Genomic DNA, 114,795 nt, shown 5'->3' with positions numbered 1-114,795 from the left:
AGCGGCTATCGTTGGAGTTGTCGCGATTGTCCCCCAATGTGAAATACTCTGCCGTAGGCACCACAAACTCGCGTGTGTCGTCGCCGATCGAGTTGCCTAAGTCGATTACCGAATAAGAAATGCCCTCCGGCAGTGTCTCCCGCTGGAGCTTGGCCGACTGTACTTCGCCGGAGGAATAGTCACCGACATCCTCTAGCTTCACCGGCACGCCATTGATGTGGAGCACCCCGCCGACCATCTGAATCCTATCGCCGGGCAAGCCGATGACTCTCTTGACGTAGTCTATGTCCGGTTCAGATGGCAGCCTGAACACCATAATATCTCCTCGCCTTGGCTCGGCGCCGAATATCCGGCCGTCAACAGGCAGCAGTCCAAACGGGACGCTATAGCGGCTGTAGCCGTAGGCGAATTTGGAAACGAAGAAATGATCCCCGTCCGCCAGCGTTGGAACCATGCTGCTGGACGGCATGGAGAACGGCTGGAATAGGAACGCGCGTATTGCGAATGCAGCCGGATACGAGGTCAGAAAGACGAGCACCAGCACCGAAAGCCCGTACGCGTACATCTGTCCGGCTTGAACCGGTGTGCGAAGGGAACAACGATCGCTGCCCACAGGGCCATCAAACCGATCCCTGAAAAATTGGCCCACCAACCAAGATTGACGCCAGGCAATACCGGAAAGCCGATGTAAATAAGCGCGAAAACGACGACGCTGATCACCACCAGGCTGACGACGGCCAGTTTGCCGCTGCCGATCCACAGAAACCCGCCGAACGGACCGCCAAAGGCTGACACCAAGGCCGTCGACCACAGGGATCGCGAAGCTGTTTCTCGTTGCGCTGTTTCTTCCGTCACGGCCACCCCTCAATGCCCAGGCAGCCAGACTGTCCACCAAACAAAAAAGCGGGGCAACCCCGCTTTTTCAGTCGGTCATTTGAGCGAACCTCAAGCCGGCAGGATGGCGCCTTCGAGCGTGGTGAGTTGGCTAAGGAACTGCTCGGCCTTGCTGCGGGTCTGATCGTCCTTGGCGTCGGCGGCGTCTTCCCTGGCCTCTTGGATGCGGCGGGCAAGGTCGGCGCGGTCGATGTCGCCGACGGCCACAGCCGATTCCGCCAGCAGCGTGCAGCCGGCCGGAACGATGTCGGCAAAGCCGCCGAACACCACATAGCGCTCTTCCTTGCCTTGCGCGGTCTTCAGCGTAACGACGCCCGGCTTGATTGTGGTCATGACCGGGGCGTGATGCGCCATGACAGTCATCTCGCCTTCGGCGCCCGGGATGACGACGGATTCGACTTGCTCGGAAACCAAGAGGCGCTCCGGCGAGACCAGTTCGAATTTGAAAGCTTCAGGCATGATCAATTTAGCGAGTAGGGAATAGGAACTAGGCAGTAGCAAGTGGCCCTAACCGGCTCACATCACGCAACTGCTATTCCCTACCACTACTGACTACTCCCTATTCCCTAAATTACGCCGCTTCGGCGGCCAGGCGCTGTGCCTTCTCGACCGCTTCCTCGATGCCGCCGACCATATAGAAGGCGGCCTCCGGCAGATGGTCGTAGTCGCCGTTGCAAAGGCCCTTGAAGCCCTTGATGGTGTCGGCGAGGTCGACCAGCTTGCCCGGTGCGCCGGTGAACACTTCGGCGACGAAGAAGGGCTGCGACAGGAAGCGCTCGATCTTGCGGGCGCGGGCAACCGTCTGCTTGTCCTCTTCCGACAGCTCGTCCATGCCCAGGATGGCGATGATATCCTGCAGCGACTTGTAGCGCTGAAGAATCGACTGCACCTGGCGGGCGACCTGGTAATGCTCTTCGCCGACAACCATCGGGTCGAGCATGCGCGAGGTCGAATCGAGCGGATCGACGGCGGGATAGATGCCCTTTTCCGAAATCGCGCGGTTGAGCACGGTCGTCGCGTCGAGGTGGGCGAACGAGGTCGCCGGTGCCGGGTCGGTCAGGTCGTCGGCCGGCACATAGATCGCCTGCACCGAGGTGATCGAGCCCTTGGTCGTCGTGGTAATACGCTCCTGCAGCGCGCCCATGTCGGTGGCCAGCGTCGGCTGGTAGCCCACGGCCGAAGGAATGCGGCCGAGCAGCGCCGACACTTCCGAACCCGCCTGCGTGAAGCGGAAGATGTTGTCGACGAAGAACAGCACGTCCTGGCCCTGGTCGCGGAAATATTCGGCAACCGTCAAGCCGGTCAGGCCGACGCGGGCGCGGGCGCCCGGCGGCTCGTTCATCTGGCCATAGACGAGCGCCGCCTTGGATCCTTCGCCGCCGCCCTTCTTGTTGACGCCGGACTCGATGAACTCGTGATAGAGGTCGTTGCCTTCGCGGGTACGCTCACCGACGCCGGCGAACACCGAGAAGCCGCCATGCGCCTTGGCGACGTTGTTGATCAGTTCCTGGATCAGCACCGTCTTGCCGACGCCGGCGCCGCCGAACAGGCCGATCTTGCCGCCGCGGGCATAGGGGGCCAGCAGGTCGAGTACCTTGATGCCGGTGACCAGGATCTGCGCTTCCGTCGACTGCTCGACATAGGTCGGCGCCGGCTGGTGGATCGAGCGCATCTCGATGCCGTCGACTGGACCTGCCTCGTCGACCGGCTCGCCGATGACGTTGATGATGCGGCCGAGCATGCCCGGGCCGACCGGCACGGTAATCGGTGCACCGGTGTCATAGACGTCCTGGCCGCGGACCAGACCTTCGGTCGAGTCCATGGCGATGCAGCGCACGGTGTTCTCGCCCAGATGCTGGGCAACCTCGAGCACCAGGCGATTGCCGACGTTGATCGTCTCAAGCGCGTTCAGGATCGCCGGCAGATGTTCGCCGAACTGGACGTCGACAACGGCGCCGATGACCTGCCGAACCTTGCCGGCCAGGCCGGTTTTCTTGATGGTGGCGGCCGGCGTATTCACAGCGGCGGCCTTGGTTGCTGCCGCCTTCTTGGCCGGAGCGGCCTTGGTTGCTGCCGCAGCCTTTGCTGGTGCCGCGGCCTTAGGGGCTGCCGTCTTCGGGGTCGCTGCTTTCGCCATCGTCTTTACCCTTTTCGTCTCTTTGTTTCTCACACGCTTGAGGTCGATGACCTCCTTGTGAGCGTGCCTAGAGCGCCTCGGCGCCCGAAATGATTTCGATCAATTCCTTGGTGATCTGCGCCTGCCGCTGGCGGTTGTAGGTGATCGACAATTTGTTGATCATGTCGCCGGCGTTGCGCGTCGCATTGTCCATGGCGCTCATCTTGGCGCCCATCTCGCCGGCAGCATTCTCGAGCAGCGCGCGAAAAACCTGCACGGAAATGTTGCGCGGGATGAGATCGGAGAGGATTTCGCCCGGCTCCGGCTCGTATTCGTAGACAGCGCTGCCGCCATCCTTCACTTCCGCGGCAGCCGAAGGCGCGCCCGCCGGGATAATTTGCTGCGCCGTCGGGATCTGGCTGATCACCGACTTGAACTGCGAATAGAACAGCGTGCAGATGTCGAAGCCGCCTTCGTTGAACAGGTGGATCACCTTCTTGGCGATGGCATCGGCATTGACGAAGCCCAGCGTCTTGACCTCGCGCAGATCGACACGCTCGATGATCAATGCCCCGTAGTCGCGGCGCAATATGTCGAACCCCTTCTTGCCGACGCAGATGATCTTGACCTGCTTGCCGTCGGCCAGAAGCTTGCGGATGTGGTCGCGGGCAAAACGGGCGATCTGCGAATTGAAGCCGCCGCACAGACCACGTTCGGCCGTGCAGACGACAAGCAGATGCACGTCGTCCTTGCCGGTGCCGGTCATCAGCGCCGGGGCATCGCCGCCGCCGCCAATCGCCTGGGTGATGTTGACCAGCACCGCGCCCATGCGCTCCGAATAGGGACGCGCCGCTTCCGCCGCTTCCTGCGCGCGACGCAGCTTCGCCGCGGCGACCATCTGCATCGCCTTGGTGATCTTCTGCGTCGCCTTGACCGAGGCGATACGGTTACGAAGGTCTTTTAACGAAGGCATGCTTCAAACCTGATCCCGTCCGTCCTGCTCAAGCAAAGGTCTTGGCGAAGGCGTCGATTTCTGCCTTCAGCCTGGCGCGCAGATCGTCGGACAGCGCCTTCTCCTTGCGGATGCCGTCGAGCACGTCCTTGCCGGCCGAGCGCATATGCGACAACAGGCCATGCTCGAACTTGCCGACCTGGTTGATCGCCAGCTTGTCGAGATAGCCGTTGACGCCGGCGAAGATCACCGCGACCTGCTCCTCGACTTTGAGCGGCGAGAATTGCGGCTGCTTCAACAGCTCGGTCAAGCGCGACCCGCGGTTGAGCAGGCGTTGCGTGGCGGCATCGAGGTCGGAGCCGAACTGCGCGAAAGCAGCCATCTCGCGGTACTGCGCAAGCTCGCCCTTGATCGATCCGGCAACCTGCTTCATCGCCTTGATCTGCGCCGAGGAGCCGACGCGCGACACCGACAGGCCGACATTGACCGCCGGACGGACGCCCTGGAAGAACAGATTGGTTTCCAGGAAGATCTGGCCGTCGGTGATCGAGATGACGTTGGTCGGGATGTAGGCCGAAACGTCGTTGGCCTGCGTCTCGATGATCGGCAGCGCCGTCAGCGAACCGCCGCCATTTTCGTCATTGAGCTTGGCGGCGCGCTCAAGCAGGCGCGAGTGCAGGTAGAAGACGTCGCCCGGATAGGCCTCGCGGCCCGGCGGACGGCGCAGCAGCAGCGACATCTGGCGATAGGCGACGGCTTGCTTCGACAGATCGTCGTAGCTGATCAGCGCGTGCATGCCGTTGTCGCGGAAATATTCGCCCATGGTGCAGGCGGTGAACGGTGCCAGGAACTGCATCGGCGCCGGATCGGAGGCGGTCGCGGCGATGATGATCGAATAGTCGAGCGCGCCGCGCTCTTCCAGGACCTTGACGAACTGCGCCACCGTCGAGCGCTTCTGGCCGACGGCGACATAGACGCAGTACAGCTTTTCCTTCTCAGGGCCGTTGTCGTGCACCGATTTCTGGTTGAGCATGGTGTCGAGGATGATCGCGGTCTTGCCGGTCTGGCGGTCGCCGATGACCAGTTCGCGCTGGCCGCGGCCGACCGGGATCAGTGCGTCGATGGCCTTGAGGCCGGTCGACATCGGCTCGTTCACCGATTTGCGCGGGATGATGCCGGGCGCCTTGACGTCGACGCGCTTGCGCTCGGTGGCCTGGATCGGGCCTTTGCCGTCGATCGGGTTGCCGAGCGCGTCGACGACGCGGCCGAGCAAGCCCATGCCGACGGGCGTATCGACGATGGCGCCGGTGCGCTTGACGGTGTCGCCTTCCTTGATGTCGCGGTCGGCGCCGAAGATGACGACGCCGACATTGTCGGCTTCGAGGTTGAGCGCCATGCCGCGGATGCCGCCGGGGAACTCGACCATCTCGCCGGCCTGGACATTGTCGAGACCGTAGACGCGGGCGATACCGTCACCGACGGACAGCACCTGGCCGACTTCGGAGACCTCGGCCTCCTTGCCGAAATTCTTGATCTGGTCTTTCAGAATTGCGGAAATTTCCGCGGCTCGGATGTCCATCAGCCGACCTCTTTCAGTGCAAGCTTGAGCGAATTGAGTTTGGTTTTGAGCGACGTATCGATCTGGCGCGAGCCGATCTTGACCACCAGTCCGCCGAGCAGCGACGGATCGACGGTGACCGAGATAGCCACGTCCTTGCCGGCGACGCTTTTCAGCGCCGCTTTCAGCTCGGTTTCCTGGGCAGGCGTCAGCGCATGCGCCGAGGTGACCTCGGCAGCGGTCTCGCCACGGTGTTCGGCGGCGATCTGGCGGAACGACTTGATCATGCCGGGCACGGCAAACAGCCGGCGATTCTGGGCAACGACGCGCAGGAAATTGCCGGTGAGGCCGGTAATCCCTGCTTTGTCGGCGATCGCGGCGATCGCCTTGGCCTGGTCCTCGCTGGAGAAGACCGGGCTCCTGATTAGCCGCGAAAGGTCAGCGCTGCCTTCGAGCATGGCTTCGAACCTGTTGAGGTCGGCCTCGACGCTCGCGACCGAATTGGCCTGCAGCGCGAGTTCGAACAGCGAACCCGCATAGCGTTCTGCGACACCTGAGATTGGCGATGACGATTGGGCCACGGACCGTCTTTTCTCTTGTCTGACAGGCCGCAGATTGTTGGCGCGAGCAAAAACTCTGGCTAAATCTTTGACCTTACTGCATTTTTCCAAGCACGGAGGCGCGGCTTCCGCTATCCCCGGTCGAAAGTCGATTGCCGTCTAGCACAGGCATTTTCAGACCGCAATGCGTCGTCCGGCATGGTTTTCAGGCACTATTGTCGCATCCGCTAGCCGAGTTCAGCAACCAACCCCGGATTGATCCCTGATTCAGGGCAAAAAGCCGAAGGCGAAGGCAAGCGGCAGCGCCGCCAGCACCAGCTCGACGACGATGGAAGCCCAGTTGAACGGCGTATTGGCGCCATCCGACATCATCGACAGCAGCCGGCCGAAGGCGGTGAACAGCCAGGAGAAGCCGAGCGCCATGTAGAGCAACGGCTGCGCTAGGAGGATGCAGCACAGGCTGAGGCCGAGATAAAAGCCCGACATCCGGCCGCGCCCCTCGGCGATCGCCGCTGCCTTCTCCGGTCTGACCTGCAGCCGCAGAATGCGGAATGCCAGCTGTGGCGCCAAGAATAGCAATAGGCCGAGCAATAAGGTCGCGACCGCACTCGACCACGCCAACCACTCGCCCTGGCTCATCGGCCACGGAAACGTAAATTCCATCTTGCCCCCTCGTAGATGCATCCCTGAAATCTCGGGCAGTTTAGCGAAGCAAGAGACATTCGCCAGATAGATATTGGCCACTCAGGCGCGATCTCTTCAGCGGGCGATAAGAGGTCGCCGCCGATTCCAGTTCATCCCGTCGAGCAAGCTAGGGCTGTTCCTTTCCTGTATAGTTGCTATATATTATGACCACATGAGACCACAGGAGAGCGGTTGTGAAAACGATGCAGGTTCGGGATGCCAAGGCAGGATTCTCGGCGCTCGTCGAGGCCGCAGAGAACGGCGAACCAACCATCATTACGAAGCATGGTAAACCAGCGGCGGCGATCGTCTCGATCGAGGATGTTCAGAAGCTATATCCCGTTAAGCGCCGGAACTTTGGGGAATTTCTTTTGACCTATCCCGGAGGGATAGAACTTGAGAGGAACGAAGCACCCTCGCGGGATGTCGATCTTTGAACGGCTATCTCATCGATACATCGATTCTATCCGCCTTCGCGCCCGGAAAGCCGGTGCTTGCAAAAGACATCTCCACCTGGATCGCGACCCAAGGCGAAAAGCAGACGCTGTTCGTGCCTGTAATAGCAATCACCGAAATCGAGAAAGGCATACGCAAGCTCGATCGTGCCGGGGCCACAAGACGGGTGGAGGGTCTTACTGACTGGCTCAACGATCTCATCGAAGGATTTGCTGATCAAATCCTAGCGGTCAACGCCGATGTGGCTCGAAGAGCCGGGCAGATGGAGGAAGCAGCCTCTGCACACGGGAAGAATCCGGGGCTTGCCGACATATTGATCGCCGCTACGGCGGCAGTTAACGAGCTTACCGTCATTACGGCCAACGTCAGGCATTTTGAGGCGCTCAATGTGGGGTGCTGGGATATACTGCGAGACCCGCCTGCCGCCGACTAATGTCCAACGAGCTACAAGAAGCTCTGCGGGTCGATGTCGACCTGGACTCGCACCGAGCCCCTTATCTTCGGTCCCTCGGCCAGCATGGTACGAATGAACCCTTGCATATCGGCGCGCCGCTCGCCCTGGATCAGCAGGCGAAAGCGATGGCGGCCGCCGATCAATGACAGCGGCGCCTCGGCCGGGCCGAGCACGAACAGGTCGGTGGCTTGCGGCGCGGCGCGACGCAGGCCACGGGCGTGCCCTTCGGCTTCGGCGCGTGTCGCCGCGCTGACGATGACGCCGGCGAGCCTGCCGAAGGGCGGCAGCCCCGCCCGCTCGCGCTCGGCGATCTCGCGCTCGTAGAAGGCCTCGGCGTCGCCGGAGACGATCGCGCGCATCACCGGGTGGTCGGGTTGGAAGGTCTGCAGCAGGCCGAGGCTTTTCTTGCCGGTGCGGCCGGCGCGGCCGGTCACCTGGCTGAGCAGTTGGAAGGTGCGCTCGGCGGCGCGCGGGTCGCCATTGGCAAGGCCGAGATCGGCATCGACCACACCGACCAGCGTCATGTTGGGGAAATTATGGCCCTTGGCGACGAGTTGCGTGCCGATGACGATGTCGGCCTCGCCATTGGCGATGGCTTCAAGCTCGAGCCGCAGCCGTCGCACGCCGCCCATCAGGTCGGACGACAAGACGATGGTGCGGGCATCGGGGAAATGCGCGACGACCTCCTCGGCGATGCGCTCGACGCCCGGCCCGCAGGCGACCAGATGGTCAAGCGTGCCGCATTCCGGGCAGGCTTCGGGCCGGCGTTCATTGTGCCCGCAGTGGTGGCAGACGAGCTGGCCGCGAAAGCGATGCTCGACCAGCCAGGCCGAGCAGACCGGACAGCCAAAGCGGTGGCCGCAGACCCGGCAGAGCGTCAGCGGCGCATAGCCGCGCCTGTTGAGGAACAGCAGCGACTGTTCCTTTCTCTCCAGCGTCTGCCGCATATGGCCGAGCAGCACCGGCGACAGGAAGCCGCCGCGTGCCGGCGGCGCGCGGCGCATGTCGACCGTCTTGAGATCGGGAAGTGCCGCCTCGGCAAAGCGCGCCGAAAGCACCGCCCTGCTGTAGCGGCCCTGGCTGGCATTGACCCGGCTTTCGACCGACGGCGTCGCCGAAGCGAGCACGACTGGAAAGCCGCCGATATGGCCGCGCACCACGGCCATGTCGCGCGCGTTGTAGAAGACGCGATCCTCCTGCTTGTAGGCGGGATCGTGCTCTTCGTCGACAACGATAAGTCCAAGCTCCCTGAACGGCAGGAACAGCGCCGAGCGCGCGCCGGCAACGACCCGCACGCCGCCTTCCGCCACCTGTCGCCAGACCTTTTCGCGCATTCTTGGCGGCAGGTCCGAGTGCCACTCCGCCGGCTTGGCGCCGAACCGCTCCTGGAAGCGTTCGAGAAAAGCGTGGGTCAGCGCAATTTCCGGCAGCAAGATCAGCACCTGCTTGCCACGATCGAGCGCCGCCGCGACCGCCTCGAAATAGACCTCCGTCTTGCCGGATCCGGTTACACCATCGAGCAGGGTGACACCGAATGTGCCGGTCGCGACATTGGCGCGCAGCGTCTCGGCGGCATCGCTCTGGTCCGGCATCAGTGAAGGCTGGGCGTAGCCCGGGTCGGGTGCTGCGACCACCGGCCGCGGCGGGATCATCACCGTCTCGAATACGCCCTGCGCCCGCAGCCCGTCCACCACCGTCGACGACACGCCTGCCGCATGCGCCAGGCCGGACCGCGTCCAGGCCAGTCCGCCTTCGGCTGTCTCCAGCACGCGCGTCCTCGCCTCCGTCATCCGGTCGGGTCTGGCGAAGGTGCGCTGCAGCCCTTCGATCCACGGCTCCGGATCGAACGCCTCTGGCGCCCTGAGCAGCATGCGCGCCACCATGCCGGGCGGCGACAGCGTGTACTGCGCCACCCAATCGACAAAACGCCGCATCGCGCGGTCGATCGGCGGGCAGTCGAAAACCTGCTCGATCGGCCGCAATTTCTTCGCGTCGACCTTTTCGACGACGCCGTCCCAGACGATGCCGGCGACCTGGCGGGGCCCAAGCGGAACGCGCACGATCGAGCCCGGCACCACGCGCATGCCAGCCGGCACCGCATAGGTGTAGGGGCGCTCGGCGGGCATCGGCACCAGCACCGGTGCGGCCGCGACAAAGGGCGAATCTTCGATCATGAGGCGTGACCTTGCCCCGACTTTGGTCTAGATCAAAGTCCGACCCCAAATGTGCATGACGTGCACATGAAAAATCTTCAGGAGACCGCCATGAAATTTTTTGTCGACACCGCCGATGTCAAGGAAATCCGCGAGCTGAACGATCTGGGGCTACTCGACGGCGTAACCACCAATCCGTCGCTGATCCTGAAATCCGGCGGCAAGATCGCCGACGTCACAAGAGAGATCTGCGAGATCGTCAAGGGCCCGGTCTCGGCCGAAGTCGTCGCCACCGAATACAAGGACATGATGGCGGAGGCCAAGATCCTGGCCAGGATCGCCGACAATGTCTGCATCAAGGTGCCGCTGACGCTCGACGGCCTGAGAGCCTGCAAGGACATCCGGTCGGACGGCCGCATGGTCAACGTCACGCTGTGCTTCTCGGCCACCCAGGCGCTGCTCGCCGCCAAGGCCGGCGCCTCCTTTATCTCGCCCTTCGTCGGCCGCATCGACGACAGCGGCTGGGACGGCATGGAGCTGATTGCCGATATTCGCACCATCTACGACAATTATGACTTCCAGACTGAAATCCTGACCGCTTCGGTGCGCACCGTAAACCATGTCAAGCAGGCGGCACTGATCGGCGCCGACGTCATCACCGCGCCGCCGGCGACGCTCAAGGCACTGGTCAAACACCCGCTGACCGACAAGGGCCTGGAGCAGTTCCTCGCCGACTGGGCAAAGACCGGGCAGAAGATCGGCTGAAGCGACTATCCTACGAACAAAAAAGGCCGAGCAATCGGCCTTTTTTGCAGATTGCGCACTCCTAAAAGACTTAGCTTGCCGCCGGCTTGCCGTGCTTGATCAGATCCTGGGCGATCGACAGCCGCAGCACATCCGCCAGTTCGCGCGCCGCACGGTTCTCGGCGTCGATCTGGGCTCGGTATGACGCGAATTCCTGGCGGGGCCTGTCGTATGACGACGGAATCGAGCGCTTGCCCCTCGCTATGACCGTGCCCGTCTTGGCATCGCTGAGCACATAGTTGGCGGTCAGCGTCACGGTGCCGGCGGTCGGCTCGTCCTCGTCGGTCGTGACCTGCTCGATTGCCGCCGATTCGACGAGTTCGGAGACGCCCAGATCAAGCGAATAGACCGGCGAAGCTGGCTCGCCGGCGCCCTGGCCGAGTGCGAAGATCAAATTGTTGCGGACCTGCTGGGCGTAGCGGGTCTTGACCGGCTTGACCGAGATCGATGCCAGCTCGGCAGCAGCGCCGACCTGCGAGCCGGCGACCAGCGGCGCGCTCGAATAGAGCGGCCGCACCGTGCAGGCGGAAACCAGCGCCACCAAGGCGAGCAGCCCGCAAAGCACGATACGGCGCACCGTCAGCTCTGTCTTTCGCGGCTTAGGCAACGACATTGACGATCCTCTGCGGCACGATGATCACCTTGCGCGGCGCCTTACCTTCGAGCGCTTTCTGAACGAAGTCGAGAGCCAGAACCGCCTTTTCGACCGCACCTTGATCCGCGTCGCGGGCAATTGTCAAATCGCCGCGTTTCTTGCCGTTGACCTGCACCGGCAGCACGATCTCGGCGTCGACGACAAGCGAGGGATCGTAGTCCGGCCAGGGCCGTTCGGCGACAAGGTCGGTGCCGCCGAGCGTCTGCCAGCACTCCTCTGCCAGATGCGGCATGACCGGCGCGATCAGGTGCACCAGGATCTCGACGGCCTCACGGCAGGCCGCTTGCAGCGCCGGACCGGCTTTGCCCTCTGCCGTCTCGTTGAGCGGTACGGTCAAGGCATTGGCGAGCTCATAGATGCGGGCGATGGCGCGGTTGAAGGCGAGCTTTTCGATGTCCTCGCCGACCGACTTCAAGATCTTGTGCGCGGCCTTGGACACTGTCCCGGCCTCGCCGTCCTTCGCCGCCTCTGGCCGGACTCCGGCGAGCGATTCGGCAGCCGTCGACACCAGCCGCCAGATGCGATGGATGAAGCGATGGGCGCCGGCCGCACCCTCGTCGGTCCATTCGACATCGCGCTCGGGCGGCGAGTCCGACAGCATGAACCAGCGCGCCGTATCGGCGCCGTAGCCGTCGGTGATTTCTTCCGGGCTCACCGTATTCTTCTTCGACTTCGACATTTTTTCGAGCGGACCGATCACCGCCTCTTCACCGGTGGCGATTTCGAAGGCGCGGCGCTTGCCGTCGGCGTCTTCCAGCCTGACCTCGCTGGGCGCAAGCCAGCGGCCGTTCGAGGCGCCGCCAACCCGATAGGTCTCGTGCACCACCATGCCTTGCGTGAACAGGCCCCTGAACGGCTCGGCCAGATCGACATGGCCGGTCTCGCGCATGGCGCGGGTGAAAAAGCGCGAATAGAGCAAATGCAGGATCGCATGCTCAATGCCGCCAATATACTGGTCGACCGGCAGCCATTCAGTCGCGGCCTTGGGATCGGTCGGATCGTTTGCCCAGGGCGCCGTGAAGCGCGCGAAATACCACGAAGAATCGACGAACGTGTCCATCGTGTCGGTTTCGCGCCGCGCGTCCTTGCCGCAACGCGGGCATTTGACGTGCCGCCATGTCGGATGGCGATCGAGCGGATTGCCCGGCCGGTCGAACTCGATATCATCCGGCAGCTTGACCGGCAGGTCGGCTTTCGGCACCGGCACCACGCCGCAATCCTCGCAATGGATCATCGGGATAGGGCAGCCCCAATATCGCTGGCGCGAAATGCCCCAGTCGCGCAGGCGGAAGTTCACCTTGCGCTCGGCCATTGGCCGGTTGCCGATAGTCTTTTGTTCCAGCAGCTTCGCCACCTCGTCGAACGCCTGATCAGGCTTCATGCCGTCGAGGAAGCGCGAATTGATCATCACGCCGTCGCCGACATAGGCCTCATCGATGACCTGGAAGCTTCCTTGATTCTCGCCTTCCGGCATCACCACCGGAATGACCGGCAGGCCGTATCTGTTGGCGAAGTCGAGGTCGCGCTGGTCACCGGACGGGCAGCCGAAGATGGCGCCGGTGCCGTAGTCCATCAGCACGAAATTGGCGACGTAGACGGGCAGCGTCCACTTCTCGTCGAACGGATGGACGACGCGAATGCCGGTATCGAAGCCCTTCTTCTCGGCCGTCTCCAGGGCCGCCACCGAGGTGCCCATATGGCGGACCTCGTCGATGAACTTTGCCAGCGCCGGATTGTCTTCGGCGGCCTTTTTGGCTAGCGGATGGTCGGCGGCAATCGCCATGAAGGAGGCGCCGAAGATGGTGTCCGGCCTTGTCGTATAGATTTCGAGCTCATGCTCGCCGACTGCCGGCTTGGCCAGCGGCCAGCGGATCAGCAGACCTTCCGAACGGCCGATCCAGTTCGCCTGCATCAGCTTCACTTTTTCCGGCCAGTCGTCGAGCTGATCGAGCGAATCCAGCAGGTCCTGCGCATAGTCGGTGATCTTGAAGAACCACTGCGTCAGCTCGCGCTGCTCCACCAAGGCCCCCGAGCGCCAGCCGCGTCCGTCGATGACCTGCTCGTTGGCAAGCACCGTCATGTCCTCCGGATCCCAGTTGACCTTGGAGGATTTGCGCGTCACCAGCCCCTTCTCGACGAAATCGAGGAACAGCATCTGCTGGCGGTGATAGTAATCGACATCGCAGGTGGCGAACTCGCGCGCCCAATCGAGCGACAGGCCCATGACCTTGAGTTGCTCGCGCATGGCGGCGATGTTCTGATAGGTCCAGTCCTTGGGATGGACCTTGTTCTGCATCGCCGCGTTTTCGGCTGGCATGCCAAAGGCGTCCCAGCCCATCGGGTGCAGCACGTTGAAACCCTTGGCTCGCTTGTAGCGCGCCACCACGTCGCCCATCGTATAGTTCCGCGTATGGCCGATATGGATGCGCCCCGACGGATAGGGGAACATCTCCAGCACGTAATATTTCGGGCGCGGGTCGTCATTGTCGGCTTCGAACAGCTTCTTGGCGTCCCAGGCCTTCTGCCATTTGGGCTCTGACGCGCGCGGATTGTATCGTTCGGTTGCCATCGGGTGTTTTTCACTTAAAAGCATGCGCGAGCCGCCGGACAATGCCCGGGCGGCTCAGGAAATGTCGTCGCGGTGTTCACCATGGATTGCCGGACCCGTCAACTGCGGCGATCCGGCGAAAAGCCAAACACAGGCAGGATATAGGCATGGCGAGCGCCGTCGAACAGCTTTTCACGGTCAAGGCAAGGATCGCTGCCGCCGAGCGCGAGGCAGGACGCGACGCCGGTGCGGTGACGCTGGTCGCGGTCTCGAAAACCTTCGACGCCGCCGATATCCGCCCCGTCATCGAGGCCGGCCAGCGCGTCTTCGGCGAAAACCGGGTCCAGGAAGCACAAGCCAAATGGCCGGTGCTGAAACATGACTTCCCCGACATCGAGCTGCATCTGATCGGTCCTCTGCAATCGAACAAGGCGAAGGAAGCTGTCGCGCTGTTCGACGTCATCGAAACCGTCGACCGTGAAAAGATCGCCGCCGAACTCGCCAAGGAGATCGCCAGGCAAGGCCGGTCACCAAGGCTGTATGTCCAGGTCAACACCGGCTCCGAGCCGCAAAAGGCCGGCATCGAGCCGCGCGAGGCTGTCGCCTTCGTGGCCCGCTGCCGCTCGGTTCACGGCCTCGCCATCGAAGGGCTGATGTGCATTCCGCCGGCCGGCGAGAACCCCGGTCCGCATTTCGCGCTGCTGGAAAAGCTTGGGCTTGAGGCCGGCGTCGACAACTTCTCCATGGGCATGTCCGGTGACTACGAAACCGCGATCGCCTTCGGCGCGACCAGTGTCAGGGTTGGATCGGCGATTTTCGGCGCCAGATGAGGCGCAGCCGGCCTTAGGCCACAGGCTGACATCGACTAAGCCAGCGTATAGAAACGGAACGTTTCGTTCCTATATGGGTCGAGTTATTCTCAACCCGTCTGGAGCCACCATGCGTTACAATCAACTTGGAAATACGGGAATGTTCGTCTCCGAACTTTGCCTCGGCACGATGACGTTCGGCGCGGCCGGCGAGAACGCCCAATGGGGCCTGATCGCCAGCCTCGACCAGAAGGGCGTTGACGAGATCGTTGCCCGCTCGCTCGCCGCCGGCGTCAATTTCTTCGACACGGCAGATGTCTATTCCTTTGGTGCCTCGGAACGGCTTCTCGGCCAGTCGCTCAGGAACCTTGGCGTCAACCGGCAGGACGTGATCATCGCCACCAAGGTTCATGGCGCCATGGGCGGAGGCCCGAACCAGCGTGGTTCCTCGCGCGGCCACATCATGGATTCGGTCGAAGGCAGCCTCCAACGGCTGCAGCTGGATCATATCGATCTCTACCAGCTGCACGGCACCGACACGGTGACGCCGATCGACGAAACGCTGCGGGCGCTCGACGACCTGGTTGCCGCCGGCAAGGTCCGCTATGTCGGCGTCTCGAACTGGCAGGCCTGGCGCATCGCCAAGGCGCTGGGTATTGCCGAGCGCAAAGGCTTTGCCCGCTTCGAGACCGTGCAGTCGTATTATTCGATCGCCGGCCGCGATCTCGAGCGCGAGATCGTGCCGCTGCTCAGCGAGGAGAAGCTCGGGCTGATGGTCTGGTCGCCGATGGCTGGCGGCTTGCTCTCCGGCAAATACGGACCGGGCGCCCCCGGCAATGGCGAGGGCCGCCGCGCCAGCTTCAATTTCCCGCCGGTCAATGAGGACCGTGCCTGGGCAGCAGTCGCCGTCATGCGCGAGATCGCCGCCAAGCACGGCGTCAGCGTCGCTACAGTGGCGCTAGGCTATGTCCTGGCCAAGCCATTCGTGATGAGCGTCATCATCGGCGCCAGCCGCATGGAGCAGCTGGAACAGAACCTTGCAGCCACCGAGTTGCAGCTCGATGCCGATGATCTTGTTCGCCTCGACGAAGTCAGTGCCCTGCCCGCCGAATATCCGGGCTGGATGCTGGAGCGTCAGGCGGCCGGCCGGCGGCCGGCGCCCTTTGTGCCGAAAAAGTAACTCAATCTTACCTTCCTCACCTTCGTTGCTTCGGGAGCCGGCAGGCTCCCGATCGTTTTGGGGCTCAGTTCAGCCGGACAGTCTCGACCAAAAAGTCCAAAAATGCCCGCACCCGCGCCGGCAGATGCTTGCCTTGGCCGACATAGACGGCGTGGGTGAGTTCCTCGTCGCCGGGGTTGAACTCTTCCAGCAGCGGCAGGAGCCGGCCGGCGGCAATGTCGGCCTCCACATGCCAGCTTGCCAGCCGGGCGATGCCCGCCCCCGAGAGCGCCATCAGCCGCATCGCCTCGCCGTCGCTGACCAGCGTATTTCCGGCGATCGGCAGGGTGATCGGCTTGCCGGCCGCATCGATAAAAGGCCAGCCCTCGAGGTGACGTACGAAACGGAAGCCCATCCGGTTGTGACGATCGAGATCGGCGGGCGTCATGGGCGTGCCACGCGCTTCGAGATACGATGGCGCCGCAACGACGACCACCCGGCTCTGTCCGAGCTTACGCGCCACCAGCCGTGATTCGCCGAGTGGCCCGGCCCGGATGGCGACGTCAGCGCGCTCCTCCATCAGGTCGATGACATGGTCGGTCAACACCAGATCGACCGCGATTTCGGGGTAGCGCTCTAGAAAACGCGGCAAAAGCGGGATCAGCCGATGCTGCCCGAAAGGCACGTAGCTGTTGATCCGCAGCCGGCCACGCGGCGCGGCACCCGCCGCCGCCTCACGCTCGGCCGCTGCCATGTCGGCCAGGATACGCACGCCGCTGTCGAAAAAGGCCGCCCCCTCCGGCGTCAGTTGCAGCTTGCGCGTCGAACGGCTGACCAGCCGCGCGCCGAGCCGTGCCTCCAGCCGCGCGATCAGCTTGCTCACCGCCGACGGGGTCATCCGCAACGCACGGGCAGCGGCCGAAAAGCTGCCCGCCTCGACCACGCGGACGAACACTTCGATCTCGCCGGAGCGGTTGATGTCGGGTCTGGCCATTGGTGAATCTATTTCACAGACGATGTGCCCGATGCAAGGCTGGTTCACAGCACATCGCGACACGATCTTCCGAATTGGGGCGTGGGAGGAACACGGCGCCCGTCGTCAAAACTGGTCGTCATCGAAGTGGGAACCGCCATGCCGTTTGCTCTTTACGCTCTTGCCGCCGGTGCGTTCGGCATCGGCGTCACCGAATTCGTCATCATGGGCCTGCTGCTCGACGTCAGCACCGATCTCGACGTCTCGATCTCAGCCGCCGGCCAGCTTATTTCCGGCTATGCGCTCGGCGTTGTCATCGGCGCGCCGCTGCTGACGATCGCAACCGGCCGTTGGCCGCGCAAGACCGTGCTTCTGTCGCTGATGGCGATCTTCACGCTGGGCAACCTCGCCTGTGCGCTTGCCCCAGACTACTGGACGCTGATGGGGGCGCGCGTCCTGACCGCCTTCGCCCACGGCACCTTCTTCGGCGTCGGTTCGGTCGTGGCGACCGGGCTGGTGGCGCCCAACAAGAAAGCTTCGGCGATCGCTCTGATGTTCACCGGCCTGACCATCGCCAACATCCTCGGCGTGCCCTTCGGCACATGGCTCGGCCAGGCCTTCGGCTGGCGGGCGACGTTCTGGGCGGTGACCCTGGTCGGCATCGCCGCCTTCGCCATCATTCTCCTGGTGGTGCCGCGCAGCCGAACAGAACCTGAGAAGAGCAATTTGCGCGCCGATCTCGCCGTGCTCGGCCGCACGCCCGTCCTGCTTGGCTTTGCCACCACCGTGCTTGGCTATGCCGGCGTCTTTGCCGTCTTCACCTACATCGCCCCGTTGCTGACCGAGATCACCGGTTTTGAGGAAGCAGCGGTGTCGCCTATCCTGCTGGTCTTCGGCGGCGGCCTTATCGCCGGCAACATCGCCGGCGGCAAGTTCGCCGACCGCCGGCTGCTACCTTCCGTTCTCGGCAGTCTCGTCGTCCTGGCGCTGGTGCTCGGCACCATGACCTTCGCCCTGCACAGCAAGGTCATGGCCGTTATCTATGTCGGCCTGCTCGGCGCCGCCGCCTTCGCCACCGTGGCGCCACTGCAGATGTGGGTGCTGGAAAAGGCACAAGGCGCCGGCCAGAGCCTCGCCTCGTCCTTCAACATCGCCGCCTTCAACCTCGGCAACGCGGCCGGCGCCTGGCTCGGCGGCGTGGTCATCGCGCACGGTCCCGGCCTCGGCGCCGTCACCTGGGTCGCGGCCCTGTTGCCGCTTTCAGCGCTTGCCGTGGCGGCGTTTGCTCTGCGCCTCGACCGAGACCCTGCCCTCGCCACACCGGAAATCGCGCCGTCATAGAACGGCAAACCTCAACCAATCTTTGAAACAGCCATCCTTCCACACGGAGCAAACCCATGGATTATCGAAATCTTGGCGCATCAGGCCTGAAGGTCCCGGCACTCTCGTTCGGCGCTGGAACCTTCGGCGGTTCAGGCCCGCTGTTCGGCGCCTGGGGCAACAGCGATGCGACGGAAGCACGGCGGCTGGTCGACATCTGCCTGGCGGCCGGCGTCAACCTGTTCGACACCGCCGATGTCTATTCGAATGGCGCTTCCGAACAAGTGCTCGGCGCTGCCATCAGGGGCCGCCGCGACGCCGTGCTGATCTCGACCAAGACCTCGCTGCCGATGGGCGACGGTCCCAACGATGCCGGCTCGTCACGTTCACGCCTGATCAGGGCCGTCGAAGACGCGCTGAAGCGTCTTGGCACCGATTACATCGACCTGCTGCAACTGCACGCCTTTGATGCCGCAACACCGATCGAGGAGGTGCTGTCGACGCTGGACGGTCTCGTGCGCGCCGGCAAGCTGCGTTATGTCGGCGTCTCCAATTTTTCCGGCTGGCAAGTGATGAAGTCGCTCGGCCTGGCGGATAGATATGGCTATCCCCGATACGTCGCCCAGCAGGTCTATTACTCGCTGGTCGGACGCGATTATGAATGGGAGTTGATGCCGCTCGGCCTCGACCAGGGTGTCGGTGCGCTGGTGTGGAGCCCACTCGGCTGGGGCCGCCTGACCGGCAAAATCCGCCGTGGCCAGAAGCTGCCTGAGAAAAGCCGGCTGCACGACACGGCAAGCTTCGGACCGCCCGTCGAGGATGAGCATCTCCATCGGGTCGTCGACGCGCTTGATGTTGTCGCCGAGGAAACCGGCAAGACCATACCGCAGATCGCCATCAATTGGCTGCTGCAGCGGCCGACCGTCGCCTCCGTCATCATTGGCGCGCGCAACGAGGAGCAGTTGCGCCAGAATCTCGGCGCCGTCGGCTGGTCCTTGACAGCCGAGCAGATGAAAAAGCTCGACACGGCAAGTGAGGTCACCGCACCCTATCCGTATTTTCCCTATCGTCGGCAGGAGGGGTTTGCCCGGCTGAACGCGCCCGCAGTCTGACGCTCCAAAAGCTGGCGGCGGCTCCCGGGCTGCCGCCCCCGGCTAATGCAGCACGAACTCGCCGTCGACCTTGCGCCATTCGTTCGGCGCGATCAGCTTCTGGTGCGTGTAGCTCACCGAATGCAGCGGGCCTTCGAGCTCGGCCTTCCAGAACTCGATGAAGCGGATCAGCACCGGAAATTTCGGGGCGATGTCGTAGTCCTGCCAGATGAAGCTCTGCAGCAGATGCGGATGATCGGGAAAGTGATAAAGAATCTTGGCCGTGGTCAAGCCATAGCCCTTGAGCATCAGGTCCATTTCTGAATGGTCGCGCATTGCGGTCCCCTGGTTGATTCTCCTTCCTCCCAGCCTGAAATTGTGCACCCCATTTGCTTATTCGTCTATTGATATTTCTGCGATCAAACCAGATTCTTCCCGCAAAAACATGCGCTTAGCAGCCGCCTCACGAGAGTGCTGACACCGCCCGGCAAGGTACCTGCGGCATCCCGCCGCGCGAATCCAACGTCTAATGTTGCCGTCACCGCCGAACTGTTAATAATGCGCGCGAATTCGCGGCCGCATCGCTGCGATCCTGCCGGCGGTCAAGCCGGCGGTTTGGTTTTGGGGAGGAAGGCGAAGAAATGTCCGATGTTCATGTCCATCGCGTCCAGCCGGCGTGGAAGAAGAACGCGCTGATTGACAATGACACCTACCTGCAATGGTACGCCGACAGCGTCAAGAACCCGGACAAGTTCTGGGGCAAGCACGGCAAGCGCATCGACTGGTTAAAGCCCTACAGCAAGGTCAAGAACACGTCCTTCGACGGCAAGGTTTCGATCAAATGGTTCGAGGATGGCCAGACAAACGTTTCCTGGAACTGCATCGACCGGCATCTGAAGAAGCGCGGCGAACAGACCGCCATCATCTGGGAAGGCGACAATCCCTACGACGACAGGAAGATCACCTATAACGAACTTCACACACATGTCTGCCGCCTCGCCAATGTGATGAAGAAGCACGGGGTCAAGAAGGGCGACCGCGTCACCATCTACATGCCGATGATCCCGGAGGCCGCCTATGCGATGCTCGCCTGCACGCGCATCGGCGCCATTCATTCGGTCGTCTTCGGCGGCTTTTCGCCGGACGCGCTGGCCGGACGCATCGACGACTGCAAGTCGACCTTCGTCATCACCGCCGACGAAGGCCTGCGCGGCGGCAAGACTATCCCGCTGAAGGACAACACCGACAAGGCGATCGAGATCGCCGCCAAGGCCGGAACGAAAGTCGAAAAGGTCTTGGTCGTGCGCCGCACCGGCGGCAAGACCGGCTGGGCCGCCGGGCGCGACGTCTGGTACCATGACGAGGTCGCCACGGTTAAGGCCGAATGCAAGCCCGAGAAGATGAACGCCGAGGACCCGCTGTTCATCCTCTACACATCCGGCTCGACCGGCAAGCCGAAGGGGGTGCTGCACACCACCGCCGGCTATCTCGTCTATGTCTCGATGACCCACCAATATGTCTTCGACTATCATGACGGCGACATCTACTGGTGCACCGCCGATGTCGGCTGGGTCACCGGTCACAGCTATATCGTCTACGGGCCGCTCGCCAACGGCGCCACCACGCTGATGTTCGAAGGCGTGCCGAACTACCCGTCGCAGTCGCGTTTCTGGGACGTGATCGACAAGCACAAGGTCAACATCTTCTACACGGCGCCGACGGCGCTGCGCGCGCTGATGGGCGCCGGCGATGCCCATGTCACCAAAACGTCGCGCAAGTCGCTGCGCGTGCTCGGCACCGTCGGCGAGCCAATCAATCCGGAAGCCTGGGAGTGGTATTTCAAGGTCGTCGGCAACGGCAAAGTGCCGATCGTCGACACCTGGTGGCAGACCGAGACCGGCGGCATCATGATCACGCCGCTTCCGGGCGCCACCCACCTCAAGGCGGGTTCGGCGACGCGGCCCTTCTTTGGCATTAAGCCACAGCTGGTCGATGCCGACGGCAAGGTACTGGAAGGCGAAGCCAGCGGCAATCTTTGCATTGCCGACTCATGGCCGGGCCAGATGCGCACCGTCTATGGCGATCACGACCGCTTCGTGCAGACCTATTTCTCGACCTACAAGGGCAGGTACTTCACCGGCGACGGCTGCCGCCGCGATGCTGACGGCTACTATTGGATCACCGGCCGCGTCGACGACGTCATCAACGTCTCCGGCCATCGCATGGGCACCGCCGAGGTCGAATCGGCGCTGGTTTCGCATGAGAAGGTCTCGGAGGCCGCCGTCGTCGGCTACCCGCACGACATCAAGGGCCAGGGCATCTACTGCTATGTCACGCTGATGGCCGGCGAGACGCCAAGCGAGGACTTGCGCCAGGAGCTCGTCGTCCATGTCCGCAAGGAGATCGGCGCCATCGCTTCGCCCGACAAGATCCAGTTCGCGCCCGGCCTGCCGAAGACCCGTTCCGGCAAGATCATGCGGCGCATCCTGCGCAAGATCGCCGAGGATGATTTTGCCGCGCTTGGCGACACCTCGACGCTCGCCGATCCGGCAGTCGTCGACGACCTGATCGCCAACCGGCAAAACAAGAAGGGCTGATGCAACCCGCATTGGGCGCCGTCACCGAGCTTTGGCGCTATCCCGCGAGCTCGCTCGCCGGCGAGTTTCAGGAGGCGATCTCCGTCGACTGGTATACCGTCGAAGGCGACCGCCTGTTTGGTCTTGTCGATACCTCGACCGATGAAATCGCACGGCCCGACCGCGAAGCGAAATGGCACAAGGTGCCCCGCATCCGCACCCGGCTGTCGCAGTCCGGCAGGCTGGAGGTCGCCATCCCCGACGGACGCTGGCTTTCGGCACCTGGCGCGCAAAGTGATCGCGCGGTTTCCGCGTATCTCGGCTTTGCGGCTTCCATCCGGCCGTTCCGCCGGGAAAATGCGGCTCCGGATTATGCCGGCCCTCTGCTGACGGAACGCTACGTCAAAGCCCCTATTCATCTGCTGACCACCGCCTCACTGGCGCGTTTGAAAGTGCTGCATCCAGAGGGCACCGCCGACGCGCGCCGCTTCCGCCCCAACATCGTCGTCGATATGCCGGAGGTCGAGGGGTCGTTCCCCGAGACGGAATGGATCGGGCGCAAGCTGGCAATCGGCGACCTGCTCCTGACCATCTCCGAGCCGTGCCGCCGCTGCGGCTTCACCATCATTGGCCAGGACGGGTTCGACCACGACCCGGCAATCCTGCGCAGCCTGGTCCGCCACAACGCCCATAACCTCGGCGTCTACTGCACCGTCGACCGACCGGCCCGCGTCGAGATCGGCGCCACGATGCGCCTCCTGTAGCTATCGGTACAAATCCGCCCGCGTCGGCGGCAGGCCGCTCGGCCCACGCGCGCGCCTTGTGGCGACGGTCTGGAAAACCTGGGCCGATGCACGTTCGAAGGTAATCGAGCAGCCGGTGAGATAAAGCAGCCAGAGCCGCGCCTTGGCTTCGCCGACCTCAGCGATGGCTTCGTCAAAGCGTGCGTGGAGACGCTCTGCCCATAGCCTGCAGGTGCGCGCATAGTGCTCGCGCAAGTTTTCGACGTCGTAGACGAGGAAGCCGTGCGCCTCGAGATTGCCGAGCGTCATACCGATCGTATCGAGTTCGCCGCCCGGAAAAATGTATTTGATCAGCGCCTTGAATTCCGGCCCCTTGCGCAGCGTCTTCTTCATGTTGCCCTTGTCGCGCCGGGTGATGGCGTGATGCAGATAGATGCCGCCGGGCTTGAGCAGGCGATGGATCCTCGAGAAATAGGCCGCATGGTTGGCAAGCCCCAGATGCTCGAACATGCCGATCGACGAGATCTTGTCGAAGGAGCCGGACAGCTCGGCATAGGACTTGATCTCGATGGTGATGCGGTCCTCCAGCCCCGCGGCGCGGATGCGTTCGCGGGCGAGCTCGGTCTGTGCCTCCGACAGTGAAACGCCGTGGCCGACGACGCCATAATTCTTCACCGCATGGATGAGCATCGCTCCCCAGCCGCAGCCGATGTCGAGCAGTTTTTCGCCGGGCTTCAATCGAAGCTTGCGGCAGATATGGTCTAGCTTGTCTCTTTGGGCCTGATCGATATCGTTGGCGAAATCCTTGAAGTAGCCGCAGCTATAGACCATGCGCTCGTCGAGGAAGAGCCGGTAGAATGCGTTGGAAATATCGTAGTGATGCTGGATTGCCTCCTGGCTCGAACCGCTGACGAAAGGATTGCGGCCGGAAAGATCGGTTCGCGCCGTCATCTGTTTTCGCGAAAACAGCACGGCCGGCAGGTCGCGCAGGATCGCCAGCTTCGGCAATGTCTTGAGCTTCGTCCTGAGCTTGCCGTGCGTGGGCAAGGCGTAGAAATCGAACAGAGATCCGTCTTCGACGTCGACCGCCTTGGCAATCCACATCTCGATCAGCGTCGATAAAGAGGGCCGACGTACGATCTGCCAGACGATGTCCTGGTCGTTGATAGTGAGCACCGGGCCGGTAGCCGGGCCGATCCGCTCGCCTGTCCACAGCCTCACCGCGAAACCCGGTTTCAGCGTTTCGATGACCGTCCGAACAATCCGGGCCGCTCTCTCGGCTGCCTCCATCCCCGTCCTCCCTTACCCGGCAAATAGCGGCCCGGAACAATCGCGGCTCGATCTTGCCTGCCCGATCGGCCGGCCGCAAGCCGTCCGAGTGCACAAGCATACTTGTTCAGGATTTTCGAGTGCCCCGCCTTGCCATTTGCCGGATGACACCCCATCATGAGCAAGTGTTCAACAAATCGAAAGGAGGTGATCCGATGTCGAGTGATTTCGTTTTCCAGAACGTGGCCTCAGCGGATCGCACTTTCGGGAAGCAGTCTTCCCGTTAAGGCGCGAGATGCGCGGCTGGCGACCAACCGTCGCCGCCAGGAGCCGCGCCATGGACGGAAACACGGAAGGCCGCCGACTTCGCAAGAAGCGGCGGCCTTTTCCTTTTTTGGGCTGTTGTCCCTTATTTGGTTACGCTCAACATCTCGACGTTGCGCGCTATGTCCTGGAAAGCCTGGTTGAGTTCGGTTCCATTGGCAGTTTGGTAGAAGTGCTTGATCTTGGCGGTGTCCGGGCTCGCGCAATCCTGGAGCGTCGCCTTGGCATTCGTTTCGTTTAGGTCAAACCCAATAGTGAAGATCTCGATGCCCTTGTCGCGCATGGCAGCGCAAAGTTTCTTGGCTGCCGTGCGGGTCGGCTCCTTGCCGGCGTCATTGTAAACGTCGCTCACCGTGCTCGCATCGAAGTAGGACAGGTTGAATTCGCCGTCGGTCATCAGGATCGCGATTTTGGCGACCTTTTTTGGATCCATCTTGGCCGGCCGCTGCGAAGTCCTCATTATGCTCCCCCAGCTCTCCGAGAGCATGTACCAGGTCCACTGCACGCCGATATGGCCGGCAGTGCCGCCGGAGGCGACGAAATTCTTGATGACCGTCTTGAGCGCCGTCGCATCGGCCGTCAGCGGCATCAGCGTGGCGGCCGGGCAGGCGGCGGTGCCGGTTTGCCAGGCGAAGGACGACAGCAGGTAGTCGCGGTTGACCATGCTGGCGTCGGGGCCTGTGTCCGAATACTGGTAGATCCCCTTGCGTTCTGTGGCGCAATTATCGGGACGGATGAAGCCCGAGACATACTGCACGCCGTCATTGGCCGGCGCCTGTTTGCGTTGGCTGGCGGTGGTTTCCACATAGACGCTGCTGGTGGCAAGTGTACCGGCATTCACCGAATTGGCATAAGGCACGATGGCAACCCGCACGCGCGGTTTGGACGGGTCCTGACCGCCCAGGAAGCTGTCGACAGCATTCGCCGCAGCCGTCCGCAGATCGATGATTTTCTGGCCTGCCATCGAGCCGGTAACATCGAGCATCATCGCGACTTCGATCTGCTTGTCCGAATAGAGAGCCGTCGTCGATGCGGGAACGCGCTGCATGCTACCCGTGCTGAAAAGCGGGAAATAATAGCTGACATTGACATGAACGTCCGCCTGAACGGTCTTGGCGATTCGGTCGACAGTCAGTTTGTCGAGAACGATCTGATTGTCCTGCAGGATACCCGCCGTGCTGTTGGCATCGAGAAAGGCCTGCACCGATTTGCTGGCGTCAGCCTCGCTGATGACGCTGGTCGTCAGGTCGCGGGCCGTCGAGGTGACCGCAGCATCGACGACGCCTTGCAGGCTCGATTTCACATTATAGAGTTGGGAGACATTGACGGCAAAGCCGACGCTCAGCGTCAGCACTGAGCCGATTATGCCAAACAGCACCGCGAAATTTCCGCTTCGATCCCCGGCAAAGCCGCCGATCGCCTGAACAAGACCCCCGAAACGCCGCATTCCTTCCGCCTCCATTCGCCACAGCCTGCAGCTGTCCGAACGCGCATTGCAGGAATCCGGCCGGATCGCGCCACCGGCGCGGGAAAGCGAGCGCCCCCCGCTCAGGCCATTGTTTCCAAACGGTTTCGAGCAGAGACAAGGTAAACAGCGGGTAAACGAAAGCCGCGTCGGCGCGGCTTTGTTCACAAAGCGCTTACCACGATCCGGCTCGCAATTCGGAATGGCCGGACTGCGTCCCGATCCGGTACAGACGAGATGTCTCGAACCGGATCAGCACGACCGCGATGGCGGGAAATGGAAACACGGTTGTGGATGTCTCCGGGAGGATTAGGCCAGCACCCGTGCGGTGACGGTCCTGTCGAGGCCGCGATAGGGCGGCTTGAACAGGTTGCCTTCCTGTTCGTAGGTCCAGACCTTGAACAGGCTGAGCCGGTGCGGGCCGAAACTGTGCAACAGCGGCACGTCGGTGGCGTCGCGGCCACGCGCAATGACGACACGGCCGATTCTCGGCACGTTGTGGCGAGGATCGAACGTGTACCACTTGCCGTCGAGGAACACTTCCATCCAGGCCGAGAAGTCCATCGGCGCCGGATCGGCGGGCACGCCGATATCGCCGAGATAGCCGTTCACGTAGCGGGCCGGGATATTCATGCAGCGGCAGAGCGTGATCGCCAGATGGGCAAAGTCGCGGCAGACGCCGACGCGTTCCTCATGCGCCTGCGCCGCCGTGCGGGTCGAGCGCGCATAACCGTAGCCGAAGGACAGGCGGTTGTGGACATAGTCGACGATCGCCTGCACCCGCGCCCAGCCCGGCGGAAGCTGGCCGAACAGTTGCCAGGCCAGGTCGCCGAGATGGTCGGTCTCGCAATAACGGCTGCCGAGCAGATAGCCGAGCACCTCGTCCGGCAATTCGGCGACCGGAACTTCCCTGGCCAACGCGTTGACTTCGTCCGTCTCACCGCTGTCCTCGACCACCGCGTCATAGAGGATGCGAAAACTTCCGGCCGGCGCCGTGAAGCGGCGGCAGCTATTGCCGAAAAGATCGTGGTAGACCCTGGTCGGGACCGACGGCGAGGTCAGCACGCGCGTCTGCCGCTTGATGTCGACCTGGCGATCCCTGTGGATCTCGAGCAGCGAAATGACCGGCGTGGCTGCAGCGCATTCAATGCCAATTTCATAGCCGAGCCTGATCAGCATCGCCGTCCCCCTACGATCGTCATGGAAGATAGTGCTGGTCAACGCAGGAGAGTGCGCGGCGGTTCCTTGTGAACGTCGAAAACGACGCCTCGCGGCTTCCCATACGGACGCGGCAACGTTACGGTCGATCGACACGCGTCTTTCGAAATAATCCCTCCAGGATGACCGGGAAAACCGATGCTTGCAGGCAGAAAATTTGCGGCCTTTCTGTTCGATATGGACGGCACGATTCTCAATTCGATTGCCGCGGCGGAAAGGGTCTGGGCAGCTTGGGCGCATCGGCAAGGTCTTGACGTCGCCGCATTCCTGCCGACCATCCACGGCGTGCGGGCGATCGAGACCATCGGCCGGCTGGCGCTGCCAGGCGTCGATCCAGCCCGCGAAGCCGATGCGCTTTTGCAGGCCGAGGCAGCCGATGTCGAGGGCATTCGCCCGATTGCCGGCGCCGCGGCGTTCCTCGCGTCGCTGCCGCCTGGGAGTTGGGCGATCGCCACCTCCGCGCCGCGCGAACTTGCCTTGCTGCGCCTGCAGGCCGCCGGCATTCCGGCTCCCGCCGTGATCGTTGCGGCGGAGGACGTGGCCCGCGGCAAGCCGGCGCCCGACTGCTTCCGGCTGGCGGCCGAACGGCTCGGCGTCGATGTGCGCGACTGCCTCGTCTTCGAGGACGCGCCGGCCGGCATAGCGGCAGCCGAAGCCGCGGGCGCCGCAATCGTGGTGATCAGCGCCACGCACCGGCATTCTTTGCAGACGCCGCATGCCGCTATCGCCGGCTATGACGCGATCGGCATCGCCGTCGATGCCAGCGGCTGGATTGCCATCGAAGCGGAGCGGACGGCGCAGCCTGTATAGTTTGGCGCCCCTGCCTGGGCTAAAAGTCGCTGGTCAGGCCCTTGACCTCCCAGTCGCCGTAGCGGCCAGGCTCCTTGCCGCCGCGCCCGCCGATCTCGCGCGGCAGCGTGGCCTCCGTCTCGCGATATTTTTGCCGCCGGGCCTCGGCCTCCGCCAAAGCGCGCCGGGCTGCCGGCGTCAGCGCCTTTTGCGGCGCGTGGTGAGCCTGTGTTTGGTTGGATTCGTCGATCATGCGATCTTCCGGTAGATTGAAAAGGCCCCCGATTGAAACGAGAACCGCTGTTTCCCATCATATAGCGATGGGTCCACAAGGAATCGACCCCTTTGTTGGGCAGAACGGAGCAGACAATGAACACCCTTCGCACCGCCATGCTTTTGGCCGCAATGACGGCCCTGTTCATGGGCGTCGGTTATCTGGTCGGCGGATCCGGCGGCATGATGATCGCCTTGCTGATCGCTGCCGGCACCAATCTGTTCAGCTATTGGAACGCCGACAAGATGGTGCTGGCGATGCACCGAGCGATCGAGGTCGACGAAAGCAACGCGCCTGAATATTACGCCATCGTGCAGGGCCTCGCCCGACGCGCCGGTCTGCCGATGCCGAGGACCTATCTCATCGACAATCCGCAGCCCAATGCCTTCGCCACCGGCCGCAATCCGCAAAATGCCGCTGTCGCCGCCAGCACCGGCCTGCTCGAGCGGCTATCGCATGAAGAAGTCGCGGCGGTGATGGCGCACGAGCTCGCCCATGTGCAGCACCGCGATACGCTGACCATGACGATCGTCGCGACCTTCGCCGGCGCAATTTCGATGCTCGGCAATTTCGCCTTCTTCTTCGGCGGTAACCGCGACAACAACAATTCCTTCGGCATCGTCGGCGTGCTGGTGGCAATGATCGTCGCGCCTTTGGCCGCCATGATCGTGCAGATGGCGGTGAGCCGCACTCGCGAATACGAGGCCGACCGGCGCGGTGCCGAAATCTGTGGACACCCGCTGTGGCTCGCCTCGGCGCTTGACAAGATCGCCCGTGGCGCCGAACGCATCCGCAACCCGGATGCCGAGCGCAATCCGGCAACCGCCCATCTCTTCATCATCAATCCTCTTTCCGGCGAGCGCATGGACAATTTGTTCTCCACCCACCCGAGCACCGAAAACCGCATCGCCGCTCTGCAGCGGATGGCGCAACAGATGGCCGGCGCACCCGAAGCGGCCGCGACGCCAAGCCCGGCGCCGGACGGGATCGGGCAGCAGCCGTCGGGTCCGTGGGACAGGGCCGCCCGGCCTGAGCGGCCGGCCGAGCCGGCCAGGCCGAAACCCAATCCCTGGGGACGCAATCCGACCGGGCCCAAAGGTCCGTGGTCGTGACGAGCGCGACAGACAAAAAAGGCTGGATCTCGCTGGCGGAAATACGCGATCTTTGTGCAAGGCACTGGAACCCTATCGGCATACCGATGGCGAACATGGAAACATCAAGTGAACTGGAATTTCGTCCGCTTCCTGAAAACGAATATGACACCTATCTCCACCACATCATTCGATTTGTAGGGGATGGTGCATCTCCAAAGCAAGTCGCGGACTATGTTGACACGGTTGAGAAAGACTACATTCAGGTGACCTCACCCCTAGGAAGCAAAGAAGATTTTGTCAGCGCCATATTTAAACTAGTCAACCGATCGCCGACACAATGAGGCCAACTCACAGTGAGGCTTCAGAAGCTCGCGGTCTCGCCGCGCGCAAGGCAGCCGCGCGCCTGCTTGCCGCCGTCGTTGACGCGAAAACGCCACTCGACGGGCTGACCGACCACGAGAACGGCCATCCGCAATACAAGGCGCTCGACTTGCGCGACCGCGCCTTGGTGCGCGCCATTCTGGTCACCGCCCTGCGCTACCGCATGACCATATCAGGCCTGTTGGCCCGCCGCCTGGAAAAGCCGCTGCCGCCCAACGCCACGGCGCTTTCGCACATCTTGCATGTGGCGGCGGCGCAGATCCTGTTCCTCGATGTTCCCGACAGCGCCGCCGTCGACCTCGCCGTGACCCACGCCAAGTCCGATCCGCGCACGGCGCGCTTTTCCGGCCTCGTCAACGGCGTACTGCGTACGTTGGCGCGGGCCAAGCAGGATGAGCTCGCGGCGGCGGTTGCGGCCACCGACGAGGCGCCAAAATGGTTTTCCGACCGTTTGAAAACCGTCTACGGCATCGACAAGACCAGGCAGATACTGCTCGCCCATCGCCATGAGGCGCCGGTCGATTTCACCGTCAAGTCGGACCCGGCGCTGTGGGCCGAACGGCTCGGCGGCTTCGTCCTGCCGACCGGCACGGTGCGCGTGGAAAAGCTCAGCGCTTCCGTGACCGAACTGCCCGGCTTTGGGGAAGGCGCCTGGTGGGTTCAGGATGCAGCGGCCAGCCTGCCGGCCCGGCTGTTCGGCGACATCAATGGTTTGCGAATCGCCGACCTCTGTGCCGCGCCGGGCGGCAAGACCGCCCAGCTGATCCTCGCCGGCGCCCACGTCACCGCACTCGACATGTCCAGAACACGGCTGGCGCGGCTGACGCAGAATCTCGAACGGCTCGGCCTGTCCGCGGAGATCGCCCACGTCGATCTGCTCAAATACGAGCCGAAGGAGCTCTTCGACGGCGTGCTCCTCGACGCACCTTGCTCTTCGACAGGCACGGTACGGCGGCATCCCGACGTTCCCTGGACGAAGACGGCGGCCGACGTCGAAAAACTGGCCGACCTGCAACGCCGGCTGCTTGCCCGGGCCGTCACCCTGGTCAAGCCTGGCGGACGCATCGTCCTTTCCAACTGTTCGCTCGATTCGCTCGAAGGCGAAGAGCTTTATCGCGGCTTTCTCGCCGGCAATGCGGAAATCATCGACGACCCGCTTCGGCCGGGTGAGATCGCCGGCATCGACCCGTTCCTGACGCCGCAAGGCACGTTGCGCACCACGCCTGCCGACCTGGAGCTTGGCTCCCCTGCCCGTTCCGGGCTGGACGGCTTCTTCGCCGCCCGCATGCGCAGAGCCGGCTAAGGGCAGATATCGAAGCGCGTCCGGCCTTTTGGAGCGAGGAGGCACGGAAAACAGGCTGAACGGCCACGCTGCCGCGGAATTCGCCTTCGCACAAGTTCTTGAATCATATAAACTTGTGCCTGGGTGAGGACGATCAGGAGAGATTTTGGCAATCGCTGCCGGTAACACGACGCGTCTGTGGACGCTTGTCGCGAGGGAGTTCTGGCGCAAGGCGCGCCGGCGCTTGCGTGCCGGACCACTCTATCGCTGGCGCTACTCAGGCCGCACGCCGGAGCGCGTCCTGATCGCCCCGCCGGACCTGCGCCTCGCCGATCCTCAGATCGCGCTCGAGATCTATTACGGCCGCTATCCGCTTTCGGGGCATCTGGTCGAGACCGGCGGCAAATCGCCCTTCCAGATCGACGTGCCCAATCCCGGCTGGCAAAAGACGCTGCATGGCTTTCGCTGGCTGCGCCACATGCGTGCCGCGGGTACCGAGCTCGCCGCCGCCAACGCGCGGGCGTTGGTTTCCGACTGGATTGCAATCCATGGCAGCCATATTTCCGGCGTCGCCTGGGAGCCCGGCACGACGGCCAAGCGCGTCATTGCCTGGCTGCAGCATTCCTCGATCGTGTTGCAGGGCGCCGAATTTCCGTTCTACCGCGCCTTCCTGAAATCGCTTGCCGTCCAGATCCGCTATCTGCGCGCCATGGCGCGCGAGATGCCGGACGGCAAGGACAGGCTGCGCGCGCGCATTGCGCTGGCCTTTGCCGCTTTGTCGCTGCCGGCGCCGGCCTCGGCGCTGCGCGGTGCCACCCGCAGTCTCGCCGAGGAGATTGACCGCCAGATCCTGCCTGACGGCGGCCATATCTCGCGCAATCCGATGGCCGTGCTTGAAATCCTCGCCGACCTTCTGCCGTTGCGCCAGACATACGCGAATCAGGCCGAGACACCGCCGGCCGCCCTGATCGGCGCCATCGACCGGATGCTGCCGGCGCTGCGCTTCTTTCGCCATCAGGATGGCAGCCTTGCCCGCTTCAACGGCATGGGCGCCACCATCCACGACCGTATCGCCAGCATCCTGCATCACGACGACACCGCCGGCGCACCATTGCTGCACGCGCCGCATTCGGGTTATGAGCGCCTGTCGATGGGGGGTGTCACCGTGATCGCCGATACCGGACCGCCGCCGCCCGTCGACGTGTCCAATGCCGCTCACGCCGGGTGCCTCGCCTTCGAATTGTCGTCGGGCCGCCAGCACTATATCGTCAACGCCGGCATAGACACCTATGGCGCCGCCGAGTTCCGGCCGCTTGCCCGCGCCACCGCCGCCCACTCGACCGCCACCATCAACGACACGTCGTCGGCGCGCTTCAACCACTCCCTGCGCGTCAACGACCTGCTCGGCACGCCTTTGATCGGCGGGCCGCAGCACGTGCCTTGCAAGCGCACCGACCAGAAGGGCAGCCAGGGCTTCATCGCCCGCCATGACGGCTATGTCGCGCGCTTCGGCTTCCTGCATGAGCGCGAGCTGAAATTATCGACCGAAGGCAATGTGCTTGCCGGCAGGGACCGCTTCCTGCGGCCGGGCGGCGCCTCTATCCGCAACAATGGCCGTGATTTCGTCACGGTGCGTTTCCATGTCCATCCCGACATAAACCTGCTCCAGGATGAGCATGACCGTCTGGTGCTGGCAGCCGACCATGCCGACGCCTGGGTGTTTACCTCCACCGAAGTGGCACCCGAGGTCGAGGAATCGATCTATTTCGCCGGGCTCGGCGGCCCGCGCCGCAGCCGGCAGATCGTGCTTGCGTTCAAAGCCTCGGAGATTTCCGAGGTCCACTGGCAATTGACGCGGACTACTATCGGTGGTCATCCGGAAAAAGCTGAAGCCAGCGGCAACGGCAAACACTGATCAAGCCTTGCTGCTTGATTTCCGGGCCTCATGTGCTACGGCCCGCGGACGCTCTCCAACCAGAACTGGAAAGGCCGCCAGCCCATGGCCGTCGCCGCCAAGAACATTCCCGCGCCCGACCTTGTTCCGATCCGTCGCGCGCTGCTCTCCGTCTTCGACAAGACCGGCCTGATCGACTTCGCCAAGGCGCTGGCTTCGGCCGGCGTCGAGCTGGTTTCGACCGGCGGCACCGCAAAGGCGATCGCCGAGGCCGGCATGGCCGTGCGCGACGTATCCGAGCTCACCGGCTTTCCCGAGATCATGGACGGCCGCGTCAAGACGCTGCACCCGTCGGTGCATGGCGCACTGCTCGGCGTGCGCGACGATCCCGAGCACGCCGCTGCGATGCGCGACCACGGCATCGAGCCTATAGATCTCGTCGTCTCCAATCTCTATCCATTCGAAGAGGTGCGCCGCTCCGGCGCCGACTACGCGGCGATCGTCGAGAACATCGATATTGGCGGCCCGGCGATGATCCGTGCCTCGGCCAAGAACCACGCCTATGTCGGTATCGTCACCGACCCTGACGACTATGCCTCGGTGCTCAACGCGCTGGAGATGAATTTCGGCTCGCTGTCGCTGGATTTCCGCAAGAAGCTGGCAGCCAAGGCCTTTGCCCGTACTGCCACCTACGACGCGGCGATCTCGGGATGGTTCGCCGAGGCGCTCGAGATCGAGCATCCGACATGGCGCGCCTTCGGCGGCAAGCTGCAATCGGTGATGCGCTATGGCGAAAACCCACATCAGGGCGCCGGCTTCTATGTCAATGGCGACAGGCGGCCGGGCGTCGCTACGGCGCGCCAGCTTCAGGGCAAGCAGCTTTCCTACAACAACATCAACGACACCGACGCCGCCTTCGAGCTGGTCGGCGAATTCGATCCGACCCGCTCCGCCGCAATTGCCATCATCAAGCACGCCAACCCGTGCGGCGTCGCCGAAGCCGCTTCGCTGCACGCGGCCTATGCCAAGGCGCTGGCCTGCGATCCGGTCTCTGCCTTCGGCGGCATCGTCGCCATGAACCGCATCCTCGACGCCGGAACCGCCGAAGAGATCGTCAAGACCTTTACCGAAGTGATCATCGCACCGGAGGCGTCCGAGGAAGCAGTCCGCATCATTGCCGCCAAGAAGAATCTACGCCTGCTGGTTACCGGCGGCCTGCCCGACCCGCGCGCGGCGGGCCTTGGCTTGAAATCGGTTGCCGGCGGCTTGCTGGTCCAGGGCCGCGACAATGCGGTGATTGATGACCTCGACCTGAAAGTGGTGACCAGCCGCGCTCCGACGCCGGCCGAATTGGCCGATCTGAAATTCGCCTTTCGCGTGGCAAAGCACGTCAAGTCGAACGCCATAGTCTATGCCAGGGATGGCGCTACAGTCGGCATCGGCGCCGGCCAGATGAGCCGGGTCGATTCCTCGCGCATCGCCGCGCGCAAGGCGCTCGACGCGGCCGAGGCTGCCGGTCTGACGGAGCCTTTGACCAAGGGCTCGGTCGTCGCCTCGGATGCCTTTTTCCCGTTCGCGGATGGGCTTTTGTCGGCAATCGAAGCCGGCGCCACCGCCGTCATTCAGCCCGGCGGCTCGATGCGCGACGACGATGTCATCGCCGCCGCCGATGCTCACGGCATCGCCATGGTGTTTACCGGCGTGAGGCATTTCAGGCATTGAACTCCCTCCCTTCCCTCTGTGGGAGAAGGGACGAGCAGATCACTCCGCCGGCCGATCCGCCGGATAGGGCGTGCCGATCAGGATCGCCATGCCCGCTCCGAGGAACAGCACGATCGCCGCCATGCCGAGCCGCGCCGAGCCGCTGGCCAGGGTGATCGTGGCCACCATGAAGGGTGCGGCAAAACTGGTTGCTCGGCCGGCCAGTGCATAGATGCCGAAATAGCGGCCCGATTCGGCCGCGGAGACGCTGCGCGCCATGTAGGAGCGCGACGAAGCCTGCACCGGACCGAAAGCAAGCCCGATCAGCAGGCCGTAGAAAATGTAGGCTTTTTCCGCCGCCGTGCCGAACAATCCGCCGCCGTCCAGTCCGGGCATCACCCAGGCGCCGAACAGCGTATAGCCCGGGCCGGTCGAGACGATGCCCAGCGTGGCGATGCTCAGCATGACCAGCGAAATCATCACTATGGACTTGGAACCCAGCGCCGCGTCGAGGCGTGCGGCAACCAAGCATCCGACTATGGCGACGACGTTGAGAATGATGCCGAACAGGCCGATCTCGGTAATCGACCAATGGAACATTGCCGCCGCAAACGTTCCGCCCAACGCCAGCAGCGCGTTGACGCCGTCCTGATAGATCATGCGGGCGACGAGAAAGCGAAAAATGCCGCTGCGCTTGCGCACTTCGGCCAGCGTCGACTTCAGTTCCGACAGTCCCTCGCGCACCGCCGGCCCGATTGGAATGCCTTTGATTGCATCCGGCGTGAAGAAGAACATCGGCAGGATGAACAGGAAATACCAGGCCGCCGACAACGGTCCGGTGGCGCGCGCGTCCTCGCCGAGCCTGGGATCGAGGCCGAAGATCGGGTCCAGCCCAACAACGGTCTTGCCGGTTTCAGGCGAGCCGGCCATGACGGTAACGACGAAGATCAGTGCGATCATACCGCCGAGATAGCCGAGCCCCCAGGCCATGTTCGAGATCCTGCCGATGTCGCTCTTCGGCACCAGGCGGGGCATCATCGAATCATTGAACACGGTCGAGAATTCCGCCGCGACCGACGCCAGCGAGAACAACGCCACGATCAGAAAAAGATCAGAGCCGGGCGCGGCGAACCACAGCAGGGTGAGGCAGGTGATCTTGACCGCGGCGAAGAAGGCTATCCACGGCTTTCGCGGTCCTGTCTGGTCGGCGATCGAACCGAGGACCGGCGACAAAACGGCGATGACGAGGCCGGCGGCGGCAATGCCGTAGCCCCAGGACGCTTGCCCGGTTTCGGGATTGCTGGCCATGCGCGAGACGAAATAAGGACCGAAGATGAAGGTGGTGACGACCGTGAAAAACGGCTGTGCCGCCCAGTCGAACAGCATCCATCCCCAGATGCCGCGTCCCGACGCCCGCTGCACTGCCATCTCAGCCATGTCCCCTCCGCTGGAGCTTGCTCAATGCCGATCGAATCGGAATGACGCTCCACCTTGTTGTTGAGCACGATCTTGTCCAAAAGCCGATCGTTAGGTTCGGCATCATGCTCCGGCGCTCCCAAAAGCAGCGCGCCGTTCGCTCTATTGCGCAGTTCTTCCCGGCAATCCCGCGCGATATGGAAGACGTCTCACAGCCCCGTCAGATCGCTCATCAGGCCGGACGCCACCGACAGCCGCGACACGGTGATGTCGCCGCCCTCGGTCAGCGCCTGCAGCCGCTCGCGGATGCGTCCGACCCGTTCGCCGCCGGCCTCCAGCCATGCCGCCACCGGATCCACCGCCTCGGCATGGCTGGTGAGTGCCGCCACGGCGATGCCGCGCCTGGCCGCGCCGATCGTGTCGGTGGCACGGGAAAGCGCCAGTTGATCGTAATAATCCGAGGGGGTGATCGAGCGCGCCGCATCTTCGACGCGCGGGATGCGAAAGACATCGCTGACCGCGAAAAATGCCTTGGCGGCAGCGACGATGCCGGCATTCGCCGTCCGCGCCGTCAGGGCAATGTCGGGGATGAGTTCCGCCACATCGGTCAACGCCAATTGTTCGGCAAGGCTCCCCGGCGCGCCGCCCTTCGACAGATTGTGCCGCCGCTCCTCGATCCGCTCGCGCGAGAAGGCCGGCAGCAGCGAAACCAGCTTCGGCTCCAGCGCCTTGCGTGCGTCCTGCAACTCGGCGATCCGCTGCCCGAGCGGCGCGGTGCCGGCATCGTTTTTCAGGTACCAGCCGCTCGTCACATAGATCAGCCGGCTGACCGCCTGATAAAGGTCGAGCTGGATTTGCCCGTCGATCTGGTTGTCGAGCGCGTCGATCTGCCGGTAGAGCGCCGGCAGCGCAAAGCCGTCCCGCACCACGGCGAAGGTGCGCACGACATCGGCGGCACTGCGGCCGGTTGTTTCCTGCAGCCGGTTGACGAAGGACGGACCGCCGCGATTGACCAGATCATTGGCGACGACACGGGCGATGATCTCGCGGCGCAGGCGATGGTCGTGGATCTCTCCCGCATATCTCTTCGCCATGCGATCGGGGAAATAGCCCATGAGATCACGGTCGAAATGCGGATCGTCGGGCACGTCGCTGGCGACGATATCGGAAAACAGCACGATCTTGGCATAGGCGAGCAGTACGCCGAGCTCGGCCCGGGTCAGCGGCTCGCCGCGCGTCTCGCGCTCGACAAGGGCCGCCGGCGACGGCAGCGCCTCGACGGCACGGTCGAGCAGTCCGCGCGCCTCCAGCGCCGCCATGAAGCGGCTCTGATGGGCGATGTCGGCGAGGCCGCGCTTGCGGGCAAGCGACAGCGCCAGCGTCTGCTGGTAATTGTTGGACAGCACCAGGGCGCTGACCTCATCGGTCATCTCGGCCAGCAATTTGTTGCGCGCCGGCCGGGTCAACGATCCCTTGCGCATCGCGGAAGCCAGCGCGATCTTGATGTTGACCTCGACGTCGGAACAGTTCACGCCGCCAGAATTGTCGATCGCGTCCGAATTGCAGCGTCCGCCATTCAATCCGAATTCGATGCGCGCCCGCTGCGTGACGCCGAGATTGGCGCCCTCACCGATCACCTTGGCGCGCAGGTCGAGCGCGGTGATGCGGATCGCGTCATTGGCACGGTCGCCGACATCCTGGTTGGTCTCGCCCGATGCCCTGACATAGGTGCCGATGCCGCCGAACCACAAAAGGTCTGCCGGCGCCTTGAGGATGGCACTCATGATCTCGACCGGCGTGGCCGTTGTCTTGCCGAGGCCGATCGCTGCAGCCGCGGCGGCCGGCAATGTGATCGACTTCTGGCTGCGCGAGACGATGATGCCACCTTCGGACAGCTTCGTCTTGTCGTAATCCTGCCAGCTTGAGCGGGCGAGAGCGAACATACGCCGGCGCTCGGCCATCGAAGCCGCCATGTCGGGATCGGGATCGATGAAGATGTCGCGATGATCGAAGGCGGCGATCAGCCGGGTCTGCTCCGACAGCAGCATGCCGTTGCCGAACACGTCGCCCGACATGTCGCCAACGCCGACGACGGTGAACGGAGTGGTTTGGATGTCGCGGTTCATCTCGCGAAAATGCCGCTTGACCGCTTCCCAGGCGCCCTTGGCGGTGATGCCCATCTTCTTGTGGTCGTAACCGGCCGAACCGCCGCTGGCGAAAGCGTCGTCGAGCCAGAAGCCGTGCTTTTCACTGATGGCGTTGGCGATGTCCGAGAAGGTCGCCGTGCCCTTGTCCGCGGCAACGACGAAATAGGGATCGTCCTGGTCGCGCCGCACCACGCCCGCCGGCGGGATGACGCCGTCCAGGCCGATATTGTCAGTGATCGACAACAGGCTGGAAACATAATTCTTGTAGGCGGCTGTGCCGGCCTCGAAAATGGCGTCGCGCCCGGCGCTCATCGGCAGCTTTTTCGGGTAGAAACCGCCCTTGGCGCCAACCGGTACGATCACCGCATTCTTGACCTGCTGTGCCTTGACCAGGCCGAGTACTTCGGTGCGATAGTCCTGGGCACGGTCCGACCAGCGCAGGCCGCCGCGCGCGACCGGGCCGAAGCGCAGATGCACACCCTCGACCTCAGAGCCATAGACAAAGATCTCCCGCCATGGCCGCGGCGCCGGCAGCCCGTCCACCGATTGCGAATCGAGCTTGATCGCCAGCGATTGGCCTTTCTCTTTCGTATCGGCAACGAAATGATTGGTGCGCAGCGAGGCCTCGATCAGGTTCAGATAACGGCGGATGATGGTGTCGTCATCGATGTTGGGAACGTCTTCCAGCGCATCCGTGATCTTGGCCTTCAAATGTTTGGCCTGGACGACACCTTCCGTTTCCGCCGTCGGGCCGAGGCGGGCGACGAACAGCGCATGCAGGCCGCGGGCGATCTCGGGATAGCGATTGAGCGCGGCGGCGATGAAATCCTGGCTCTGCGGGATACCGGCTTGCTGCAGATAGCGGCCATAGGCGCGCAGGACGGCGATCTCGCCCGACCACAGGCCGGCGGTCTGGGCAAGGCCGTTATAGCCGTCATTGTCGACATCGCCGCGCCAGACGGAAAGGAACGCATCCTCGAACAGCGCGCCGCCATTGCCGAGGTCGATCGGCCTGCCGTAGCTGTTCTCGAGTTCCATGTCGTGGATAAAGACCATGCCGGATTGATTGTCGCCGACCTCGAAAGTGCGCTCGCTGATGACGCGGAAACCGATGTTTTCCAGCACCGGCACGCGCCGCGACAGCGCCACCGGGCTGCCGTGGTGATAGATCTTCAGCGCCGCCTGATGCGGCTTCTGGCCGGCGTGACGGTAATAGTCGATGGCGATCGGATTTGACGCATCGAGCTTGGCGATGCGCCCGGCGTCGGCCAGCGCCACGGCCGGTGGAAAACTGTCGCGATAGCTTTCCGAAAAACGCGAGGCGATGGCCGTGAGTCTCGCATCGGCGCCGGTCTCTGTCGCGGTCTCGCGCAGTGCATCGTCCCAGGTCCGTACGATGTCGCGGATCGCCGCCTCGATCGTCGCCTGCTCGACCTTCGGCGTCTTGCCGCCGGAGCGGCCGATGATGAAATGGACACGCGCCAGCCCGCCTTCCGGGAACGCCGGATAATAGGCCGACAGCCGGCCTTCGAAGACGGTCTTCAGATACGTGCCGATCTTCTCGCGCACGACGCTGTCGTAGCGGTCGCGCGGCACGAAGACGAGCACGGAGACGAAGCGGTCGAACTGGTCGACACGCACCAATGCCCTGACGCGCGGCCGCTCGATCAAGCCCAGGATGGCTTCGGCATGCTTGCGCAGGATCGGCACCGGAACCTGGAACAGCTCGTCGCGCGGATAGCTCTCCAGCACGTTGATCAATGCCTTGCCGGAATGGTCGCTTGGATTGAAGCCGGATTTGGCGATGACCGTTTCCGCCTTCGAGCGCAGATAGGGGATTTTCATCACCGAGCGCGTATAAGCGGTCGACGTGAACAGGCCGACGATGCGGAGCTCGCCCGAAAGCACGCCTTTGCCGGTGTAGGTCTTGACGCCGATGTAGTCGAGGTAGATGCGGCGGTGCACCGATGACTTGGCGTTGGCCTTGGTGACGATCAGCGGTTCCGGCCCATGCAGGAAGGCGCGGATTTCCGGCGTCGTGCTTACCGCTTCGGTGCCGCGCCTGAGCACCAGCACGTCGGGATCGGAAAGGATGCCGAGGCCGGGCTTTTCGGCGCGCTCGAGCATGCCGCTCGTCTCGCCGCCGGTGTAGTTGAATTCGCGCATGCCGAGAAAGGTGAAATTGTCGTCGCGCAGCCATTCGAGGAAGGCGATCGCCTCGGTGACATGGGCCTTGTCGAGCGGCACTGGCGAGTAGCGGAATTCCGAGATCGCCTGGTCGAGGCGGGCGAGCATCGGCTTCCAGTCGGTGACGGCGGCGCGCACTTGGCCGAGCAGCTTGGTCAGGCGCGCGGCCAGACCTTCAGCCTGCTCGGCCGAAAGGCGGCCGATATGGACATGGATGACGCTCAGCCGGTCATGGCTGTGGTCGCCCTTGGCATAACCCCCGTCGCCGAGGATTTCCTCGACGCCGTTTTTGTCGTGCCTGACGACTATGACCGGGTGGGTAACCAGCAGCGGCTCGCCCGCGCTCTCGGTGATTTCGCCGAGGACGGAATCAAACAGGAACGGCATGTTGTCGTTGACGACGGTGATCACCGTCATCGGCCGGCCCTGGCGGACGACACCGGAATCGACGTCTATGGCAACGACGCAGTCGTCCTTCTTGTGCCTGGCCACTGCGCGGCCGGCGAGTTCGGCAGCGCGTTCGAGATCGATGACGTCGTAGGCGGCGACATCTTCGGCCGGAGCTCGGGCCAGCAGGTAGTCGGCAAGCCTGCCGGGCTTTTCGCCACCCGCGGCTTCACCCCTCGTCAGGCCGGCTTTTTTCAACCGGCTCGCTGACTTTACACTGGCCATGAGTCCCTCCCGTCGCATGTTTTTGCGGCTATGCTAACAGATGACGGGTATTTGGCGACAAAGGTTTGACGGCTTGCGACGAAATGTCGGAATTCACCGGCAGCCTGGCGAAAAACGAGGAGAAATCCGCCATGACGGACAAAATCACCGCGCTTGACCTGGCACCGGCGGAGCTGAGCGACGCGACCAAGGCCTATTTCGCCAAATGCCGGGAGAAACTCGGCCTCGTTCCCAATGTGCTACTCGCCTATGCCTTCGACGAGAAGAAGCTGCGCGCTTTCACCGACATGTACAATGACTTGATGCTGGGTGAATCCGGCCTGTCGAAACTCGAGCGCGAGATGATCGCGGTCGCCGTCTCTTCGGTCAACCATTGCTACTATTGCCTGGCCGCGCATGGCGCGGCGGTGCGCCAGCTTTCCGGCGACCCCGCCTTCGGCGAGATGATGGTGATGAATTTTCGCGCCGCCAAGCTGTCGGACAGGCAACGCGCCATGCTCGAATTCGCGGTGAAGCTGACCGAGCAGCCGGCAAAGATCGTCGAAGCGGACCGGGCGGCGCTGCGGCAAGTCGGCTTTTCCGACCGCGACATATGGGATGTCGCCTCGACCGCGGCATTCTTCAACATGTCGAACCGGCTGGCATCGGCAATCGATATGCGGCCGAACGATGAATACCACGCGATGGCTCGATAGGGCGCCGCCGTTGCGGGCCAACCGCACATTATATTAGCTACTTCGCATTCTCGTTGCTTGTTTGCCGGTTTGGTCAGATGATCGGCATGCGGCATGACCGCATGCCGGTTCGATGCCGCCGATCAGAGGAGGAGAACATGGCGAAATTTCTCTACGTCTATCATGGCTCAGGCAAGATGCCGACCGAGGAGGCCGAACGGAAGGCAGCGATGGATGCCTGGAACGGCTGGTATGGCAAGCTTGGCTCAGCCGTGATCGACGGTGGCAATCCAGTCGGCATGTCGAAGACCGTACTGCCTGGCGGCAAGGTCGAGAACAACGGCGGCAGCAATCCGACCGCTGGTTACACCATCATCGAAGCAAAAGACATCGACGATGCCGTCGGCAAGGCCAAGGATTGTCCTATCTTGACCGACCCAGCCTTTAGTATCGAGATCGCGCCGATCATCGAAATGGGTTGACGCGCCGGCTCAGGACCGCGCCGCGATCGCCGCCGCAGCGCCGGCCATGGTACCGGCGCTGATGCGGTTGGCGATCTTCATCGCCCGCTTGCTTCTCAAGAGCTTGCGCGCCTGCGATGCGGCGAGCACCCAGGTCAAATCGATGGCGACCAGGACCACTGCCATGGTCGCCGTCAGCTCGACCCAGCCGACCACGCTGACCGAACCGAGATCGATGATGGTCGGCAGCAGCGCCAGATAGAACATCATGATCTTGGGGTTGCCCAGCGTTACCGCCATGCCGGCAAAGAACAGTCTGGCGGGCGAATCTTCGCGCGGCAGCGAACCCTCCTTCGCCTCGACCGGTGCCGTCCACATCTTCCAGGCAAGCCAGCCGAGATAGGCGACGCCGACCCACTTCACGACGACGAAGGCAAAATGGAACGTCTGCGCTACCACGGCGAGACCAAACACCGCCAGTGACAGCCAGATCGCTTCGCCGATCCACATGGCAAGCAGGAATGGAAACACGTCGCGGAAGCCCTTTGCGATGACCCGCGCCACAAGAGCGGCGATCGACGGGCCGGGCGAGCCGGCGGCAACAAGCAGGGCGCCGGCAAAAATCAGCAGCGACGTGAAATGCATGACGGGGTCTCGTTTGAAGTGTTTGGGGTGTTCAACATAACCCAACTGTTCCGGCGACGGTAGCGTCTACCGAAAGAAGGCTTGTCCGCCAGGCACCTCACGGCTAGAGATGTCGTTCCGAAATCCTTTCCGAGCTTCACTTTGCCTACGTAACCGCCGGTCTCGTCAACTCCCCCAACACAGAGCAGGGCGTCGCAGTCGCGGTGCCTGTTTTCACATGACCTGTTCTTCAGGGTGGCGGTTCGAGACCGGTTTGGCACTGCTGAACCGCTGTCGCGCATAACCACCCGCGACACCTGATTTCCAACTGCCGCAGTCTCTCGCCACGCCGTGCCCGCAAGGGGTTCTCGATATCGCCGATCTGACGAACTTCCCGGCGGGAAGGGCTTTTCGGCATGCCTTCGATACTGCGCATCCGCTGGGCGATCGCGCCCAAAACCGCACCTCGACCTCACCTCAACTGCAATCGCTGCGGCGGCCTGAAAGCCTATCGCTGCAGCGGCAAATTCCGCGTCAATGCCAATGGCAAGCGCATTGACGCTTGGTTGATCTACCGCTGCATCGACTGCGACAATTCCTGGAATTTCGGCATTCTGGAGCGCTGCAGCCGCCGGGATATCGAACCGGCAATATTGCAGGCGCTCGAAAGCAACGATCCGGTCCTGGCGCGGCGCCATGCCTTCGATGTTGCCGCATTGCGAAGCAGTATCGGGCGCGTTGAGGAGTGCCCCGAAGCCGCCGTTCAAAAGGAGGTGCTCGGGGATAGACCGGAAAATACCAGAGCGCTCGAGCTCCAGCTCGGGCTCGAAACGCCGACAGCGCTGCGGCTCGACCGGTTGCTGGCCAGCGAACTCGGTGTCTCGCGATCGCGGCTTCAGGTTTGGGAAGAGAAACGATTGCTGGCCGTTGGTCCGGACGGAGCCAAAGCCTTGCGCAGGCCGGCGCGGACGGGAACGGCGATCCGCATCCACCTGTCTGGCGAACCAGACCGGGACGATATCATTTCGGCTGCAGGCGGATGAGGCAACGGCAAGGGCATCCGCAATCGGAGACAGTTGCGGCCACGGGTCAACCGCCCCGAGCCGATCAAACCCTTGGCCGCATCGAGATCGCTATCGGCGACTTGCACATGGATCAAGCCGAGCCCGTGTCGAGAAGACAACTCGCGAGAGCATAAATTCCATACGCGTCGAGCATCGACACGCAAACTTCGGCCTCGGGTCGATTGTCGTATATGACAGCCGTGACGAGTTTACCGCTCATTGCGCGGTATTGCCCTTTATGCCGCGCCGACCACTTTCGCCGACTTTTCAAAACGCTTGCGCTCGTTCGGGTCGAGATAGAGCTTGCGCAGGCGGATGGTCTTCGGCGTCACCTCGACCAGCTCGTCATCCTGGATCCAGGCCAGCGCGCGTTCCAGCGTCATGCGGATCGGCGGCGTCAGCTTCACCGCCTCGTCCTTGCCGGCGGCGCGGATGTTGGTCAGCTTCTTGCCCTTGAGCACGTTGACCTCGAGATCGTTGTCCCTGGAATGGATGCCGATGATCATGCCCTGATAGACCTTGACGCCGGGATCGATGACCATCGGGCCGCGGTCTTCCAGGTTCCACATGGCATAGGCCACCGATTCACCCTGTTCGTTGGAGATCAGCACGCCGTTGGTGCGGCCCGGCAGCTCACCCTTATAAGGCTCGTAGGCATGGAACAGCCGGTTCATCACGGCGGTGCCGCGCGTGTCGGTCAACAGTTCCGACTGGTAGCCGATCAGGCCGCGCGTCGGCGCGTGGAAGACGATGCGCTGGCGATTGCCGCCCGAAGGGCGCAACTCGACCATCTCGGCCTTGCGCTCCGACATCTTCTGCACGACGACGCCGGCATGCTCCTCGTCGACGTCGATGACGACTTCCTCGACCGGCTCCAGCAATTCGCCGTTATCGCCCTTCTGCATGACGACGCGCGGCCGCGACACGGCGATCTCAAAACCTTCGCGGCGCATCGTCTCGATCAGCACGGCCAGCTGCAATTCGCCGCGGCCGGAAACGAAGAACGAATCCTTGTCAGGTGATTCCTCGATCTTCAGCGCGACATTGCCTTCGGCCTCGCGCAACAGGCGGTCGCGGATGACGCGGCTGGTCACCTTGTCGCCTTCGGTACCGGCCAGCGGCGAATCGTTGACGAGGAAAGACATCGTCACCGTCGGCGGATCGATCGGCTGCGCGTGCAGCGGCTCGGTCACCGTCAGGTCGCAGAAGGTGTCGGCGACAGTGCCTTTCGACAAGCCGGCGATGGCGACGATGTCGCCCGCCTGCGCTTCCTCGATGGGCTGGCGCTCAAGCCCGCGGAAGGCGAGGATCTTCGAAATGCGGCCGGTTTCGACCTGGGTGCCGTCATGGTGCAGCACCTTGACCGCCTGGTTGGATTTCAGCGTGCCGGATTCGATACGGCCGGTGATGATGCGGCCGAGGAACGGATTGGCTTCCAGGATGGTGCCGATCATGCGGAACGGGCCGGGATGAACGGTCGGCGCCGGCACGTGCTTGATGACGAGGTCGAACAGCGGCGCCAGAGCCTGGTCCTTCGGGCCTTCGGGGTTTTCCGAGACCCAGCCGTCGCGGCCTGAACCGTAAAGGATAGGAAAGTCGAGCTGCTCGTCGGTGGCATCAAGTGCTGCAAAAAGATCGAACACCTCGTTGACCACTTCGACATGGCGCGCATCCGGCCGGTCGATCTTGTTGATGACGACGATCGGCTTCAGCCCAACCTTGAGCGCCTTGCCGACGACGAATTTGGTCTGCGGCATCGGGCCCTCGGCGGCGTCGACCAGCACGATGGCCGAATCCACCATCGACAGGATGCGCTCGACCTCGCCGCCGAAATCGGCGTGGCCGGGCGTGTCGACGATGTTGATGCGGGTATCCTTCCAGTCGACCGAGGTCGCCTTGGCCAGGATGGTGATGCCGCGTTCCTTTTCAAGATCGTTTGAATCCATGGCGCGCTCGGCGACGCGCTGGTTGTCGCGGAACGAGCCGGACTGTTTCAGGAGCTGGTCGACGAGGGTGGTTTTTCCATGGTCGACGTGCGCGATGATCGCGATATTGCGGATTTTCATGTTTTGGTCTCGGGAGCGTTGCAGGCAGCAGGCCAAAAGGCGCTGCCTCTTTCGGTTGGGCGGCTCATACAGGGTTTTTCGCAATTGCGAAAGAGGAGGCGAGCCACCAAATAAAGTCACCAAATCTTAAATGTCTTGGTGTGAAGTGGAATTATTAACCAAGGCGGAACCTTTCGTGGTCCGGACAGTTCGAATTTCATGATCGAGACAGGCATCAAACTCCGGCCGATTTTGGCATGTACCGCGCTCGCCGTCCTCCTCGCGGCAAGCGCGGCGCAATCGGCCGCGCCGTCCAAGGAGACGCGGTCTGCTCTGCCGTCCGACAAGCGCTCGGCAGAGCAGCTTTTTGCCGATGCTCCGGACGGCGTCGACCCGGTGGTAACCGGACCGGTCAGCACCGCCTTCAAGCAAAGGCAAAAAAACGCCGGATGCGACAGCGCCGTCTGGCCCAAGATTCCCGTCGTCTGCTATCCCGATTGATGCACATCCACCTTCCGGGTGGTCCTAAAAGGCAATCTCACGCCGATCGCACCGGATCGAGCGTGACCTTGTAGAGTTCGCTGTCGTCGCGATCCATCAGCCGCACCGTCAACTGCTCGGTGGCTCCATCGATGTCGACGAGCCCGAAGAACTGCAGGCCGGCCGACGGCGGCAGGTTCTGACCCTGTTCGGCGGTCGGTGCCTTGATGAACCTCAGCTCCGGGCCGAAAGTCATGTCGAAAGCATTCGGTCCGAATGTGCCGGCGTGGATCGGACCCGAAACGAATTCCCAGAACGGATTGAAGTCCTGGAACTGCGCCTTGTCCGGATTGTAATAATGCGCGGCTGTGTAATGCACGTCTGCGGTTAGCCAGACGGTATTGCTGATCCCCGCGTTCTTTATATAGCGAAGGAGGTCGGCAATTTCCAGCTCGCGCCCCTTGGCCGGGCCATTGTCGCCATTGCTGATTGCCTCGGCCCCGACCTTCTTGGTGCCGTCGTTCCAGACGACGAGGCCGAGCGGCATGTCGGCGGCGATGATTTTCCAGGTTGCATTGGAATTCGCCAGCTCGCGCTTCAGCCATTTCGTCTGTTGTTCGCCGAGGATGCGCGATTGCGGCGTCATCGTCTCCTGCATATTCTGACCGTTGGGGCCGCGATAGGAACGCATGTCGAGGAAGAACACGTCGAGCAACGGCCCATAGGCGATTTTGCGGTAGACACGGCCGGGCTCCGATGGCTCGTAGCGGATCGTCGTCATTTCGTGGAAGGCGCGCGCCGCGCGTGCCGCCAGTACATGGATGGATTTTTCGGTGTAGCGGTCGTCGGCGCTCAGATCCTTCGAATCCGACCAGTTGTTCACCACCTCGTGGTCGTCCCACTGGTAGAACGTCGGGCAGATGGCGTTCAGCGCCAGCACGTTCCTGTCCATCAAATTGTATTTCCACTGACCCCGGTATTCGTCCAGCGTCTCGGCAACCTTGCGTTTTTCGTCGATCAGCACGGTGTTCTTCCACTTGCCGCCGCCGGGCAGGTCGACCTCGTCCTTCATCGCGCCATCGGCATAGATCGTATCGCCCGAATGCAGGAAGAAGTCCGGCGTGTGCTTGGCGATAGTGGCGTAGGTCTTCATGCCGGTGTCGTCGATGCCCCAGCCCTGGCCAGCGGTGTCGCCCGACCAAGCGAAACGAATGTCGCGCTTCGAGGCAGGTGCCGTGCGGAAGCGGCCGACGATCGGCTCGGAAACGGCGTTAATATCGGAAAGATCGGCCGCGACCATGCGGTAGAAGATGTCCTGGTCGGAGGCGAGATCGGTAAGCAGCCGCTTCACCGTATAGTCGCTGGCCGGCGAGCTATCGAGCGGCGCCAGGCGGACGGCATTGGCGAAGCTCTCCGTCGGCGACACTTCGAACATGACGCGCGACGGCCGGTCCGTGCGCGCCCAGACCATGCCGCTGGTCGCATCGACGTCGCCGGATTGGATCCCGTGGGTAAAGGCCGGGCGCTGATTGGCGCGCGAGTAATAGGGAAGCGCGAGGCCCGACGCGCCGACCAGGCCAACGGCGCTGGCCGACGTGACGAAAGCGCGCCGCGTCATCGAAATCTTGTTCATGGCTGTCTCCTGGATGGCGTTGAACGTCGCCGCCAAGCTCCAGCTTCAATGTTTCAGGCACATTTCGAAACGATGAAGGTTTTCTGACATCAACAGGATGGCGAATCTCCCTCCTTGAGGGGGAGATGTCGCCGGAGGCGACAGAGGGGGTCGTCTCGCATGGAGCACCGACCTCTTGCGCCTGCGATAAGGGGCCGAGCCCGGTCGGACCGACCCCCTCTGGCCGCTTCGCGGCCATCTCCCCCTCAAGGGGGAAGATTAGCGCTCAGCCGTTGCAACTCAAGCCGCCTGCGGTTCCGGCTCGAAGGCCGGGCGGCTGGTGTTGATCAGCAGCGAGATGCAGGCGGCGGCTATTGCCGTCATACCGGCGATCAGGAAGGCAAGCTCGTAATTGCCTTGCAGCTCGCGCATGGTGCCGCCGAAGAAGGCCGCTGTCGCGGCGCCAACCTGATGGCCGGCGACGATCCAGCCGAAGACGATCGGTCCGCTGCGGTCGCCGAACGCCTCGTTGGAAAGCCTCAGCGTCGGCGGCACCGTGGCGATCCAGTCCAGTCCGTAAAACACGGCGAAGATGATCAAGCTGGTGGCCGAAAAGCCGGAATAGGGCAGATAGATCAACGACAGGCCGCGGATGCCGTAATAGACGCCGAGCAGCTTGCGCGGATCGAAACGGTCGGTGAGCCAGCCCGATAGCGTCGTGCCGATCAGGTCGAAAATGCCCATCATCGACAGCAGGCCGGCGGCTTGCACTTCGCCTATGCCCATGTCGCCGCAAAAGGCGATCAGGTGCGTGCCGACCAGCCCGTTGGTGGTGAAGCCGCAGACGAAGAAAGTGGCGAACAGATACCAGAACACGCGCGTGCCGGCGGCGCGGCGCAGCGTGCTCAGCGTATGCGAAAGGAAATTGCCTTGCGCGGCCGGCGGCGCCGGCGGCACGTCGTCGGCATCGGCGCCATAGCGGACCATGCCGATCGAGGCCGGGCGCTCCGGCACCAGCATATAGACCAGCGGCACCAGGCAGGCGGTGGCCACGGCAATGGCGATGGCGACCGGCTTCCAGCCGCCTGACTGGGCGAGCGAGGCGAGCAACGGCAGGAAGACCAGCAGCCCGGTGGCGCTGGACGCCGACATCAGTCCCATCACCAGGCCGCGATTGGTCTTGAACCAGCGGTTGACGATGGTTGCGCCGAGCACGGTGGCGACGGCGCCCGAGCTGACGCCGGAAAGCACGCCCCAGGTGAGGAGCAGATGCCACGGCTTGGTCATCAACAGGCTGAGCGCGGTCGATCCCGACATCAAAAGCAGCGCGGCAAGCAAGGTGCGGCGCAGCCCGATCCGCTCCATCAGCGCCGCGGCAAACGGCCCGGTCAGGCCATAGAGGAAGATGCCGGTGGCAGCGGCCAGCGAGACGACGTCGCGCCGCCAGCCGAAACTGTTCTCCAGCGGCAGCATCATGACTGCCGGCGCCGAACGCAGGCCCGCTGCGATCAGCAGGCAAAGGAAGATGACGGCGACCACGACGAAAGCGTAGTGCTGGCCAAACGGGCGGGATTGAGCTATCATGTTACTGACCGGTACGTTGCAGGAGCGCGGAACATACGTACCGACCGGTAACATTGTCAACCAGCTAATCGGCACACCAGACATGAAAAGCATTGAACCAACGATCAAGGCGAATGACGCACCGCCGCCTCGCGCCGCCGAACGGATTCTCCAGGTGGCGCGCGACCTGTTTTACCGGCAAGGCATCAGGGCGATCGGGGTCGACGAGATCGTACGGCGTGCCGGCGTCACCAAGCCCAGCCTTTACCGCAGCTTTCCGTCCAAGGATGAGCTGGCCGCATCCTATCTCCGGCACTATGACCTCGAATTTTGGGAGCGCTTCGACGAGGCTGTGAACGCCCATCCCGGCGATCCGCGCGCGCAGATCCTCGCCTTCCTGACGCGTGTCGGCAAGCGTACGCAAAGGCCCGATTATCGCGGCTGCGGCATGACCAATGCCGCGGTCGAGTATCCCGAACATGGCCATCCGGCGCGCATCGTGAGCGAAGCCAACAAGCGGGAATTGCGCCGGCGCCTGCGTGCCATGGCGGCAGAGATGGGCGCCGGCGACGCCGACACGCTGGGCGACGGGCTCCTGCTCCTGATCGAGGGCGCCTATATCAGCGGCCAGCTGTTCGGTGTCGGCGGGCCGGCGCAGTCGGTCGCCCGCAACGCCGACCTTCTGATCGAGGCAAGCCTGAAGAAATAGCGTTCCGTTTACCAGATCACTGTGAGCCAGCCTGAGTTCGTCTAGGCTGCTGCTAGATTTGACGGTACGCTGCGGCAGCCCGAACGGAGTTGTCCGCCATGCGCGCTCTTTTGATCCCGCTTGCCTTCGCCGGCTTCTGCAATGCCGCCCGGGCTGGCGACATATCCAGCGTCTATACCGATCTCGTCTGGGAGAAGGACTGCGTGACTTATGCCCAGGCGGAGGAAGGCGACGGCGACTGGGCCGACCTCGCCTGTTCGGGTTATGGCGGCTACCCGGTGATGGTTTCCTACGACGACGCGCGGGAATCGCTGTTCTACGGCTTTCCACCCGGCGATATGACCACGGTCTGGGAAAGCTTTTCCGGCCTCAACTCGGCTGGACCTAAAGTCGAGTGGCGGATCGAAACCAACGGCAAAACTACCATTCCGTTCGCCGTCATTCATCGTCGCTCGATCAGCGATACCGAGGGCGAGAACAAGTCGACGGAAGTGTTGATCGTCGCCAAGGTTGCCCAGCCTGACGCCCACGAAGGCTGCACGATCGGCCTTGTGCTCGCCACCGGCAATCCCGCCGCCAACGATCAGGCGCGCAAGCTTGCCGACGAGAAGGCACGCACCTTCGCCTGCGGCAAGGACAAGCGCGTAGTGATCGGCGACGCGCCCGCTTTCGGCCGCGTCGACAACTGATTATTTGCGCCCGATAATTACTTGCGCTTGGCCCGCTCGATGGCCTCGACGATCATCTTCTTGGCATAGGCCGCATCGTACCAGCCTTCGATCTTGACCCATTTGCCGGGTTCGAGATCCTTGTAGTGCTCGAAGAAATGCTGCACTTGCTGGCGGGTAATGTCAGGCAATTGCGTGTATTCGTGGACGTCTTCGTAGCGTAAGGTCAGCTTGGGCGAAGGCACCGCGATGACCTTCTCGTCCTGGCCGGCATTGTCCTCCATCACCAGCACGCCGATCGGCCGCACATTGATGACGCAGCCTGGCACCAGCGCGCGCGTGTTGCAGACCAGCACGTCGATCGGGTCGCCGTCGCCCGATAGCGTGTGCGGTACGAAACCGTAATTGCCGGGATAGCGCATCGAAGTGTGAAGGAAGCGGTCGACGAACAGCGTGCCGGCCTCCTTGTCCATCTCGTATTTGATCGGCTCGCCGCCGATCGGCACCTCGATAATGACGTTGACGTCCTCGGGCGGGTTCTTTCCGCTGGCAATCGCTTCGATCCGCATCGCTTTATCCCTCTCTCGATTGAAGATCGATAGCGGCCGATGGCGAATGGTGCAATGCGGCGAATGGTACTGGGGGGATCGTCCGAACCGAAACCGGCCGGATCATGCGCTGGCCGTCATTCCCAGACGAAAGCGACCTTCTTCAGTGCCTTCTGCTCGAAGATCTCGACGCCCTCGGCCACATCGCGGCCGCCGGCGCCGGCATAGAAGGCAAGTGCGTTCTGATTGTCTTCCAGCGCCCACACCACCATGCCTTTCAGGCCATGGTCGGCCAGCCGTGCCCGTGCGGCTGCGAACAGCCGACTGCCGAGCCCGATGCCTTGATATTCGGGCCGCAGGTAAAGCTCGTAGATCTCGCCCTGCTGCCTGAGCTCACGTGCTCGGTTCTTGCCGATCGTCGCGTAGCCGGCAATTTTGCCGCCGATTTCGACGACCAGGACGGTGGCGGCGCGGCGAATGGCATTTGCCCACCAATCGGCACCGCGGCGGTTGATCATCGATGTCAGTGTACGGTGCGGGATGATGCCCGAATAGGCGCCGCGCCAGGCCTCGAGATGCACGTCGGCAATGGCGGCTGCATCGCGTGGTTCGGCTTTCCTGATGTCGATGCTCAGCGTATTCATGATTGGTTAACCATAAACCCGCCGCGCCCGATTGCAAGAGTCCGGTCGGCCGCCGCGATGCTTTCACACAGCCGAACAGTGCGTCCTTGAGACGCTGGAAAACCGCTTTTAGCGAGATCAAATCTCGACCAGATGGTCGTCCAGTTCGTTGCTGTCGCCGGTCGAGACCGGAAAATGCTCGGCCAGTACCGCACCGACCGCTTCGATCGCCTTGACGAACCCGTCGGCAAGCCGATCGTCGCCGGCATGCGCCGTAAGGTCGCGGACGACACCGTCCCAGACATGCTGGCCGACACGAGAATCGATGCCGCTGTCGGCGACCACCTCGGCATAGCGCTCGGCGATCGAGACGAACACCAGCACGCCCGTGCGCGCCGTGGTGCGGTGGACGTTGCGGGCGAGGAACTGCTTCATCGCATTGGCGTGGGCGGCTTGGTAGCGCAGACGCCTCGGCACCAAATGGATGCGCAATGCGGGCAATGCCCACAACAGGATGAGCACACTGGCAAGCGCCAGAAGCTCGGCGATGACGAAATGCGGCAAGCGGATCGACAGCCACCAGGCTTCCAGCCCGTAACCGACGGCGAGGCTGACGACGAGCATGCCGAGCATCGCCATGAAAGCGGCCGGGAAGAAATAGCCGTCGCTGGCATGCGCCACGACGCAGTAGATCTCGCCGTCGGTCTTTGCTTCGGCAGCGCGGATCGCATCGGCGATCCGCTCATGATCTTCGGGGCTGATCGGTCGTGTTGCCATGATTGATGTCTCACCAGCTTCCTGAAGAACCGCCGCCGCCGGACGAACCGCCGCCACCTGAAAACCCACCGCCCGAACTTCCGGACGACCAACCGCTGCCGGAACTTCCAGACGACCAGCCACTGCCGGACGAGGTCCCCGACGTCCAGCCAGCGCCACCGGAGGATGACGAAGCTGGCCCACGGCCGTAGCGGAACGTCATCCCCAGCCACTTGTACACGCCCGGCGACAGCTTCGTGCCGAAGATCGGCGGCAGGAATGCCATTGCCAAGCCGCCGAAGAACATCGTCGCCCACAGGACGATGAACAGCACGAAGATGGGATCGACAGGATTGTCATTCGCCGGATTGCGCTTGCCGCGGGCTTCCAGCTCTTCGGGATTGCCTTCCAGCACCATGATCATGTCATCGACGGCCTTGCTGATGCCACCAGAGAAATCGCCGGCACGGAAGGCCGGCACCATGTCGTTTTCGATGATCAGCTTGGTGTGCAGGTCGGTCAGCGTGCCTTCCAGCCCATAGCCGACCTCGATGCGCATCTTGCGGTCGTTCGGCGCCACCAGAAGCAGGACGCCGTTGTTCTCCTTCGCCTGGCCCAGTTTCCAGGCGCGGAACAGCCGGTTGGCGTAAGGCTCGATCTCCTCACCGTCGAGGCTGGGGATGGTCGCGACGACGATCTGGTCCGAACCCTTGGTCTCGAAATCGGCAAGCTTCTGCGTCAGCGCCGCCTCGGTTGCGGCATCGATGATGCCGGCATTGTCGACGACCCGTCCGGTCAGCGCCGGCAATTCGGCGGCAATAGCCGCGAAGCCGACCAGCAGCACCGCCATGGCCATAAGCGCGGTGCCGATCGTTTTGATGAAACGGCTGAATTCCACCGGGCTGATGGCGTGTCTTGTCATCTCGTCACCAACTTCCCGAGGAGCCGCCGCCACCGGACGAACCGCCGCCGCCGGAAAACCCGCCACCGCTTGAACCCGACGACCATCCCCCGCCGGAACCTCCCGACCAGCCGCCGGACGACCGCCGGTTTGGCTCGAAGGTCATGCCCAACCAGCGATAGCGGCCCGGACCGATCTTCTTGCCGAAGATCGGCGGCAGGATGGAGGCTGCGAGGCCGCCGAAAAAGATGATTGCCCAGATGGCTATGAAGATCGTGAAGAACAGATCGTCGCTGTTGAACGGCGCCTGCTGGTTGCGCTTGCCGCGCGCTTCCAGCTCTTCGGGATTGCCTTCCAGCACCATGATCATGTCATCGACGGCCTTGCTGATGCCGCCAGAGAAATCGCCGGCCCGGAAGGCCGGCACCATGTCGTTTTCGATGATCAGCTTGGTGTGCAGGTCGGTCAGCGTGCCTTCCAGCCCATAGCCGACCTCGATGCGCATCTTGCGGTCGTTCGGCGCCACCAGAAGCAGGACGCCGTTGTTCTCCTTCGCCTGCCCCAGTTTCCAGGCGCGGAACAGCCGGTTGGCGTAAGGCTCGATTTCCTCGCCGTCGAGGCTGGGGATGGTCGCGACGACGATCTGGTCCGAACCTTTGGTCTCGAAATCGGCAAGCTTCTGCGTCAGCGCCGCCTCGGTCGCGGCATCGATGATGCCGGCATTGTCGACGACCCGTCCGGTCAGCGCCGGCAATTCGGCGGCGAGAACGATGAGAGGGAGCAGGAGAAAGGTTAGAACGAAGCCAAGAAAAATCAGGGCGGCGTTTCTTCCCACCCCCCTCTGTGGGGAGATGTCCGGCAGGACAGAGGGGGGCGCGAAGGAATACAAGGCCAACAGGCCCAGGCTCAACAGGCGCCGTTCACCCGCCTTGCGTGGTGTTGGTGCCGAAATCGACCTTCGGCGGCTGCATCTTATCCTCCTCGATGGTGAAATTCGCAAACGGCTGGTTGCCGCGAAACCACAAGGTCGCCCAGATCACCGACGGGAAGGTCCTCAGCGTCAGATTGTACTCTCTCACTGCCTGGATATAGTCGCGGCGGGCGACCGTGATGCGGTTCTCGGTGCCTTCGAGTTGTGCTTGCAGCGCCAGAAAGTTCTGGTTGGCCTTGAGATCGGGGTAGTTCTCCACCACCGCCAGCAGGCGCGACAGCGCGCTGGTCAAGCCGGCCTGACTGTCCTGGAATTTCTTGAAGGCTTCCGGATTGTTCAGCGTTTCCGGCGTCACGGTCACCTGCGTCGCCTTGGCGCGCGCTTCGACCACGGCGTCGAGCGTATCCTTCTCGTGCGCGGCGTATCCCTTGACCGTATTGACAAGATTGGGGATGAGATCGGCGCGGCGCTGGTATTGATTCAACACCTCGCTCCACGCTGCCTTCGCGTTTTCCTCAGCTGTCGGGATGGTGTTGTAGCCGCAGCCCGCAAGCAGCGGCAGCATGACGGCCATGACCAGGAACGCAGCTATATTACGGAAGATTGGCGGTGAAGAAAGGCGCTGGGCAAGCATGATAAGGTCCCCTCGATAGCATTGGCAGGCGAAGCATTAGCACAATCCTTGCGTAAGAAAATGACTTCGGCCGAGAAGTGTTACTGGTTTTCTACCATTCGCCGTCGGGCCCTGTGACAGACGAGGCGAACGGGTTAAGCTCGGCATAAAACGGGACGTCACCATGGCGAAACGCCACGACAGCGACGCGGAATCGCGCCGCATCATCGAACGGGTGGCGCGCGAGACCGACCCGGGCGGCACCTCGTTCCTCGCGCGAACAGCCAGAGGTGCGCGCGACCGCGTCACCGCGGCCGATGCCGACCGGTCGGATCCGATCGAATATTGGGGCACCCGCATCGGTCGGGCAGCGGGCTTGCTTATTGCCATCGGCCTGTTGATCTGGCTCGTGCTTTTCGTCACCAGGGGCAGTTAGGAAAATCAATGAGTGCCGAGAAAACCGACGCGCCGCGCGCGGTCATCGTCGTCTCCAGCCATGTCGCACGTGGCTCGGTCGGCAACCGTGCCGCCGTCTTTGCGCTGGAGACGCTCGGCTTTCCGGTTTGGGCGGTGCCGACCGTCATTTTGCCCTGGCATCCGGGCCATGGCCGGGCCACCCGCATCGTGCCGCCGCTGGACCAGTTCAAGGCGCTGATGACCGACCTCGAGCGCGCGCCGTGGCTGGGCGAGGTCGGCGCCGTGCTGTCCGGCTATCTCGGCGAGGCTGGCCAGGCCGACGCCGTTGCTTCGCTCGTCGGCGCGGTCAAGGCGAAGACACCGGAAGCCCTCTATATCTGCGACCCGGTGATGGGCGATTCGGGCGGCCTCTACGTACCTGAGCCGACCGCCATCGCCATGCGCGACCGCCTGATGCCGATCGCCGATATCGCCACGCCCAACCGCTACGAGCTGGAATGGATGGCCGGAGCGCCGCTGCCAGACCTGAAATCGACAATGGCTGCGGCCCTGCAGGCCGGCCCACCGGCCATGCTGGTCACATCGGCGCCGGCGACGATGGCCGGCGGCACCGGCAATTTGCTGCTCACAGGCAGGGAGGCGCTGCTCGCCGAACACCGGCTCATCGACAAGCCGCCGAATGGGCTCGGCGACCTGACGGCTGCCGTTTACCTGGCGCGGATCCTGTCCGGCCAGCCGGCCGCCAAGGCTCTGCAATCGACCACTGCGGCGGTCTACGAGATCCTGGCGCGCACCGCTAAGCGCGGCGGCGACGAGTTGCAGCTCGAGACCGATGCCCAGAGCCTGTCGCACCCAATGGCGATGGTGCAGCTTCGCCATCTCCTGCATCCGGAACGGGACCGCCGGGCGTGACGCAGGCCGAAAACGCCGTGCCGCAGGATGTTGCGCCCGAGCATGTTGCGCCCGGCCATGTGGTGCCCGACGATGTCGTGCCTGAGAGCGTTGTGCCCGAGGACGTTGTGCTTGTCGGCGTCGACGGTTGCAAGGCTGGCTGGATAGCCGTCCGCCGCGATCCCGGTGCGGCACCGTCTACAGCCGTTTTCCCAAGCTTCGCGGCGTTGCTCGACCGACTGCCCGTCAATGCGATCGTGGCGGTCGACATGCCGATCGGCCTGCCCGATTTCTCGCAAAGAGGCGGTCGCGGCCCGGAGGCGCTGGTGCGGCCGCTGCTCGGGGCCCGGCAGTCCAGTGTCTTTGCCATTCCCTCCCGCGCCGCGCTCTACGCCGAGATCGAAGCTTTCACCACGGTCGATGCCTGGTACGCCGCACATCGCAAGGCAAGCGAGGTGGCCAGGACGACATCAGATCCGCCGCGCGGCGTCTCGATCCAGGCCTTCGGCATCTTCGCCAAGATCCGCGAGATCGATTCGCTGCTGATCGCGCGGCCCGAACTGCGCAGCCGCGTCTTCGAATCGCATCCGGAAGTTGCCTTCTGCAAACTGAACGGCGACCGCGCTATGCGCCTGCCCAAGAAGATCAGGGGCAACATCAATCCGGCCGGCATGGCCGAACGCAAGGCGCTGCTTGCCCAGCATGGTCATAGCGAGGATTTTCTCGACCAGACGCCGCCGCGCGGCGCGGCCGCCGACGATTTCCTCGATGCCGCGGCGATGATGGTGGTTGCCGGACGCATCGTCAGAGGCGAGGCAATGCCGTTTCCGGATCCGCCGCTCGCCGATCGTTTCGGTATTCCGGTCGCCATTTGGGCCTGAGGACCAAGGCGTCAGGAGCGTGATTTGAGCGCCTCGTTGAGTGCCCACATATCCTTCTCCTCGGGCGCGGTCTCCAATCCGAGCACGGGAATTTGCTTACGCAAATGGTCGTGGTGGGTGCGCACGCCATATTCGAGATCGGAGAGGTAAAAACCTCCGAAGGCTTCGGACAGCATGGATTCGTTGGACCATATCGAAAGCTGCACGTCCTCGGCCAGCGTGTCGCGATCGATGCGGTGGGATAGGTAGCGCGCAGCCGCCTGTTGCCTGGTCTCGTCGCGATAGCGGTAGATGCCGCCGCGCAGCAGCGTCTCACCCGTCGACAGCGGGAATTCCTGATAGAACTGCACCGATTCCGGCATGATCGACAGCACGTTGTTCGGGAAGATGCCGTAGTAGATCCAGGCCTTGCGCAGGTGCTCCGGCAGGTGCCTCGCCTCGGGTGCGAGCTTGATATATTGCGCGACGCTCCAGCGCCGTCCGGCATGCGGATTGTAAGTGGCGAACGAGCGCGACACGCCGTTGACGAACGGCTCGTCGAAATAGGTCGCACCGTAAAGATCCTGCAGCGCCGGATGTGCCATGGCGACGTGGTAGCCTTCATTGTCGACGTCGCGCACCGACTTCCAGTTGACCGGCGTATTTTGGGTCCAGATGCCCCGGGACGGCACCATCTCGACCACGCCGTAATGAGCAATCTCGGCTTCGATCGGCTTCAACAGCTCGGCCACGGATGGCTGCGGCCCACCCTTGCGGAAGCGGATGAAGATGAAGCCCATCCAGATTTCGAGCTCGAGCGGCATCAGGCCGAATTCGGTCTTGTCGAGGTCGGGGAAGGAACGCGGGCGGGCAGCACCGCGCAGCGTGCCGTCGAGATTGTAGACCCAGCCATGGAAAGGGCAGACCAGCGCGTTCTTGCAAGTGCCCTGACTGTCGGCGACAACGCGACTGCCGCGGTGGCGGCACATATTGTTGAAGGCGCGTACAACGCCATCCTTGCCGCGCACGATCAGCGCCCGCTCGCCGACCACATCCATCGTCAGATAGTCGCCGGCGTTCGGAACGTCGCAGACATGGCCGGCGATCTGCCAATGATTGCGGAAGACGTGCTCTTTCTCGAGTTCGAGCAAGGCGTCGGAATGATAGCTCCAGCCCGGCAGCCCCCGCCGATCCCAATCGTTGGGAATTGCCACGTCACGCAGATGCGGGTTCATAAAGGCTCTTTATTTATTGAATGATCGTTCAATAAAAGCATATTTTCCGTTGAAATGCAATGGCTTGCAAAAATGGGGAGAATTCTTGGCGGGAAATCGAGCGGGATTTGAGAGCCGAGTCCGAACGATCGAAGCCGGGAAAATCCCGGGAATTCCGGACGTTAATCCCCTCACGCTTGTTGAGCGCCCGACGCTCCTGGGGCCTGGAAAGGCGACGTGGATCTGGTGCCGTGGGTAGCGGAAAACGAGAATGCCACCTGTGCTGCAGCTACGCCTGATCGGTTGCCCAGGAATGGCTGCGGGCTTGGTTTCATGCCGGTTACACAATCGTTAATCCATCATCGTTGGCCGGTTACAAGGTGCGATTAGGTTCGTTTCAACGGAGAAAAGAAGAAGACCGAAGGAAACGACGATGCGTACGAAAATCCAGATCACCGATACCGACCTTCGCCAGCACGGTCCCCGGCGTAACGACCGGCGCCCGAAGCTGGCGCTGCGCCAGCGCGCCAGTGATCATCCAATGGCGATGTTCATGCTGCTGGCGGCTGCCGCATTTGCCGGCATGGCGTTGACGCCGACTGTCGGTCCGGCCTTCGCCTCACTGAACCCGCCGGCCAACCTCATCGATGGCGCGACGACCACCACCAAGACGGCGCGCCTGCCGATTTCGGAGATCGATTTCGCCTGCAAGGGGCAGGCCTGGGGCGCCGAGAGCCTGGACTGCCTGCGCGTCATCGCCGCCCAGTCGGGCAAGGCACGGCCGGTCCGCATGATCGTCAACGCCGCCCCGCTGGCCGATACGCCGAACGTTTTTTGATTTTTTGCGAGCGCCCTCCAGCACTCCAGTCAGGCTCCCGCCGCAATGTCGGCCGGGAGCCTTTTTCTTCCGGGAGAGATGGCGGAGTCTAACCGCCCAGAGCGGCCTGCTCGGCAATGGCCGAGAGCACGCCGCGCACATCCAGCGTGCTGAACGGTTTTTCGAGGATTGGCGGCCGTTGCGGCCCCGGCAGCGCCTCGATCTCGCCTTTCGCGCCGATCAGATCGCCGGTGACAAGCACGAAGCGCCGCGCTAGACCCGGCAATTCGCCGAGTAGCTCGCGATAGACGGCTATGCCGCTGGTGCCGGGCATGCGCAAATCGGAAAACACGATGTCCGGCGGGACATGGCCACTCAGCGTAGCGGCGGCCGAGACCCAGGCCGGCACGATCCGCGACTTGATGCCCATCAACTCCAGAATGTCGGACAGCGACGCGGCGACATCCGGCTCATCGTCTATGATCAGCGCGTGACGCAAGCCGCTCGACCGCGACGGAGCTTCGCCGGCGGCGGCCGCGCCGGCCGCGATCGCCGGCAGCTGCACGACAAAACGCACACCTCTCGGCGAAACCTCCTCGAACCAGATATTGCCATTGTGCCGCTCGATGATCGATTTCGAGATTGACAGACCGATGCCGGTACCGACACCGACCGGCTTGGTGGTGAAATAGGATTCGAATATGCGTGAACGTATCGCTTCCGGCACGCCTGGTCCGTTGTCCTCGACCGAGAATCCGGGATTGCCGCGGTCGCTGCGAAACGTCCGGACCTTGATCCGGCGGTCGCCGGCAACGCCGGCCAAGGCATGCTGGCTGTTGATGAGGAAGTTGGCGGCTACCTGCGTCACGTGGTCGGCATCTGCCATGGCCAGCAGTGGGCCGCTGGCGAAATCGGTGTCGATGATGATGCCGCTCGACCGTGCGCCATAGGCGGTCACTTCGAGTGCGGCGCGGATCACCTGGTTGAGGTCGGTTTCTGCCTGTGCAGCCGGGTGCAGGCGGACCATCGACAGGAAGCTCTTGACGATACGGCCGCAGCGCTCGGCAGCGGCGCGCACCTTTTCGGCGCGCACCTTGGTCTGCGGATCGGCGGCGAATTCGTGCAGCAGCGTCGACTGGGCGACAACCACGGCCAGCGGATTGTTGAGCTCGTGCGAAACGCCGGCGAGCAGCGACCCCATTGCCGCCATCTTCTCGTTCTGGTGCAGTTTTTCGCGCTGGCGGTTGATTTCCTCCTCAGCCCGCAACTTGTCGCGCAGGTCGCGGATGGAGCCGAAGATCAGCTGGCGATCGGCGACCCGCATCTCGGTTGCCGTCAGCTCGATCGGGAAAACCTCGCCGGCGGCATTCTGGGTGACCGTTTCAAGCCGTTGGCCGACCATCGGCGCACCGCGGCCCGACATGTATTCGGCGCCCGACGCATAGCCCTTGCGATAATATTCCGGCACGACCGTGTCGAGCAGGTCCTTGCCGAGGATATCGCTGCGCCGATAGCCGAACATCTTCTCGGCGGCCGGATTGAATTCGATGATCGAGCCGGTCTCGTCGATGACGATGATAGCGTCGAGCGAGGCCTGCAGCATGGTGCGGCGAATGACGTCGCTGGCATGCGCGTCGGAGGGCGACCGTTCGATGGCATCGCCGATGGCGAGTGCCACCATGTGCAGCGCCGCCTCTTCCTGGTCGGTCCATTCGCGTTCGTGGATGCAGTCGTTGACCGCCAGCGTGCCCCACAAATTGCCGTGCGAAAAGACCGACACCGACAGGAACGACTTGATGTTCTGCTTTTCGAAATCGGTCCGCAGAAAGCCTTCGAGATCGCGTGTGTGCCCGGCGAAAATCTTGCCTTGACGCTCGTCCTCCGCCAGCCGTTCCAGCAATGGGTCCGAATCGACGACCGACTGCATGATGACGGTCGGTGACGCCAGCTCGCCGCCAAACCGGGGGGCGATCCAATAAGCGGCGACCGACTGGGCGAAGCCCTGGCCGGGCAGTTCGCGCAGGCGAAACAGGATGCCGCGGTGACAATCCATGGCTTCGCAAAGCGTTTGGAGGATACCCTCCATCTCGCGCTGCCAGTCACCGGCTTCGCGCAGCCGGCGAACCACATGCACGGCCACCATCGCCGCGCCCTGCCTGGCGCCCTGCACGTCCACGCGTGTTGTTTCAGCCGTCATGATCAGCCGTCATTTCCTGGCCGCGGCTTCCTCAAGCCGTCGCCTTAGTTATTTTCGCCCACTGGCAGCGAGAAGATATAGCCCTCGCCGCGCACCGTGCGCAGGAATTTCGGATTGGCCGGATCCGCCTCGATCTTCTTTCTCAGCCGCATGATGCGGATGTCGACGGCGCGGGACGATTCCGGATCCTCGACGAAACCGATCGCCTCGGAGATCGCCGCCCGCGTCAACAGCCGGTTGGCGCGCGTCAGGAACACCTCCAGCACGTCGAACTCGCTCTTGGCCATGTCAATGACCGCGCCGTTGGCGCCGGTGACGAGCCTGCCGTCGAGATCGGCGTGAAAGGGTCCGAAGCTCACGGACCGGCGGCCGCCGGATGTTTCAGCCTTGGCCTTTTGTGGCTCGGTCGGCTCCGGAACGCGACGCAGCACGCTGCGCACCCTGGCCAGCACTTCGCGCAATTCGTAAGGCTTGACGATGTAGTCGTCAGCGCCGAGCTCCAGTCCGACGATGCGGTCGAGCGCGGTACCGGCGGCCGTCGCATAGATGATGCCGATCGGCATTTTCGAGCGCATCCAGCGCCCGAGCGACAAGCCGTCCTCGCCCGGCATGGCGATGTCGAGAATGGCCAGGTGGAAGGACTGCACTTCCAAGAGGTCGCGCGCCGCCGCCGCACTTTCGGCCGTGGCCACATCATAGCCGCTGGCGCCGAGATACTCGGCGACCGCGTCCCTCAGGTCGGGCTCGTCCTCGACGATGACAATTCGTGCACGCACGATGCTTTCGCTCCCGCTTTCAGTGGAAAGTAGATTGGGTATAAACATGATGTCCAGCACTCTTCTTGGGTTGCCGTATGCGGGGTAGAAAAACATGGCTGCACGATCCGTTATCGCGCTTGTTTCCGTCGCTGAAGTAATTGCCACCGATCTCGCCGATCATCTCGAGCGGCGCGGTCATGACGTCCGTGCGGCGCGACAGCCGTGGGAAGCCGAATCGCTGCTTTCGGAAAAGGGTATCGATGTCGTGGTTGTCGGCGACAGCGTCAGCCAGGCGGAGGGGCGAGACCTGCTCAGGCGACATGGCGGCGAAGGTGGCCCGGATTTCATCCTGATCTGCCGCCCGGCCGATCTGGTCGACAAGGTTCTGGCGCTCGAACTCGGCGCCGCCGACGTCGTCGAAAGCCCGCTCAATGTCAGGGAGCTTGCGGCTCGCGTCGGCGGCCTTCTGGCTCGGCGCGGCAGGAGCGCCGGGGAACTGATCGTGCTGGAGAACGCGACCGTCGATCTCCGATCGGCCATTGTCATGCACCGCTCGGGAACGGAAGAACAGCTGTCCCCCGGGCAGGTGGCGCTGCTCAGGCTGTTCCTGGCCAGCCCGCGCAAGGTGCTGACGCGGGACGACATCATCGCCGCCGCGCCCGCCGAAAATGCCGAAGCCTTCGATCGGTCGATCGATTCGCGCATCGTGCGGCTGCGCCGCAAGCTCGATACCGAAACCATCACCACCATACGGGGTGCCGGTTACCGGTTCGATCCGCCGACGCAATTCGCCGATTGAATGCAGGACAGCCACCCTTTTGTCTTGAGCATCGGGTTTTCCCAAAACCGGTTTCCACTTTGGGGTCCGATGCTCTTCAGCGCACCACGAGAAGCGACGGGCCGGACGGCATGTCACCGGTCGTACTGACCTCGCCGGCATGGGCACGTTCCTTCAGCAGCACGGTGGCGAGGCCGGCAATGCCGAGCAGCCCCTGGACGTAAAGCAGGGCGGAAAGCACGGAAGCGGCGAATTTCGTTTTCATCCTGTTCGTTCCTCAAAATTGGAATTTACGGGCACGTCAGGGGAACCCCCGAAGCGCCCGCGCCGCCAGCGGAGCCCCCCGTTGCGGCGCGGGCCTTCGGTCCTCTCGGCTGCAAGTTGCCGGAGGCGCCGCGCATCCTCAACGGCCCTAAGCCGCCCCCGCCAGAGGGGCTTGAGCCGGTCGACGCGCAGGCTGGAAAGTGTCCAGATCAATCCAGGCCGTAGCGAAAACAGTGTTGGCTTCCGATCGTTCGTTGCCCGCTGTTTTCGTTAGGTCAACTTTGCCTGTTCGCTGTATCCGGATCATGCCGCCGACGCTGCGCTTTGTTGCAGCTCGGTTTCGGAGTCAGGTGAATTCCTATCAAACGAAAGGCAATCGCGTATTGGCGCCGCGGTTTGGCCGATCCGCCTAGGCAAACACGCCACCCGTCATGACGACGTCGTGCAACTGCAAGCTGCTTTGCACGGACCTTTTCTGTTAACCAGGGGAAACAGAATCGAAACACAAACGAGCATCTTGCGAAATCGGCTTGAAACATGACGCCCCGATAAACCGGTCATGAATTGGGCCGGCCCCGACCGGCAGAATAGGGGAGACATCATGTACACTGCCATTTCCGCCAAGCTCATCAACATCGCCGCCGCCGTCATCACCGGTACTGCCTTGCTTGTCAGTGCCGGCAACGGCGCAGCCCACGCCGCCGCCAACAAGATCGTCGCGCGTGTGTCGCTATCGCAGCAGACCATGGAAATTCTGGTCGACGGCCGGCCGACATTCGCCTGGAAGGTTTCGACGGGCGACAGGACGCACGTCACACCGACCGGTGCGTTCAAGCCGACCCGCATGCATGAAGTTTGGTATTCGAAGAAATACGACAACGCCCCGATGCCGCATTCGGTGTTCTTCAACGGCGGCTACGCCGTACATGCGACAAACGCCATCAAGCGCCTCGGCCAGCCGGCCTCGCATGGCTGCGTGCGTCTGCATCCGGACAACGCCGCCGATTTCTACCAGCTCGTCGAGGTCTTCGGCCCGGCCAACACCAGCATCGTCATCGTCAAGTGAGCGATGCTGCTCTTGTGTCTCTTAAGAAAGGCCGGAAATCCGGCCTTTTTATTGTACAATGTTAGTACAATCTAATCTGGGTTAGTACAATCTAATCCGGCATCGCCGGCATCAGCTTCGGATCCGGCTTTTCGGCGTGATGCGGCAGGTCCTTGCTGGCGATAAAGGTGTAGAACATCGGCACCACGAACAGCGTGAACATGGTTCCGACCAGGATGCCGGTGAAGATCACCAGGCCCATCGAATAGCGTGCCGCGGCACCGGCGCCGCTGGAGATGATCAGCGGCACCACGCCTAGCGCCATCGCCGCCGTCGTCATCAGGATCGGCCGCAGCCGCACCCTGGCCGAGGCGATGATCGCATCGCGCCGCCGCATGCCGTGCATTTCACGCTGCTGGTTGGCGAACTCGACCAGAAGGATGCCGTGCTTGGTGATCAGGCCGATCAAGGTGATCAAGCCGACCTGGGTGTAGATGTTGAGGGTGCCGAGCCCGATATTAAGCGGCACGATCGCGCCGAAGATCGAGAGTGGCACCGCCATCATGATGATCAACGGATCGCGGAAGCTTTCGAACTGCGCCGCCAGCACCAGGTAGATGACGAGCACTGCCGCCGCGAAGGCGATGATGATCGTGTAGCCCTGTTCCTTCTCCTGCCGCGATTGACCGGTATAGTCGATGAAGAAAGTGTCCGGCAGGCTCTCCTTGGCGATATCCTCGATCGCTTTCAAACCGTCGCCGGTGGTGACGCCAGGCAGCGGCAAGGCGGAAATCGTTGCGGAATTCAACTGGTTGAATTGCTCGATCGCCGCCGGCGACGCGTTGGTCGAGATCTTCACCACCGCAGAGAGCGGCACCATCTCACCCGAGACGCTGCGCACGAAATACTCCCCAAGTTTTTCGGGATTGTCGCGGAATTGCTGCGGCACCTGCGGGATGATGTCGTAGCTGTTGGATTCGCGGTCGAATTGCGCCACCTCGGCGCCACCGACCAAGAGGGTCAGCGTCCGGCCGATTTCGGCGATCGGCAGGTTGAGTGCCGCGGCGCGGTCGCGGTCGATCGTCACTGTCACTTGCGGCGCATCGTAGGACATGGAATTCTGCACGGCGAGGAAGCGACCGGAGGCCTGCGCCTTGTTCTTGATATTCTCGGCGGCCTCGTACACCTGGGAGGCCTCCCCGGTCGAGCGCACCACCATCGTGATTGGCAGGCCGCCGCCGGAGCCGGGCAGCGTCGGTGGTGCGAAGACGAAAGCCTCGACGCCTGCCACCTTGGCAAGGCGGGCAGTGATGTCTTCCTGAAGTTCCTTCGAGCTGCGCGCGCGCTCGGCCCAGTCCTTGAACGCAAAGCCGACGAAAGCGCTGTTGGTCGGGCCTTGGAACGCGACGGCGGAGAACCGTGCCCTGGTTTCGGGGATATCATTCACCAGCCCGAGAATCTGGTTCACATAGGTCTCGGTGTAGTCCGACGTCGCGTAACGCGGCGCGTTCACAATAGACAGCAAGAAGCCCTGGTCTTCTTCCGGCGCCAGTTCGCTCGCGGTCTTTGTGAACATGAAGCCGGTCGTGGCGACCAGTGCGATGACGATCATCAGCGTCACCGGGCGATATTTCAGCGAGCCGCTGACCAGCCGCTCGTAGACGTGTTCGACGCGCCCGAACGTGTTGTCGACAATGCGCTGGAAGCGGCTGTGCGACCCGGCCCTCAGGATGCGTGCCGACATCATCGGCGTGACGGTTAGGGCGACGACACCCGAAAGCACCACCGAGCCGGCAAGCGTCACCGCGAATTCGCGAAACAGTGCGCCTGTCAGGCCGCCGGTGAAGGCCAGCGGCGCGAACACCGCGGCCAGCGTTATCGTCATGGCGACGACGGCGGACGAGATCTCCCGCATGCCGTTGAAGGCCGCCTGCATCGGCGACAAGCCGTCTTCCTCCATGTGGCGGTGGATGTTTTCCACCACCACGATGGCATCGTCAACAACCAGTCCGATCGCCAGCACCATGGCCAGCAACGATAAAAGGTTGATCGAATAACCCAAAGAAAACAGCAGGAAACAGACGCCGATCAGCGACAGCGGAATGGTCACGATCGGCATCAGCACCGAGCGGAACGAGCCGAGGAAGAGCAGGATGACGACGATGACGATGGCGACCGCCTCGCCGATGGTCTTGAACACCTCCTCGATCGACGCGCTGATCTGCTCGGTCGAGTCGTAGACGATCTCGATCGTCATGCCGAGCGGCAGCGTCTCCTGGATCGTCGGCACAATCTTGTGGATCGCCGCCGCGGTGGTCAGTGGATTGGCGGCCGGCGTCGGAAAGATGGCGAGAAAGATGCCGGGCTTGCCGTTGAACGTGACCCTGGTGTCGGTGCTCGCCGCGGCGAGCTCGACGCGGGCCACGTCGCGCAGCCTCACCACATTGCCGTCTTTCGAGCGGAGCGGAAGGGCAGCGAAAGCCTCCGGCGTCTGCAGGGTCGAGCGAACCGTGATCGAGGAAGCCACATATTCGTTTTCGGTATCGCCGGGCGCGGAGAGGAAATTCGATTCGTTGATGGCGGTCAGCACTTCCGCCGCCGTCACGCCGCGCGCCGCCAGTTTGATCGGGTCGATCCAGACACGCATCGAATATTCGGCGGCGCCGAAAATCTGCACGTCGGCGACACCTTCGACCGTCGAGATACGCGGCCGCACGACACGCTCGATATATTCGGTGAGCTGTTCCGGTGTCATGTTCGGATTCTGCATCGAGATGTACATCATCGCGAACTGCTGGCCGGTGCCCTTGACGATCACCGGGTCTTTGGTTTCGTCCGGCAGATCGCCGCGAACACTCTGAACCTTCGACAAGACTTCGTTCAGCGCGACGTCGGGGTCGGAGCCGAGCTTCATCTGCACCGTCACGGTGCTGGAGGACGGCCGGCTCGACGACGTGACATAATCGATGTTTTCGGTCGAAGCGACGGCACGCGCGATCGGCGCGGAAATGAACCCCTGGATCAGGTCGGCGCTGGCGCCGGGATAGGCCGTGGTGATGGTGATGGCCGTTTCTTCAACCTCTGGATACTGCCGAATCGAAAGGTTGAAGATGCCCTGAAAACCCAGAAGCAGGATCATGCAGGCAAGCACGGTCGAGAGAACCGGGCGGCGGATGAAGAGATCGGAAAAGCTCATTGCTGGGCTGCCTGCTGGTTCCCCGGCTTGCTCGGATCGATCGTGTTGTCGACGGCAACGGACATGCCGTTGGAGAGCCGGTTCTGGCCGGCCGTAACGACTTCGTCGCCGGGCTGGATGCCTTCCAGGATCTCGACCAGGCCGGCGTTGTGGCGGCCTGGCTTGACGAACACCTGGGCGAGCACGAGCTGCGGTTTCTGTTCTTCCGCTGCCGGCTTGGCTTCCGCTGCCGGTTTGGCTGGGGTAGCAGCCGGCTTTTCGTCGGGTTTTGCCACGGGTGCTTCGGCCGCCGGCTTGGCAGCATCTGCAGCCGGCTTCTCTTCCGGCTTTGCCTCGGGAGCCGCGCCGTTGGCTTCGGCGGATTTGGCCGGGCGCACCACGAAGACGAAGTCGCCGTACAGGCTGGAGGTCAGCGCCGTCTGCGGCAGCGCCAGCACGTCGTTCTCCTCGGGCAGTTCGACGCGCACCTGGACGAACTGGCCCGGCGTCAGCTTGCCTTCGGGATTGCCGACCTCCGCCCTTACCGTCACCAGCCGGCTGGTCGGGTCGATCTTCGGATCGATGCCGCGGATGCTGCCGGTGAACGGCATGTCGCCGCCGCCGACGCCCAACCGCACCCTCTGTCCGATCTTCAGCTGCGGAAGCTGCTGCTCCGGCACGGTGAAATCGACACGCATCGTATCCATGTCCTGCAAGGTCACTACGGCGGTGCCGGGTGTGAGATACTGGCCAAGGTCGATTTTCGGAATACCGACAGTACCCTTGAAGGGGGCGGTCAACTGCTTTTGGTCGAGCACCGCTTGCAGCTTGTTTACCTGCGCGGCGGAGACCGATGCTGCTGCCTGCGCCGTGTCGAGCGTAGCATCGGTGCCGACCCCGCGCTTCTGCAGCTCGAGAGCGCGCATCAGCGTCGTCTGGTCGGAGGTGGCTTGCGCCTTCGACGCGACGAGGTCGGCTCGCTCGACGGCATCGTCAAGCTGCAGCAGGACGGCGTTGGCGGCGACCTTCTGATTGGCATGGAACAGGATGTCCTTGACGATGCCAGCAGTTTCGACCGTCAGGTCGACGCCGCGTACGGCACTGACAGTGCCGATCGCCTCGATGCCGGGCGTCCAGGACATCGGTTTGACAATGACTGTCGACACGGTCCTGGCCGGCGGCTTCATGGTGGCGAAGAACTGTTTGATCGCATTGTCGCGAAACAGGTTGAAGCCGACGATGCCGCCGCACACCAGCACGAGCAGAATGAAGGCGATGATGAAGCGCTTGATCACGAACAGTCCCCTCGGCCATGGCCCAGCATAACGGTCGGACGACCGGAACACATACCTGTGACTGGTCCCAATTTCAAATGACGGCGATCTTACTGTACCGTCTGGACGGTCTTGTCAATTCCGCCTAAGCTAATGAATGGGGAACGATTGATGAAGGTCCGCAGAGCAAATTCGCGCGAAAAAATTCTCGCTGCCGCCGCCGCGGTGGCGCGCGAGACGGGTCCTGGCAGCCTGTCGCTGGACGCTGTTGCCAGCCGTGCCGGCGTGTCGAAGGGTGGTCTTCTCTACAATTTCCCGACCAAGGCGAAATTGATGCAGGCGCTGGTGGAGGATTATCTCAGCGCATTCCAACAGGCGCTGGAGGCCGCCCGCAAGAACAGCGGCAGCGGCGAGAGCCCGCTCGCCGCCTATATCAGGCTTTCGGCCGAGCATGCCGAGGAGTCGAAGCCATCGGCATCCTGGATATTTTCGGCAATCGCCGAGGATCCCGACTTCCTGACGCCGATAAAATCGTTCAGGCGGCAGGTGTTCGAACGGCTGAAGGCGGAGACGCCGAACCTCAAGGCGCTGCTGGTCTGCTATCTCGCCATCGAGGGACTTCGCAGCATGAATCTGTTCGGTTCGGATATTCTTTCCGCCGACGAGCGCCGGCTGCTGATATCGACCCTGCTGGAGATCGCGGAATAGTCTAGGAATACGCCGGCCGGGTTCAGTTGCCTCGACTGTCGGGATGTGGCTGGAGCGAGGTGCCGTCCACTTGGGGCAGAGTGAGCTCCACGCTTTGGACCTACGCTCCACGCTTTCCGAAAATCGGTTCCGATTTTCGGGCCGATGCGCTAGAGCCTTTCGGGATTGACCCGAGCTGCCTTCAACCCGGAAAGGCTCCCACCGCTGCCCATGCCCCATCTTCCCGAGCATCTTCTCACCGGCTACCGCAGTTTCATGAGCGGCCGCTATCTCACCGAAAGCGGCCGTTATCGCTCGCTGGCGCGGGAGGGCCAGGCACCCGAAACGATGATCGTCGCCTGCTGCGATTCGCGGGCCGCGCCCGAAGCGATCTTCGACGCCGGGCCCGGCGAGCTGTTCGTGCTGCGCAATGTCGGCAATCTGGTGCCGCCCTATGCGCCCGACGATCAGTTCCACTCGACATCGGCAGCGCTCGAATTTGCCGTGCAGAGCCTCAAGGTCAAGAACATCGTGGTGATGGGCCACGGCCGCTGCGGCGGCATCCGCGCGGCACTCGACACCGCGGCCGCACCCTTGTCGCCGGGCGATTTCATCGGCAAGTGGATGAGCCTGATCGCGCCTGCGGCCGAGACCGTATCGTCCAGCACCTTCATGACCGCGACCGAGCGCCAGACGGCGCTGGAGCGCATCTCGATCCGCTATTCCATAGCCAATCTGCGCACCTTCCCTTGTGTTTCGATCCTCGAAGGCAAGGGGCGGCTGTCGCTGCACGGTGCCTGGTTCGATATTTCGACCGGCGAGCTTTGGGTGATGAACAAGGACACAGGCGATTTCGAGCGGCCGGAGACGGAGTAGGAGACGAGGGGCATGATGCGAGCTCGGTTCGCGTTCGCGGCGGCGGCACTACTGTGCTCAGCAAATGTTGCCAGCGCCGACGATAGCGCGATCATAGACCGCTGGTATTCGGCACTGCTGGTCGCCGACCGCACCGAATTGTCGGACCTGCTCGCCGACAACGTCCGCATCAAGCTCGACGACCTCGGCGTCGTGCAAAGCAAGCAGGAATTCATCGCCTCGATCGCCGAGTGGCAGGGCGCCGTCGCCGGGGCCGAAATCCGCCACCGGATCGAGAAGACGGAGGGCGGCGTCACCACTGTGATCGCCTGCTATGATTTTCCCAGCAACGACATGCTGATGCAGGAGACTTTCGCGGTCGCCAACGACCAGATCAGCGCCAGTTCGCAAGCCGCGATCGCCGAAAATTGCGACGGTTACTGACGGAACCATGAACGGGACCCGCTGTTGCGCGCAACCGGCCGGCGCCTTACATCGGTGACGATTCATTTTCTCCCGCCACTCAGCGAAAGTTTGCCCATGCCGTCCACCGTCGACCTCGCTGCCCATCCGCTGACCGCATGGCAAGGGCCGCTCGGCCTGCCCGATTTCACGCGCATCGGCGATGGCGATTTTTCTCCGGTCTTCGACGCGGCCCTGAAGGCGCATGAGGCCGAGATCGAGGCGATTGCCGGCAACGCCGGGACGCCGACCATCGAAAACACGCTTGCCGCGCTCGAGCTTGCCGGCGAGGCGCTCGACCATGTCTCGTCGATCTTCTGGTGCCGAGCCGGCGCCCACACCAATGAGACGATCCAGGCACTGGAGCGCGACATCTCGCCAAAGATGTCGCGGCATTTCTCGGCAATCTCGATGAACGAACGCCTGTTCGCCCGCATCGACCATCTCTATCAGCGCCGCGATGCTTTGAAGCTCGATGCCGAAACGATGCGGGTCTTGGAAAAGACCTGGAAAAACTTCGTTCGCTCCGGCGCCAGGCTCGACGCCGAAGGCAAGAAGCGGCTGGCCTCGATCAACGAGGAATTGTCGTCGCTCGGCACCAATTTCGGCCAGAACGTGCTTGCCGACGAGCGCGACTGGGCGTTGTTCCTCGACGAGGCCGACCTTGCCGGCCTGCCGGAATTCCTGAAAAGCTCGATGGCGGAAGCCGCCGAGATGCGCGGCCAGAAGGGCCGCTACGCCGTCACTCTGTCGCGTTCGATCTACGAGCCGTTCTCGACCTTCTCAGAACGCCGCGATCTGCGCGAGACAGCGTTCCGCGCCTTCATCATGCGTGGTCAGAATGGCGGCGCTACCGACAACACGGAAGTGATGCGCGACATGCTGCGCCTGCGCGCCGAGAAGGCGAAGCTGCTCGGCTATGCTTCCTACGCCGCATTGAAGCTCGACGATACCATGGCCAAGACGCCGGAGGCGGTGCACGCGCTGCTCGATCCGGTCTGGGAAAAGGCGGTGGAAAAGGCCGCAAGCGACCAAGCCGAATTGCAGCGGCTGGCGGCCGAGGCCGGCAGCAACGAAGAATTCGCTGCCTGGGACTGGCGCTTCTATCAGGAGAAGCTGCGCGCAGAGAAATTCGCCTTCGACGAGGCCGAGCTGAAGCCGTACCTGCAGCTAGACCGCATCATCGACGCCTGTTTCGATGTGGCAACACGATTGTTCGGCATTTCTTTCGAAGAAAAGAAGGGCATTGCCACCTGGCATCCCGACGCACGTGTTTTCGTGGTGAAGAATGTCGACGGCAGCGAGCGCGGCCTGTTCCTCGCCGACTATTTCGCGCGACTCTCGAAGCGCTCCGGCGCCTGGATGAGCGCGCTGAAATCCGGTTACAGGCTTGGCGATGGCTCCAAGCCGGTCATCTACAACATCATGAATTTTGCCAAGCCGCCGGCCGGCGAGGCCGCCTTGCTGTCGGTCGACGAAGCCAAGACGCTGTTCCACGAATTCGGTCATGCTCTGCACGGCATGCTGACCGACGTCACTTGGCCGTCGGTCGCTGGCACCTCGGTCAGCCGCGATTTCGTCGAACTGCCTTCGCAGCTTTACGAACACTGGCTGACGGTACCGGCGGTGCTGGAAAAACATGCGCTGCATGTCAAGACCGGCAAGCCGATGCCAAAGGCGCTGGTCGACAAGATGCTGGCGGCGCGCACCTTCGGCGCGGGCTTCGCCACGGTCGAGTTCACTGCCTCGGCGTTGGTCGACATGGCTTACCACGCCCGGCCGGATGCACCGGACCAGCCGCTTCGTTTCGAAGCCGAAACGCTGGAAGGGCTTAACATGCCCGATACCATCGCCATGCGTCACCGCACCCCGCATTTCGGCCACATCTTTGCCGGCGACGGCTATTCGGCCGGCTATTATTCCTACATGTGGTCGGAAGTGCTCGATGCCGACGCCTTCGCCGCCTTCGAGGAGACGGGCGATCCGTTCAATCCGGCGCTGGCCGAGCGGCTGCGCAAGAACATCTACGCCGCCGGCGGCTCGAAGGATCCCGAAGAACTCTACACCGCCTTCCGCGGCAAGATGCCTTCACCGGAAGCAATGATGGCCAAGCGCGGACTGGTGTGATGCGTGCCCGCTCTTGTCACGGTTCTCTTCTATCCTGATTGATGTCGGCCGTCATGGCGTCGGGTTGCGCGCCGCCTGATCCGGTTCTGTCGGTCCCGGCTCGGCCTCGCTGGCTGCGGCAGTGTCGTTGAGGTGACTGCCCGCTATGCTGATCGGCCGCTGGCGCATCCGGACCGCCTTGTGACGACCGCTACGGAAATAAATCTCTCAGTCGCGAACGTCAGCCCCGCCAACGGAAGGCGGGGCTGGTAAGTTGATTGTCCCGGCAAGCTTTTTTGCCGGGGCGATTGGCCTAGACTAGGCAGGCACAAAGCCAAAATAGGCTTTGTAGGACGCCCCTTCGCCGGAAATCAGGGGCGTTTCCACTTTGAACCCAATCCCGCTGAAGGTGGTATTGTTCGTACGTGCCGCGAGCAACACCATCTGCTTTGCGGAGATGGTCACTGTCGCGCTCCCGATCCTGTCATCGCCCCAATCGAAGAGATCGCTGATGGCGCCGCCGATCGATGGCATCAAGGATCCCAGGGCCGGGCCGGCTATTGCGGCAATGATAGGTCCTGCCACCGGAATGAGGCCCAAAGCCAGCGTACCCGCCGTATGGACGCCCATCACGACCTTCTGCACTTCGTCCTTGTACTTGTTTGGATCGCCGAAATCGTTTTCCATCAGCACCGTACCGATATTGATGCCGTAGGGCTTGCCTCGATAGACCTCCATCAGGTCGGGTCTCGTATCTCCCGCATCGACGTCGCCATAGACCTGGCTGCGCTTGGTGTCGGCCATCTGCGGCGTTGTCACGCTGACGATGACATAGGGCTCGTCCGCACTCGACCCCTGATCCCAGTCGGTCTCGCCGAAGCAATGGAGGCCGGTATAGTGGACGACGACATCTCGAAGGTCGATCGCGCCGGTGTCGGGCCACCAGTATATGCCGCCGTTTTCAAACAGATTGGCACGGCCACCGTCGGCAAATTCGGTCTCGTCGGTGGTTGGGTACCCCAGATATGACTGTTCCCAGCCCAGGCTTTCCCACTTCTTGCGGATGTCACCGTACACCACGTTGGCTCCGGTGTTCGGTGTCCAGTAGATCGAGCCGGCATTGGCAAAATGGTTGTAGCGCCCGACGCCGTCGGGAGTTCCGGTTTCGTCGGTGACCGGATAGCCGAGAACCGAGCGCTCCCAGCCCATTGCTGCCCATTTGCTGCGAATTGCCCCCCAAATCGCTTGAGCACCGGTATTCGGTGTCCAGTAGATCGAAGCGGTATTGTTGTTGAAGTGATTGTATCGCCCGACGCCGTCGGGAGTTCCGGTTTCGTCGGTGCAGGGAATGCCCCACGCGAGACCGCCAAGCGCAATCCATTTCCTGTAGATGTCGCCGTGGATCTCAACGGCGTCGTGCATGGCATCGTTGTAACAAATGCATGAGCCGTTCTTGAGATACCAGGCTTTTCCAGTCTCCTTCCTGTCGATCTCGGCGAAGCCGGCGCCTCCAAGGGAGTTGTACTTTTGCTGTATGACAGCTTCGGGCGAGAGGAGCGACCAAGGCCCGATCCTGAGCTGGTCGGAAAGTCTTGTGGCTCCAGCGCGGATGGTGCCGGCACGCACTCTCGAAGTTGCTCTGGCAGTATACGGCATGACCTTTTCCTTCCTGTGAGTGTTGGTATCGGGGGCTTCAGGCCTCCGGCGATCGGTTTTGATCGACGGGCCGAGGTTCCCAGACCGCGACTTACGGACGGCTTACAGAGTTCCGAGCTGCGCCAGAGCAATTCCAGGAAAAGTGTGGAACGGTTTTCCGTCCGGAACTGCGAAAAAATAAAGAGATAGAGCGGTTCGGCGTTTCCGTGAAACGATGAACCGGTCTAGAGAAACGGGCGCACGAGCGAACGCAGCAAAGGCGAGGGCTCGTCATCGCCGGTCGAAGCGAGCGCGCGTTCATAGCGCCGGTAATCCTCGATGGCGCCGGCGTGGTCGTTTCTGGAGAGGCTCTCCTGGATGAGCGTGCCATGGAGTTTGGCCGATTCCGGGTAGAAATCGAGCGCACGCCGGCACGCTTGGCGTGCCCGATCTGCGTTGCCTCGGCTCTGCCAGTGTTTGGCGATCCGCACGGCAAGCTCCACCAACCCGTCCCGCACCCGGTCGGCCGCGGCGTTCGACCAGGCGGGCGTCGGGCCATTCGAGAAAAGCGGGCCGACAAAGCCTTCCAGCAGCATCTCCTGCTCCTCGATTGCGCTGTCTCTTTGGCCCGACAGAACGGGTTTCAGCCGGTCTTCCCAATCCTGCAGATCGATCCAGACCTTGTCGGCAGCGAGCCGCAAACGGCCTTCTCTCAGCGTTACGAGTTCGCCTTGCCCGAGCAATTTGCGCAGACGATGCAGCGCCTGCTCCAAGGCCGCTTTGGCCTGGTCGCCGTCGAGGTCGGGCCAGAGCCAATCCTGCAGGGTTTCCACCGAACAGACCTGATCCCTCGACAGGCAGATAATGCGCAATATGTCGAGAGCGCGGGTAGGTTTGGCACCGGGCGCGACCTCGGCGCCATCGATCTCGAGGCGGAAGCCTCCCATCAAGTGTATCCTGAGCGGCCAAGGCCACTGGGCGGGGCGACCAGCGGGCGGGACCAGATATCGCGCCCGAACGACGCGGCGGCAGAGATCGACATCGATCTTTCGCTCCAGCGCATCGGCGATCAGCTCGGCTAGCAAGTCCGGCAGGTTGAGCAAGATCGCCGAGGGATTGACCTCGCGCAATGCCGCCATGAATTCAGCCAGACGAGTGCCATAGGACGCGCCGCCGTTCCACTTCTGCTCCAGGGCCCGCGCGGCTAGAATGCTGAGTTCGACACGCTGGCGAGGGCCGCCGCTCAGCCTTTCGGCGATCCCCTGAAGTAGCGCAATCGCCTCCGCCGGACGCCGGTCGGCCAGCAGGACCTGGTATTTGGTGACGTAATGCGGCCAGCGCTCGATCATCGGCTCGTTCGCCCGCTCGATCGCATCCATGAAGACATCGCAGTCGAGATAGGCCTTGGCGAAGTCGCCGTTGCGCGTGTGCATCGCCGCATGGCAGTCTGCGACGACCGCGACCTGGGTGGTGAACCTGCTGTCCGCGATCTCGCCCAGTCGGGAGACCAGCGCATTGAACTCCGAGAACCTGTTGTGAAGCTTCATCAGCAATTGGAGCTGGTAGAGGGCGCTGAACTCGACGCCCCGTAAGGCGTGCTGCTCGCCTATCGCCGTTGCGCGTCGCAACGCATCCTCGGCCGAGGCATAGACAAAACCGCGCCGCGAATAGGGGAAGTAACGGCCGCTGGCCGAGCCAAAGGACACCAGCCACATGCCGAGCACCAGCGGTGGGATATCCGGATGTTCGAGATCGGCGGCAACGCTGTCCACGGCATTGGCAAAAATGTCGCGCTGCCCCGACGAGGTCGCGTAGTCGATGAGCGCTTCGCTTGCCAGCAGGCGCAACTCGGCCGAATCCTCGATCGGCAGATGTGTCAGGCGCTGCTGGATATCATTCACGAGGCGCTTCGCGTCATGGGCGTCGAATTCGCCAGGTTCGGCGAAATCGACGGCCCGCAGGATGCCGAGCCTGACCATCATGAGTTCCTCCGGATCCAATTCCGGCAACCCCTTGGCAAGAACCTGTGAGGCTCGGCGCGTCCAATCCGCCAGCCCCTCATGCGTACGCCAGCTGGCGGTCTTGACTACGACCGCCCGCGCGACCGTCAGGCATTGGCCGCGCATGTCGGTGTTCTCGAATGCTTGCCATGCCTTGGAGAAGTGCGGCTCGGCCTTCGCATCGTCCGACGCGAAGGCGACGCCCAGCCAATAATGGACCCACCCGTCCATCTCGTCGGGGGGCAGCCCGTTGCACCATTCGACGAAGCTGGCCCTGCGCCCTTGCGAGAGAACGCCGTTAGCGCACTCCAGAATGAGCTGGCGTGCCAGCGGCCAGGCGCCCGCCTGCAACGCCAGCACGATTGCCGCGTCGGTTTTGCCGGCCTCGTGCAGGACCTTTGCTGCCTGCTCGCGCAGCCTGGAACGGTCCGCTTCCGTCACGCGCCGGTCCAGTAGGCCGGCAAGGTATTCGCGCAACAAGTCATGCAGCTGGAAGGCGGCGCCGCCCGGACCGTCGCGCGTGATCAGCAGCTGGCGATGCTGCAGCCGCACCAGCAGGCGGGCAGCCTGCGGCGAACCCAGGAACGCATCGGCAAGGTCCGTGCTGATCTCCGGCAGAAGGTTGAGCCTGATCAGCAGATCCTGGTCCTCCGGCGCGATGTCGCGCAGGAAATAACGTCCGACAATCTCCCGAAGGCCGGCGCCTCCGGCAAGGCCGGTCTGCGAAAGCGGGTAGTACATTCCGGCGTTGGCCAGCAGGAGAAGGCCCACCGCCCAGCCGCGCGCCTCCGAAATGTCGCCGACCTCGGACGGCGATTGCGAGCGGGCGGTGACGAGGTTGCGAGCCTCCGCAGGCGAAAACTCCAGCAGCGTTTGGTTGAGGACCGGCAACTGTCCGGACAGCACGAGGTCGGCGACATCGCCCTCGGGCAGCATCCGCGATGTGCAGATGCAGCGGACGGTATTGGGGCGTTCGCGTAACAGGATCGCCAGCGACCGGCGAAAGCCTGGTGCATCGGCACGATGCAGATCGTCGAGGACCAGGATCGTGCCCGGATCAAGCCGCGAGAAATAGGTGCGGAAGAACAGCCGCGCGAAATCGTCGGAATTGTCGGCATATTCCGGACCAAAGACCGGCATGCCGGCATGCCTGCCGTCGAGCGACAGCGTCAGATAATGGAAAAGCCGCGCAACGTCCTGGTCCTCGGTGTCGACCCGATACCAGTTGTACGCCGATTCGCCTTGCTTCAGCCCGCCTTGTTCCAGCCCGCCGTGTTCCAGAAAGTCGATCACCGCGGTGGTCTTGCCGTATCCACCAGGCGCAGCCAGCCAGCATGCACCGCTGTCGAGGGCCTGCGAAAGCAGCGCCACTACGCGCGGACGGCTGACAATTCCCACTGGCCGGGGTGCCGAGAGCTTTGCTATCTCGCGCGGCGCGTCCCGGAAGGATTTATCCATTGTGAGGACTCTCGCAGCGCAGTCGCCTCGCGAAAACAGGTAATCGGTTCGCCCGCAACAACAAATCGCCGGCCGACGTTGTGCTCGCCTGACGTGCCGTGCTCGCCGGCAAGGTCGCGGTTATCCCTTGTGCGACATAATATGCGAAACCCCGACACTCACGTCAGCGGTGTGTCTTGCCATCACTGCGTTCATTCGCATTGCAATCGTCGCATAGCCGTTTCGTTCGTGGTCGGTAACTTCCGAGGGCTTGAAGAGCCACGGAAGGGGTGCAACCTGCGCGTCTTCGAAATTGGCCGGCAGATTCGATGGCAAGGCCTTTTTTCCTAGAGGCAGCTCTAGCCCAAGGTCACTAAATTCCTTCTCGAGGCTGGCGTGCAGATGAGAAAGGACGACATAGATCGCCAGCTTTGATCTAGTCCTTTCTGTGTTGTTTAGATTGTACTCTTGAAGAACCTCATCGAACGATGGCGATACGTCACTTTCGGCAGCGGTAGCTCGTGTTGCAACAGCACCGGCCAGGGCAGTCGCTGCCACTCCTGTAAGACCTACAAAATCACGTCTTGTCGTGCCGGTCATGGTGAATTCCCCTCGGTTTTGAAGACGGGCCAAGTCTGGCAAGGAGGAGGCGCAGTGGCAATAGGCCGCATACGCTATTGGTGTAGAGGGCCTTTACGTCGCCGATGTGAATCCACCCGGCGACGACAGTGCCAAGCCGGCAGAGGCTCGCGATGCATTCGGTCGCTTGATCTGAGGACCCATGGAATCCAAGAAAGGTTCCTCAGCATTCACGGGGGGTTCGAAAAATCCGCTGGTGGAGCTGAGGAGGATCGAACTCCTGACCTCGTCATTGCGAACGACGCGCTCTCCCAGCTGAGCTACAGCCCCGTCCAGCGGATTGGGCTTTTATCGGCCGCTGCGGTTTCCTGTCAAGGCTGCGCTTGCTGCCGAAATGCCGTTCGGCCGTTCGTGCGCCTCGCCGACGCGTCGGAACGCGGCTCTTGCCGCTTTCAGCTACAGTGGCTACATGTCGGCAACAATCGGAGACCGGCATGATCGCCCTCATTCAGACCATTGTCATGGCGCTTGACCTTTACTGGTGGATCATCATCGCCTCGGCGATATTTTCCTGGCTCTACGCCTTCAACGTCGTCAACTCCCGCAACCAGTTCGTCGATACCATCAGCAACATGCTCTATCGGCTGACCGAACCGGCGCTGCGGCCGATCCGCCGCTTCATGCCCGATCTCGGCGGCATCGACATCTCGCCGATCATCCTGCTGCTGATCCTGTTCTTCATCCGGCAGTTCCTGCTCACCACCGTGCTTTCGCTGGTCGTCTGAGTGCAGGCGTCCCATGCGCGCGCCGTTCCGGACGCGCGCCGACGGTATCGACCTGTTCGTCCGGCTGACGCCGAAATCAGCGATGGACAGGCTCGAGGGGGCCGAAACGACCGCGGATGGGCGAAGCCATCTGAAGGCTCGCGTTCGCGCCGTGCCGGAAAACGGCGCCGCCAATCGAGCGCTGGAAAGGCTGGTCGCTAAGGCGCTTGGCGTGGCCGCTTCGGCCGTCTCGATCGTCGCCGGCGGCACCGCTCGGCTGAAGACGGTCCGTGTGCTTGGCGATCCCGCGGCGCTGGCGAAACGCATCGATACGCTGGGCACGCCTGCGCCATGATCTCGGCTCGCTCACCAACCCCGTAGAAAAAAGGCCGGGCTGCAAAGCCCGGCCAGATGTGAAGGTCGAAAACCTTCAGAGGGGAACGCGCCGGACGAATGGGAGGAAACATCCGGCGCAGCGTGCATATGGGTCGGCATCGCTGACGTTTCAATGACGGGGAACGACAATAACAGCTTCGTGAAACCAGGCGGTGGATGTCGATGAACGCCTGGGATTGGGGGCCTATTTGGACGTTGTCTGGGCAATTATTCCTAAGCAATGTCGTCGCGAATGCAGGCCTTCAGATGGCCGTCGGCTGTCGCCCTCAGTGGCGGCACGGCCGCGGCGCAAGCCTCCAACGCGAACGGGCAACGAGTTCGGAAAACACAACCCGACGGCGGGTTCGCCGGACTGGGAATATCGCCTTTGAGCACCTGCCGGCCTTGCCTCGCCAGCGGATCGAGCGATGGAATGGCTGACAGCAGCGCACGCGTGTAGGGATGCTGCGGTCGGGCATAAAGCTCGGCCGCCGGCGCAACCTCCATGATGCGCCCGAGATAGAGCACGATGACCGTGTCGCAGATGTACTCGACGACGGCCAGATCGTGCGAAATGAACAGCATGGTCAGGCCGAGCCGGAGCTGCAGGTCGCGCAACAAATTGATGATTTGCGCCTGGATCGAGACGTCGAGTGCCGAGACCGGCTCGTCGGCGACGATGAATTCCGGCTCGAGCGTCAGCGCCCGGGCGATGCCGATGCGCTGGCGCTGGCCGCCCGAGAATTCATGGGCGTAGCGGTCATAGGCGTCGAACGGCAACTCAACCGCGGCAAGTGCCTTCGCGGCCTTCGCCCGCCGCTCGGACCTCTTGCCAGTGGCTTGAATGTCAAGGCCTTCGGTGAGGATCTGCCCTATCGTCATGCGCGGCGACAGGCTGGCGAAGGGATCCTGGAAAATATACTGCATCTTGCGACGCTGGCGGCGCAGCTGGGCGGCACCCAGCCTGGTGATATCGGTGCGGTCATAGGTGATTTGGCCGGATGTCGGCTCGATCAGACGCAGCACCGAGCGGCCGATCGTGGTCTTGCCGGAGCCGGACTCGCCGACCAGGCCAACCACCTCGCCACGCCTGACATCGAAGGAAATGTCCTCCAGCGCCCTGACCAGCGGGCCACGCGAGAACGCTGTCGGCGCAAAATGCTTGGTCAGGTTTTTGACCGAAAGGAAGGGAACGTCGGCCATCAGAGCTCCTCCCAACGCAGGCAGCGGCTTTGCCGGGTCGGCGTCGCCGCAAACAAGGGCGGGACCGCGGCGCGGCAGGCAGCGATAGCCATCGGGCAGCGCGGCGCGAAGGAACAGCCTTTGGGCAGCAACGCGAGCGACGGAACATTTCCGGCAATGGTCGGCAGCGGCGTGCCCGCCAGCTTCAGCGCCGTGGCCTGGCCGAGCCGCGGCACCGAGCGCATCAACCCGGCGGTATAGGGATGACGCGGACGGGTGAACACTTCGCTCACCGGACCTGTTTCGACGATACGCCCGGCATACATCACCGCTACCCGGTCGGCGATTTCGGCGACCACGCCGAGATTGTGGGTGACGAACAGGATACCCATGCCGCGCTGCGCCTGCAGCTCGGCCAAAAGATCGAGAATCTGGGCCTGGATCGTGACGTCCAATGCCGTTGTCGGCTCGTCGGCGATCAGCAAGCCCGGATCGCAGGACAGGGCCATGGCGATGGTGGCGCGCTGGCGCATCCCGCCCGACAGTTCGTGCGGATACTGCAGCGCCCGCCGCTTCGGATCGGGAATGCCGACCTGTTCCAGCAGCCGCACCGCGTCTGCTTCTGCCTCGCGGTGCGATTTGCCGAGATGGATGCGGATCGGTTCGGCGATCTGCTCGCCGATCGTGTAGACCGGGTTGAGGCTGGTCATGGGCTCCTGGAACACCATGCCAATCTCGTTGCCGCGTATCTTGCGCAGCGACTCGGCATCGAGGCTGGTCAGCTCGGTGACCGTGCCGTTCTTGCGCCGCAGCGCGATCGATCCCTCGGCAATATGTCCGACCCTTTTCGGCAACAGGCCGATGATCGACAGGCTGGTGACGGATTTGCCGGATCCGGATTCGCCGACGAGCGCCAGCGTCTCGCCGGAGCCGATCGTCAGGTCGACATCCGTTACCGCCGCGATGTCGCGCCCCGCAATGCGGAACACCGCGCGCAGGCCGGAAATCGACAGGATCGGCGTGGCACTCAGCGGAGCAGCCCCACATCGCGAAGGATCATGTCGATCTTTGCGGTTTCCTGCTCGTTCAGGCTGCGCTGCGGCCGCGCCATGGTGTTCGAGGCGATGATGCCGAGGCTCTTCATCGCCGCCTTGAAGGCGCCGACGCCGGCCGAGCCGGCGCTGGTCCTGCCGAGCGAGATCCAGACGATCTCGAACAGTTTCAACAACCGCTCCTGCTCCAGGCGGGCTTCGGCAAGCTGGCCCGCCTGCGTCAGGTTCCACAGCCTGACATAACCATGCGGGTCGACATTGGCGAGGCCCGGCACGACGCCATGCGCACCCATCGCCAGCACGCTGTCGACCAGGATCTCGGAACCGGTCATGCCGAAAAAACTGGGATCGTCGGCCATGTCCTTGAGCACGTAACGCAGATTGCCGTCATCGCCGCTGGAATCCTTGATACCCGCAATGGCTCCTTCCCTGGCGAGACCGACCGTGGTCTTGCGCTCCAGCTTGACATGCACGCAGACCGGGATGTCGTAGGCGATGACCGGAATGTCGATCGCATCTTTGATGTAGCGGAAGTGATCGCCGATCTCGGGCTGGCTGGTGCGGGTATAAAACGGCGCTGTGACGACGATGGCGTCGGCACCGGCCGATCTGGCGATGCGGGCGTGGTTGATGACGCGGTCGGTCGTCGGGTCGATAACACCGGCGAAGATCGGAACCCGGCGGTTATTGACCTTGACCGCGTGCTCGAGGACGGCCCTGCGGCCCGCCTCGTCGTGGAAGACCACCTCGCTGGTCGAGCCCAGCACGAACAGCCCGTGGACGCCGCCGTCGAGCAGGTTCTCGATAGTGCGCGTGAACGACGGGAAATCGACGCTGAAATCGGCATTGAGCGGGGTGACGACAGGTGGCACGACGCCGGTAAACAGGGGCATTTTGATGAACCTTCGAGGTCAGTTGAGATCAGAGCGGGGATCGAATGCGTCGCGCAGGCCGTCGCCGATGAAGTTGATGGCGAGCACGGTGAGCACCAGTGCGGCGCCTGGGAACATCCATTGCCACGGATAATTTTCAAGCACGACGGTGGAGCGGGCGAGATTGAGCATGTTGCCCCAGCTGGCTTCGGGCGGCGCGATGCCGAGGCCGAGGAAGGACAGGCCGGCCTCGAGCAGGATGGCGTTGGCGATCTGCAAGGTGGCATAGACGACCAGGATATCGATGCAATTGGGCAGGCCGTGCCGGAACAGCAGATGCGGCAGCCCCGCGCCCATGCCGCGGGCGGCAACGACGAAATCGCGCTCGCGCAGTTCGAGCAGCCGGGCGCGCACCATGCGCGACAGCACCGGCCAGGAGAGCAGCGAGATCACCAGTATGGTCGGCGCGATGCCGGTGCCGGCAATCGAAGCCAGCACCAGCAGGAAGATCACCGGCGGCAGCGTCATCGCCAGATCGACCAAGCGCATCACCGTGCCGTCGATGAGGCGCCCGCCAAAGCTGGCGCCGGCGCCGACCAGGAAGCCTATGACGGTCGATATGGCGACCGAGCAGACGGCGACCAGCAATGAGATCCGCCCACCTTGCAGCAACCGGGCCATGACGTCACGCCCGACGCCGTCGCTACCCAGCCAATGAATGGCCGACGGCGCCTTGTTCATCGCCCTGAGGTCGATGGCGTTCGGGCCGAACGGCCACCACAAAGGATATGTCGAAACCGCCAGCAGGATCGGGATGACGATCAAAAGCCCGGCACGCGCCGCGCGGTTTTCGAAAAAGCGGTCGAACGCGCGGCGGAGCGGCCCCTTGGTCTGCGGTAAGGCTGTCGGGTCGACCATTGGGTCCGGCGCAGTGATTGCCATCACGCCACCTGAATGCGCGGGTCGACGACGGCATAGACGACGTCGGTCAACAGGTTGACCAGGATGACGCAAACGCCGATCACCAGCGTGGCGCCCATGATCACCGGGTAATCGCGGGTGCCAACGGCATTGACCAGAAGCAGTCCCATGCCCGGCCAATTGAACACGCTTTCCAGGAAGATGGCGCCGCCAATGGCGATGCCGACGGTCGAGCCGATCAGCGTAATGACCGGCAGGAGCGCGTTGCGGGTTGCATGCTTGATGATAACCCAGAACTCGCGCACGCCCTTGGCACGCGCCGTCCGTACGTAATCCTGGTTGAGCACTTCCAGCAGCGAAGCGCGCATGTAGCGCATGATCAGCGCGGCATGGCCGATGGACAGCAGGCAAGCGGGCAGGATGAGGTGCGCAAGCACGTCGGTCATCGAGAACGGCGCACCCGCGGTCTGCATGCCGCCGGACGGCGCCCAGCGCAGCAGCACCGAGAAGAAATAGAGGCCTAGCAGCGCCGTCAGAAAAGCCGGGCTGGAGATTCCGATAAACGACAGCACCGACAGCGCGATGTCGGACGGTTCGTTACGGCGCACCGCGCTGAAAATGCCGGCGGAAATGCCGAGCACGATGGCGATCGCCAGGCCCGTGCCCATCAGCAGCGCGGTCGGGCCGATGCGCTCCATGACCAGCGGCAGCACGGCGACGCCGCTGCGCTGGATCGAAAAGCCGAAGTCGCCGCCCAGCGCCGCGCGCAGCCAGGCCAGATATTGCACGGGAAGCGGCCGGTCGAGCCCAAGCCGTTCGCGCAGCCCCTCAAGATCGGAGGCGGACATCGGCACCGACGGGTTGATATAGGCGTCGATCGGATCGCCCGGCGCCAGCCGCAACAGGATGAAGATGAGGACGCTGAGCGCGACCAGCATCAGCAATCCTGTAGCGCTGCGGCGGGCAATGAAGCTCAACATGGGCTATCCGTGGCGGTGGCAGGCGGCGCCAAAGTGGTCCGCCTGCTCGCTTCGTTGCGGGTTCTTACTGGATATCCCAGCGCTCCGGGTGAGCTGCGTAGGGGCCGCCGCCCGGCGCCGGGGTCCAGACGAAGTCACGCAGCTTGTTGGAGGCCACGCCATAGCGGTTGGCCACCCACAGCGTTGCCCAGGGCAGGTCCTTGTTCATCACCTTGCAGACCTCCTGCCAGGATTGGTCGATCTTGGCCGGATCGGTCTGGCCGAGGGCGGCGTCCAATGCAGCGCTCAGATCGTCGAACTCGATGCGCATGGTGTTGAAGCCTGCAGGCGGGATCTGCGACTTGTTAAGGCCGGGGTTGAGGCTGGCCGGATTGGGGCCGTTCTGCAGGCCGGCATAGACCATCGGAAAGGCATTCCAGTCCGGCGTGCCTTGTTTGTAGACGATGCCGTTATAGGTCGGCGTATCGACGACGCGCGGCACCACGTTAATGCCGACTTCGGCCAGCATCGACTGGATGGCGGCCATCACGTTGGCCGCTTGCGGCGAGCCGTAATAGGTCAGCAGGGTGATCGGTTTGTCGCCGTTGATCTTGTCCCAGCCCGCCTCGGTCAGCAGCGCCTTGGCCTTGGCCGGATCGTAGGCATATGGTTCGAGACCCTGGGGAACGAGATGCGGCGCGACATAGCCGCAATTGGCCGGCTTGGCGGCACCGCCATAGAGGCTGTCTATGATGGCGTTGCGGTCGATCGCGTACATGATCGCCTGGCGGACACGGATATCCCTGAACAGGTCGACCTTCTGATTCAGGCCGATATAGTTGACCACGTAGGAGGCACCTTCGATCACCTTGAAATTGCTGTCACTTTTGAAGGAGGCCGCATCGTCGGGCTCGACATAGGTGAACTGGATTTCACCGGCACGGAGCGCGGCGACGGCCGCCGCCGGTGATTCGAAATAGCGGTTGATGAGCACGTCTACCTTCGGCTTGCCGCTGCGATAGTCGTCGTCGGCTGCCAGCTCGACATATTGGTCGCTCACGTAGCGTTTGAACTTGAACGGGCCGGTGCCGACCGGAGTGGTCGACCACCAGGTGCTGGTCGCCAGCGCTTCCGGCGACAGGGTGGCCAGGGCATGCTCCGGCAGGATCATCAGCTGCGAGAGGATCGATAGAAACGATCCGTTCGGTTTCGATAGCTTCACCACTGCGGTGTGGTCATCCGGCGCATCGACCGAGGCGATATCGGCGAGACGGGCTGCAAACAGGCTGCCGGAGGCCTTGTTCTTGGCAAGCTCGAGCGTGAACTTGACGTCCTTCGAGGTGAACGGCTTGCCGTCGTGCCAAGTCTCGTTGACCAGGTTGAACGTATAGCTCAGCTGGTCGTCGCTGATCTTGTAGTCCTTCGCGAGGTCGCCTTCGATCTCGGTCAGCCCGGCATTGTAGATGACCAGCGGTTCAAAATAGGTGCTGAGCCAGGTGTAGCCGCCGGTCGCGACCAGCGGGTTGAAGTTCTTGGGAAAGCCGCCGGGACCGACGTCGAAGCCGCCGGCGATGGTTTTGGCGTTTTGTGCCTGGACGCTGGTCACTGGGGCAATGCTGGCGAGCAGCAGCCCTGCGATAGAGAATGCGGTGGTCCTGATGCGCATGGTTTCCTCCCTTGGCATGTTCAGGGTGTTCGGTTCTTGGCGATAACCTGCTGGATTCCTCGGTAATGGTCGTCGAGCCGCCGACGCGCCTGGTCGACATCCTTGGCGGCGACGGCCTCGACGATCTCGTGATGGTCGCGCCATGTCGCCAGCGGCGTCGGATTATCGAGATTGGTGAAATTCGAAGCCTTGTTGAACGCCATCCAGAAGATGTCGATCAGCGCGCTCAGCATGCGGTTGTTCTGGCAGCGGAACAGCAGCTGATGGAATTGCTGGTCCTCTTCGGCGAAGCTCTCATGGCGCTCGGCACGTTGCCGCATGCGCTCGGTCAACTGGCGCAGCGCCTCGATGTCATCGGCGCTGATCATCTCGATTGTCTTGGCGATGAGGCCGGTTTCCAGCACGCGACGGATTTCGCGCAGCTCTTCGACGTCGCGGAGCGAATCCTGCAAACCGTAGGCCAGGTTGTCCAGCAGCGGCTTGAACGAGAACTCCTTGACGAACACGCCGATGCCGCGTCGCGTCTCCAGGATGCCGATCGATTCCAGCGCCTTGATGGCCTCCCGCACGGAGTTGCGGCCGACGCCGAGCCGCTGCGCCAGGAACGTCTCCGGCGGCAAGGGATCGCCGGCCTTGAGCTGGTTGCTTTCGATATAGGCCCTGAGGCTTTCCTGCACGGTGACGTGAAGGAGCGGCGGCCTGCTCAACGGTTCGATCGACTTCAGGTCCGCCATCCCACTGCTTTCATCATCCGCTGGACTACCCTGCCCGCTGCTTGTCGTATAGCTACTTGTAGGATATCCTGCAAGCCCATAGCAAACATGTTGCTCCCGAATGAAGATAATCCTCGCCGGCTCGAGCCACTGGCACGCCGAAATGCACCTCGACGCCGCACGCTTTTACGGTGCGGAGATCGCCGGTATCTGGGATGAGAATCCTGGCCAAGCGCATGCGTTTGCCGCGCACCACGACCTGCCGTTTATTGAAGATTTCACGGAGATACTCTCCAGCCCGCCGGACGTGATCTTGTTGATGGGGCACCCTTCGACGGTGCCGGCGCGGGTACGTGCGATCATCGGGGCAGGGATACCGCTGATCCTGGAGAAGCCGGCGGCCAGCCATACGAGGGAACTGATGGCGCTGCGCGACCTCGCCCGACAGCACCAGGCCTTTGTCGCTGTGCCCCTGCCCAATCGTTTCGGGCCGGCCGTTGCCGCCTTTGAGCGGCTGCACCGGCAGGGCCGTGCCGGTGTGGTGGCGCATTGCCAGTTCCGGCTGGTCAATGGCCCGCCTGGGCGCTACATCGCCGACGGTGTCGCCTGGGTCGTCGACCCGGCGGTTGGTGGTGGAGGTGCGTTGCGGAATCTCGGCATACACGGCGTGGATGCTGCACTCAGCCTCGCAACCGGCAGGCTTGGCCTGAAGACCGTTTCGATCGCGAACCGCATCCATCCCGGCCCGGTCGAGGATCATGCGCTGCTGGTGCTGGAAGACGAGGCCGGCGCGCTGTTCATCGTCGAGGCCGGCTACACTTTTGCCTCGATGCGCCCCGGTGGCGACTTCGAATGGCGCATCGTCGCTGCCAATGCGACCCTGATCGACCGCGGCGACCGCGCCATCTGCGCCACGCTCGATGATGCGGCAATCGTCGATCTGCCGGTCGAACTGCCGGCAACGCGCTACCGTCTGTGCATGCGCGACACGCTTGACCGGCTGGCCAGAAAGGCGCCTCCGTCGGTGTCCATCGAGGATTACGTTGCGGCGATGTCGCTGATCGACGCCGCTTACGAAAAGGCAGGACCATGATTGGAATAGGAATTATCGGCGCCGGCGATTTCGGCGCAGCCCATGCGCGGGCAATCCGCGAGGTTGGAGGCATTCGCCTCGCCGCCGCCTCTCGTGGAAATTCCGACGCACTGCAGCAATTCACCGCCGAATATGGCGGCAGCGGCTACACCGACTGGCGTCGGCTGCTGGACGACAAGGAGGTCGACGCGGTCCTCATTGCCAGCCCGCATCACCTCCACGCCGCAATGGCCATCGGCGCGGCAGAGGCCGGCAAGCACATCCTGCTCGAAAAGCCGATGGCGCCGACGGCGGCCGCCTGCGATGCGATCAATGCCGCCGTGGCCGAGACCGGCGTCAAGCTGATGGTCGCCCACCTCATGCATTTCGCCCTGCCCTGCATGGCGGCCAAGCAGGTGCTGGAGGAAGGAGTGCTCGGCCGGCCGCTCATCGGATCGAGCTGGATCATCAAGCTCTGGATGGAGCACAATCGCCGCGACTGGCATCTGCGCAAGGCGAGCGGCGGCGGCATGCTGTTGACTGCCGGCATCCACGCGCTCGACCGCCTCGTCTGGCTGATGGATGACGATGTCGTGTCGGTAAGCGGCATGCTCGGCGCCAAGTTCCATGACCAGGAAGCAGACGACACCGCCTTGCTCGGACTGCGCTTCGCCGGCGGCGGCATCGGCCAGGTGCAGAGCGTCGGGTACCGCACCGGCGCTACTACCTACGCCATGGACCTTATCTGCGAGCAGGGAACGCTGCGCATCGACATGGACCGCGGCACGATGCTTGGCCGCGATACGGTCTGGACCGAGCTGCCCGGTTCCTTTGAACCGAACTGGATGCATAACGCGCTGGTGCGCGAATGGAGCGCGATGCGCGATGCCATTGCCGACGACACGCCGGTGCCGGTCGACGGCGCCTATGGGCGCAAGATGATCGCCATTATCGAGGCTGCCTTCGCGTCGAACGAAACCCGCCGCGAACACGAGATCGCCGGTGCACGCTGATCTTAACGACCACCTGGCCCGCTTGCCCGCACACGCGCCGCGCGGCGTCTGGGGCGCAGTGATGCTGGCCATTGATGATCGCGGAGCGATCGACTGGCAGGCGACGAAGAAGACGATCGCCCGGCTCTGCGCATCGGGTGTCGACGGCGTCTATTCCAATGGCACAGCCTGCGAATTCCATTGCCAGACCGAGCCCGAATTCGACCGGCTTTGTGAGCTGGTTGCCGAAACAGCCGGCCGCGCGCGCCTTCCTTTCCAGATCGGCATCAGCCAGTCCAATCCGCGCGTCGCGCTGGAGCGGCTGACGCGGGTCTCCGCACTTCGCCCGACGGCGGCTCAATTCACCTTGCCCGACTGGTGGCCGCCCAGTGACGACGAGATCATGCGTTTTGTCGGCGGCCTCTGCGAGGCCGCGCCCGAAACGCCGCTGGTGCTCTACAACCCGCCGCACGCTAAGCGCCGCCTGACGCTCGACGGCATCGCCAGGCTGCGTGCGGCCGTGCCATCGCTGGTCGGTGCCAAGCTGCCGGGCGGCGACGCCGGCTGGTATGCCGATATGCGCCGCAAACTGGACGGATTCTCGGTCTTCGTTCCCGGCCACACGCTGGCGACAGGGTATGCCGGAGGGGCTCACGGCAGCTATTCCAACGTTGCCTGCCTCAACCCGAAGGGCGCGGTGCAGTGGTGGCAGATGATCCGCACCGACAGGGTCGCAGCTGCCGAGGTCGAGGCCCGCATACGGGCCTTCCTCGCCGCACATGTTCTACCGTTTCGCACCCGTTACGATGTCGGCGATGCAGCACTCGACAAGGCGATGGCGGCGGCCGGCGGCTGGGCGCCGCTCGGGCCGCGATTGCTCTGGCCCTACAGCTCCGTTCCCGATGAGGAAATCCCGACCTTGGCCAAGGCCGCTCACGCGACTTTCCCGGAATGGCGGTAGCGCCGTCAGCGAGGTGCGTGACGACGGCGACTCTTCAGCAGCCGGCTCTCGCGCCCTGTGTCGCGCGTGACGCAAACGCCCCCGGCTGAGGGATATCGGCCTCGCGCCGTGCCAGCGAGTTGCGCAGCAGTGCGATCGCTTCGCGGCCGGCCGTCGCAATCTCGCGTGGCCTGTCGACGCCGACGATCATGAACTCCTTGATTCCCAAAGCGGCGTAGGAAAGCAGCGACAGCGCGACCTGCGCCGGCGGCCCGGCCAGTTCGACCGCCTTCTGGCAGGAAGTGGCCGGTTTGTCTTCCGAACGGATTTGGACGGGAAGCGCGAAACGCAGCTTGCCCGCCCGGCCGTGTTCGGCGGCGGCGCTGCGTACACGCTCCATAGACTGACGGATTTCTGCAAGCGGGCCCGGCGCCAGCTCGAACACGTCCGCATGCCTGCCCGCGACCCTGAGCGCCGTGCCGGACCGTGCGCCCATGCGGATGTTTACGTCGGCGCCATGCGGCCCTTTGCGCGGCACATAGCCGCCTTTGATGCTGTAGAAAGCGCCTTCATGGTCGAACGGTCTGTCGTTCGACCACAACCGCTTCAGCAGCACCAGATATTCGTCGATGCGTTGCCAGACCACCGTATGGCCGGCTGGACGTGCCTCGGCATCGTCGTCGCCGAGTGGCTCGCTGAGCATCCTGAGCGACAGCCGGCCACCGCTTCTCGCGTCGAGGGCAGCGAGCTGCCGTGCCGCCACGATTGGTTCGATCACGCCTGCCCAATGGGTCAGAACGACTTCCAGCGACGAGGTGCGGTCCAGCGTCTGGGCGGCAAGGTCCATATTGGTGAGCAGCCCGGCCTCGTCGTCGATGACGATCTTCCGGAATCCGGCATCTTCGATCAGTGACAGCTTCGTCGCGGTCTCGACAAAGTCATAGAAAAAGCTGGCGTCGGCAGCGTGGATCTTACCGGGAACATGCGTGAACTCGATCGGCATTGCCATCTCCTCCATCACGTTGGAATCAGGGCGCGCAGAAGCGCACCGGCATTCGGTTCATCAACTCCGGAATTTCTGCAAACGGCAGGCCGCTATCCCGAGGAAGCCTCGACGATCAAGGCCTCAATAATCAGGGAATCAGCCCGAGGACCACTGCCCCGGTGAATACAAACGCAAGGGCAAAGACGAGATAGGCGAAAGCGCCGGCGTAGGCCGGCCGCCATACCTGGTCGGAACCCAGCCTTTGACCTCTTCGGGCAGTCTGAGTGTTCTGGCTATAGGACATATCGACCTCCGTCTCGACGCTTAATCTATAAAATCAGTAGACTTTGTCGAGTGCTATTTTCGCGCGATCCTTAGAACAATTTTCTCCAAACGGCGGACAAATTAGTACTTTTGCTGCTTAGCGCGCTGCCTTTTGAGGCAGGCGGGGTGACGGCAGAAAATGGCAGGTCCACGTGTCTGTGGCTCCTTGGCCATCCATTGGATGAGGGATAGCATCGCTGCTTCAGTGGAAGCCACGACGTCACGGCAAGGCAGCAGGGAGCAAACCATGGGCACAAGACTGGCCGGCAAGGTCGCCATCATTTCGGGCGGCGCGACCGGCATGGGCGGTGCGGCCTCGGAGCTTTTCGCCGCCGAGGGCGCCAAGGTGGCGATCATCGACCGCAACGGCGAAGCGGCGGCTGCCACCGTAGCAGCAATCAGGCAACGCGGCCATGTCGCCGAGCACTGGGTCGCCGACGTATCGGACGAGGCGCAGGTCGAAGCGGCGGTGAAGGGCGTGATGGAAAAATTCGGCCCGGTCACGGTTCTGTTCAATCACGCCGGCACCATCGTCATCAAACCCTTCCTGGAGACCACGCTGCAGGAATGGGACTGGCTACATGCCGTCAATGTGCGTTCGATGTTCCTGATGACGCGCGCCGTGCTGCCCGGCATGATCGCCGCCGGCGGCGGTTCCATCGTCTGCACCTCGTCGATCTCGGCGGTGGCGGCGACGCCGATGGAGGTGCTCTACGATACCACCAAGGGCGCCTGCCATATGTTCGCGCGTGCCATCGCCGTCGAGTTCCGCGACCGCAACATCCGCTGCAATGCGGTCTGCCCCGGCTTCATCAGGACGCCGCATGGCCTGCGCGAGGTCGCCGATCTCGACAAACTCGGCGTCGATGTCTCAGACGCGGCAATGGCGGCGCAGCAGGGGCGGATCGGCGAGCCGGAAGAGGTGGCGAAGGCAGCCCTGTTCCTGGCCAGCGACGAGGCCAGCTTCGTCAACGGCGCGCATCTGTTCGTCGACAACGGCTTCACGGCGATGTGAAAGGCGGAGCACCGTTACCGTTCTTCGCGCCGGAACGGCTTGAGCAGCGCCGAGGGCGCCACCGCATTGCGCGACATCACCGCCATGGCGACGATGGTGAAGATGAACGGCAACATCAGGAACGCCTCGTAGGGGATATGGCCAAGCCCGCTCGCCTGCATGCGCAACTGCAAGGCGTCGACGAAGGCAAACAGCAATGCGGCGCCTGCCGTGCGCCAAGGGTCCCAGCGGCCGAAGACGACGAGCGCGATCGCCACCCAGCCGCGTCCCGAAACGACGCCGAAGGTGAACGCGTTGAACTGCGCCATCGACAGGAAGGCGCCTGCGAGCCCCATCAAGGCACCGCCGAGGATCACCGCCTGGAAGCGCGTTGCGATGACGCTGACGCCGGCCGAATCGGCGGCCCGCGGGTTTTCACCGACCATGCGAACAGACAGGCCCCATGGCGTGCGGTAGAGCACGAAGGCGGCCAGGGGAATAGACAGCATCGCCATGTAGACCAGCGAAAACTGGTTGAACACCGCCGGCCCAAGCACCGGTACGTCGGACAGGATTGGGATCGGCAGCGTCTCGAACCCCTTGATGTTCGGTGGCACCGATTGCTGGCCGAAGATCAGCCGGTAGAGGAAATAGGCAAGGCCCGACGAGAACAGCGTCACGCCGATACCGCAGACATGCTGGCTGAGGCCGAGCGCTACCGTGAACAGCGCATGCACGGCACCCATCAGCGCCCCGGTCAGCACCGCCGCAAGCACGCCGAGCCACAGGCTGCCGCTGAGGCTCGCCGCGGTGAAGCCGGTCATTGCCGACAAAAGCATGATGCCTTCGATGCCGAGATTGAGCACACCGGCGCGCTCGGAAAACATTTCGCCCAGCGTTGCGAAGGCAAGCGGCGTGGCGATGCGGATGATCGCGGCCAGGAAGCCGACCTGGAAGATTTGCTCCAGCACCACGCTCATCTGGCGGCTCCGACGCGGCGGATGCGATAGGCGGTGAACAGGAGCGCCACCAGCATGGCGAGCAGCGCAGTTCCCTGGATGACTTCGCTGAGGAAGGCCGGAACGCCGGTCGCCCGCGACATCGCCTCGGCGCCGGTCATGACGGCGGCAAGGAAGATCGCCGCCGGCACCACGCCGAGCGGATTGAGCCTCGCCAGCATGGCGACGACGATGCCGGAATAGCCATAGCCCGGCGAGATGTCGCTCATCACCTGGAAATGCACGCCGCCGACCTCGCCGACGCCTGCAAGGCCGGCCAATGCGCCGGACAGCAGCGCCGTCGAAATCAGCACCCGCTCGACATTGATGCCGCCATAGCGCGCGGCTTCCGGGTTCTCGCCGGTGACCCTGATGCGGAAGCCGAGCGTCGTACGCGCGACCACGAACCAGATCAGGGGTGCTGCGACCAGCGCCGCGACGACGCCGAGATGCAGCCGCGTGCCTTCGATGAGTACCGGGAAATTCGCTGAATCCTCGATCGGCGGCGAGATCGGGTAGCCGCTGAAACTGTCCTTCCATGGCCCCTCGATCAGCGCCATCAGTGCGTAGAAAATGACCGAATTGAGCAGCAGCGAGCTGACCACGTCATCGACCCTGAATTTCACCCGTAGCGTCGCGGGGATCAGCGCGACGGCAGCGCCGGCGGCCCCACCCGCCAGCGCCATCAGCAGCATGGCGAGCGGCCCCGGCATCGGGACGGCGCCGACGGCACAGCTCGCCACCGCACCGGCGAGCAATTGCCCTTCGGCGCCGATGTTCCAGAATTTGGCGCGGAAGGCGACCGCCACAGCAAGCCCTGTGAAGATCATCGGGGTGGCACGCACCAGCGTTTCGGTAACGGCGTAGCTGTCGCCCAGCGACGCCGAAAACATCACGCTATAAGCCTCGACGACACCGGCGCCAGCCAGTGCGATGAGGCCGCTGCACAAGATCAGCGTCGCCCCGATGGCGAGCAGCGGCAGCGCCAGATTGATCCAGGCGGGCGTTGAGGTGCGGGCCTCGAGACGGAACATCACGCCTCCGCCCCGGTCATCATCAACCCGAGTCTGGCGACGCTGGCATCGGCACTGTCCAGCGTGCCGACGATGCGGCCCTCATACATCACCGCGATACGATCCGAGAGCATCAGCAACTCTTCCAGGTCCTCGCCAATGACGATGATGCCGCAGCCCTTGGCGCGCATGTCGAGGAATTTTTCGTGGATGAAGCGCGCGGCGCCGATGTCGAGGCCGCGAGTCGGCTGCGAAACGATCAGCACCTTCGGATCGAAGGCGAGTTCGCGCGCCAGAAGCGCCTTTTGCAGATTGCCGCCGGAAAGCGCCCCGGCGCGCGTCATCGGGCCGGGGCAACGTATGTCGTAGGCCTTGATCTGCGCCTCGGCGAAGGCGCGGATCGCATCCGGCTTGAGCAGGCCGTTGCGGCTGAACGCCGCCGTGCCGATGCGCGGCAGCACCATGGAATCGGCAAGCGGCAGATTGGTGACCAGCCCTGTCGTCATGCGGTCTTCCGGGATGCGGCCGAGGCCGAGCGCCTGGACTGTGCTCGGCGAGAACCGCGAAACCGCTTTGCCGGCTATGGTCATCTTCCCGGCATCGGGCGCACGCACGCCGGAGATGACCTCGGCAAGCGCGCGCTGGCCATTGCCGGAGACGCCGGCGATGCCAAGGATCTCGCCGCCACGAACCGACAGCGAAAGATCGCGCAGCGCCATGCCGGAATGATGCGATGTCGAGATACCGTCGAGGGTCAGCACGGCCGCACCGGGCATCGACGGTCCTCTGGCCGGAGGCACGATCTCGTGGCCGCACATCAGCCGCGCCATCTCCGAAGACGTCGTGCTGGCCGGCGCATCGACGCGACCGGCAACGCGCCCATGCCTGAGCACGACGCAGCGATGCGTCAGCGCCCGCACCTCGTTGAGCTTGTGCGAAATGAAGATGATGCCGAGCCCTTGTGCCGCCATCGAGCGAAGCGCCGAAAACAGTCCGTCGACCTCTGTCGGCGCCAGCACCGCTGTCGGCTCGTCGAGGATCAGCAGCCTTGCGCCGCGAAACAGCGTCTTGACGATTTCGAGCCGCTGCTGCTCGCCGACCGCCAGCGCCGAGACGGGAAGGTCCGGGTCGAGCGTCAGCCCGTGCTGGCGGCCGATCTCGGCGAGCCGCGCCAGCCCGCCGGGACGATCGATCCGGCCCGATCTGCCGGGAATACCGATCAAGAGGTTTTCCAGCACCGAAAGCCGCGATGCGAGATGAAAATGCTGGTGCACCATGCCGATGCCGGCGGCAAGCGCATCGGCCGAACTGTTGATCGTCACCGGCCGGCCCTGCACCAGGATCTCGCCGGCATCGGGCGCATAGGCGCCGAACAGCACATTCATCAGCGTCGTCTTGCCGGCGCCGTTTTCGCCGAGCAGCCCGAGGATTTCACCCGGCGCGACGCTGAGATCGACGGCTTCGTTCGCCTTGACGGCGCCAAAGCTCTTGGAGATGCCGCGCATTTCGATGAGAGGGGCAGGCGTTGACAAGGCGGGATCCTGGTGGCGTTGACGCCGATATCCCTCCCCTTGAGGGGAGGGTGCCGAGCGAAGCGAGGCGGGAGGGGTCGTCTCAACCGCCTCGACGTTTAGACCGAAAAAGATGGAGCGCGTCGCCGAGAACCCCACCCGGCTCTGCGGGCCACCCTCCCCACGAGGGGGAGGGCAAGCACCTAATCCGAGACCGGCGTATTCTCATCGACATCGACGCGGAAATTGCCGTCGAGGATTTCGGCCTTCTTCTTTTCGACCAGGTCCTTGACCTCGGCCGGCAGCGTCTTGTCGAACTTGTGATAGGGCGCGAGGTAGGAGCCGCCCTTGGCCATGCGCGAGAAATCACCGTAATCCTGCGCCGTGAAGACGCCGGCCTTGACCAGCTTGATTGCCTGCTCGACCGTCGGATACATGTCCCAGACCGGCCCGGTGATCACCGTGTCGGGGCCGAGGCTCGATTGGTCCGACATGTTGGAGATAGCGAGGATCTTCTTCTCGACCGCCGCTTCGATGACGCCAAAGCGCTCGGCATAGATGACGTCGACGCCGGCGTCGATCTGGGCGACAGCAGCTTCCTTTGCCTTCGGCGGATCGAAGAACGAGCCGATGAAGGCGACCTTCTTCTTGATGTTGGGATTGACCTCCTTGGCACCGGCAAAGAAGGCGTTGACCAGCCGGTTCACTTCCGGAATGCCCATCGCCGCGACGGCGCCAATCGTGCCCGATTTCGACATTTTTCCGGCAATCATGCCGGACAGATAGGCCGGCTCGTGGATCCAGTTGTCGAAAACCCCGAAATTCGGCTCGGCCGGCCCTGCGCCGGAGCCGAACAGGAAGGCGGTCTTCGGGAATTGCTTGGCGGTCCTGCGCGATTCGCGCTCGGCGGCGAAGGCATCGCCCAGCACCAGCTCATAGCCGCCCTGCGCATATTCGCGCATGACACGGCTGAAATCGGCGGTCTGCACCTTCTCCGACCATTTGTATTCGATGCCGAGTTCCTTCTCGGCCTTCTGCAGGGCGACATGGATCTGGTTGTCCCACGGCTCCTCGATCGGCGTGGCGAAGATCGCCGCCACTTTCAGCTTCTTGGTCTTGGCGAAGGCGCTGTCCGGCAGCATCGCCGCCGCCAGGCCGAGCGCGCCCAGCTCCAGCACGTTGCGTCGCGAAAGCCCTTCGCGTTTCGATTGGATTCTGCTCTTCCCGTTGTCCATTGCATGCCCCTCTGATTGGCGCCGTGTCGAGCCGGCTCTCTTCTCTGGAATATCGGCGGAGGAACTATGGAACGGTGCCCGGCTTTTGTCCACATGGTCAAATTTGGCCGGGCGGAACTGCTGTAAACGTTCGTGTAATCGCAGCTTTAGAACGACCGGAGCTGCTTGCTCACAATCTCTCGAGCGCCACCGCGATCCCCTGGCCGACCCCGATGCACATGGTCGCGAGGCCGTAGCGGCCGCCGCGTTCGCGCAGCTCCAGCGCAGCCGTGCCCGTGATGCGCGCGCCGGACATGCCAAGCGGATGGCCGAGCGCGATGGCGCCGCCATTCGGGTTGACGTGCTCCGCATCCTCGGCAATGCCGAGTTGGCGCAGCACCGCGATGCCTTGCGAGGCGAAGGCCTCGTTGAGTTCGATGACATCGAATTGTCGCGGCTTCAGGCCGAGCCGGGCGCATAGCTTTTGCGTGGCCGGCACCGGGCCAATGCCCATGATGCGCGGCGCCACGCCGGCGGTGGCACCGCCGAGAATACGGGCGATCGGCGTCAACCCGTATCTTTTCACGGCGGTTTCCGAGGCGACGATCAGCGCTGCGGCACCATCGTTAACGCCCGACGCATTGCCGGCGGTAACCGTGCCGCCTTGCCGGAACGGCGTCGGCAACTTGGCCAACGCTTCGATCGACGTGCCCCCGCGCGGATGCTCATCTCTGTCGACAACGACCGGATCGCCCTTGCGCTGCGCGATCGTCACCGGCGTAATTTCCTTCGCCAGCCGACCATTGGCTTGCGCGGCTACGGCCTTGTCCTGGCTGCGCACGGCAAACGCATCCTGGTCTGCGCGGGAGACAGCGAACTCTTCCGCCACGTTCTCGCCGGTCTCCGGCATCGAATCGACGCCGTATTGCTTCTTCATCAGCGGATTGATGAAGCGCCAGCCGATCGTGGTGTCGTAAATCTCGGCATTGCGCGAAAAGGCGGTCTCCGCCTTCGGCATGACAAACGGAGCACGGCTCATCGATTCGACGCCGCCTGATACTATCAGCTCCGCCTCGCCGGCCTTGATAGTGCGGGCAGCAATCATCACCGCATCCATGCCCGAACCGCAGAGGCGATTGACGGTCGACCCGGGAACCTCCTTCGGCAGGCCGGCCAGCAGCAGGGACATCCTCGCCACATTGCGGTTGTCCTCGCCGGCCTGATTGGCGCAGCCATAGATGACATCGTCGATGGCGGCCCAGTCGATGCCCGAATTACGCTCGACCAGCGCCTTCAAAGGGATAGCGCCGAGATCGTCGGCACGGACCGCCGACAGCGAACCGCCGAAGCGTCCGATCGGCGTGCGGATGTAGTCGCAGATATAGGCCTCGGCCATAATGCAGCCTTCCCTTTCCCGGCCCGGCCATGTTGGCCGCATTCTCCTTGAGACGAAAGCACATCTCGCCGCCGGCCGTTAGGCCAAAGACAATTTCAGCTGCCGCCCGCGGGGAGCGGCGGATCAGCCGATGCTTTCTCCACCGTCGATCACCAGCGCCTGACCGGCGTTGATACTAGCCGCTGTTCCAGGAACCGGTTTCGGCCATCTGTCTGAGCCGGGGTGCCACTCGAAAGACGTCCTTGCCGGTCTGCTGGCGCCAGTGATCCAGCCGCTGGATAATCTTATCCACGCCTTCGAGGCTTGCCCAGAACATCGGACCGCCCTTGCCGACCGGGAAGCCGTAGCCGTTGACCCAGACGACATCGATATCGGACGCGCGGGCGGCAATCTTTTCCTCGAGGATTCTGGCGCCTTCGTTGATCATCGGATAGAGCGTCCGCTCGATGATCTCCCCGGCGCCGATTGGCCGCGGTGCAATGCCGCGTTCGGCAGCTTTGGTACGGATCAGCATCTCGACCTCGGGATCGGGCAGCGGCGTGCGCGAACCGTTCTCATAACGATAGAAGCCGCTACCGGTCTTCTGGCCGAAATGCCCCTGTTCGCACAACGCATCGGCGATCACGGCCGTCCGGCCGCGCGCCTTGCGGTTGCGCCAGCCTATGTCGAGGCCGGCGAGATCGCTCATCTCGAACGGCCCCATCGGCCAGCCGAAATCGGTGAACACCTGGTCGACCTGGCGCGGCATGGCGCCTTCCAGCAGAAGCGTCTCCAGTTCCGCACCGCGCGCCGCCAGCATGCGGTTGCCGACGAAGCCGTGGCAGACGCCGACAACGACCGGCACCTTGCCGATCCGCCGTGCCAGATCGACGATGGTCGCCAGCACGTCGGGCGAAGTCTTGTCGGCGCGGACGATTTCCAAAAGCTTCATGACGTTAGCCGGCGAAAAGAAATGCATGCCGAGAAGATCTTGCGGCCGCGACGTCGAACCGGCGATCTCGTTGACGTCGAGATAGGAGGTGTTGGTGGCGAGGATCGCGCCCGGTTTGGCCACCGCATCGAGCCTGCCGAAGACATCCTTCTTGACCGCCATCTCCTCGAATACGGCCTCGACGATCAGGTCGCAATCGGCGAGGTCGGCATAGTCGGTGCTGCCCCTGAACAAATCCAGCCGCTCGCGCTTGGCGTGTTCGCTCAGCGATCCGCGGATAACGGAAACGGCATAATTCTTGTCGATCGTCGTCAGTCCGCGTTGCAATGCTTCCTGCGTCGTCTCCAGCAAGGTCACAGGAAGACCGCTGTTGGCGAACGCCATGGCGATGCCGCCGCCCATGGTGCCGGCGCCGATGACGCCGACCCGGGCGATCTTGCGCCTGACGACATCCTTGCCGGCAATCTTTGCCGCCTCACGTTCAGCGAAGAACAGATGCCGCTGCGCGCGTGACTGGTCACCGGCGACAAGCTTGAGGAACAGGTCGCGCTCCGCCGCCAGCGCTTCGTCGAAGGGCAGCGTCAGGGCGTTGCGGACCGACTGCGCACAGGCGATCGGCGCCTCGAGGCCGCGTGCTTTTTTGGAAAACGCTGCCGCCTGCGTGTCGAAAGCCGGCAAGTCGGCCTGGGCGAGGCGATCATTGCGGTCGCGCACGGGCGTGAACGGATCGCCTTTCGCGGCCGTTTCGCTGGCGAAACTCACCGCTTTCGCGATCAGGTCGCCATCGAAGACGGCATCCACCAGGCCGTCGGCGCGCGCCTCGGCAGCACCGATCGGCGTTCCCGAAACGATCATGCTGAGTGCCTTTAGCGGACCAACCAGGCGCGGCAGGCGAACCGTGCCGCCGCCGCCCGGCAGCAGGCCGAGCTTGACTTCCGGCAGGCCGAGCCTTGCCGTTCGGTCGGCAACACGGAAATGGCAGCCGAGCGCCAGTTCCAGGCCGCCGCCGAGCGCAGTGCCGTGAATAGCTGCGACCGTCGGCTTGGTAATAGTTTCCAGCACGGCGACAATAGCGCGCAATTCCGGCTGCTGCGCCGGTCTGCCGAATTCGGTGATATCGGCGCCGGCGACGAAGGTCCGCCCGGCGCAGGCGATCACGATTGCTCCGACCGACGGCTCGTCCCGCAGGGAAACGAGCGCCCGCATCAACGGCTCGCGCACATGGAAGCTCAGCGCGTTGACCGGCGGATTGTCGATGATCACCAACGCGACGTTGCCATGCCTTGTGGTGCTGACGAAATCGGACACGCAAACCTCATACAACGATGTTGGCCAATAGCGCGACGGGATTTACAGCGCTGGCATGCGGATGGGAACCACGTGTTTTGCGGGCCGGATCGTTATCCCCTCGCCGCCGGGTGCCTTGCCTTAGCGCAGCGCCTTCTGCCCACCGGCGGCGGTGATGACGCCGACGATGATCAGCCCTGTCAGCACCAGGCGGACGCCGACGCTGACGCCGAATGTGTTGAGCATGGTCAACAGCAGCACGAGAAACAGCGCCGCGCCCCAGACCCCCGGCACATTGGCCTTGCCGCCAGCCACCGACGTGCCGCCGATGACGACGACCGCGATCGAGGCCAGCAGATACTCATTGCCGATATCGACATTGGCGCCGCGGAAATAGCCGGCGAGCAATGCACCGTCGAGGCCGCCGAGCGCGCCCGACAGCGTGTAGGTGAGGAAGCGGGTGCGGCCGACATTGACGCCGGCCAGCCAGGCGGCGCGGATGTTCTGGCCGATCGCCAGCACCGAGCGTCCGTAGATCATGCGCTGCAAAACGATGCCGGCGCCGATGGTGAACAGCACGGTGAGGATCGCCAGCACCGGGATGCCGAACACCTGCCAGTTGGTGAAGTCGGCAAAGCCCGGTGGCGGTTTGATCTGCAGGCCTCGCCCGTAGCTGATATCGACCGACTGGATGACGAAGCTGGCCGACAGCGTCGCGATGATCGGTGGAATGCGCAGCGCCCATATCAGAAGGTAGTTGACGGCGCCGATCGCCATGCCGCAGGCAAGCGCGGCCAGCAGCCCGACCGCGATCATCGCATCGTTGCCGTCCATGACCTTCATGGCGACGGCGCTGGCAAGGCCGATGTTGGCCGGCAGCGACAGGTCGACATTGCCCGGCCCGAGCGTGATGACGAACATTTGGCCGACGCCGACAATGACGGTGAAGACCGCGAGCGACAGCGCCGCCGTGATCATGCCGCCGCCGCCATAGCCGCCGGTGAAGGCGATGGTCGCCAGCCACACCAGCAGCGCCCCGAAGAATGACCAGATCCAGGGTCTGGCGAGCAGTGTCCGCAGCGAAGCCATGCTCACCTCTCCCTGCGGCTGATCAGCACCCGCGCTGCCAGCACGATGATCAGGATGGCGCCATTGGCGGCGACCTGCCAGTCGGGCGGAATGTGCATGAAGGTCAAGAGCGGCGATGCGGCCAAAGCCAGCGTCAGCGCGCCGATGACGGCGCCGATCGGCGACACCCGGCCGCCGACGAACTCGCCGCCGCCGAGGATGACGCCGGCGATCGAAAGCAGCGTGTAGCCATTGCCGATATTGGCATCGGCCGAGGTGGTGATGCCGATCAGCGCCATGCCGGACAAAACGCCGAACAGGCCGGTCAGCGCAAACAGCGCGATCTTGGTGCGCAGCAGCGACCAGCCGGCGCGCTTGAGTGCGGCTGAATTGCCGCCCGATCCACGCAGGATGACGCCATACGAGGTGCGCATCAGGCCAAAGTGGACGACGGCCGCAATCAGCAATGCCGCGATGATCGGGAACGGAATGAAGGGTGGTTTGAAGGCCATCAGCGCCAGCAGCCAGTCCGGCGCCTTGCCGCCGGGTTTGGGCAGGATGAGGATGGCCAGGCCCTGCCAGACGAAACTCATGCCGAGCGTCACCACGATAGAGGGCAGGTTGCGCAGGTGGATCAGCGCGCCGAGCAGCGCGTAGACGCCGATCGACCCGAGCAGGATAACGACGCCGAGCAGCGGCGCGTCCTTCAGCCACGTCGCCGTCACACAGCCGACGAAGCCGACAAAGGTGCCGATCGACAGATCGAGCTCATTGCCGGCGATGACGAACATCTGCGCGATCGTCGCCAGTGCGATCGGGATCGCCAGATTGAGCATCAGGCTGAAGCCGAAATAGCTGATGGCGCGCGGGTTGAGCCAGGCGATAGCGATGAGCACCAGCGCCAGCGACAGTGCCGGCAGCAGGCTGCGCAGCATACGCGCCCGTCTCGTGGCGCGAGCCGAAGATCTTAGCCCATTCTCAACGGATGCCGCTGTCATCTCAGGCCGCCTCGCCGAACGATGACTGGATGATTTTTTCCTCCGTCAGTTCGTCGCGACGAAGGTTGGCGACGATCCGGCCGTTCTTGAACACATAGATATGGTCGCAATTGTCGAGCTCTTCGGTTTCGGTGGTGTACCAGAGGAAAGTGCGGCCATGGCGAGCCTCCTCGCGCACCAGGTCGTAAACTTCGAGCTTGGTTCCGATGTCGACGCCGCGCATCGGATCGTCCATCAGCACGATCTTGGCGTCGGAGCCGAGCGCCCGCGCGAACAGCGCCTTCTGCTGGTTGCCGCCGGACAGCGAGAAGATGTTGTTGTTCATGTCCGGCGTACGAATGCCGATTTTCCGCTGCCACAACTCGGCGAGCTCGGCTTCGCGGTGCGGCGAGATCAAGAGGCCGTTGCGCAATCGCGCCAGCGAACGGATGCCGATGTTCTCGGCAATCGACCACTGCGGAAAAATCCCGTCCGACTGGCGGTCGCCGGCAACCAGCGCCACCGGGGCGGTGACCTCGATGCCGGTCCTGGCGCGGGAAGCCGCCGCAAAGATCGCCAGCAAAAGATCGGTCTGCCCATGCCCGGCAAGTCCGGCAAGGCCGATGATCTCACCGGCACGGGCAACAAGCTCGCTGCCGTCCTGCTGTCGCGCCGGCCGCGCCCGGACCCGCAGCGGACCGGGCTCCGGCTTGCCGCTCGCAATCTCTGCGGCGGCCTTCTCGCGTGCCGCAGCTCCGCCCATCGCCGTCACCAGCCTGTCGCGGTCGAATTGATCGGCCTCCCCGGCGGCGACGACCTTGCCGTCGCGCATCACGACGATGCGGTCGGCATTTCCGAGCACTTCGCCGAGCACATGCGAGATCAGGATGCAGCTCTTGCCGGCGGCTACGAAGCGGCGCACGAACGCCAGCAGCTGGCCGGCGGTATGCGCATCGAGCGAGGATGTCGGCTCGTCGAGGATGACCAGTTCGAGCGGCTCCTGCGTGACCGTGAAGGCGCGCGCCACCTCCACCATTTGCCGGCTGGTGATGGAAAGATCACCGACGATGTCGGATGCCGAGATGCTGTGGCCGGGAAAAATCTCGTCGAGCTTGGCGGCGATCAGATCGGCCGCCTTGCGCCGCCAGCCGAAGCCATTAAGCGACGCGTGGTTGATCCGCGTGTTCTCGGCGACGCTGAGGTTCGGGCAGAGCGATAGTTCCTGGAAAACACAACGGATGCCGAGCTGCTGTGCGCGCGGCACCGAATAACTTGCCTCGACACCGCCGCGGACCGCGATCTGCCCGCTGTCGGGGGCAAGCGTGCCCGCCACCATATGCATGAGCGTCGATTTTCCGGCCCCGTTATGGCCGACGAGACCGACGCATTCTCCGGCACGAACGCTGAAATCGACACCGGCGAGCGCCCTGACGGCGCCGAAATGTTTTTCAGCTCCGTCCAGTCTTATGATGTCCAAACTGACGGCGCCGAAAAGCTTTTCGGCGCCGTCCGGCATGATGATGTCTGCATTGGCCTCGGGCATCCCTCAACGATACCCGGTTATCCGTGGCGGCAACAATAGTGCCATGCTCACTTGATGTTGGCCTTGATCGCCGCGATGGCGTCTTCCTGCGTGTATTCGTGGCTGGCGACGCCGCCCTTCGGAATCTTCGGCAGCGCGGCCTCGAAATCATCCTGTGTGAAGGCAAGATAGGGAACCAGCAAGTCGTGCGGCACGTCGGTGCGGCCGTCGAGCACCTGCTGCGCCACCCAGAAGGCAAGCGTCGATACGCCCGGTGCGATCGATGCCGACCAGGTCTGGTAACCGTCCTTTTCCTTCTGCTCCTTCCACCACTGCAATTCGTCCTGGCGATTGCCCATGATGATGGTCGGGCGCGGCTTGCCGGCGGCGGCGAAAGCCTGCGCCGCGCCGTAGCCGTCACCGCCCTGGTCGACGACCCCGACAACATCCGGCAGCGACGGCAGGATCGTTGCGACGGCTTTCTGTGCCGTTGTCTGGTCCCAGTCGCCGGTCACCGAGCCGACGATCTTGAACTCGGGATGGGCAGCGACACCCTCGAGGATGCCGGCGTGGATGGCGTCGTCGATCGAGGTGCCGGCGAGACCGCGGATTTCCAGGAGATTGCCACCCTTGGGCTGGAACTTGGCCATCTGTTCGACTTCCTGCTTGCCCATGTCCTTGAAGTCGACGACGACGCGGTAGGCGCAGGGTTCGGTGACGATGCCGTCGAACGAGACGACGACGATGCCGGCGTCGCAGGCCTGCTTGATGGCGCCGTTGAGGGCATCCGGAGACGCCGCGTTGATGACGATGGCATCATACCCCTGCAGGATCAGGTTCTGCACTTGCGCTGCTTGCGTCGGCACTTCCTTGTCGGCCGTCGTGAAGACGTCCGCGGCGCCGACCACCTTGTCGGCAACCGCCTTCTTGGTGACGATGGCGTAGCTGTCCAGCATCGCCTGCCGCCAGGAATTGCCGGCGTAATTGTTGGAGAAGGCGATTTTCTTGCCGCTGGTGTCGGCAAGCGCGGTGCCCGAGGCGAGCATCGCCGCAAGGGCGCCCAAAACGAATATTTTCTTCATGTCATACTCCTCCCGTGAGTTGCTGTCTTACTGGTGGCTAATGGCTGGCTGATGGCTGATACGCTCACAACGCTGTTTTTTATCTATTATCAGACAAATGCAGATGGGCGACAAGCTGTCAACAGCAATCCATGGCCGGCGATCAACTTGCGGTGCAATCATTGAAAACGGTTCGGCTCCTGGTCTAGGGATGGCACTGGAGACCGATTTGAATGGCAGCGAACCTTGCCCCGGGTGCACCCGGCATTCCGGCGCGCTGGACCTCGAGCGCCAAGAGCGGCGTCGGCACTGCGCTCTCGCCGGCCTGCCCGATCTGGTTCACCATCAGTCACGGCATTCTCAACGAGATCTACTATCCCCGCCTCGACAGCGCCTGCACCCGCGATCTGGGGCTGATCGTCACCGGACCCGACGGCTATTTCTCGGAAGAAAAGCGAGACGCCGAGCACAGCATCGAACCGCTCGAGGACGGGGTGCCTGCCTATCGGCTGGTCAACACCGCGGCCGATGGAAGCTATCGGATCCAAAAGCGGATCATTACGGATCCGGAACGTCCCGTCGTGCTGCAAGAGATCATTTTCACGCGGCTCAAAGGCGCGGCCGCCGACTACCGCGTCTACGCGCTGCTGGCGCCGCACCTCGTCAACGCCGGCATGGGCAACACCGCCTGGATCGACGGCCATGAAGGACAGCCTGTCCTGTTTGCATCGGGACGCGGCGTCTGCCTGGCGCTCGCCTCGTCGCTGCCGTGGAAGGCGTGCTCGGCCGGCTATGTCGGCGCCTCCGACGGCTGGCAGCAGCTTCGTCAAGGCGGCCGGCTCGATCCGGCCTGCCGCAGGGCCGAGGATGGCAATGTCGCGCTGACCGGCGAGATCGGCTTTTCGGCCGCGAATCCAAAAATATTGCTGGCGCTCGGCTTCGGCACGACACCGCAACAGGCGGCGGAAACCGCTTTTGCCAGCCTGAGGCAAGGTTTTGAGCCCGCGGTCAGATCCTATGGTCAAAAATGGCGCCAATGGCAGGCCGGTTTGCTGCCGCTGGACCGGCAAGCGGCGTTCGGCCTCAATCCCTACCGCATCAGCACTGCGGTGCTGGCGGCACACCGCTCGTCGACCGGAGCAGCCGTCGCCAGCCTGTCGATCCCGTGGGGCTTCAACAAGGGCGACGACGATCTGGGCGGCTATCACCTGGTCTGGCCGCGCGATCTGGTCGAAACCGCCGGCGGTTTCCTCGCCGCCGGCGACCCGGCGGAAGCCTTGCGCATCCTTGGCTATCTGCGCTCGATCCAGCAGCCGGACGGGCATTGGCCGCAGAACGCCTGGCTCGACGGTTCGGCCTATTGGCCGGGCATCCAGATGGACGAATGCGCCTTCCCGCTGCTGCTCGCCGACGCGCTGCGCCGCGCCGGGCATTTGCCGCCTGCGGTACTCTCCTCCTTCATGCCGATGATCGAGCGCGCGGCCTCCTACGTCGTGCGCAACGGCCCCGTCACCGGCGAAGACCGCTGGGAAGAGGACGCCGGCTACAGCCCGTTCACGCTTGCCGTCGAGATCGCCGCATTGCTAGCGGCTGCGGACATGTTCGATGCCGCCAGCAAAACAGAGCCGGCAAACTACCTGCGCGAAACCGCCGATGTCTGGAACGATCAGATCGAGCGCTGGACCTACGTCGCCGGTAGCTCCTCGGGCGATGAAGCCGGCGTCGAGGGCTACTATGTCCGCATTGCGCCGCCCGACAAAGCCGGCGCGGCATCGCCGAAAGACGGCTACGTCCCGATCAAGAACCGCCCGCCGGCCGATACGGACCGGCCGGCCAAGGCGATCGTCAGCCCCGACGCGCTGGCGCTGGTCCGTTTCGGCCTCAGGGCGGCCGACGATCCGCGCATCCTCGACACGGTCAAGGTGATCGACGCGCAATTGCGTTGCGAGCTGCCGCAGGGGCCGCTCTGGTACCGCTACAACGGCGACGGCTACGGTGAGCATGCGGACGGCGCGCCCTTCGATGGAACCGGCCAGGGCCGGCCCGGGCCGCTGCTGGTCGGCGAGCGCGCGCATTACGAGCTGGCGGCGGGGCGCAAGGACAAAGCGGCAAGCCTGCTCGCGACGTTTGAGGGCTCCGCCGGGCCGGGCGGCCTGCTGCCGGAGCAGGTCTGGGATGGTCCAGACATGCCGGAGCGCGAATTGCGGCATGGCGGCCCCTCCGGCAGCGCCAAGCCGCTGGTTTGGGCGCATTCCGAGCACATCAAGCTGCTGCGTTCGCTCCGCGACGGCGCCGTCTTCGACATGCCGCCACAAGGCGTCAAGCGCTATATCGAGGGCAGAACGGTGTCGCGCCTCAGGGCATGGCGCTTCAACCACAAGATCCGTACCATCCCGGCAGGCAAGGCGCTGCGCATCGAAGTTCTGGCCCGGGCGGTGGTTCATTGGAGCAGCGACAATTGGGCTACCGTCCATGACACCGGGACCGCCGCGAACCTTTTCGGCATCTATCTCGCGGAGTTGCCGGTTGCCGACGCCGCTCCGGGCAATAGCATTGTCTTCACATTCTTCTGGTCCGATGCCAGCCGTTGGGAGAATGTCGACTTTTCCGTTGGTATCGACGATGCGTCACAGCCACTAGATCATCGATCCCTCAAGTAAGGCAGGACGAGACCATGCAGATAGGAATGATGGGACTGGGCAGGATGGGCGCCAACATGGTTCGGCGCCTGCTGCGCGATGGCCACGAATGCGTCGTCTACGACATCAACCCGGCGAGCGTCGCGGCGCTTGTGACCGCCGGCGCGGTCGGAGCCGCCTCGATGGAGGACTTCGTCGGCAAGCTGACGAAGCCGCGCAGCGCCTGGCTGATGCTGCCTGCGGCGATCACCGGCCGGATCGTCGACCAGGTGGCCGCCCTGATGGAGCCCGGGGACATCATCATCGACGGCGGCAACTCCTATTATCATGAGGCCGTCGACCACGCCGCGCGCCTGGCCTTGAAAGGCTTGAGCTATGTCGATGTCGGCACCAGCGGCGGCGTCTGGGGCCTCGAGCGCGGCTACTGCCTGATGATCGGCGGCCCTGACAGCGCGGTCCAGCATCTCGATCCGATCTTCGCCACGCTGGCGCCCGGCGCCGACGCCGCTTCGCCTGCCCCCGGCAAGGACGCCGGAACCGCTCCCTTCGGCTATCTGCATTGCGGGCCAAGCGGCGCCGGCCATTTCGTCAAGATGGTCCATAACGGCATCGAATATGGTGTCATGGCCGCCTATGCCGAAGGCATGAACATCCTGAAGTCGGCGAATGCCGGCAAACGGCAGCGCACCGCCGACGCCGAAACCAGCCCGCTGGAAAACCCGCAATATTACCAGTTCGACATTGACATCGCCGAAGTGGCCGAGGTCTGGCGGCATGGCAGCGTCATCGGCTCGTGGCTGCTCGACCTGACGGCAGGCGTGTTGAAGGCCGATTCGGCGCTGACGCAGTTCGGCGGACGGGTATCGGATTCCGGCGAAGGCCGCTGGACGCTGAAGGCGGCGATCGACACCGGCGTGCCGGCGCCGGTGCTGTCGTCGGCGCTGTTCGACAGGTTCTCCTCGCAAGGCGAGTCCGAATTTGCCGACAAGCTTCTGTCCGCCATGCGCTATGCCTTTGGCGGTCATGTCGAAAAACCGAAGGCCGGCTCGTGACGGGCGACAGGGAGGCACGCCCATGAGCCAGGAACGGTCCGACACGCTGGTGCTTTTCGGCGCCACCGGCGATCTCGCCCACAAGAAGATCTTTCCCGCCCTCTACGCCATGGTGGCCAAGGGAACGCTGAACGAGCCGGTGATCGGCGTCGCCTTCGATCCCTGGGACCTCGCCAAGCTGCAGGCGCGCGCTCGCGACGGTATCGTCAATGCCATCGGCAGCATCGACGAGAAGATCTTCGCCAGGCTTGCCTCGCTGCTTCGCTATGTCAGCGGCGACTACCGGGCGCCTGCGACCTTCGAGAAGCTGAAGACCGCGCTCGGCAGCGCTGAGCGGCCGCTGCACTATCTGGCGGTGCCGCCGGCGATGTTCGAGGTGGTCGTCCAGGGGCTGGAACAGTCGGGCGCCGCCCAGGGCGCACGCCTGATGGTCGAAAAGCCGTTCGGCCACGATCTGCAATCGGCGCGCTGGCTGAACCGAGTGCTGCATCTGGTCTTCGACGAGAAGTCGATCTTTCGCATCGACCACTATCTTGGCAAGGAGGCGATCCAGAACCTGCTCTATTTCCGCTTCGCCAATTCCTTCCTCGAGCCGATCTGGAACCGCAACTTCGTCGAGAGCGTGCAGATCACCATGGCCGAGGATTTCGGTGTCGAGGGCCGCGGCCGCTTCTATGATGAGGTCGGCTGCATCCGCGACGTCATCGAAAACCACCTGCTCAACATCCTCTTGCTGCTCGCCATGGAGCCCCCGGTCGGCCGCTCGGCCGACGATCTGATCGACGAGAAGGTGCAGGTGCTGCGGGCGATCCGGACGCTGACCAGGGACGATGTCGTGCGCGGCCAGTTCGACGGCTATCTCAACGAGCCGGGCGTGGCGCCGAACTCGCCGGTCGAGACCTTCGCGGCGGTGCGCTTTTTCGTCGATACCTGGCGCTGGCAAGATGTGCCGTTCTTCATCCGCGCCGGCAAATCCCTGCCGGTGCACGCCACCGAGGTCATCGTGCGGCTGAAGCGGCCGCCGCTCGACGTCTTCGATCCGATCAAACCCGGCGAATGCAATCACGTGCGTTTCCGCATCGATCCGCAAGTGGCGATCTCGATCGGAGCCCGGCGCAAGGCACCCGGCGACGACATGGTCGGCGAACAGGTCGAGCTCACCGCGTTGGACGACAGCAAGGGCGACATGCCGCCTTACGAGCGGTTGATCGGCGACGCCATGAACGGCAACGGCCAGCTGTTCACCCGCCAGGACGCCAGCGAACTCGCCTGGCGCATCGTCGGTCCGGTGCTCGGCGACACCACGCCACCCCCTGTCTACGCGCCAAAGACGTGGGGGCCGGCCGAAGCCATGGCTGGATTCGGGCCGCCGAACGGCTGGATCAATCCAGCGAAATGATTTCTGGGAGGCGAAAGCGATGGCCAAAGCGGTGAAGCGACCGGCACCCGACGCTGAACAGATCGTGCTTGCGATCGACATCGGCGGCTCGCACGTCAAGATCCGCACCAGCGCCGGCGCAGAGGAGCGCAAGACCGCTTCCGGACCGGAGCTGACGCCGCAGCAGATGGTCGCTGCGGTGAAGACGCTCGCCGAAGGGCTGCACTACGATGTCGTCTCGATGGGCTATCCGGGTCCCGTGCACCACAACCGGCCTTTGACCGAACCGGCCAATCTCGGCAAGGGCTGGGTCGGCTGCGATTTCGCCGCTGAGTTCGGCAAGCCGGTGAAGGTCGTCAACGATGCGCTGATGCAGGCCGTCGGCAGTTATGAAGGCGGCCGCATGCTGTTCCTTGGCCTCGGCACCGGCCTGGGGGCCGCGATGATCGTCGATAACGTCGCCCAGCCGATGGAGCTTGCCCATCTTCCCTACAAGAAGCGCGGCAGTTTCGAAGACTATGTCGGCGAACGCGGGCTGCAAAAGCGCGGCAAGAAGAAATGGCGCAAATACGTCTTCGACGTCGTCGACCGGCTTCGCACCGCCATGCAGCCGGATTACGTGGTCATCGGCGGCGGCAATGTCGATGAACTCACCGACTTGCCCGCCGATTGCAGACGCGGCGACAACACACGCGCCTTCGAAGGCGGATTTCGACTGTGGCGCGACAAATCCCTGATTATCTGATATTGCTGATTGTCTGATATTATCGAGCACCGGCTCAGGGTTGTTAATCCCGCGCTGCCGTTAGTATTATTATTCAAAATAATGTGTGACGTGGCGCGGCGTCATTGCATTGCGCAGATTTGCCGACTAGGAATTTCTGCGACCCCCACGGACGGAGAGATAGATTGACCGACGACAACAACAACGCTCGCAAAGACATCGACCTGCTCGAGCTGACCGCCCATATCGTCTCCGCATATGTCGAGAAGAACCGCTTGCCGGCTTCCGGCCTCGGCGATCTCATCGCCAGCGTCAGCGCTTCCATAGGTGGGCTGGGGCAACCGGCAGTGCCGGTCGCCGCGCCGCTGACGCCTGCCGTCAATCCCAAGAAATCGGTGACGCCGGACTACATCATCTGTCTCGAGGACGGCAAGAAGTTCAAATCCTTGAAGCGCCATATCGGCGTTCATTTCGGGCTGACGCCAGACGCCTACCGCGCCAAATGGGGCCTGCCGTCGGACTACCCGATGGTCGCTCCCAACTACGCGGCCTCGCGTTCGCAGCTGGCCAAGGCGATCGGCCTCGGCCGCAAAGCCGCCCCGCCCGCGCCCGTCAAGAGCCGGGGCAGGAAGGCCAAGGCGACGGCTTGATACCAAGGCGAGAGCAGGTTTGATCCTTCAGCGATACCACGTGGGCAGGCGTGGGAGCGCGCTTCGTTATCCTCAGCGAAGCGACGTCGTGGAAACCTTGGTATCCATGCTGCGACTTTCTCCGCGTGGCGAAGGTGCGGAATTTTTTGGTACCAGAGGGACAGCGCCCCCTCTGTCCTGCCGGACATCTCCCCCTCTAGTGGGGAGATTGGCTACCTCGCCAGTCGTCTCTTTAAACGCAGGAATCGCCTTTGACGCTGGAGGTTGGCGAAAGCCGTCGGGACGTCCAATCTCCCCCCTTGAGGGGGAGATGTCCGGCAGGACAAAGGGGGGCGCGAAGGAACTCGACCTGTGCGCCAAATAACCTCTCCACCTCCGCCGAGCGCGTTTGCCATACGCAATTAGCATGGTAGCCCGAAATTCCTTGATCCAGGCCGGATTTTTGCGCGCGCCTCCGGCCGAACTGCGCTAAAGGCTCTCTTGGCCGGACCAGCGCCCATCGTGGAAGTGCCCCGCCGGCCGACATCGCCGCCACGGGGCCTTATTCCATGACCGCAGAATCCCAAGTACCATCCGACCAGCGCTATGCCGCCTTTCGCCACCGGCCGTTCCTGAGCTATTGGGCGGCGCGCTTCCTCTCGACATTCTCCACCCAGATCGTGTCGGTGGCCGTCGGCTGGCAGATCTACGATTTGACCCGCGACCCGTTCGACCTCGGCCTTGTCGGCATCGTCCAGTTCCTGCCTTCGCTGCTGCTGGTGCTGGTCACCGGCGACGTTGCCGACCGTTTCGGGCGCCGGCTGATCATGGCGCTGGCGGTGCTGGTCGAGGCGGGCTGCGCCTTGGCCCTCCTGCTGCTGACGCTGCGCGGCCTCTCCGGGCCGATGCCGGTCTTCATCGTGCTCGCCATGTTCGGCATTGCGCGCGCCTTCTTCGGGCCGGCCTCGTCATCGCTGTTCGCCAATCTGGTGCCGCCTGAGGATTTCGCCAACGCCATCGCCTGGAACTCTTCCGCCTGGCAGACGGCAACCATCGTCGGGCCGGTCGCCGGCGGCCTGCTCTACGGGCTTTCGGCCGAAGCTGCCTACACCACAGCGGCCGTGCTGATGCTCATTGCCGCCGTGCTGATCTTCACCATCCCGAAGCCTGCCCAGCGCAGCAGGACCGACAGGCCGACGGTACAGACCCTGTTCGCTGGCTTCGGCTATATCTGGAGCGAAAAGATCGTGCTCGGCGCGATTTCGCTCGACCTGTTCGCGGTGCTCCTGTCCGGCGCCTCGGCGCTGCTGCCGGTCTACGCGCGCGATATCCTCGAACTCGGCCCGTGGGGGCTCGGCCTGTTGCGCTCGGCGCCCGGCGTCGGCGCCATCTGCGTCGCCATCTGGCTGGCCGGACACCCGATCCGCAACCATGCCGGCCTTGTCATGCTCGGCTTCGTTGCGCTGTTCGGCGCGTTCACCGTCCTGTTCGGCCTCTCGACCATCACCTGGCTGTCGATCGCTGCTCTCGCCTTGCTTGGCGCCACCGACATGTTCAGCGTCTATATCCGCGAGACGCTGATCCAGCTGTGGACGCCGGACGACGTTCGCGGCCGTGTCAACGCCGTCAACCAGGTGTTTGTCGGCGCCTCCAATGAGCTCGGCGAATTCCGCGCCGGCACCATGGCCGCGCTGATCGGCACGGTTCCGGCCGTGGTGGTCGGCGGTGTCGGGGCGATTGCTGTCGCCGGGCTATGGGCGGTGCTGTTCCCGCAGCTGCGCAAGGTGCGTCATCTCAGGGGGCGAAACTAACGTACGACGCGCTTGAATGGCCTCTTGCGGCGAGCTTTAAGCCCGTGTTTGGCCATATCGCTACTTAAAAACCGCAGCGGACTTTTTGGTATTATGGAACATAACTCACCAAATGTTGATCTATTTAAAGATCTCGGCTTGCTACGGCGTTGCCGATTGATGGCTTGGCAGCGCTGGCGGCGACGGTTGGCAACCGCTGACGCAAACGGCTTGAGGTTTTATTGTGCCGTAGATCCGGGTGATGGCATCCTTAATGAAGGGCGACATCAAGACTAGCACAACCCCAATAATAGCCATCGTATACACACGAAAGCTTTTAAGCTGAACAATATCTTCTTGAGCCGCTTTCAGTTTCTCTGCCAATTGATATGCGTTTGTAAATTCTCCAGAAATCTGGTTTATCAATTTAGACGGGATTTCGTAGTAGCCAATCTTGTGTTCGGTGCGAGTAGCAGGCTGATCAAGTGCGGCGATCCAGATCGGAAAAATCTGGTCCCCACGCTTCAAATGAATTCTAGTAGGACCTGCATTGAATACAGCAAATATTAGTTTCCCTTTATACCCAGGATCGACATGGAAACCAGAGATATTAACGAGGCCCCAAAACTTTGCAGTGGCGCGTATCGATATAAAGCCGATCTTATTGAACGGCATTATCACCTCTTCCTCAGTCAGGAGGAAGGCGAACTGTCCGGCATCAATTGAAAATCGATCGTTTGGCTGGAGCTTTTGAACTGTGCTCTTTCCGCCAGGCGCTGAGACATAAATCTCTTCGCCAATGGAAAGCAGGTAGTTTGATTCATCGATTTGTTTTTGCTTGAAAGGGCGTACAGGCGATGTGGAAGGGTTAAGGCCCTTCCACGTCCTATCACTCCAGAATCCGCCAGCTGGGTAGATCTCAGTCGGCGATGTAGAATTGTCGGCCACGTAGCTCCCCCCGCCGCTGCCGTAGCTTCTCTTGAAGATCAAGCTTGCGCTCTTCCGCCTGTTGGAGAGCCCAAGACATTACGTCAGCATTTGCCCTGCGTGCGATCGGAATAAATTCCTCAAGGTGATCAATCTTCTCGCAAGCATCCGCAAAGCGCCCAGCTGCGTCGGCGTATGTTCGCAACGGATCGATCTGTCGTGCATCTTTCCCCAAAGGTGCCGGCGAAACTAGATGCTGATAGAGTGTGTTGGCAGCGCTAAGGGACACCAACACGGTGTCCACTATCGTCCGCTCATACGAAATCGGTTCCGACGATCCACGTGCCAATCTCCCAACATACTTCGCGAAATGAAGGCCGTAATGCTTTAGGCGATCATTTTTAGAAAGGTGCAGAATATCAGTGTGATTGCGCTGATCGTGCCGATATTGCTCTCGCTGAAGGCGCAGCATGTCTGCGTCTGTAAACATGTCAGCAAAGCTCCCCTTGGCCGAACCCACCACCCA

102 protein-coding genes and 1 tRNA gene (2 of these 103 cut by a window edge) are annotated in these 114,795 nt (G+C 63.2%); 43 read left to right on the top strand and 60 right to left on the bottom strand.

Going from position 1 to position 114,795, the window contains the following annotated elements; translation table 11 throughout:
• The 8 genes from lepB to NKH50_RS06385 form a co-directional block, all read right to left on the bottom strand.
• Window positions 1–544, bottom strand: partial view of a signal peptidase I gene (lepB, locus tag NKH50_RS06420; RefSeq protein WP_352877399.1) — the 5' portion only. It extends 116 nt beyond the left edge of the window; the window shows 544 of its 660 coding nt (coding positions 1–544); the start codon lies at window positions 542–544; its stop codon lies off the left edge, out of view.
• Window positions 523–855, bottom strand: coding sequence for a hypothetical protein (locus tag NKH50_RS06415; RefSeq protein WP_352877397.1), 333 nt, complete (start codon window positions 853–855; stop codon window positions 523–525). Before NKH50_RS06415 ends, lepB begins: the two co-directional genes overlap by 22 nt.
• 90 nt (window positions 856–945) lie before the next feature.
• The gene (locus NKH50_RS06410; protein WP_352648928.1) at window positions 946–1,353 is read right to left on the bottom strand and encodes a F0F1 ATP synthase subunit epsilon; all 408 of its coding nucleotides are present in this window, start codon (window positions 1,351–1,353) and stop codon (window positions 946–948) included.
• A gap of 112 nt (window positions 1,354–1,465) precedes the next feature.
• Complete coding sequence (gene atpD / locus NKH50_RS06405) at window positions 1,466–3,031, bottom strand: F0F1 ATP synthase subunit beta (protein WP_352479582.1); 1,566 nt, start codon at window positions 3,029–3,031, stop codon at window positions 1,466–1,468.
• 67 nt (window positions 3,032–3,098) lie between these two features.
• Window positions 3,099–3,983 (bottom strand): F0F1 ATP synthase subunit gamma, encoded by an 885-nt coding sequence (locus NKH50_RS06400; protein ID WP_352877394.1) that lies wholly within the window; start codon window positions 3,981–3,983, stop codon window positions 3,099–3,101.
• Window positions 3,984–4,011: 28 nt separating this feature from the next.
• Entirely contained in the window at window positions 4,012–5,541 is a 1,530-nt protein-coding gene (gene atpA, locus NKH50_RS06395) for a F0F1 ATP synthase subunit alpha (protein WP_254820453.1), read from the bottom strand.
• Window positions 5,541–6,101, bottom strand: a complete 561-nt coding sequence (locus NKH50_RS06390; protein ID WP_352877392.1) for a F0F1 ATP synthase subunit delta — start codon at window positions 6,099–6,101, stop codon at window positions 5,541–5,543. The genes atpA and NKH50_RS06390 overlap by 1 nt, the downstream gene beginning before the upstream one ends.
• 246 nt (window positions 6,102–6,347) lie before the next feature.
• On the bottom strand, window positions 6,348–6,743 hold the full coding sequence (locus NKH50_RS06385) for an AGROH133_08824 family phage infection protein (protein ID WP_352877389.1): 396 nt from the start codon (window positions 6,741–6,743) through the stop codon (window positions 6,348–6,350).
• A gap of 215 nt (window positions 6,744–6,958) precedes the next feature.
• Here NKH50_RS06385 and NKH50_RS06380 point away from each other — a divergent pair, with 215 nt between their 5' ends.
• Window positions 6,959–7,201, top strand: coding sequence for a type II toxin-antitoxin system Phd/YefM family antitoxin (locus tag NKH50_RS06380; protein ID WP_352479579.1), 243 nt, complete (start codon window positions 6,959–6,961; stop codon window positions 7,199–7,201).
• Entirely contained in the window at window positions 7,198–7,653 is a 456-nt protein-coding gene (locus tag NKH50_RS06375; protein WP_352877387.1) for a PIN domain-containing protein, read from the top strand. The genes NKH50_RS06380 and NKH50_RS06375 overlap by 4 nt, the downstream gene beginning before the upstream one ends.
• An 11-nt stretch (window positions 7,654–7,664) precedes the next feature.
• Here the strand turns inward: NKH50_RS06375 and NKH50_RS06370 are convergent, their stop codons facing one another.
• Window positions 7,665–9,848, bottom strand: a complete 2,184-nt coding sequence (locus NKH50_RS06370) for a primosomal protein N' (protein ID WP_352877385.1) — start codon at window positions 9,846–9,848, stop codon at window positions 7,665–7,667.
• Between the two features lie 90 nt (window positions 9,849–9,938).
• Here NKH50_RS06370 and fsa point away from each other — a divergent pair, with 90 nt between their 5' ends.
• On the top strand, window positions 9,939–10,592 hold the full coding sequence (gene fsa / locus NKH50_RS06365; RefSeq protein ID WP_023719712.1) for a fructose-6-phosphate aldolase: 654 nt from the start codon (window positions 9,939–9,941) through the stop codon (window positions 10,590–10,592).
• Window positions 10,593–10,662: 70 nt separating this feature from the next.
• Here fsa and NKH50_RS06360 read toward each other — a convergent pair whose 3' ends face one another.
• A complete protein-coding gene (locus NKH50_RS06360; protein ID WP_352877383.1) occupies window positions 10,663–11,244 on the bottom strand; it encodes an LPS assembly lipoprotein LptE in 582 nt (193 codons plus the stop codon).
• A complete protein-coding gene (gene leuS, locus NKH50_RS06355) occupies window positions 11,231–13,855 on the bottom strand; it encodes a leucine--tRNA ligase (RefSeq protein WP_352877381.1) in 2,625 nt (874 codons plus the stop codon). The genes NKH50_RS06360 and leuS overlap by 14 nt, the downstream gene beginning before the upstream one ends.
• Before the next feature lie 146 nt (window positions 13,856–14,001).
• Here leuS and NKH50_RS06350 point away from each other — a divergent pair, with 146 nt between their 5' ends.
• Together NKH50_RS06350 and NKH50_RS06345 are read left to right on the top strand one after the other, a co-directional pair.
• The gene (locus NKH50_RS06350; RefSeq protein WP_352877379.1) at window positions 14,002–14,664 is read left to right on the top strand and encodes a YggS family pyridoxal phosphate-dependent enzyme; all 663 of its coding nucleotides are present in this window, start codon (window positions 14,002–14,004) and stop codon (window positions 14,662–14,664) included.
• 109 nt (window positions 14,665–14,773) lie between these two features.
• Window positions 14,774–15,823, top strand: coding sequence for an aldo/keto reductase (locus tag NKH50_RS06345; protein WP_352801568.1), 1,050 nt, complete (start codon window positions 14,774–14,776; stop codon window positions 15,821–15,823).
• Window positions 15,824–15,887: 64 nt separating this feature from the next.
• Here the strand turns inward: NKH50_RS06345 and NKH50_RS06340 are convergent, their stop codons facing one another.
• Complete coding sequence (locus NKH50_RS06340; protein WP_352877376.1) at window positions 15,888–16,796, bottom strand: LysR family transcriptional regulator; 909 nt, start codon at window positions 16,794–16,796, stop codon at window positions 15,888–15,890.
• A 138-nt stretch (window positions 16,797–16,934) separates the two neighbouring features.
• Between NKH50_RS06340 and NKH50_RS06335 the strand changes: the two genes are divergently transcribed.
• Window positions 16,935–18,116 (top strand): MFS transporter, encoded by a 1,182-nt coding sequence (locus NKH50_RS06335; protein WP_352701311.1) that lies wholly within the window; start codon window positions 16,935–16,937, stop codon window positions 18,114–18,116.
• A gap of 56 nt (window positions 18,117–18,172) precedes the next feature.
• Window positions 18,173–19,207, top strand: a complete 1,035-nt coding sequence (locus NKH50_RS06330; RefSeq protein WP_352701310.1) for an aldo/keto reductase — start codon at window positions 18,173–18,175, stop codon at window positions 19,205–19,207.
• Window positions 19,208–19,249: 42 nt separating this feature from the next.
• Here the strand turns inward: NKH50_RS06330 and NKH50_RS06325 are convergent, their stop codons facing one another.
• Window positions 19,250–19,522, bottom strand: a complete 273-nt coding sequence (locus tag NKH50_RS06325; RefSeq protein ID WP_254820441.1) for an usg protein — start codon at window positions 19,520–19,522, stop codon at window positions 19,250–19,252.
• Window positions 19,523–19,827: 305 nt separating this feature from the next.
• Between NKH50_RS06325 and acs the strand changes: the two genes are divergently transcribed.
• Both acs and NKH50_RS06315 read left to right on the top strand, forming a co-directional pair.
• Window positions 19,828–21,783 carry an acetate--CoA ligase gene (gene acs, locus NKH50_RS06320; RefSeq protein ID WP_352701309.1) on the top strand — a complete coding sequence of 652 codons (1,956 nt, stop codon included), beginning with the start codon at window positions 19,828–19,830 and terminating at the stop codon, window positions 21,781–21,783.
• Window positions 21,783–22,526, top strand: a complete 744-nt coding sequence (locus NKH50_RS06315; RefSeq protein WP_352801558.1) for an MOSC domain-containing protein — start codon at window positions 21,783–21,785, stop codon at window positions 22,524–22,526. Before acs ends, NKH50_RS06315 begins: the two co-directional genes overlap by 1 nt.
• On the opposite strand, the gene NKH50_RS06310 is transcribed toward NKH50_RS06315, so the two are convergent.
• The 3 genes from NKH50_RS06310 to NKH50_RS06300 form a co-directional block, all read right to left on the bottom strand.
• Entirely contained in the window at window positions 22,527–23,795 is a 1,269-nt protein-coding gene (locus NKH50_RS06310; protein WP_352701307.1) for a class I SAM-dependent methyltransferase, read from the bottom strand. It abuts the gene before it with no gap.
• Window positions 23,796–24,183: 388 nt separating this feature from the next.
• Window positions 24,184–25,545 carry a pilus assembly protein TadG-related protein gene (locus NKH50_RS06305; RefSeq protein WP_352877372.1) on the bottom strand — a complete coding sequence of 454 codons (1,362 nt, stop codon included), beginning with the start codon at window positions 25,543–25,545 and terminating at the stop codon, window positions 24,184–24,186.
• Window positions 25,546–25,872: 327 nt separating this feature from the next.
• A complete protein-coding gene (locus tag NKH50_RS06300; protein ID WP_352877370.1) occupies window positions 25,873–26,742 on the bottom strand; it encodes a transglutaminase-like domain-containing protein in 870 nt (289 codons plus the stop codon).
• A gap of 177 nt (window positions 26,743–26,919) precedes the next feature.
• On the opposite strand from NKH50_RS06300, the gene NKH50_RS06295 reads away from it, so the two are divergent.
• Window positions 26,920–27,591 carry an HAD-IA family hydrolase gene (locus tag NKH50_RS06295; protein ID WP_352877369.1) on the top strand — a complete coding sequence of 224 codons (672 nt, stop codon included), beginning with the start codon at window positions 26,920–26,922 and terminating at the stop codon, window positions 27,589–27,591.
• A 19-nt stretch (window positions 27,592–27,610) separates the two neighbouring features.
• Here the strand turns inward: NKH50_RS06295 and NKH50_RS06290 are convergent, their stop codons facing one another.
• Window positions 27,611–27,823 (bottom strand): DUF1674 domain-containing protein, encoded by a 213-nt coding sequence (locus NKH50_RS06290; protein WP_352648896.1) that lies wholly within the window; start codon window positions 27,821–27,823, stop codon window positions 27,611–27,613.
• Between the two features lie 116 nt (window positions 27,824–27,939).
• Here NKH50_RS06290 and htpX point away from each other — a divergent pair, with 116 nt between their 5' ends.
• From htpX to purH, 5 genes are all read left to right on the top strand, one after another.
• Window positions 27,940–28,956 carry a zinc metalloprotease HtpX gene (gene htpX, locus NKH50_RS06285; RefSeq protein WP_352877367.1) on the top strand — a complete coding sequence of 339 codons (1,017 nt, stop codon included), beginning with the start codon at window positions 27,940–27,942 and terminating at the stop codon, window positions 28,954–28,956.
• Window positions 28,953–29,279, top strand: coding sequence for a hypothetical protein (locus NKH50_RS06280; RefSeq protein ID WP_352877365.1), 327 nt, complete (start codon window positions 28,953–28,955; stop codon window positions 29,277–29,279). The genes htpX and NKH50_RS06280 overlap by 4 nt, the downstream gene beginning before the upstream one ends.
• Window positions 29,276–30,622, top strand: coding sequence for an RsmB/NOP family class I SAM-dependent RNA methyltransferase (locus NKH50_RS06275; protein WP_352877363.1), 1,347 nt, complete (start codon window positions 29,276–29,278; stop codon window positions 30,620–30,622). Before NKH50_RS06280 ends, NKH50_RS06275 begins: the two co-directional genes overlap by 4 nt.
• Window positions 30,623–30,767: 145 nt before the next feature.
• Window positions 30,768–32,516 carry a heparinase II/III family protein gene (locus NKH50_RS06270; RefSeq protein ID WP_352877360.1) on the top strand — a complete coding sequence of 583 codons (1,749 nt, stop codon included), beginning with the start codon at window positions 30,768–30,770 and terminating at the stop codon, window positions 32,514–32,516.
• 84 nt (window positions 32,517–32,600) lie between these two features.
• Window positions 32,601–34,217: a bifunctional phosphoribosylaminoimidazolecarboxamide formyltransferase/IMP cyclohydrolase gene (gene purH / locus NKH50_RS06265; protein ID WP_352687063.1), complete on the top strand. Its 1,617-nt coding sequence runs from the start codon at window positions 32,601–32,603 to the stop codon at window positions 34,215–34,217.
• 39 nt (window positions 34,218–34,256) lie between these two features.
• On the opposite strand, the gene NKH50_RS06260 is transcribed toward purH, so the two are convergent.
• Together NKH50_RS06260 and NKH50_RS06255 are read right to left on the bottom strand one after the other, a co-directional pair.
• A complete protein-coding gene (locus tag NKH50_RS06260; RefSeq protein WP_352877357.1) occupies window positions 34,257–35,633 on the bottom strand; it encodes an MFS transporter in 1,377 nt (458 codons plus the stop codon).
• 188 nt (window positions 35,634–35,821) lie between these two features.
• Window positions 35,822–40,618, bottom strand: coding sequence for an NAD-glutamate dehydrogenase (locus NKH50_RS06255; RefSeq protein ID WP_352877355.1), 4,797 nt, complete (start codon window positions 40,616–40,618; stop codon window positions 35,822–35,824).
• Window positions 40,619–40,749: 131 nt separating this feature from the next.
• Here NKH50_RS06255 and NKH50_RS06250 point away from each other — a divergent pair, with 131 nt between their 5' ends.
• Together NKH50_RS06250 and NKH50_RS06245 are read left to right on the top strand one after the other, a co-directional pair.
• Window positions 40,750–41,313 (top strand): peroxidase-related enzyme, encoded by a 564-nt coding sequence (locus NKH50_RS06250; protein WP_254817739.1) that lies wholly within the window; start codon window positions 40,750–40,752, stop codon window positions 41,311–41,313.
• A 137-nt stretch (window positions 41,314–41,450) separates the two neighbouring features.
• Window positions 41,451–41,774, top strand: a complete 324-nt coding sequence (locus NKH50_RS06245) for a YciI family protein (RefSeq protein WP_352877352.1) — start codon at window positions 41,451–41,453, stop codon at window positions 41,772–41,774.
• Between the two features lie 9 nt (window positions 41,775–41,783).
• Here NKH50_RS06245 and NKH50_RS06240 read toward each other — a convergent pair whose 3' ends face one another.
• Complete coding sequence (locus tag NKH50_RS06240; protein WP_352648884.1) at window positions 41,784–42,398, bottom strand: LysE family translocator; 615 nt, start codon at window positions 42,396–42,398, stop codon at window positions 41,784–41,786.
• Between the two features lie 395 nt (window positions 42,399–42,793).
• On the opposite strand from NKH50_RS06240, the gene NKH50_RS06235 reads away from it, so the two are divergent.
• Window positions 42,794–43,420 carry a DUF1062 domain-containing protein gene (locus NKH50_RS06235; RefSeq protein ID WP_352877350.1) on the top strand — a complete coding sequence of 209 codons (627 nt, stop codon included), beginning with the start codon at window positions 42,794–42,796 and terminating at the stop codon, window positions 43,418–43,420.
• 257 nt (window positions 43,421–43,677) lie between these two features.
• On the opposite strand, the gene typA is transcribed toward NKH50_RS06235, so the two are convergent.
• The gene (gene typA / locus NKH50_RS06230) at window positions 43,678–45,507 is read right to left on the bottom strand and encodes a translational GTPase TypA (RefSeq protein WP_352877347.1); all 1,830 of its coding nucleotides are present in this window, start codon (window positions 45,505–45,507) and stop codon (window positions 43,678–43,680) included.
• Window positions 45,508–45,705: 198 nt separating this feature from the next.
• On the opposite strand from typA, the gene NKH50_RS06225 reads away from it, so the two are divergent.
• Entirely contained in the window at window positions 45,706–45,987 is a 282-nt protein-coding gene (locus NKH50_RS06225) for a hypothetical protein (protein ID WP_352479551.1), read from the top strand.
• A gap of 37 nt (window positions 45,988–46,024) precedes the next feature.
• Here NKH50_RS06225 and NKH50_RS06220 read toward each other — a convergent pair whose 3' ends face one another.
• Both NKH50_RS06220 and NKH50_RS06215 read right to left on the bottom strand, forming a co-directional pair.
• On the bottom strand, window positions 46,025–47,599 hold the full coding sequence (locus NKH50_RS06220) for an alkaline phosphatase D family protein (RefSeq protein WP_352877345.1): 1,575 nt from the start codon (window positions 47,597–47,599) through the stop codon (window positions 46,025–46,027).
• Between the two features lie 279 nt (window positions 47,600–47,878).
• Entirely contained in the window at window positions 47,879–49,162 is a 1,284-nt protein-coding gene (locus tag NKH50_RS06215) for an MFS transporter (protein ID WP_352877343.1), read from the bottom strand.
• A gap of 82 nt (window positions 49,163–49,244) precedes the next feature.
• Between NKH50_RS06215 and NKH50_RS06210 the strand changes: the two genes are divergently transcribed.
• Complete coding sequence (locus NKH50_RS06210; RefSeq protein ID WP_352877341.1) at window positions 49,245–49,850, top strand: TetR/AcrR family transcriptional regulator; 606 nt, start codon at window positions 49,245–49,247, stop codon at window positions 49,848–49,850.
• Between the two features lie 98 nt (window positions 49,851–49,948).
• The gene (locus NKH50_RS06205) at window positions 49,949–50,539 is read left to right on the top strand and encodes a hypothetical protein (protein WP_352509070.1); all 591 of its coding nucleotides are present in this window, start codon (window positions 49,949–49,951) and stop codon (window positions 50,537–50,539) included.
• Between the two features lie 17 nt (window positions 50,540–50,556).
• Here the strand turns inward: NKH50_RS06205 and ppa are convergent, their stop codons facing one another.
• The 6 genes from ppa to NKH50_RS06175 form a co-directional block, all read right to left on the bottom strand.
• On the bottom strand, window positions 50,557–51,087 hold the full coding sequence (gene ppa, locus NKH50_RS06200; RefSeq protein WP_023721304.1) for an inorganic diphosphatase: 531 nt from the start codon (window positions 51,085–51,087) through the stop codon (window positions 50,557–50,559).
• Window positions 51,088–51,203: 116 nt separating this feature from the next.
• Window positions 51,204–51,710, bottom strand: a complete 507-nt coding sequence (locus NKH50_RS06195) for a GNAT family N-acetyltransferase (RefSeq protein ID WP_254817749.1) — start codon at window positions 51,708–51,710, stop codon at window positions 51,204–51,206.
• A 117-nt stretch (window positions 51,711–51,827) separates the two neighbouring features.
• Window positions 51,828–52,466, bottom strand: a complete 639-nt coding sequence (locus tag NKH50_RS06190; protein WP_254817750.1) for a TPM domain-containing protein — start codon at window positions 52,464–52,466, stop codon at window positions 51,828–51,830.
• Window positions 52,467–52,476: 10 nt separating this feature from the next.
• A complete protein-coding gene (locus NKH50_RS06185; protein ID WP_502899777.1) occupies window positions 52,477–53,367 on the bottom strand; it encodes a TPM domain-containing protein in 891 nt (296 codons plus the stop codon).
• Window positions 53,368–53,371: 4 nt separating this feature from the next.
• Entirely contained in the window at window positions 53,372–54,181 is an 810-nt protein-coding gene (locus NKH50_RS06180; RefSeq protein ID WP_352740817.1) for a TPM domain-containing protein, read from the bottom strand.
• Window positions 54,182–54,266: 85 nt separating this feature from the next.
• Window positions 54,267–54,911, bottom strand: coding sequence for a LemA family protein (locus NKH50_RS06175; protein ID WP_352740819.1), 645 nt, complete (start codon window positions 54,909–54,911; stop codon window positions 54,267–54,269).
• 163 nt (window positions 54,912–55,074) lie between these two features.
• Here NKH50_RS06175 and NKH50_RS06170 point away from each other — a divergent pair, with 163 nt between their 5' ends.
• The 3 genes from NKH50_RS06170 (at window position 55,075) to NKH50_RS06160 (ending at window position 57,079) form a co-directional block, all read left to right on the top strand.
• Entirely contained in the window at window positions 55,075–55,326 is a 252-nt protein-coding gene (locus NKH50_RS06170; protein WP_254818056.1) for a hypothetical protein, read from the top strand.
• An 8-nt stretch (window positions 55,327–55,334) separates the two neighbouring features.
• Window positions 55,335–56,219 (top strand): pyridoxal kinase PdxY, encoded by an 885-nt coding sequence (pdxY, locus tag NKH50_RS06165; protein ID WP_352740821.1) that lies wholly within the window; start codon window positions 55,335–55,337, stop codon window positions 56,217–56,219.
• A 92-nt stretch (window positions 56,220–56,311) separates the two neighbouring features.
• Complete coding sequence (locus NKH50_RS06160) at window positions 56,312–57,079, top strand: DUF429 domain-containing protein (RefSeq protein ID WP_352801972.1); 768 nt, start codon at window positions 56,312–56,314, stop codon at window positions 57,077–57,079.
• A gap of 11 nt (window positions 57,080–57,090) precedes the next feature.
• Here the strand turns inward: NKH50_RS06160 and NKH50_RS06155 are convergent, their stop codons facing one another.
• Window positions 57,091–58,293, bottom strand: a complete 1,203-nt coding sequence (locus NKH50_RS06155) for an aromatic ring-hydroxylating oxygenase subunit alpha (protein WP_352877337.1) — start codon at window positions 58,291–58,293, stop codon at window positions 57,091–57,093.
• A 412-nt stretch (window positions 58,294–58,705) separates the two neighbouring features.
• Here NKH50_RS06155 and NKH50_RS06150 point away from each other — a divergent pair, with 412 nt between their 5' ends.
• The gene (locus tag NKH50_RS06150; protein WP_352877334.1) at window positions 58,706–59,110 is read left to right on the top strand and encodes a hypothetical protein; all 405 of its coding nucleotides are present in this window, start codon (window positions 58,706–58,708) and stop codon (window positions 59,108–59,110) included.
• Window positions 59,111–59,198: 88 nt separating this feature from the next.
• Here the strand turns inward: NKH50_RS06150 and NKH50_RS06145 are convergent, their stop codons facing one another.
• Both NKH50_RS06145 and NKH50_RS06140 read right to left on the bottom strand, forming a co-directional pair.
• The gene (locus NKH50_RS06145) at window positions 59,199–61,286 is read right to left on the bottom strand and encodes a PAS domain S-box protein (protein WP_352877332.1); all 2,088 of its coding nucleotides are present in this window, start codon (window positions 61,284–61,286) and stop codon (window positions 59,199–59,201) included.
• Window positions 61,287–61,330: 44 nt separating this feature from the next.
• Window positions 61,331–62,110, bottom strand: a complete 780-nt coding sequence (locus tag NKH50_RS06140; RefSeq protein WP_254817757.1) for a response regulator — start codon at window positions 62,108–62,110, stop codon at window positions 61,331–61,333.
• Between the two features lie 46 nt (window positions 62,111–62,156).
• On the opposite strand from NKH50_RS06140, the gene NKH50_RS06135 reads away from it, so the two are divergent.
• Window positions 62,157–62,843, top strand: coding sequence for a response regulator transcription factor (locus tag NKH50_RS06135; RefSeq protein WP_292663715.1), 687 nt, complete (start codon window positions 62,157–62,159; stop codon window positions 62,841–62,843).
• A 76-nt stretch (window positions 62,844–62,919) separates the two neighbouring features.
• On the opposite strand, the gene NKH50_RS06130 is transcribed toward NKH50_RS06135, so the two are convergent.
• Entirely contained in the window at window positions 62,920–63,087 is a 168-nt protein-coding gene (locus NKH50_RS06130; RefSeq protein ID WP_254817759.1) for a hypothetical protein, read from the bottom strand.
• A gap of 600 nt (window positions 63,088–63,687) precedes the next feature.
• On the opposite strand from NKH50_RS06130, the gene NKH50_RS06125 reads away from it, so the two are divergent.
• Window positions 63,688–64,152, top strand: coding sequence for a L,D-transpeptidase (locus tag NKH50_RS06125; RefSeq protein WP_352877330.1), 465 nt, complete (start codon window positions 63,688–63,690; stop codon window positions 64,150–64,152).
• Window positions 64,153–64,243: 91 nt separating this feature from the next.
• Here the strand turns inward: NKH50_RS06125 and NKH50_RS06120 are convergent, their stop codons facing one another.
• Both NKH50_RS06120 and NKH50_RS06115 read right to left on the bottom strand, forming a co-directional pair.
• Window positions 64,244–67,327, bottom strand: coding sequence for an efflux RND transporter permease subunit (locus tag NKH50_RS06120; protein ID WP_352690248.1), 3,084 nt, complete (start codon window positions 67,325–67,327; stop codon window positions 64,244–64,246).
• The gene (locus tag NKH50_RS06115) at window positions 67,324–68,601 is read right to left on the bottom strand and encodes an efflux RND transporter periplasmic adaptor subunit (RefSeq protein ID WP_502906838.1); all 1,278 of its coding nucleotides are present in this window, start codon (window positions 68,599–68,601) and stop codon (window positions 67,324–67,326) included. The genes NKH50_RS06120 and NKH50_RS06115 overlap by 4 nt, the downstream gene beginning before the upstream one ends.
• Before the next feature lie 150 nt (window positions 68,602–68,751).
• Here NKH50_RS06115 and NKH50_RS06110 point away from each other — a divergent pair, with 150 nt between their 5' ends.
• The 4 genes from NKH50_RS06110 to NKH50_RS06095 all read left to right on the top strand — a co-directional run bounded on the left by NKH50_RS06110 (window position 68,752) and on the right by NKH50_RS06095 (window position 72,711).
• Complete coding sequence (locus NKH50_RS06110) at window positions 68,752–69,288, top strand: TetR/AcrR family transcriptional regulator (RefSeq protein WP_352509081.1); 537 nt, start codon at window positions 68,752–68,754, stop codon at window positions 69,286–69,288.
• A 210-nt stretch (window positions 69,289–69,498) separates the two neighbouring features.
• The gene (locus NKH50_RS06105) at window positions 69,499–70,143 is read left to right on the top strand and encodes a carbonic anhydrase (RefSeq protein WP_352509082.1); all 645 of its coding nucleotides are present in this window, start codon (window positions 69,499–69,501) and stop codon (window positions 70,141–70,143) included.
• Window positions 70,144–70,158: 15 nt separating this feature from the next.
• Complete coding sequence (locus tag NKH50_RS06100; protein WP_352509095.1) at window positions 70,159–70,566, top strand: nuclear transport factor 2 family protein; 408 nt, start codon at window positions 70,159–70,161, stop codon at window positions 70,564–70,566.
• Window positions 70,567–70,656: 90 nt separating this feature from the next.
• Window positions 70,657–72,711, top strand: coding sequence for a M3 family metallopeptidase (locus NKH50_RS06095; protein ID WP_352877576.1), 2,055 nt, complete (start codon window positions 70,657–70,659; stop codon window positions 72,709–72,711).
• A 297-nt stretch (window positions 72,712–73,008) separates the two neighbouring features.
• Here the strand turns inward: NKH50_RS06095 and NKH50_RS06090 are convergent, their stop codons facing one another.
• The 4 genes from NKH50_RS06090 to NKH50_RS06075 all read right to left on the bottom strand — a co-directional run bounded on the left by NKH50_RS06090 (window position 73,009) and on the right by NKH50_RS06075 (window position 78,671).
• A complete protein-coding gene (locus NKH50_RS06090) occupies window positions 73,009–74,346 on the bottom strand; it encodes an LGFP repeat-containing protein (protein ID WP_352877326.1) in 1,338 nt (445 codons plus the stop codon).
• Window positions 74,347–74,570: 224 nt separating this feature from the next.
• Window positions 74,571–77,783, bottom strand: a complete 3,213-nt coding sequence (locus NKH50_RS06085; RefSeq protein WP_352701288.1) for an AfsR/SARP family transcriptional regulator — start codon at window positions 77,781–77,783, stop codon at window positions 74,571–74,573.
• Window positions 77,784–77,903: 120 nt separating this feature from the next.
• A complete protein-coding gene (locus NKH50_RS06080) occupies window positions 77,904–78,362 on the bottom strand; it encodes a hypothetical protein (protein WP_352649423.1) in 459 nt (152 codons plus the stop codon).
• A gap of 233 nt (window positions 78,363–78,595) precedes the next feature.
• A tRNA-Ala gene (locus NKH50_RS06075) sits at window positions 78,596–78,671 on the bottom strand.
• A 164-nt stretch (window positions 78,672–78,835) separates the two neighbouring features.
• On the opposite strand from NKH50_RS06075, the gene NKH50_RS06070 reads away from it, so the two are divergent.
• Window positions 78,836–79,126: a YggT family protein gene (locus NKH50_RS06070; RefSeq protein WP_023678162.1), complete on the top strand. Its 291-nt coding sequence runs from the start codon at window positions 78,836–78,838 to the stop codon at window positions 79,124–79,126.
• Window positions 79,127–79,139: 13 nt separating this feature from the next.
• The gene (locus tag NKH50_RS06065; protein ID WP_352509085.1) at window positions 79,140–79,460 is read left to right on the top strand and encodes a DUF167 family protein; all 321 of its coding nucleotides are present in this window, start codon (window positions 79,140–79,142) and stop codon (window positions 79,458–79,460) included.
• A gap of 254 nt (window positions 79,461–79,714) precedes the next feature.
• On the opposite strand, the gene NKH50_RS06060 is transcribed toward NKH50_RS06065, so the two are convergent.
• The 7 genes from NKH50_RS06060 to NKH50_RS06030 form a co-directional block, all read right to left on the bottom strand.
• Window positions 79,715–80,683, bottom strand: a complete 969-nt coding sequence (locus tag NKH50_RS06060; protein ID WP_352877323.1) for an ABC transporter ATP-binding protein — start codon at window positions 80,681–80,683, stop codon at window positions 79,715–79,717.
• The gene (locus NKH50_RS06055) at window positions 80,683–81,693 is read right to left on the bottom strand and encodes an ABC transporter ATP-binding protein (protein WP_352877574.1); all 1,011 of its coding nucleotides are present in this window, start codon (window positions 81,691–81,693) and stop codon (window positions 80,683–80,685) included. Before NKH50_RS06055 ends, NKH50_RS06060 begins: the two co-directional genes overlap by 1 nt.
• The gene (locus tag NKH50_RS06050) at window positions 81,690–82,607 is read right to left on the bottom strand and encodes a dihydrodipicolinate synthase family protein (RefSeq protein WP_352877321.1); all 918 of its coding nucleotides are present in this window, start codon (window positions 82,605–82,607) and stop codon (window positions 81,690–81,692) included. Before NKH50_RS06050 ends, NKH50_RS06055 begins: the two co-directional genes overlap by 4 nt.
• A gap of 18 nt (window positions 82,608–82,625) precedes the next feature.
• Window positions 82,626–83,504: an ABC transporter permease gene (locus NKH50_RS06045; RefSeq protein ID WP_352877571.1), complete on the bottom strand. Its 879-nt coding sequence runs from the start codon at window positions 83,502–83,504 to the stop codon at window positions 82,626–82,628.
• Between the two features lie 23 nt (window positions 83,505–83,527).
• Window positions 83,528–84,487, bottom strand: a complete 960-nt coding sequence (locus NKH50_RS06040; RefSeq protein WP_352751462.1) for an ABC transporter permease — start codon at window positions 84,485–84,487, stop codon at window positions 83,528–83,530.
• Window positions 84,488–84,551: 64 nt separating this feature from the next.
• The gene (locus NKH50_RS06035; RefSeq protein WP_352877318.1) at window positions 84,552–86,132 is read right to left on the bottom strand and encodes an ABC transporter substrate-binding protein; all 1,581 of its coding nucleotides are present in this window, start codon (window positions 86,130–86,132) and stop codon (window positions 84,552–84,554) included.
• Window positions 86,133–86,152: 20 nt separating this feature from the next.
• Entirely contained in the window at window positions 86,153–86,866 is a 714-nt protein-coding gene (locus NKH50_RS06030; protein ID WP_352877316.1) for a FadR/GntR family transcriptional regulator, read from the bottom strand.
• 100 nt (window positions 86,867–86,966) lie between these two features.
• On the opposite strand from NKH50_RS06030, the gene NKH50_RS06025 reads away from it, so the two are divergent.
• Genes NKH50_RS06025 through NKH50_RS06015 form a run of 3 tightly spaced genes read left to right on the top strand, consistent with a single transcriptional unit; the run spans window position 86,967 to window position 89,870 of the window.
• Complete coding sequence (locus NKH50_RS06025; protein WP_352877314.1) at window positions 86,967–87,938, top strand: Gfo/Idh/MocA family protein; 972 nt, start codon at window positions 86,967–86,969, stop codon at window positions 87,936–87,938.
• Window positions 87,935–88,930 carry a Gfo/Idh/MocA family protein gene (locus NKH50_RS06020; protein ID WP_352877312.1) on the top strand — a complete coding sequence of 332 codons (996 nt, stop codon included), beginning with the start codon at window positions 87,935–87,937 and terminating at the stop codon, window positions 88,928–88,930. Before NKH50_RS06025 ends, NKH50_RS06020 begins: the two co-directional genes overlap by 4 nt.
• Complete coding sequence (locus NKH50_RS06015) at window positions 88,920–89,870, top strand: dihydrodipicolinate synthase family protein (RefSeq protein WP_352701278.1); 951 nt, start codon at window positions 88,920–88,922, stop codon at window positions 89,868–89,870. Before NKH50_RS06020 ends, NKH50_RS06015 begins: the two co-directional genes overlap by 11 nt.
• Window positions 89,871–89,904: 34 nt before the next feature.
• Here NKH50_RS06015 and NKH50_RS06010 read toward each other — a convergent pair whose 3' ends face one another.
• Both NKH50_RS06010 and NKH50_RS06005 read right to left on the bottom strand, forming a co-directional pair.
• Complete coding sequence (locus NKH50_RS06010; protein WP_352877309.1) at window positions 89,905–90,852, bottom strand: LLM class flavin-dependent oxidoreductase; 948 nt, start codon at window positions 90,850–90,852, stop codon at window positions 89,905–89,907.
• Window positions 90,853–90,982: 130 nt separating this feature from the next.
• Window positions 90,983–91,138, bottom strand: coding sequence for a hypothetical protein (locus NKH50_RS06005; protein ID WP_254817777.1), 156 nt, complete (start codon window positions 91,136–91,138; stop codon window positions 90,983–90,985).
• Window positions 91,139–91,405: 267 nt separating this feature from the next.
• Here NKH50_RS06005 and NKH50_RS06000 point away from each other — a divergent pair, with 267 nt between their 5' ends.
• Window positions 91,406–92,173, top strand: coding sequence for an SDR family NAD(P)-dependent oxidoreductase (locus tag NKH50_RS06000; RefSeq protein ID WP_352877306.1), 768 nt, complete (start codon window positions 91,406–91,408; stop codon window positions 92,171–92,173).
• Window positions 92,174–92,187: 14 nt separating this feature from the next.
• Here NKH50_RS06000 and NKH50_RS05995 read toward each other — a convergent pair whose 3' ends face one another.
• The 10 genes from NKH50_RS05995 to NKH50_RS05950 all read right to left on the bottom strand — a co-directional run bounded on the left by NKH50_RS05995 (window position 92,188) and on the right by NKH50_RS05950 (window position 105,151).
• Window positions 92,188–93,132 (bottom strand): ABC transporter permease, encoded by a 945-nt coding sequence (locus NKH50_RS05995; RefSeq protein ID WP_352480009.1) that lies wholly within the window; start codon window positions 93,130–93,132, stop codon window positions 92,188–92,190.
• Window positions 93,129–94,184, bottom strand: coding sequence for an ABC transporter permease (locus tag NKH50_RS05990; protein ID WP_352877303.1), 1,056 nt, complete (start codon window positions 94,182–94,184; stop codon window positions 93,129–93,131). The genes NKH50_RS05995 and NKH50_RS05990 overlap by 4 nt, the downstream gene beginning before the upstream one ends.
• A complete protein-coding gene (locus tag NKH50_RS05985) occupies window positions 94,184–95,668 on the bottom strand; it encodes an ABC transporter ATP-binding protein (RefSeq protein WP_502906841.1) in 1,485 nt (494 codons plus the stop codon). The genes NKH50_RS05990 and NKH50_RS05985 overlap by 1 nt, the downstream gene beginning before the upstream one ends.
• 209 nt (window positions 95,669–95,877) lie before the next feature.
• Window positions 95,878–96,909 carry a BMP family protein gene (locus NKH50_RS05980; protein WP_352701273.1) on the bottom strand — a complete coding sequence of 344 codons (1,032 nt, stop codon included), beginning with the start codon at window positions 96,907–96,909 and terminating at the stop codon, window positions 95,878–95,880.
• Window positions 96,910–97,078: 169 nt separating this feature from the next.
• On the bottom strand, window positions 97,079–98,284 hold the full coding sequence (gene pcaF / locus NKH50_RS05975; protein WP_352877301.1) for a 3-oxoadipyl-CoA thiolase: 1,206 nt from the start codon (window positions 98,282–98,284) through the stop codon (window positions 97,079–97,081).
• A gap of 175 nt (window positions 98,285–98,459) precedes the next feature.
• Window positions 98,460–100,523 (bottom strand): 3-hydroxyacyl-CoA dehydrogenase NAD-binding domain-containing protein, encoded by a 2,064-nt coding sequence (locus NKH50_RS05970; protein WP_352877299.1) that lies wholly within the window; start codon window positions 100,521–100,523, stop codon window positions 98,460–98,462.
• Window positions 100,524–100,643: 120 nt separating this feature from the next.
• Complete coding sequence (locus NKH50_RS05965) at window positions 100,644–101,591, bottom strand: ABC transporter permease (protein ID WP_023678189.1); 948 nt, start codon at window positions 101,589–101,591, stop codon at window positions 100,644–100,646.
• A gap of 2 nt (window positions 101,592–101,593) precedes the next feature.
• Window positions 101,594–102,568, bottom strand: a complete 975-nt coding sequence (locus NKH50_RS05960) for an ABC transporter permease (protein WP_352690281.1) — start codon at window positions 102,566–102,568, stop codon at window positions 101,594–101,596.
• Between the two features lies 1 nt (window position 102,569).
• Window positions 102,570–104,063 (bottom strand): sugar ABC transporter ATP-binding protein, encoded by a 1,494-nt coding sequence (locus NKH50_RS05955; protein ID WP_352690306.1) that lies wholly within the window; start codon window positions 104,061–104,063, stop codon window positions 102,570–102,572.
• 74 nt (window positions 104,064–104,137) lie between these two features.
• Window positions 104,138–105,151: an ABC transporter substrate-binding protein gene (locus NKH50_RS05950; RefSeq protein ID WP_254817784.1), complete on the bottom strand. Its 1,014-nt coding sequence runs from the start codon at window positions 105,149–105,151 to the stop codon at window positions 104,138–104,140.
• 212 nt (window positions 105,152–105,363) lie between these two features.
• Between NKH50_RS05950 and NKH50_RS05945 the strand changes: the two genes are divergently transcribed.
• The 6 genes from NKH50_RS05945 to NKH50_RS05920 all read left to right on the top strand — a co-directional run bounded on the left by NKH50_RS05945 (window position 105,364) and on the right by NKH50_RS05920 (window position 113,363).
• Window positions 105,364–107,790 carry a glucan 1,4-alpha-glucosidase gene (locus tag NKH50_RS05945; protein ID WP_352877296.1) on the top strand — a complete coding sequence of 809 codons (2,427 nt, stop codon included), beginning with the start codon at window positions 105,364–105,366 and terminating at the stop codon, window positions 107,788–107,790.
• 14 nt (window positions 107,791–107,804) lie between these two features.
• Complete coding sequence (gnd, locus tag NKH50_RS05940) at window positions 107,805–108,821, top strand: phosphogluconate dehydrogenase (NAD(+)-dependent, decarboxylating) (protein ID WP_352649406.1); 1,017 nt, start codon at window positions 107,805–107,807, stop codon at window positions 108,819–108,821.
• A 22-nt stretch (window positions 108,822–108,843) separates the two neighbouring features.
• Window positions 108,844–110,220, top strand: coding sequence for a glucose-6-phosphate dehydrogenase (gene zwf / locus NKH50_RS05935; protein ID WP_352479999.1), 1,377 nt, complete (start codon window positions 108,844–108,846; stop codon window positions 110,218–110,220).
• Window positions 110,221–110,239: 19 nt separating this feature from the next.
• Window positions 110,240–110,944, top strand: coding sequence for an ROK family protein (locus NKH50_RS05930; RefSeq protein WP_352509110.1), 705 nt, complete (start codon window positions 110,240–110,242; stop codon window positions 110,942–110,944).
• A 164-nt stretch (window positions 110,945–111,108) separates the two neighbouring features.
• Window positions 111,109–111,573: a Ros/MucR family transcriptional regulator gene (locus tag NKH50_RS05925; RefSeq protein WP_352479997.1), complete on the top strand. Its 465-nt coding sequence runs from the start codon at window positions 111,109–111,111 to the stop codon at window positions 111,571–111,573.
• Between the two features lie 548 nt (window positions 111,574–112,121).
• Complete coding sequence (locus tag NKH50_RS05920) at window positions 112,122–113,363, top strand: MFS transporter (RefSeq protein ID WP_352479996.1); 1,242 nt, start codon at window positions 112,122–112,124, stop codon at window positions 113,361–113,363.
• A 141-nt stretch (window positions 113,364–113,504) separates the two neighbouring features.
• Here NKH50_RS05920 and NKH50_RS05915 read toward each other — a convergent pair whose 3' ends face one another.
• Together NKH50_RS05915 and NKH50_RS05910 are read right to left on the bottom strand one after the other, a co-directional pair.
• Window positions 113,505–114,290: a dCTP deaminase domain-containing protein gene (locus tag NKH50_RS05915; protein ID WP_352877293.1), complete on the bottom strand. Its 786-nt coding sequence runs from the start codon at window positions 114,288–114,290 to the stop codon at window positions 113,505–113,507.
• Window positions 114,262–114,795: the 3' portion of a hypothetical protein gene (locus tag NKH50_RS05910; protein ID WP_352877291.1), read on the bottom strand. It continues 33 nt past the right edge of the window; only the last 534 of its 567 coding nucleotides appear in the window; its start codon lies off the right edge, out of view; its stop codon occupies window positions 114,262–114,264. The genes NKH50_RS05915 and NKH50_RS05910 overlap by 29 nt, the downstream gene beginning before the upstream one ends.

It is taken from the genome of Mesorhizobium sp. M1027 (assembly GCF_040318745.1).
Lineage (GTDB): Bacteria > Pseudomonadota > Alphaproteobacteria > Rhizobiales > Rhizobiaceae > Mesorhizobium.
The sequence above is the reverse complement of the archived record's forward strand: the minus strand, read 5'-3'. Positions and strand labels throughout refer to the sequence as shown.

Excerpts from the sequence above, each read along its gene's own strand:
- NKH50_RS06090 (WP_352877326.1), bottom strand. The coding sequence starts at position 74,346 with ATGCCGTATACTGCCAGAGCAACTTCGAGAGTGCGTGCCGGCACCATC.
- NKH50_RS06410 (WP_352648928.1), bottom strand. The coding sequence starts at position 1,353 with ATGCCTGAAGCTTTCAAATTCGAACTGGTCTCGCCGGAGCGCCTCTTG.
- NKH50_RS06245 (WP_352877352.1), top strand. The coding sequence starts at position 41,451 with ATGGCGAAATTTCTCTACGTCTATCATGGCTCAGGCAAGATGCCGACC.
- ppa (WP_023721304.1), bottom strand. The coding sequence starts at position 51,087 with ATGCGGATCGAAGCGATTGCCAGCGGAAAGAACCCGCCCGAGGACGTC.
- NKH50_RS06030 (WP_352877316.1), bottom strand. The coding sequence starts at position 86,866 with ATGGCGGACCTGAAGTCGATCGAACCGTTGAGCAGGCCGCCGCTCCTT.
- NKH50_RS06315 (WP_352801558.1), top strand. The coding sequence starts at position 21,783 with ATGCAACCCGCATTGGGCGCCGTCACCGAGCTTTGGCGCTATCCCGCG.
- NKH50_RS05980 (WP_352701273.1), bottom strand. The coding sequence starts at position 96,909 with ATGGACAACGGGAAGAGCAGAATCCAATCGAAACGCGAAGGGCTTTCG.
- NKH50_RS05985 (WP_502906841.1), bottom strand. The coding sequence starts at position 95,668 with ATGCGCGGCATCTCCAAGAGCTTTGGCGCCGTCAAGGCGAACGAAGCC.
- NKH50_RS06060 (WP_352877323.1), bottom strand. The coding sequence starts at position 80,683 with ATGGCCGACGTTCCCTTCCTTTCGGTCAAAAACCTGACCAAGCATTTT.
- NKH50_RS06360 (WP_352877383.1), bottom strand. The coding sequence starts at position 11,244 with ATGTCGTTGCCTAAGCCGCGAAAGACAGAGCTGACGGTGCGCCGTATC.
- NKH50_RS05955 (WP_352690306.1), bottom strand. The coding sequence starts at position 104,063 with ATGCCGGACGGCGCCGAAAAGCTTTTCGGCGCCGTCAGTTTGGACATC.
- NKH50_RS06340 (WP_352877376.1), bottom strand. The coding sequence starts at position 16,796 with ATGGCCAGACCCGACATCAACCGCTCCGGCGAGATCGAAGTGTTCGTC.
- NKH50_RS06325 (WP_254820441.1), bottom strand. The coding sequence starts at position 19,522 with ATGCGCGACCATTCAGAAATGGACCTGATGCTCAAGGGCTATGGCTTG.
- acs (WP_352701309.1), top strand. The coding sequence starts at position 19,828 with ATGTCCGATGTTCATGTCCATCGCGTCCAGCCGGCGTGGAAGAAGAAC.
- NKH50_RS06195 (WP_254817749.1), bottom strand. The coding sequence starts at position 51,710 with ATGAATACGCTGAGCATCGACATCAGGAAAGCCGAACCACGCGATGCA.
- pdxY (WP_352740821.1), top strand. The coding sequence starts at position 55,335 with ATGAGTGCCGAGAAAACCGACGCGCCGCGCGCGGTCATCGTCGTCTCC.
- atpA (WP_254820453.1), bottom strand. The coding sequence starts at position 5,541 with ATGGACATCCGAGCCGCGGAAATTTCCGCAATTCTGAAAGACCAGATC.
- NKH50_RS06110 (WP_352509081.1), top strand. The coding sequence starts at position 68,752 with ATGAAGGTCCGCAGAGCAAATTCGCGCGAAAAAATTCTCGCTGCCGCC.
- NKH50_RS06345 (WP_352801568.1), top strand. The coding sequence starts at position 14,774 with ATGCGTTACAATCAACTTGGAAATACGGGAATGTTCGTCTCCGAACTT.
- NKH50_RS06370 (WP_352877385.1), bottom strand. The coding sequence starts at position 9,848 with ATGATCGAAGATTCGCCCTTTGTCGCGGCCGCACCGGTGCTGGTGCCG.
- NKH50_RS06000 (WP_352877306.1), top strand. The coding sequence starts at position 91,406 with ATGGGCACAAGACTGGCCGGCAAGGTCGCCATCATTTCGGGCGGCGCG.
- NKH50_RS06290 (WP_352648896.1), bottom strand. The coding sequence starts at position 27,823 with ATGATCGACGAATCCAACCAAACACAGGCTCACCACGCGCCGCAAAAG.
- NKH50_RS06145 (WP_352877332.1), bottom strand. The coding sequence starts at position 61,286 with ATGACGGCTGAAACAACACGCGTGGACGTGCAGGGCGCCAGGCAGGGC.
- NKH50_RS06135 (WP_292663715.1), top strand. The coding sequence starts at position 62,157 with ATGGCTGCACGATCCGTTATCGCGCTTGTTTCCGTCGCTGAAGTAATT.
- NKH50_RS06335 (WP_352701311.1), top strand. The coding sequence starts at position 16,935 with ATGCCGTTTGCTCTTTACGCTCTTGCCGCCGGTGCGTTCGGCATCGGC.
- NKH50_RS06210 (WP_352877341.1), top strand. The coding sequence starts at position 49,245 with ATGAAAAGCATTGAACCAACGATCAAGGCGAATGACGCACCGCCGCCT.
- NKH50_RS06150 (WP_352877334.1), top strand. The coding sequence starts at position 58,706 with ATGCGTACGAAAATCCAGATCACCGATACCGACCTTCGCCAGCACGGT.
- NKH50_RS06250 (WP_254817739.1), top strand. The coding sequence starts at position 40,750 with ATGACGGACAAAATCACCGCGCTTGACCTGGCACCGGCGGAGCTGAGC.
- NKH50_RS06275 (WP_352877363.1), top strand. The coding sequence starts at position 29,276 with ATGAGGCCAACTCACAGTGAGGCTTCAGAAGCTCGCGGTCTCGCCGCG.
- NKH50_RS06125 (WP_352877330.1), top strand. The coding sequence starts at position 63,688 with ATGTACACTGCCATTTCCGCCAAGCTCATCAACATCGCCGCCGCCGTC.
- NKH50_RS05950 (WP_254817784.1), bottom strand. The coding sequence starts at position 105,151 with ATGAAGAAAATATTCGTTTTGGGCGCCCTTGCGGCGATGCTCGCCTCG.
- NKH50_RS06025 (WP_352877314.1), top strand. The coding sequence starts at position 86,967 with ATGAAGATAATCCTCGCCGGCTCGAGCCACTGGCACGCCGAAATGCAC.
- NKH50_RS06205 (WP_352509070.1), top strand. The coding sequence starts at position 49,949 with ATGCGCGCTCTTTTGATCCCGCTTGCCTTCGCCGGCTTCTGCAATGCC.
- htpX (WP_352877367.1), top strand. The coding sequence starts at position 27,940 with ATGAACACCCTTCGCACCGCCATGCTTTTGGCCGCAATGACGGCCCTG.
- NKH50_RS06170 (WP_254818056.1), top strand. The coding sequence starts at position 55,075 with ATGGCGAAACGCCACGACAGCGACGCGGAATCGCGCCGCATCATCGAA.
- NKH50_RS06215 (WP_352877343.1), bottom strand. The coding sequence starts at position 49,162 with ATGATAGCTCAATCCCGCCCGTTTGGCCAGCACTACGCTTTCGTCGTG.
- NKH50_RS06185 (WP_502899777.1), bottom strand. The coding sequence starts at position 53,367 with ATGACAAGACACGCCATCAGCCCGGTGGAATTCAGCCGTTTCATCAAA.
- NKH50_RS06225 (WP_352479551.1), top strand. The coding sequence starts at position 45,706 with ATGATCGAGACAGGCATCAAACTCCGGCCGATTTTGGCATGTACCGCG.
- NKH50_RS06020 (WP_352877312.1), top strand. The coding sequence starts at position 87,935 with ATGATTGGAATAGGAATTATCGGCGCCGGCGATTTCGGCGCAGCCCAT.
- NKH50_RS06140 (WP_254817757.1), bottom strand. The coding sequence starts at position 62,110 with ATGTTTATACCCAATCTACTTTCCACTGAAAGCGGGAGCGAAAGCATC.
- NKH50_RS06065 (WP_352509085.1), top strand. The coding sequence starts at position 79,140 with ATGCGCGCGCCGTTCCGGACGCGCGCCGACGGTATCGACCTGTTCGTC.
- NKH50_RS06220 (WP_352877345.1), bottom strand. The coding sequence starts at position 47,599 with ATGAACAAGATTTCGATGACGCGGCGCGCTTTCGTCACGTCGGCCAGC.
- NKH50_RS06235 (WP_352877350.1), top strand. The coding sequence starts at position 42,794 with ATGCCTTCGATACTGCGCATCCGCTGGGCGATCGCGCCCAAAACCGCA.
- pcaF (WP_352877301.1), bottom strand. The coding sequence starts at position 98,284 with ATGGCCGAGGCCTATATCTGCGACTACATCCGCACGCCGATCGGACGC.
- NKH50_RS05945 (WP_352877296.1), top strand. The coding sequence starts at position 105,364 with ATGGCAGCGAACCTTGCCCCGGGTGCACCCGGCATTCCGGCGCGCTGG.
- NKH50_RS06070 (WP_023678162.1), top strand. The coding sequence starts at position 78,836 with ATGATCGCCCTCATTCAGACCATTGTCATGGCGCTTGACCTTTACTGG.
- NKH50_RS06045 (WP_352877571.1), bottom strand. The coding sequence starts at position 83,504 with ATGGTCGACCCGACAGCCTTACCGCAGACCAAGGGGCCGCTCCGCCGC.
- NKH50_RS05960 (WP_352690281.1), bottom strand. The coding sequence starts at position 102,568 with ATGACAGCGGCATCCGTTGAGAATGGGCTAAGATCTTCGGCTCGCGCC.
- NKH50_RS06385 (WP_352877389.1), bottom strand. The coding sequence starts at position 6,743 with ATGGAATTTACGTTTCCGTGGCCGATGAGCCAGGGCGAGTGGTTGGCG.
- NKH50_RS06300 (WP_352877370.1), bottom strand. The coding sequence starts at position 26,742 with ATGCTGATCAGGCTCGGCTATGAAATTGGCATTGAATGCGCTGCAGCC.
- leuS (WP_352877381.1), bottom strand. The coding sequence starts at position 13,855 with ATGGCAACCGAACGATACAATCCGCGCGCGTCAGAGCCCAAATGGCAG.
- NKH50_RS06130 (WP_254817759.1), bottom strand. The coding sequence starts at position 63,087 with ATGAAAACGAAATTCGCCGCTTCCGTGCTTTCCGCCCTGCTTTACGTC.
- NKH50_RS06240 (WP_352648884.1), bottom strand. The coding sequence starts at position 42,398 with ATGCATTTCACGTCGCTGCTGATTTTTGCCGGCGCCCTGCTTGTTGCC.
- fsa (WP_023719712.1), top strand. The coding sequence starts at position 9,939 with ATGAAATTTTTTGTCGACACCGCCGATGTCAAGGAAATCCGCGAGCTG.
- NKH50_RS06255 (WP_352877355.1), bottom strand. The coding sequence starts at position 40,618 with ATGGCCAGTGTAAAGTCAGCGAGCCGGTTGAAAAAAGCCGGCCTGACG.
- NKH50_RS05990 (WP_352877303.1), bottom strand. The coding sequence starts at position 94,184 with ATGTTCCGTCTCGAGGCCCGCACCTCAACGCCCGCCTGGATCAATCTG.
- NKH50_RS06260 (WP_352877357.1), bottom strand. The coding sequence starts at position 35,633 with ATGGCTGAGATGGCAGTGCAGCGGGCGTCGGGACGCGGCATCTGGGGA.
- zwf (WP_352479999.1), top strand. The coding sequence starts at position 108,844 with ATGAGCCAGGAACGGTCCGACACGCTGGTGCTTTTCGGCGCCACCGGC.
- NKH50_RS06305 (WP_352877372.1), bottom strand. The coding sequence starts at position 25,545 with ATGCGGCGTTTCGGGGGTCTTGTTCAGGCGATCGGCGGCTTTGCCGGG.
- NKH50_RS06310 (WP_352701307.1), bottom strand. The coding sequence starts at position 23,795 with ATGGAGGCAGCCGAGAGAGCGGCCCGGATTGTTCGGACGGTCATCGAA.
- NKH50_RS06050 (WP_352877321.1), bottom strand. The coding sequence starts at position 82,607 with ATGCCCCTGTTTACCGGCGTCGTGCCACCTGTCGTCACCCCGCTCAAT.
- NKH50_RS06295 (WP_352877369.1), top strand. The coding sequence starts at position 26,920 with ATGCTTGCAGGCAGAAAATTTGCGGCCTTTCTGTTCGATATGGACGGC.
- NKH50_RS06105 (WP_352509082.1), top strand. The coding sequence starts at position 69,499 with ATGCCCCATCTTCCCGAGCATCTTCTCACCGGCTACCGCAGTTTCATG.
- NKH50_RS06400 (WP_352877394.1), bottom strand. The coding sequence starts at position 3,983 with ATGCCTTCGTTAAAAGACCTTCGTAACCGTATCGCCTCGGTCAAGGCG.
- NKH50_RS06175 (WP_352740819.1), bottom strand. The coding sequence starts at position 54,911 with ATGCTTGCCCAGCGCCTTTCTTCACCGCCAATCTTCCGTAATATAGCT.
- NKH50_RS06035 (WP_352877318.1), bottom strand. The coding sequence starts at position 86,132 with ATGCGCATCAGGACCACCGCATTCTCTATCGCAGGGCTGCTGCTCGCC.
- NKH50_RS06010 (WP_352877309.1), bottom strand. The coding sequence starts at position 90,852 with ATGCCGATCGAGTTCACGCATGTTCCCGGTAAGATCCACGCTGCCGAC.
- gnd (WP_352649406.1), top strand. The coding sequence starts at position 107,805 with ATGCAGATAGGAATGATGGGACTGGGCAGGATGGGCGCCAACATGGTT.
- NKH50_RS06120 (WP_352690248.1), bottom strand. The coding sequence starts at position 67,327 with ATGAGCTTTTCCGATCTCTTCATCCGCCGCCCGGTTCTCTCGACCGTG.
- atpD (WP_352479582.1), bottom strand. The coding sequence starts at position 3,031 with ATGGCGAAAGCAGCGACCCCGAAGACGGCAGCCCCTAAGGCCGCGGCA.
- NKH50_RS06330 (WP_352701310.1), top strand. The coding sequence starts at position 18,173 with ATGGATTATCGAAATCTTGGCGCATCAGGCCTGAAGGTCCCGGCACTC.
- NKH50_RS06085 (WP_352701288.1), bottom strand. The coding sequence starts at position 77,783 with ATGGATAAATCCTTCCGGGACGCGCCGCGCGAGATAGCAAAGCTCTCG.
- typA (WP_352877347.1), bottom strand. The coding sequence starts at position 45,507 with ATGAAAATCCGCAATATCGCGATCATCGCGCACGTCGACCATGGAAAA.
- NKH50_RS05920 (WP_352479996.1), top strand. The coding sequence starts at position 112,122 with ATGACCGCAGAATCCCAAGTACCATCCGACCAGCGCTATGCCGCCTTT.
- NKH50_RS05965 (WP_023678189.1), bottom strand. The coding sequence starts at position 101,591 with ATGGCTTCGCTGCGGACACTGCTCGCCAGACCCTGGATCTGGTCATTC.
- NKH50_RS05995 (WP_352480009.1), bottom strand. The coding sequence starts at position 93,132 with ATGAGCGTGGTGCTGGAGCAAATCTTCCAGGTCGGCTTCCTGGCCGCG.
- NKH50_RS05930 (WP_352509110.1), top strand. The coding sequence starts at position 110,240 with ATGGCCAAAGCGGTGAAGCGACCGGCACCCGACGCTGAACAGATCGTG.
- NKH50_RS06350 (WP_352877379.1), top strand. The coding sequence starts at position 14,002 with ATGGCGAGCGCCGTCGAACAGCTTTTCACGGTCAAGGCAAGGATCGCT.
- NKH50_RS06100 (WP_352509095.1), top strand. The coding sequence starts at position 70,159 with ATGCGAGCTCGGTTCGCGTTCGCGGCGGCGGCACTACTGTGCTCAGCA.
- purH (WP_352687063.1), top strand. The coding sequence starts at position 32,601 with ATGGCCGTCGCCGCCAAGAACATTCCCGCGCCCGACCTTGTTCCGATC.
- NKH50_RS06005 (WP_254817777.1), bottom strand. The coding sequence starts at position 91,138 with ATGTCCTATAGCCAGAACACTCAGACTGCCCGAAGAGGTCAAAGGCTG.
- NKH50_RS06155 (WP_352877337.1), bottom strand. The coding sequence starts at position 58,293 with ATGAACCCGCATCTGCGTGACGTGGCAATTCCCAACGATTGGGATCGG.
- NKH50_RS06040 (WP_352751462.1), bottom strand. The coding sequence starts at position 84,487 with ATGTTGAGCTTCATTGCCCGCCGCAGCGCTACAGGATTGCTGATGCTG.
- NKH50_RS06190 (WP_254817750.1), bottom strand. The coding sequence starts at position 52,466 with ATGGCAACACGACCGATCAGCCCCGAAGATCATGAGCGGATCGCCGAT.
- NKH50_RS06080 (WP_352649423.1), bottom strand. The coding sequence starts at position 78,362 with ATGACCGGCACGACAAGACGTGATTTTGTAGGTCTTACAGGAGTGGCA.